At 72.9% G+C, this 115,343-nt stretch carries 77 protein-coding genes, 5 tRNA genes, 3 rRNA genes and 11 pseudogenes (2 of these 96 cut by a window edge); 52 read left to right on the top strand and 44 right to left on the bottom strand.

Annotated features, from left to right (window positions below):
* A protein-coding gene (locus ABEB13_RS15910; RefSeq protein WP_345706041.1) for an EamA family transporter crosses the window boundary here: on the bottom strand, positions 1–898 show its 5' portion. It extends 143 nt beyond the left edge of the window; 898 of the gene's 1,041 nt are visible here — the first part of the coding sequence; the start codon lies at positions 896–898; its stop codon lies off the left edge, out of view.
* Between the two features lie 336 nt (positions 899–1,234).
* The gene (locus tag ABEB13_RS15905; protein ID WP_345706040.1) at positions 1,235–3,517 is read right to left on the bottom strand and encodes a transglycosylase domain-containing protein; all 2,283 of its coding nucleotides are present in this window, start codon (positions 3,515–3,517) and stop codon (positions 1,235–1,237) included.
* A gap of 377 nt (positions 3,518–3,894) precedes the next feature.
* Between ABEB13_RS15905 and ABEB13_RS15900 the strand changes: the two genes are divergently transcribed.
* Entirely contained in the window at positions 3,895–4,719 is an 825-nt protein-coding gene (locus ABEB13_RS15900; RefSeq protein ID WP_345706039.1) for an ATP-grasp domain-containing protein, read from the top strand.
* A 77-nt stretch (positions 4,720–4,796) separates the two neighbouring features.
* On the opposite strand, the gene ABEB13_RS15895 is transcribed toward ABEB13_RS15900, so the two are convergent.
* The 5 genes and pseudogenes from ABEB13_RS15895 to ABEB13_RS15875 form a co-directional block, all read right to left on the bottom strand.
* Positions 4,797–4,870: transfer RNA gene (locus ABEB13_RS15895), tRNA-Lys, on the bottom strand.
* 123 nt (positions 4,871–4,993) lie between these two features.
* A tRNA-Lys gene (locus tag ABEB13_RS15890) sits at positions 4,994–5,067 on the bottom strand.
* 122 nt (positions 5,068–5,189) lie between these two features.
* Complete coding sequence (locus ABEB13_RS15885) at positions 5,190–7,280, bottom strand: dipeptide ABC transporter ATP-binding protein (protein ID WP_345709687.1); 2,091 nt, start codon at positions 7,278–7,280, stop codon at positions 5,190–5,192.
* 77 nt (positions 7,281–7,357) lie between these two features.
* Positions 7,358–8,193, bottom strand: a pseudogene (locus ABEB13_RS15880) (ABC transporter permease).
* A gap of 113 nt (positions 8,194–8,306) precedes the next feature.
* Positions 8,307–9,290 carry an ABC transporter permease gene (locus ABEB13_RS15875; RefSeq protein WP_345706038.1) on the bottom strand — a complete coding sequence of 328 codons (984 nt, stop codon included), beginning with the start codon at positions 9,288–9,290 and terminating at the stop codon, positions 8,307–8,309.
* Between the two features lie 493 nt (positions 9,291–9,783).
* On the opposite strand from ABEB13_RS15875, the gene ABEB13_RS15870 reads away from it, so the two are divergent.
* The 4 genes and pseudogenes from ABEB13_RS15870 to ABEB13_RS15855 all read left to right on the top strand — a co-directional run bounded on the left by ABEB13_RS15870 (position 9,784) and on the right by ABEB13_RS15855 (position 13,811).
* A complete protein-coding gene (locus ABEB13_RS15870; protein ID WP_345706037.1) occupies positions 9,784–11,361 on the top strand; it encodes an ABC transporter family substrate-binding protein in 1,578 nt (525 codons plus the stop codon).
* A gap of 483 nt (positions 11,362–11,844) precedes the next feature.
* Positions 11,845–13,044 carry a low temperature requirement protein A gene (locus tag ABEB13_RS15865; protein ID WP_345706036.1) on the top strand — a complete coding sequence of 400 codons (1,200 nt, stop codon included), beginning with the start codon at positions 11,845–11,847 and terminating at the stop codon, positions 13,042–13,044.
* A 118-nt stretch (positions 13,045–13,162) separates the two neighbouring features.
* A pseudogene (locus tag ABEB13_RS15860) lies at positions 13,163–13,600 on the top strand (pentapeptide repeat-containing protein); the annotation flags it as partial.
* Positions 13,601–13,664: 64 nt separating this feature from the next.
* On the top strand, positions 13,665–13,811 hold the full coding sequence (locus ABEB13_RS15855; RefSeq protein WP_345710008.1) for a hypothetical protein: 147 nt from the start codon (positions 13,665–13,667) through the stop codon (positions 13,809–13,811).
* Here the strand turns inward: ABEB13_RS15855 and ABEB13_RS15850 are convergent.
* Positions 13,801–14,466: an NAD(P)H-binding protein gene (locus ABEB13_RS15850; protein ID WP_345706035.1), complete on the bottom strand. Its 666-nt coding sequence runs from the start codon at positions 14,464–14,466 to the stop codon at positions 13,801–13,803. The genes ABEB13_RS15855 and ABEB13_RS15850 overlap by 11 nt on opposite strands.
* A gap of 172 nt (positions 14,467–14,638) precedes the next feature.
* Here ABEB13_RS15850 and ABEB13_RS15845 point away from each other — a divergent pair, with 172 nt between their 5' ends.
* Both ABEB13_RS15845 and ABEB13_RS15840 read left to right on the top strand, forming a co-directional pair.
* The gene (locus tag ABEB13_RS15845) at positions 14,639–16,693 is read left to right on the top strand and encodes a phosphocholine-specific phospholipase C (protein ID WP_345706034.1); all 2,055 of its coding nucleotides are present in this window, start codon (positions 14,639–14,641) and stop codon (positions 16,691–16,693) included.
* Positions 16,694–16,829: 136 nt separating this feature from the next.
* Complete coding sequence (locus ABEB13_RS15840) at positions 16,830–17,036, top strand: hypothetical protein (protein WP_345706033.1); 207 nt, start codon at positions 16,830–16,832, stop codon at positions 17,034–17,036.
* A gap of 106 nt (positions 17,037–17,142) precedes the next feature.
* Here the strand turns inward: ABEB13_RS15840 and ABEB13_RS15835 are convergent.
* Positions 17,143–20,444, bottom strand: a pseudogene (locus ABEB13_RS15835) (S41 family peptidase).
* A gap of 155 nt (positions 20,445–20,599) precedes the next feature.
* On the opposite strand from ABEB13_RS15835, the gene ABEB13_RS15830 reads away from it, so the two are divergent.
* Positions 20,600–22,294, top strand: a complete 1,695-nt coding sequence (locus ABEB13_RS15830) for a chitinase (protein ID WP_380231752.1) — start codon at positions 20,600–20,602, stop codon at positions 22,292–22,294.
* A gap of 48 nt (positions 22,295–22,342) precedes the next feature.
* Here the strand turns inward: ABEB13_RS15830 and ABEB13_RS15825 are convergent.
* The 3 genes from ABEB13_RS15825 to ABEB13_RS15815 all read right to left on the bottom strand — a co-directional run bounded on the left by ABEB13_RS15825 (position 22,343) and on the right by ABEB13_RS15815 (position 23,923).
* Positions 22,343–22,416, bottom strand: a tRNA-Lys gene (locus ABEB13_RS15825).
* A gap of 63 nt (positions 22,417–22,479) precedes the next feature.
* Positions 22,480–23,052, bottom strand: coding sequence for a YdeI/OmpD-associated family protein (locus tag ABEB13_RS15820; RefSeq protein ID WP_345706032.1), 573 nt, complete (start codon positions 23,050–23,052; stop codon positions 22,480–22,482).
* A gap of 13 nt (positions 23,053–23,065) precedes the next feature.
* Positions 23,066–23,923, bottom strand: a complete 858-nt coding sequence (locus tag ABEB13_RS15815) for an alcohol dehydrogenase catalytic domain-containing protein (RefSeq protein WP_345706031.1) — start codon at positions 23,921–23,923, stop codon at positions 23,066–23,068.
* 158 nt (positions 23,924–24,081) lie between these two features.
* Between ABEB13_RS15815 and ABEB13_RS15810 the strand changes: the two are divergent.
* Together ABEB13_RS15810 and pgi are read left to right on the top strand one after the other, a co-directional pair.
* Positions 24,082–25,613: pseudogene (locus tag ABEB13_RS15810) on the top strand (Na+/H+ antiporter).
* A gap of 141 nt (positions 25,614–25,754) precedes the next feature.
* Positions 25,755–27,416 carry a glucose-6-phosphate isomerase gene (pgi, locus tag ABEB13_RS15805; protein WP_100890058.1) on the top strand — a complete coding sequence of 554 codons (1,662 nt, stop codon included), beginning with the start codon at positions 25,755–25,757 and terminating at the stop codon, positions 27,414–27,416.
* A gap of 61 nt (positions 27,417–27,477) precedes the next feature.
* On the opposite strand, the gene ABEB13_RS15800 is transcribed toward pgi, so the two are convergent.
* The 7 genes and pseudogenes from ABEB13_RS15800 to ABEB13_RS15775 form a co-directional block, all read right to left on the bottom strand.
* Positions 27,478–27,792, bottom strand: a complete 315-nt coding sequence (locus ABEB13_RS15800) for a hypothetical protein (protein WP_345706030.1) — start codon at positions 27,790–27,792, stop codon at positions 27,478–27,480.
* 79 nt (positions 27,793–27,871) lie between these two features.
* A tRNA-Lys gene (locus ABEB13_RS15795) sits at positions 27,872–27,945 on the bottom strand.
* Between the two features lie 66 nt (positions 27,946–28,011).
* Positions 28,012–28,689: a bifunctional DNA primase/polymerase gene (locus ABEB13_RS15790; RefSeq protein WP_345709685.1), complete on the bottom strand. Its 678-nt coding sequence runs from the start codon at positions 28,687–28,689 to the stop codon at positions 28,012–28,014.
* A gap of 35 nt (positions 28,690–28,724) precedes the next feature.
* Positions 28,725–29,123 carry a hypothetical protein gene (locus ABEB13_RS15785; protein WP_345706029.1) on the bottom strand — a complete coding sequence of 133 codons (399 nt, stop codon included), beginning with the start codon at positions 29,121–29,123 and terminating at the stop codon, positions 28,725–28,727.
* Between the two features lie 181 nt (positions 29,124–29,304).
* A complete protein-coding gene (locus ABEB13_RS15780) occupies positions 29,305–30,657 on the bottom strand; it encodes an AAA family ATPase (protein ID WP_345706028.1) in 1,353 nt (450 codons plus the stop codon).
* Between the two features lie 49 nt (positions 30,658–30,706).
* Positions 30,707–32,272, bottom strand: a pseudogene (locus tag ABEB13_RS40580) (hypothetical protein); the annotation flags it as partial.
* A gap of 40 nt (positions 32,273–32,312) precedes the next feature.
* Positions 32,313–33,556 (bottom strand): annotated as a pseudogene (locus tag ABEB13_RS15775) (hypothetical protein).
* A 210-nt stretch (positions 33,557–33,766) separates the two neighbouring features.
* Between ABEB13_RS15775 and ABEB13_RS15770 the strand changes: the two are divergent.
* Complete coding sequence (locus tag ABEB13_RS15770; RefSeq protein ID WP_345706027.1) at positions 33,767–34,414, top strand: histidine phosphatase family protein; 648 nt, start codon at positions 33,767–33,769, stop codon at positions 34,412–34,414.
* 52 nt (positions 34,415–34,466) lie between these two features.
* Here the strand turns inward: ABEB13_RS15770 and ABEB13_RS15765 are convergent, their stop codons facing one another.
* Entirely contained in the window at positions 34,467–35,669 is a 1,203-nt protein-coding gene (locus tag ABEB13_RS15765; protein WP_486335364.1) for an NsdA family TPR-like regulatory protein, read from the bottom strand.
* A gap of 567 nt (positions 35,670–36,236) precedes the next feature.
* On the opposite strand from ABEB13_RS15765, the gene ABEB13_RS15760 reads away from it, so the two are divergent.
* A complete protein-coding gene (locus tag ABEB13_RS15760) occupies positions 36,237–36,722 on the top strand; it encodes a hypothetical protein (RefSeq protein WP_345706026.1) in 486 nt (161 codons plus the stop codon).
* A 117-nt stretch (positions 36,723–36,839) separates the two neighbouring features.
* Positions 36,840–37,763: a spermidine synthase gene (locus tag ABEB13_RS15755; protein WP_345706025.1), complete on the top strand. Its 924-nt coding sequence runs from the start codon at positions 36,840–36,842 to the stop codon at positions 37,761–37,763.
* 218 nt (positions 37,764–37,981) lie between these two features.
* Here the strand turns inward: ABEB13_RS15755 and ABEB13_RS15750 are convergent, their stop codons facing one another.
* The 5 genes from ABEB13_RS15750 to ABEB13_RS15730 all read right to left on the bottom strand — a co-directional run bounded on the left by ABEB13_RS15750 (position 37,982) and on the right by ABEB13_RS15730 (position 43,500).
* A complete protein-coding gene (locus ABEB13_RS15750; RefSeq protein ID WP_345706024.1) occupies positions 37,982–38,491 on the bottom strand; it encodes a hypothetical protein in 510 nt (169 codons plus the stop codon).
* Positions 38,492–38,652: 161 nt separating this feature from the next.
* Positions 38,653–40,116, bottom strand: coding sequence for a GH1 family beta-glucosidase (locus tag ABEB13_RS15745; protein ID WP_345706023.1), 1,464 nt, complete (start codon positions 40,114–40,116; stop codon positions 38,653–38,655).
* A 44-nt stretch (positions 40,117–40,160) separates the two neighbouring features.
* Positions 40,161–41,039: a carbohydrate ABC transporter permease gene (locus ABEB13_RS15740; RefSeq protein ID WP_345706022.1), complete on the bottom strand. Its 879-nt coding sequence runs from the start codon at positions 41,037–41,039 to the stop codon at positions 40,161–40,163.
* A gap of 3 nt (positions 41,040–41,042) precedes the next feature.
* Positions 41,043–42,047 (bottom strand): carbohydrate ABC transporter permease, encoded by a 1,005-nt coding sequence (locus ABEB13_RS15735; protein ID WP_345706021.1) that lies wholly within the window; start codon positions 42,045–42,047, stop codon positions 41,043–41,045.
* A 124-nt stretch (positions 42,048–42,171) separates the two neighbouring features.
* On the bottom strand, positions 42,172–43,500 hold the full coding sequence (locus ABEB13_RS15730) for an ABC transporter substrate-binding protein (RefSeq protein WP_345706020.1): 1,329 nt from the start codon (positions 43,498–43,500) through the stop codon (positions 42,172–42,174).
* An 874-nt stretch (positions 43,501–44,374) separates the two neighbouring features.
* Here ABEB13_RS15730 and ABEB13_RS15725 point away from each other — a divergent pair.
* Positions 44,375–45,412: a LacI family DNA-binding transcriptional regulator gene (locus ABEB13_RS15725; RefSeq protein WP_100890071.1), complete on the top strand. Its 1,038-nt coding sequence runs from the start codon at positions 44,375–44,377 to the stop codon at positions 45,410–45,412.
* A 23-nt stretch (positions 45,413–45,435) separates the two neighbouring features.
* Here ABEB13_RS15725 and ABEB13_RS15720 read toward each other — a convergent pair whose 3' ends face one another.
* From ABEB13_RS15720 to ABEB13_RS15700, 5 genes and pseudogenes are all read right to left on the bottom strand, one after another.
* Positions 45,436–46,320 (bottom strand): IS5 family transposase, encoded by an 885-nt coding sequence (locus ABEB13_RS15720; protein WP_345709548.1) that lies wholly within the window; start codon positions 46,318–46,320, stop codon positions 45,436–45,438.
* Between the two features lie 292 nt (positions 46,321–46,612).
* On the bottom strand, positions 46,613–47,062 hold the full coding sequence (locus ABEB13_RS15715; protein WP_345706019.1) for a DUF4442 domain-containing protein: 450 nt from the start codon (positions 47,060–47,062) through the stop codon (positions 46,613–46,615).
* Between the two features lie 132 nt (positions 47,063–47,194).
* Positions 47,195–47,270 (bottom strand) — tRNA-His (locus tag ABEB13_RS15710).
* A 362-nt stretch (positions 47,271–47,632) separates the two neighbouring features.
* Entirely contained in the window at positions 47,633–48,235 is a 603-nt protein-coding gene (gene orn / locus ABEB13_RS15705; protein ID WP_100890073.1) for an oligoribonuclease, read from the bottom strand.
* Positions 48,236–49,075: 840 nt separating this feature from the next.
* Positions 49,076–50,020 (bottom strand): annotated as a pseudogene (locus ABEB13_RS15700) (helix-turn-helix domain-containing protein); the annotation flags it as partial.
* 940 nt (positions 50,021–50,960) lie between these two features.
* On the opposite strand from ABEB13_RS15700, the gene ABEB13_RS15695 reads away from it, so the two are divergent.
* On the top strand, positions 50,961–51,371 hold the full coding sequence (locus tag ABEB13_RS15695) for a hypothetical protein (protein ID WP_345706018.1): 411 nt from the start codon (positions 50,961–50,963) through the stop codon (positions 51,369–51,371).
* A 152-nt stretch (positions 51,372–51,523) separates the two neighbouring features.
* On the top strand, positions 51,524–51,943 hold the full coding sequence (locus tag ABEB13_RS15690; RefSeq protein WP_345706017.1) for a GNAT family N-acetyltransferase: 420 nt from the start codon (positions 51,524–51,526) through the stop codon (positions 51,941–51,943).
* Between the two features lie 56 nt (positions 51,944–51,999).
* On the opposite strand, the gene ABEB13_RS15685 is transcribed toward ABEB13_RS15690, so the two are convergent.
* Entirely contained in the window at positions 52,000–53,064 is a 1,065-nt protein-coding gene (locus ABEB13_RS15685; protein ID WP_345706016.1) for an HAD family hydrolase, read from the bottom strand.
* Between the two features lie 1,125 nt (positions 53,065–54,189).
* On the opposite strand from ABEB13_RS15685, the gene ABEB13_RS15680 reads away from it, so the two are divergent.
* A complete protein-coding gene (locus ABEB13_RS15680; protein ID WP_345706015.1) occupies positions 54,190–54,678 on the top strand; it encodes a universal stress protein in 489 nt (162 codons plus the stop codon).
* Positions 54,679–54,745: 67 nt separating this feature from the next.
* On the opposite strand, the gene ABEB13_RS15675 is transcribed toward ABEB13_RS15680, so the two are convergent.
* The 4 genes from ABEB13_RS15675 to ABEB13_RS15660 all read right to left on the bottom strand — a co-directional run bounded on the left by ABEB13_RS15675 (position 54,746) and on the right by ABEB13_RS15660 (position 61,458).
* The gene (locus tag ABEB13_RS15675) at positions 54,746–55,936 is read right to left on the bottom strand and encodes an acyl-CoA dehydrogenase family protein (RefSeq protein ID WP_345706014.1); all 1,191 of its coding nucleotides are present in this window, start codon (positions 55,934–55,936) and stop codon (positions 54,746–54,748) included.
* 281 nt (positions 55,937–56,217) lie between these two features.
* Positions 56,218–57,174, bottom strand: a complete 957-nt coding sequence (locus ABEB13_RS15670) for a hydroxymethylglutaryl-CoA lyase (RefSeq protein WP_345709684.1) — start codon at positions 57,172–57,174, stop codon at positions 56,218–56,220.
* 110 nt (positions 57,175–57,284) lie between these two features.
* Entirely contained in the window at positions 57,285–59,534 is a 2,250-nt protein-coding gene (locus ABEB13_RS15665; protein ID WP_345706013.1) for an acetyl/propionyl/methylcrotonyl-CoA carboxylase subunit alpha, read from the bottom strand.
* Between the two features lie 217 nt (positions 59,535–59,751).
* Positions 59,752–61,458: a carboxyl transferase domain-containing protein gene (locus tag ABEB13_RS15660; RefSeq protein WP_345706012.1), complete on the bottom strand. Its 1,707-nt coding sequence runs from the start codon at positions 61,456–61,458 to the stop codon at positions 59,752–59,754.
* Between the two features lie 136 nt (positions 61,459–61,594).
* Between ABEB13_RS15660 and ABEB13_RS15655 the strand changes: the two genes are divergently transcribed.
* The gene (locus ABEB13_RS15655) at positions 61,595–62,344 is read left to right on the top strand and encodes a TetR/AcrR family transcriptional regulator (RefSeq protein ID WP_380232767.1); all 750 of its coding nucleotides are present in this window, start codon (positions 61,595–61,597) and stop codon (positions 62,342–62,344) included.
* A 490-nt stretch (positions 62,345–62,834) separates the two neighbouring features.
* Positions 62,835–66,863 carry an ABC transporter ATP-binding protein gene (locus tag ABEB13_RS15650; RefSeq protein ID WP_417466432.1) on the top strand — a complete coding sequence of 1,343 codons (4,029 nt, stop codon included), beginning with the start codon at positions 62,835–62,837 and terminating at the stop codon, positions 66,861–66,863.
* Positions 66,864–66,944: 81 nt separating this feature from the next.
* On the opposite strand, the gene ABEB13_RS40575 is transcribed toward ABEB13_RS15650, so the two are convergent.
* Both ABEB13_RS40575 and ABEB13_RS40570 read right to left on the bottom strand, forming a co-directional pair.
* Positions 66,945–67,457 carry an ATP-grasp domain-containing protein gene (locus ABEB13_RS40575; protein WP_425559887.1) on the bottom strand — a complete coding sequence of 171 codons (513 nt, stop codon included), beginning with the start codon at positions 67,455–67,457 and terminating at the stop codon, positions 66,945–66,947.
* 98 nt (positions 67,458–67,555) lie between these two features.
* On the bottom strand, positions 67,556–67,825 hold the full coding sequence (locus tag ABEB13_RS40570; protein WP_425559886.1) for a hypothetical protein: 270 nt from the start codon (positions 67,823–67,825) through the stop codon (positions 67,556–67,558).
* A 171-nt stretch (positions 67,826–67,996) separates the two neighbouring features.
* On the opposite strand from ABEB13_RS40570, the gene ABEB13_RS15640 reads away from it, so the two are divergent.
* The 13 genes and pseudogenes from ABEB13_RS15640 (at position 67,997) to ABEB13_RS15580 (ending at position 84,629) form a co-directional block, all read left to right on the top strand.
* Positions 67,997–68,614, top strand: a complete 618-nt coding sequence (locus ABEB13_RS15640) for an NUDIX domain-containing protein (RefSeq protein ID WP_345706010.1) — start codon at positions 67,997–67,999, stop codon at positions 68,612–68,614.
* A gap of 857 nt (positions 68,615–69,471) precedes the next feature.
* Positions 69,472–70,499, top strand: a pseudogene (trpS, locus tag ABEB13_RS15635) (tryptophan--tRNA ligase).
* Positions 70,500–70,741: 242 nt separating this feature from the next.
* Complete coding sequence (locus tag ABEB13_RS15630; protein ID WP_345709682.1) at positions 70,742–71,719, top strand: S66 peptidase family protein; 978 nt, start codon at positions 70,742–70,744, stop codon at positions 71,717–71,719.
* 41 nt (positions 71,720–71,760) lie between these two features.
* A complete protein-coding gene (locus tag ABEB13_RS15625; RefSeq protein ID WP_345706009.1) occupies positions 71,761–72,591 on the top strand; it encodes a nucleoside/nucleotide kinase family protein in 831 nt (276 codons plus the stop codon).
* Positions 72,592–73,118: 527 nt separating this feature from the next.
* Positions 73,119–74,640 (top strand): 16S ribosomal RNA (locus ABEB13_RS15620).
* Positions 74,641–74,919: 279 nt separating this feature from the next.
* Positions 74,920–78,024: ribosomal RNA gene (locus tag ABEB13_RS15615) — 23S ribosomal RNA — on the top strand.
* Positions 78,025–78,113: 89 nt separating this feature from the next.
* A 5S ribosomal RNA gene (gene rrf, locus ABEB13_RS15610) occupies positions 78,114–78,229 on the top strand.
* Together the 16S, 23S and 5S rRNA genes form the textbook arrangement of a ribosomal RNA operon.
* Positions 78,230–78,751: 522 nt before the next feature.
* Complete coding sequence (locus tag ABEB13_RS15605; protein WP_345706008.1) at positions 78,752–79,942, top strand: sensor histidine kinase; 1,191 nt, start codon at positions 78,752–78,754, stop codon at positions 79,940–79,942.
* A pseudogene (locus ABEB13_RS15600) lies at positions 79,894–80,626 on the top strand (response regulator transcription factor). Before ABEB13_RS15605 ends, ABEB13_RS15600 begins: the two are co-directional and overlap by 49 nt.
* Before the next feature lie 78 nt (positions 80,627–80,704).
* The gene (locus ABEB13_RS40565; RefSeq protein WP_425559885.1) at positions 80,705–81,820 is read left to right on the top strand and encodes a DUF2637 domain-containing protein; all 1,116 of its coding nucleotides are present in this window, start codon (positions 80,705–80,707) and stop codon (positions 81,818–81,820) included.
* Positions 81,817–82,296, top strand: coding sequence for a hypothetical protein (locus ABEB13_RS15590; RefSeq protein WP_345706007.1), 480 nt, complete (start codon positions 81,817–81,819; stop codon positions 82,294–82,296). The genes ABEB13_RS40565 and ABEB13_RS15590 overlap by 4 nt, the downstream gene beginning before the upstream one ends.
* A gap of 218 nt (positions 82,297–82,514) precedes the next feature.
* Positions 82,515–83,804: a DUF6986 family protein gene (locus tag ABEB13_RS15585; protein WP_345706006.1), complete on the top strand. Its 1,290-nt coding sequence runs from the start codon at positions 82,515–82,517 to the stop codon at positions 83,802–83,804.
* Between the two features lie 174 nt (positions 83,805–83,978).
* Positions 83,979–84,629 (top strand): YigZ family protein, encoded by a 651-nt coding sequence (locus ABEB13_RS15580; RefSeq protein ID WP_345706005.1) that lies wholly within the window; start codon positions 83,979–83,981, stop codon positions 84,627–84,629.
* A gap of 271 nt (positions 84,630–84,900) precedes the next feature.
* On the opposite strand, the gene ABEB13_RS15575 is transcribed toward ABEB13_RS15580, so the two are convergent.
* Positions 84,901–85,080 (bottom strand): hypothetical protein, encoded by a 180-nt coding sequence (locus ABEB13_RS15575; protein ID WP_345706004.1) that lies wholly within the window; start codon positions 85,078–85,080, stop codon positions 84,901–84,903.
* A 365-nt stretch (positions 85,081–85,445) separates the two neighbouring features.
* Between ABEB13_RS15575 and ABEB13_RS15570 the strand changes: the two genes are divergently transcribed.
* From ABEB13_RS15570 to ABEB13_RS15555, 4 genes are all read left to right on the top strand, one after another.
* On the top strand, positions 85,446–86,747 hold the full coding sequence (locus ABEB13_RS15570) for a hypothetical protein (RefSeq protein ID WP_345706003.1): 1,302 nt from the start codon (positions 85,446–85,448) through the stop codon (positions 86,745–86,747).
* Between the two features lie 477 nt (positions 86,748–87,224).
* Positions 87,225–89,081 carry a restriction endonuclease gene (locus ABEB13_RS15565; RefSeq protein ID WP_345706002.1) on the top strand — a complete coding sequence of 619 codons (1,857 nt, stop codon included), beginning with the start codon at positions 87,225–87,227 and terminating at the stop codon, positions 89,079–89,081.
* Between the two features lie 99 nt (positions 89,082–89,180).
* The gene (locus tag ABEB13_RS15560; RefSeq protein ID WP_345706001.1) at positions 89,181–89,612 is read left to right on the top strand and encodes a DUF6278 family protein; all 432 of its coding nucleotides are present in this window, start codon (positions 89,181–89,183) and stop codon (positions 89,610–89,612) included.
* A 202-nt stretch (positions 89,613–89,814) separates the two neighbouring features.
* Positions 89,815–90,612, top strand: coding sequence for a ZIP family metal transporter (locus tag ABEB13_RS15555; protein WP_345706000.1), 798 nt, complete (start codon positions 89,815–89,817; stop codon positions 90,610–90,612).
* Between the two features lie 108 nt (positions 90,613–90,720).
* Here the strand turns inward: ABEB13_RS15555 and ABEB13_RS15550 are convergent, their stop codons facing one another.
* Complete coding sequence (locus tag ABEB13_RS15550) at positions 90,721–91,629, bottom strand: LysR family transcriptional regulator (RefSeq protein ID WP_345705999.1); 909 nt, start codon at positions 91,627–91,629, stop codon at positions 90,721–90,723.
* Positions 91,630–91,857: 228 nt separating this feature from the next.
* Here ABEB13_RS15550 and ABEB13_RS15545 point away from each other — a divergent pair, with 228 nt between their 5' ends.
* Positions 91,858–92,787 (top strand): EamA family transporter, encoded by a 930-nt coding sequence (locus ABEB13_RS15545; RefSeq protein ID WP_345709681.1) that lies wholly within the window; start codon positions 91,858–91,860, stop codon positions 92,785–92,787.
* Here ABEB13_RS15545 and ABEB13_RS15540 read toward each other — a convergent pair.
* Positions 92,690–93,208, bottom strand: coding sequence for a MarR family winged helix-turn-helix transcriptional regulator (locus ABEB13_RS15540; RefSeq protein ID WP_345705998.1), 519 nt, complete (start codon positions 93,206–93,208; stop codon positions 92,690–92,692). The genes ABEB13_RS15545 and ABEB13_RS15540 overlap by 98 nt on opposite strands.
* A gap of 290 nt (positions 93,209–93,498) precedes the next feature.
* On the opposite strand from ABEB13_RS15540, the gene ABEB13_RS15535 reads away from it, so the two are divergent.
* The gene (locus ABEB13_RS15535) at positions 93,499–93,864 is read left to right on the top strand and encodes a DUF2218 domain-containing protein (RefSeq protein ID WP_345705997.1); all 366 of its coding nucleotides are present in this window, start codon (positions 93,499–93,501) and stop codon (positions 93,862–93,864) included.
* Positions 93,865–93,944: 80 nt separating this feature from the next.
* Here ABEB13_RS15535 and ABEB13_RS15530 read toward each other — a convergent pair whose 3' ends face one another.
* Entirely contained in the window at positions 93,945–94,640 is a 696-nt protein-coding gene (locus tag ABEB13_RS15530) for a phosphatase PAP2 family protein (protein ID WP_345705996.1), read from the bottom strand.
* A 492-nt stretch (positions 94,641–95,132) separates the two neighbouring features.
* Entirely contained in the window at positions 95,133–96,494 is a 1,362-nt protein-coding gene (gene gabT / locus ABEB13_RS15525; protein WP_345705995.1) for a 4-aminobutyrate--2-oxoglutarate transaminase, read from the bottom strand.
* Between the two features lie 206 nt (positions 96,495–96,700).
* Here gabT and ABEB13_RS15520 point away from each other — a divergent pair, with 206 nt between their 5' ends.
* The 10 genes and pseudogenes from ABEB13_RS15520 (at position 96,701) to ABEB13_RS15475 (ending at position 108,323) form a co-directional block, all read left to right on the top strand.
* Positions 96,701–97,453, top strand: coding sequence for a hypothetical protein (locus ABEB13_RS15520; protein WP_345705994.1), 753 nt, complete (start codon positions 96,701–96,703; stop codon positions 97,451–97,453).
* A gap of 451 nt (positions 97,454–97,904) precedes the next feature.
* Entirely contained in the window at positions 97,905–98,765 is an 861-nt protein-coding gene (locus ABEB13_RS15515; RefSeq protein WP_345705993.1) for a hypothetical protein, read from the top strand.
* A 199-nt stretch (positions 98,766–98,964) separates the two neighbouring features.
* Positions 98,965–100,529 (top strand): annotated as a pseudogene (locus ABEB13_RS15510) (PucR family transcriptional regulator).
* A gap of 188 nt (positions 100,530–100,717) precedes the next feature.
* The gene (locus ABEB13_RS15505; protein WP_345705992.1) at positions 100,718–102,160 is read left to right on the top strand and encodes an aldehyde dehydrogenase family protein; all 1,443 of its coding nucleotides are present in this window, start codon (positions 100,718–100,720) and stop codon (positions 102,158–102,160) included.
* 108 nt (positions 102,161–102,268) lie between these two features.
* Complete coding sequence (locus tag ABEB13_RS15500; RefSeq protein ID WP_345705991.1) at positions 102,269–102,676, top strand: hypothetical protein; 408 nt, start codon at positions 102,269–102,271, stop codon at positions 102,674–102,676.
* 46 nt (positions 102,677–102,722) lie between these two features.
* On the top strand, positions 102,723–103,952 hold the full coding sequence (dxr, locus tag ABEB13_RS15495; RefSeq protein ID WP_345705990.1) for a 1-deoxy-D-xylulose-5-phosphate reductoisomerase: 1,230 nt from the start codon (positions 102,723–102,725) through the stop codon (positions 103,950–103,952).
* Between the two features lie 43 nt (positions 103,953–103,995).
* Positions 103,996–105,299, top strand: a pseudogene (locus ABEB13_RS15490) (M50 family metallopeptidase).
* 195 nt (positions 105,300–105,494) lie between these two features.
* Entirely contained in the window at positions 105,495–106,655 is a 1,161-nt protein-coding gene (ispG, locus tag ABEB13_RS15485; RefSeq protein WP_100890104.1) for a flavodoxin-dependent (E)-4-hydroxy-3-methylbut-2-enyl-diphosphate synthase, read from the top strand.
* Between the two features lie 142 nt (positions 106,656–106,797).
* Positions 106,798–107,673, top strand: coding sequence for a GNAT family N-acetyltransferase (locus ABEB13_RS15480; protein ID WP_345709680.1), 876 nt, complete (start codon positions 106,798–106,800; stop codon positions 107,671–107,673).
* 74 nt (positions 107,674–107,747) lie between these two features.
* The gene (locus ABEB13_RS15475; protein ID WP_345705989.1) at positions 107,748–108,323 is read left to right on the top strand and encodes a GNAT family N-acetyltransferase; all 576 of its coding nucleotides are present in this window, start codon (positions 107,748–107,750) and stop codon (positions 108,321–108,323) included.
* On the opposite strand, the gene ABEB13_RS15470 is transcribed toward ABEB13_RS15475, so the two are convergent.
* Together ABEB13_RS15470 and ABEB13_RS15465 are read right to left on the bottom strand one after the other, a co-directional pair.
* Positions 108,296–109,225 carry an aminoglycoside phosphotransferase family protein gene (locus ABEB13_RS15470; RefSeq protein ID WP_345705988.1) on the bottom strand — a complete coding sequence of 310 codons (930 nt, stop codon included), beginning with the start codon at positions 109,223–109,225 and terminating at the stop codon, positions 108,296–108,298. The genes ABEB13_RS15475 and ABEB13_RS15470 overlap by 28 nt on opposite strands.
* Positions 109,226–109,267: 42 nt before the next feature.
* Positions 109,268–109,786, bottom strand: a complete 519-nt coding sequence (locus tag ABEB13_RS15465) for a ferritin-like domain-containing protein (protein WP_345705987.1) — start codon at positions 109,784–109,786, stop codon at positions 109,268–109,270.
* A gap of 902 nt (positions 109,787–110,688) precedes the next feature.
* Between ABEB13_RS15465 and rimP the strand changes: the two genes are divergently transcribed.
* The 4 genes from rimP to infB all read left to right on the top strand — a co-directional run.
* On the top strand, positions 110,689–111,219 hold the full coding sequence (gene rimP, locus ABEB13_RS15460) for a ribosome maturation factor RimP (protein WP_345709679.1): 531 nt from the start codon (positions 110,689–110,691) through the stop codon (positions 111,217–111,219).
* A 45-nt stretch (positions 111,220–111,264) separates the two neighbouring features.
* Positions 111,265–112,263, top strand: coding sequence for a transcription termination factor NusA (gene nusA, locus ABEB13_RS15455; protein WP_345705986.1), 999 nt, complete (start codon positions 111,265–111,267; stop codon positions 112,261–112,263).
* 87 nt (positions 112,264–112,350) lie between these two features.
* Positions 112,351–112,644: a YlxR family protein gene (locus tag ABEB13_RS15450; protein ID WP_345709678.1), complete on the top strand. Its 294-nt coding sequence runs from the start codon at positions 112,351–112,353 to the stop codon at positions 112,642–112,644.
* Positions 112,645–112,840: 196 nt separating this feature from the next.
* Positions 112,841–115,343, top strand: partial view of a translation initiation factor IF-2 gene (infB, locus tag ABEB13_RS15445; RefSeq protein WP_345705985.1) — the 5' portion only. Its footprint extends 617 nt past the window's final position; the window shows 2,503 of its 3,120 coding nt (coding positions 1–2,503); it begins with the start codon at positions 112,841–112,843; its stop codon lies off the right edge, out of view.

The raw sequence follows: 115,343 nt of genomic DNA, 5'->3' as shown, positions 1-115,343 counted from the left end.
AGGCACCTGCCAGCACCAGCAGGCCGCCGATCAGCTGCGGAGTGCCGAGGTGCTCCCCGAGCAGCACCCAGGCCAGCACGGTGGCGACCACGGCCTCCAGGTTGGCGACCACGCCCGCCACCGGCGGGGACAGGTACTGCACGGAGACGACACCGGTGAGGTACGCGAGCACCGTCGCCACCAGGACCATCCAGGCCGCCGGCAGCAGGGCGGGCAGGCTGTGGCCGTTCATGGTCACCGCACCGCCGAGCACGCTCCAGTCGGCCTCCCACGGCCGGGTGAAGGCCGTCAGTACGACGGCACCGACGATCAGGCCGTAGGCGCTGACCGCGATCGGGTCCACCGGGCGCTCGCCACGCCGGCCCGCGTCGGCGAGGACGAAGTAGCCGACCTGGCAGACGGCGGCGCCCAGCCCGAAGAGGACCCCGAGCGTGTCGAAGGCGAGCCCGTTCCACACCTCGACCACGCAGGCCAGGCCGGTGACGGCCACCGCCGCGCCGATCGCCGCACCGCGTGACACCGGACGCCGCTGGACGAACTTGACGTAGCCGAGCAGCAGCGGCGGCCCGAGGTATTCGATCAGCAGGGCGACGCCGACCGGAATCCGGGAGATCGAGGCGAAGTAGCACGCCTGCACACCGGCGACGGCGAGCAGGCCGAAGCCGAGGAGCAGGCCGGGCCGCTGCCGTACGGCGTCCCGGTGGCGGTAGGCCAGCGGGAGCAGGACCAGGGCGGAGCCGGTCACGCGGAGCCATACGACGTGGAGGGGCGAGAGACCGGCCTCGATCAGCGGCTTGGCCGCGGTGCCGGAACCGCCGAAGGCGAAGGCGGAGACGAGGGCCAGCGTGAGTCCGAGGGAGCCTGCGGCACGAGTGGGGGAGGAGGTGGAGCTGCGCACCGGGGCATTGTGCCAGTTCGCAGGCGTACTCGGTAAGGTGCCATCTCGCTCTATGGTCCTCACACTCCTTGCGGGGCCCCGGGGCCCCGGGGCCCCGTCGCCCCCACGCCGCCCACTGACATCCCGGCCTGGCGGCAGAGCGACTTGCTCGGTCACCGAGCTGCCTGGCCACCGACCTTTCCGATCACAGAACAGCCCGGTCACCGACCTGTCCGGCCACCGAGCTATCCGACCGCAGAGCCACCTCGTCACCGACCTGCGCGGCGGCCGACCTACTCGACCACCGACCCGTCCGGCCACCGAGCTACCCGGCCACGGGCCTGTCCGGTCACCGACCTAGCCGGCCGCGGGTGCCCGGTTCGCCCCGTCCGACGTCCCGCCGGACCCGGACCCACCCCCGGTGCCGCCTGTACCGCCGCCGCTCCCGCTCCCGCTGCCCGTACCGCCGAGGAGCCCGCCGCCGGTGCTCCCGGTGCCACCGCCCCCACCGCCGGATCCACCCGTACTGCCGGTGCCGCCACCGCTCCCGCTGCCGCCGGTCCCGTTCGTCCCGCCGGTCGCACCGGCACCGGCCCCCGAGGTGGCGCCCCCGGCTGCACCGGGTCGGCCGTCGGGCTGCGCGGCGTCGGCACCGTCGCTCGGCGCCGAACCGGGGGCCGTCGAGGGCGCGGTCGACGGCGCGTCCGTCGGGCTGCTCGTCGGCGCCGGGTCGGCCGGCTGGGTACGGGCCTGCTTGGGTGCGGTGAAGGCGCTGACCGGCCGCCCGGCGAGGGCGGACTTCATGTAGGCCGTCCAGATCTGCGTGGGGTAGCGCCCGCCGGCTGCGGAGCCGGTGCCGCCGACGCCGTCCAGGGTGACCTGTGCGCCGGAGGCCGGGTCCTGGCCGAACAGGCCGACCGCGGTGACCAGCTCCGGCGTGTAGCCGACGAACCAGACGGACCGGGAGTTGTCGGTGGTGCCGGTCTTGCCTGCGACCGGGCGGTTCAGGGCCTGGGCGCGGTAGCCGGTGCCGCCCGCGTCGGAGACGACTCCCTGCAGGATCGCGGTGGTGGCCCGGGCCGCCTCGGTGCTGACGGCCTGGGTGGCGGGGTGCGCGGGCAGCGGCACCTGCTCGCCCTCGGCCTGCACCGACTTCACCAGCCACGGCGTGATGTGCTTGCCGTCGTTGTCGAGCGCCGCGTACACCCCGGCCATCTGGAGCACGCTCGGTGTGGCCGCGCCCAGCGGGATCGACGGGATGGCCGCCAGCCCGGGGGTGTCGGCGGGCAGTCCGAGCGCGACGGCGGTCTTCCGGACGGTCTCCAGCCCGGTGTCCTGGGCCAGCTGGGCATAGACGGAGTTCACCGACCAGTCGGTGGCCTGCTGCAGGGTGATCTGCCCGTAGTCGTTGCCGCCCTCGTTCGGCGGGGCGTAGGGCACGCCGGTGCCGCCCCGGACCGGACGCCCGCTGGTGCCGTCGTACACGGTGTCCGCGGTGATCTGCCGCCCGGACTGGGTGGTTGCCCGGCTGTTCAGGGCAGCGGCCAGGGCGATCGCCTTGAACGTGGAGCCGGCCTGGTAGTCCTGCCGGGTCGCGTTGTCGATCCAGTGCCGGGTGGCGTCGCTGCCGCCGTAGAGGGCGACGACCTCGCCGGTCTTCGGATCGACGGAGACCGCGCCGGCCTGGGCGGCGGCGTCCTTCTTCCGCTTGGCCGGGTCGAGGTTGTCGGTGAGCTGGGTGCGGACGGCGTCCTGGAGCTGCCGCTGGCGCGTCGGGTCGACGGTGAGCGTGATCGTGTAGCCGCCCTGGGCGAGCTGGGCGTCGCTGAGGACGTGCTGCGAGGTGAGGTAATCGGTGGCGGCGGCGACCAGGTAGCCGGCCTGGCCGGACAGCCCCGGGGCGCTCTTGGGCTGCTGGACGTCGGGGAAGGCGGTGGAGGCGCGGTCGGCCGCGGAGAGCCACTTCTGCTGGACCATGCCGTCCAGCACGTAGTTCCACCGGTTGACGGCGTTCTGCTTGCCCTGCGGCGTCGCGGTCGAGACGTCGTACGCGCTCGGCGCGTTGAGCAGCGCGGCGAGGTAGGCGCCCTGGGCCGCGTTCAGCCGGTCCGCGTCGATGCCGAAGTAGGCCTGGGCGGCGGCCTCGATGCCGTAGGCACCGCGGCCGTAGTAGGAGGTGTTCAGATACCCGGCGAGGACGTCGTCCTTGCTCTCCGTCGCGTCCACCTTGATCGCGATGAACAACTCCTTCACCTTGCGGGTGACGGACTGCTTCTGGCTGAGGTAGGTGTTCTTGACGTACTGCTGGGTGATCGTCGAGCCGCCCTGGGTGCTCTTGCCGGTGGCGGTGTTGAATGCCGCGCGGGCCAGGCCCTGCGGGTTGACCGCGCCCTCGTGGTAGAAGTTCCGGTCCTCGGCCGCCAGTGCGGCGTGCTGCGCCGCGGGCGAGATCTTGTCCAGCGGGACGATCTGACGGTTGGTCTGGCCGGTCCGGGCGATCAGCGTGCCGTCCTGGTAGCGCCAGGTGTTGCTCTGTGCGATCGCGGCGGCGTGCGCGTCGGGCACCTTGACCATCGTCAGGCCCGCGGCGAACAGCCCGGCGGTGAGCACGATCACGGCCACCGATCCCACCAGGGTCATCCGCCAGGTCGGCAGCAGCCGCCGCCATCCGGTGCGTCGGCGCGCCGCGGAACGGCCGGTGGCCGGCGGGGAGTGTGCGGGCCGGTCTGCTGCGGAGTACGGGGCACCGGAAGACCCTTCCTGCGAGCCCCGTAACGGTTGCTCACGCGTTGGACGGCATGGACCGTCCCACCCTGCCTGATCGACTTGTCAGATGTTAGGGACTTATGTCCCATATTTCCCTACCGCTCCTTTACGTCCTCACCACCGCAACACGGGCTGCCCCCGCAGGCGCCAGCTCGGACCACCTCCGCAGGCCGCCCCCGCGGGCCGCCCCGGCGCTTACGCCCCCGACCCGTCCGCGGGTAGGGTGCCCGGACCGCAGCACGAGGAGCACCATGGCCCGCCCGAGCATCCTGTACGTGACCGACCTCACCTATCCGGCCCGCGGCCGGCGTTACGGCGACGAGGACGTCCAGCTGTCCGCGGCGCTGCGCACCGACTTCGCCATCGCCCTCTGCCACCCGCTGGATGCGGTCGGCCTGATGGACTCCTTCGACGGCGTCGTGGTCCGCAACAGCGGCCCGGTCCTGCACTACCAGGAGCAGTACGAGGAGTTCCGGGCCGAGGCGCTGCGGCGCGGCACCCCGGTGTTCAACGAGCTGACCGGCCGTGCGGACATGGCCGGCAAGCAGTACCTGCTCGACCTGTCCGCGGCGGGGCGCCCGGTGATACCGACGGCCGGCCGGCCCGAGGAGCTGCACCGCCTGCCGGCCGCGCCCCAGTACGTGGTCAAGCCCCGCCTCGGCGCCGACTCGATCGGCCTGGAGTTCGTCGGCCCCGAACGGCTCGCCGACGCCTGCGCCACCGGCGACGTGCTCGTCCAGCCGCGCATCGACTTCCGGTACGAGGTGTCCTTCTACTTCGTCGACCGGGAGTTCCACTACGCGCTCCACGCACCCGAACCGGACCGCCGCTGGGAACTCCGGCCCTACCGGCCGAGCCGCGAGGACCTCGCCTTCGCCCAGCTGTTCGTCGACTGGAACACGATCGACCACGGGATCCAGCGGGTCGACGCCTGCCGCACCCCCGAGGGCGACCTGCTCCTCGTCGAACTGGAGGACCTCAACCCGTACCTGTCGCTGGACCTGCTGGAGGACGCGGAACGCGAGTCCTTCACCGCGGCGACGAAGGACTCGCTCGCCCGGCTGCTGCGCCGCTGACCGGCCCGGCCACGGGGTGGCCCGTGGTCGGGGAACGTCGAAGGCCCCCGCTTCCGCGAGGGGCCTTCGACCGTCTGTGCGCCGCCAGGGACTCGAACCCCGGACCCGCTGATTAAGAGTCAGCTGCTCTAACCAACTGAGCTAGCGGCGCCTGCTGACGTGGAAAACAATACACGGTCCGCGGGGGTGCCCGTGCGCGGGTCGGGTGGGGCCACGCGCGAGGCTGGTGGAACGTCGAAGGCCCCCGCTTTCGCGAGGGGCCTTCGACCGTCTGTGCGCCGCCAGGGACTCGAACCCCGGACCCGCTGATTAAGAGTCAGCTGCTCTAACCAACTGAGCTAGCGGCGCCTGCTGACCAGCAGAACATTACACGCCGCCGTGCGGATCGCGGAAATCGTGACCGGCCGGTCACGCAACGCCGGGAAGGCCGGCCCGGTGGTCAGCCCAGGTTGTGGTCGGCCGGGTGCCGGTCAGCCGGGGTGGTGGCAGGCGACCGCCTGGTCCGTGCGGTCCGGGCCGCCGGCCGGGCGGGTGGCCGTGAGCAGCGGCGCCTCCTCCTCGCAGCGGTACCGTTGCCCGGCCGCCAGGCCGGCGTACAGCGGGCAGCGGCCGCGGAAGGCGCAGCCCGCCGGGCGTTCGGTGGGGGAGGGCGGGTCGCCGGCCAGCAGGATCCGGCGGCGGGACCGTTCGGCGGCCGGGTCGGGCAGCGGGACGGCGGACAGCAGGGCCCGGGTGTAGGGGTGGGCGGGCGTTTCGAACACCTCGCGCACCCCGCCCGACTCCACCGTCCGGCCCAGGTACATCACGCTCACCCGGTCGGCCAGGTGCCGGATCACCGAGAGGTCGTGCGAGACGAAGAGGTAGGCGAGGCCGAGGTCCGTCTTCAGCCGCTGCAGCAGGTTGAGGATGCCGGCCTGGACGGACACGTCGAGGGCGGACACCGGCTCGTCGAGGACGAGCAGCCGCGGTTCCACGGCCAGCGCGCGGGCGATCGAGATCCGCTGTCGCTGGCCGCCGGAGAACTCGTGCGGGAACCGGGCGGCGTGGGCGGCCTCCAGCCCGACCTGCCGGAGCAGCTCGGGGACGCGGCGGGCCACTGTTTCGCGGGCGGCCCGCTGGGCGCGCAGGGGCTCGGCCACGATGTCGCCGACCGGCATCCGCGGGTCGAGGCTGGCCATCGGGTCCTGGAAGACGATCTGGAGTTCGGCGCGCAGCCGGTGGGCGGCGGCCCGGTCCAGGGCGGCGGTGTCGTGGCCGAGCACCTCGACGGTGCCGGCCTGGGGCGCGGCCAGGCGCAGCAGTTCGAACAGGGTGGTGGACTTGCCGGAGCCGGACTCGCCGACCAGGCCGAGCGTCTCGCCCTCCCGCAGGTCGAGGTCGACGCCGTCCACCGCGTGGACGTCGCCCGAGTGCCGTCGGAAGACGGAGCCCTTGAGGACGGGGAAGGTCTTCACCAGGCCGCGGACCCGCAGCACGGGGCGCGGTTCGGCGCTGCCCGCGGTCGGGGCGGCGCGCCCGGGGACGGGCGGCACCGGGTACACCTCGTGCGGGGCCGGTCCGCGCTCGGCGAGCTCCGCGGCGCGGACACAGGCGGCGAGGTGCCGGTGGCCGTCCTGCTGCCCCGGGGCGGCCGTCGCCGGGGCAGGGCCGGTGGGCGGGGGTCCGGTGAGCGGGGGTTCCGCCGTCCGGCAGCGCTCCTCGGCGAGCGGGCAGCGCGGTGCGAAACGGCAGCCCGGCAGCGTCTCGCCGGGGGCCGGGGGCCGGCCGGGGATCGGCACCAGCGGGCCGCCGCGTCCGTCCAGCCGGGGCACGGCGCCGATGAGCCCCAGGGTGTAGGGGTGCCGCGGCCGGGCGAACAGGTCGTCGACGGGCGCGGTCTCGACGATCCGGCCCGCGTACATCACGGCGACCCGGTCGGCGGTGCCGGCGATGACGCCGAGGTCGTGGCTGACCAGGACGAGGGCGGCGCCGGTCTCCCGCTGCGCGGTGCGCAGCACGTCCAGGACCTGGGCCTGGATGGTCACGTCCAGGGCCGTGGTGGGTTCGTCGGCGAGCAGGACGTCGGGGTCGTGGGCGACGGCCATGGCGATCATCGCGCGCTGCCGCATGCCGCCGGAGAACTCGTGCGGGAAGCGGTCCAGGGCCCGGTCGGGTGCCGGGATGCCGACCAGGTCGAGGAGGTCGGCGGCGCGGCGACGGGCGGCCGTGCGGCCGAGGTCGCGGCGGTGGATGCGGACGGCCTCGATGATCTGGTCGCCGATCCGGTGGACGGGGGTGAAGGCGGTGAGCGGGTCCTGGAAGACCATGGCGACCTTGCGGCCGCGGATCCGGGCGAGTTCGCGGTCGCGCAGCCCGACGAGTTCCCGGCCGTCGAGCCGGACGGAGCCGCGCACGGTGGCGCCGTCCGGGAGCAGGCCGAGGACGGCCAGCGCGGTGAGCGACTTGCCGGAGCCGGACTCGCCGACGATCCCGAGGGTCTCGCCGCGGTCGAGCCGCAGGTCGATGCCGCGGACGGCGGCGGCGCCGCCGAAGCCGACCTCCAGGCCGCTGACGTCGAGCAGCGGGACGGTGGTGCGGTGCGGGCCGCCGTCGTGCGGCGCGGGGTCGCGGGTCGGTGCGGGGTCGGGCGGCAGGGCGGTCACCTGGTGCTCCGGGCGGTGGTGGGGTCGAGGGCGTCGCGCAGTCCGTCGCCGATCAGGTTGACGGCGAGGACGAAGAGCACCAGCAGCGCGGCGGCGAAGTAGAACAGCCAGGGGAAGACGGGGGCCTGGTCGGTGCCGGCGGCGAGCAGCGTGCCGAGCGAGACGTCGGGCGGCCGGACGCCGAACCCGAAGTACGAGAGGGCGGCCTCGCTCATCACCGCACCGCCGACGGCGATGGTGGCGTCGATGATCAGGAAGGAGGAGACGTTGGGCAGGATGTGCCGCAGGATGATCGTGAACGGCCGGACGCCCATGTACTGCGCGGCCCGGACGAATTCGCGCTCGCGCAGCGACATGGTCATGGAGCGGACCACCCGGGCCGTGACCATCCAGTTGAACAGCGCCAGCAGCAGGACGAAGACCAGCCAGCCTGACCCCTTGAGCCCGGGCGAGACGATGCTGATGATCAGGAAGCTCGGGAAGACCAGCAGCAGGTCGACCAGGAACATCAGGGCCCGGTCCGTCCAGCCGCCGAAGTAGCCGGCGCAGGCGCCCACCAGTGAGGCCAGGCCGGTGGAGAGGAGCGCGACCAGGAGGCCGATGACCAGGGACTTCTGGAGGCCCCGGACGGTCTGCGCGAAGACGTCCTGCCCGAGCCCGTTGGTGCCGAACCAGTGCGCGGCGGAGGGGGCCGGCGCAGGGCGCCGTAGTCGGGCGTGGCGTAGTCGAGGTGCAGGACCAGCGGGGTGAGGAAGGCGAGGGCGACCAGCAGCAGGACGATCACGGCCCCGGCCACGGCGCCGCGGGCGGATGCCAGCCGGGTCAGGACGATGCGGGCCCGGCCGGCCGGGGCGCGGAGCTCGGCAGGCGGAGCGCTCCCGGCGGCGGGCGGAGCTGCCGCCCCGGGGGCGGGCGGCGGCGCGGCGGCGGTCACGGCGGGTCTCCTCACTGCCGGACCCGGGGGTCCAGCGCGGCCAGCAGTGCGTCGGCCAGGAATCCGGCGGCGAGCACGACCACGGCGGCGAACAGGTTGACGGCGACCACCGAGTTCACGTCCTGCTCCTGGACGGCGACGATGAACCACTCGCCCATGCCGTGCCAGCCGAAGATCGTCTCGGTGAAGGCGGCGCCGGTGAGGATGCCGAGGAAGGAGTAGGCGAACAGGGTCGACATCGGGATGACGGCCGTGCGCAGTCCGTGCCGGACGAGGGCCTGCCGGCGGGTCAGCCCCTTGGCCCGGGCGGTGCGCAGGAAGTCGGAGCCGAGCACGTCGAGCATGGTGGCGCGCTGGTAGCGGCTGTAGGTGGCGAGGCCGCCGAGGGCGAGCGCGGTGGTGGGCAGCAGCAGGTGCAGCGCCCAGTCGGCGAGGTGGGCGCCCGGTCCGCCGGCCAGCCCCGGGGTCTCGTAGCCGGTGAACGGGACGACCTCGTGCCCGGCCGCGTCCTTGAGGGCGATCGCGCCGTTCTTCAGCAGCAGGGCCACCAGGAACACCGGCGTCGACAGCAGCACGAACGAGAGCAGGGTCAGCGCCCGGTCGGAGATCCGGTACTGGCGCACCGCGCTCCAGGCCCCGGCGGCGACCCCGAGGGCCGCGCCGAGCAGGCTGCCGAGCAGCAGCAGCCGCAGCGAGACCCAGATCCGCCGCCCGAACTCGTCGTTGACGGAGGTGTCGTGGATGGTCCGGCCGAGATCGCCGTGCAGCAGCAGGCCGCCGGCCCAGGTGGCGAAGCGTTCCACGACGGGGGTGCGGTCGTTGAGGTTGAGCGCGGTGAGCTGGCGGTCGACCGAAGCGGCGGACGGGCGCGGCTGTTTGGCCTCGAAGTAGCTGCGCGGGCCGAGGGCGGCGCAGGACAGCGCGTACGCGAGGAAGACCGCCGCCACCAGCAGCACGGCGTAGTAGCCGAGCCGTTTCGAGAGATAGCGGATCACGGCGCACCGCCGGGCGGTCGGTTCGCATACCGGGTCGACATGGTCGTGGGCTTTCGCTCGTGGGGTGGAGGGCGCAGCTTCGCGCACGCCCGTCGGGGGCCGGCGGGTCGCCGGTCGGCGGGGTGTGCGGGGGCCGCTCCGGGCCGGGGTCGGAGAAGCGGCAGGTCAGAGTGAACCAGTCAGGTCTTGAGGGCGTGTTGCGGCCGCATTGCGGCCTGTTTCTTTTCGATCAGATGTGAACACCGACCTCTGGTGGGGGAGTTGATGGGCTGTTACGGTCCTGCTCGCCGGGCATCGACTTGACTGCCCGCGCTCAAGCCCCGCCACACCTGGCGGCCCTCGCCTCTTCGACACCATCGGGGATCCTCATGGACGCACCGCCCGCCGACCGCCGCATCCCGCTCCGGGCCGGCGCCGCGCTCCTCGCCGCGCTCGCCCTCGTCCTCACGGGCTGCTCCTCCTCCGGCGGGGGTCCGCGGACGCCGGCCGGACGGTGGTGCCGACCCTGGACGCCGAGGACGACAATCCGCAGCCGGCGGAGAACGTCAAGGACGGCGGCGAGTTCCGGCCACCGCTCCAGCAGTGGATCACCCAGTGGAACCCGTACCAGGTCGACGGCACCTACGGGGACGCGGTCGAGATCATGGGGTACGTCGAGGCCAAGATCTTCCGGTCGGACGCCAAGGGCGTCTTCCACCCGGTGCCCGAGTACCTGATCTCCGCCCGGGTCACCTCCACAGCGCCGCAGACGGTGACCTACAAGCTGAACCCGAAGGCCCACTGGTCCGACGGAAAGCCGATCGGCTACCAGGACTTCAAGGCCGTCTGGCAGGCCTCGAACGGGAAGGACCCGGCCTACAACCCGGCCGACTCCTCCGGGTACGAGCAGATCTCCTCGGTCGAGCAGGGCGCCGACCCGACCGAGGTGAAGGTGGTCTTCGCCGAGCCGTACGCGGACTGGCAGAATCTGTTCAACCCGCTGCTGCCGGCCTCCGGGCTCGCCACCCCGGACGCGTTCAACCAGTCCTGGGTGGAGAAGATCCCGGTCTGGGGCGGCCCGTTCAAGCCGGGCGTGCTGGACAAGACCGCGCAGACGATCACCCTGGTGCCCAACCCCGACTGGTGGGGGCCAAAGCCCAAGCTGGACCGGATCACCTACCGGGTGCTGGCCACCCCGGCGATCACCCAGGCCTTCCTCAACAACGAGGTGGACTTCGCCTCGGCCGGCACCGCCGCGGCGTACGGGCAGCTCAAGGAGGCCAAGGACGGCGTGATCCGGACGGGCACCCCGTGGGACGAGGTGCACATCTCGTTCGGCGGCAACGGCCCGCTCGCCGAGCAGCCCGTCCGCCAGGCGCTCGGGCGGGCACTGGACCGCGCCGCCCTGATCAAGATCGCCAACCAGGGCGTGCCGGTGCAGTTCAAGCCGCTCGGCAACCACCTGTTCATGACCAACCAGACCGGCTACCAGGACAACTCGGGCAGTTGGGCGACCTTCGACCCGGCCGCCGCCAAGCAGCTGCTGGAGCAGGCGGGTTGGCGTGACGGCGGGAACGGCGTCCGCACCAAGGGCGGTGTCCCGCTCGACCTGCACTACGTGGTCAGCGACGGCTCCGCGCAGACCCAGCTCGACCTCGCCGCGGCCGTCCAGGCCATGCTGCAGCAGATCGGCGTGAAGCTCACCGTCGACAAGGTGGCCAGCAAGGAGTACTTCACCAAGTACATCAACCAGGGGCGCTTCGACCTGGCGAGCTGGCGCAACACCGGCTCCTTCCCGCTCTCCAAGGGCGTGGCCAACTTCCGTGCCCCGCAGGGCGACAATGTGTTCGGCAACTTCTCCAAGCTGTCCACCCCGGAGATCGACACGCTGCTGCGCAAGGCCGCCGGCACCATCGACCCGGTCGAGGCGGCCAAGCTCTACAACCAGGCCGACGCGAAGATCTGGGAGCTCGGCCACACCGTCGAGCTCTACCAGCGGCCGAGCATCGTCGCCGTCCGCAAGGGCCTGGCCAACTACGGGGCGGGAAGTCTCGCCGACACCGACATCACCAAGGTCGGCTGGCAGAAGTAGGGGCCGGCCGCCGCACGGCGGTCGGGGCCGGCAGCGCGCCGGCAGGCAGCGCGGTGATCACGAGGCTGTCGGGCGGACACACCGGGGCAGTGCGGAGAGCCCCCGCCCCGGTGTGTCCGCCCTCACCTTGACCTTCCGCGTTGCCCGCAGACCGCCCATGTCGTCGTTCCACTCGGGAGGGAATCTAGCCGGAGGATCCGGGCGGGCGGGACATCTCGCCGGTCACACGCCGTATCCCGGGGCGTTGTCACCCGGTTCGCGCACTGATCCGTCAACTCCCGGCTGACGCAGCGCCGCAGCGTGCGGTGCCCGCGGCCGGGCCCGGCACCGCACCGCAACCCCTGGCGGCCCGGGCCTTCTCCTTCGGATCCCGGCGCGCGCCCGGCAGGATCCGAAGGAGAAGGCCTCGGTGCGTGCGCCGGTGCGGCCGGGGTGCCAGGATCGGCCGGTGAGACGGCCCGACTCCCCTGCGAAGGCGACCCCATGACCGGCGAACCGGCCGACCCCCAGGCCCGGCCCCAGGCCCACCTCCGGCACCACCGGCCGGTCCGGCGGATGGCCCCGCGCAGCCGGGACGAGCCGCACCGCACCGCCACCCCGCTCGAACTCTTCTTCGACCTCTGCTTCGTGGTGGCGGTCGCCCAGGCCGGCCGCCAACTCGCCCACGACCTCGCCACGGACCGCATCGCAGCCGGCCTCTACGGCTACGCGTTCGTCTTCTTCGCCATCTGGTGGGCCTGGATGAACTTCAGCTGGTTCGCCTCCGCCTACGACGTGGACGACGTCCCGTACCGGCTCACCACCCTCGTCCAGATCACCGGCGTGCTGATCCTGGCCGCCGGCGTGCCGCGCATGTTCGACCAGCACGACCTCGTGCTCAGCGTGGTCGGCTACGTGGTGATGCGCCTCGCCATGGTCACCCAGTGGCTGCGCGCCGCCGCCTGCGAACAGGGCCCCGCCCGCACGGTGGCACTGCGCTACGCCCTGGGCATCGTGCTCTGCCAGGTCGGCTGGGTGCTCCTGCTGCTCGTGCCGCACGAGGCCTACCCCTACCTGCTGCCGCTCGGCATCCTCGCCGAACTGTCGGTGCCGGTGATCGCCGAGCGCCCCGCCCAGACCACCTGGCACCCGCACCACATCGCCGAGCGCTACGGCCTGTTCACCCTGATCGTGCTCGGCGAGACGGTCGCCGCGGCGACCCTGGCCGTCCAGACCGCACTCGACGAGCACGACGCCCTCGGGGAACTGCTGCCGATCGCGGCGGGCGGCCTGCTGATCTGCTTCGCGGCCTGGTGGATCTACTTCGCCGAACCGATCCACGACCACCTTCGCTCCAACCGGGTGGCCTTCCTCTGGGGCTACGGCCACTACCTCGTCCTCGGTTCGGCGGCCGCGATCGGCGCCGGCCTGGAGGTCGCCGTGGAGCAGGCCGCCGGCCCCGCGCACATCTCGGCCACCGCCGCGGCCGCCGCGGTCACCGTGCCGACGGCGCTCTACCTGTTCACGGTCTGGCTGCTGCACTCCCGCCACCTCAAGCACGGCGCCGCCCAGGCCGTCCTGCCGGCCGCCTCCGCAGCCGTGCTCGCCTGCACCGCCGCGGGCGACCACGGGGTGCTCGCCGCCGGGCTGGTCACCGCCGCGGCCGTCGCGGTCGGCATCGTCCTGCACACCCGCGAGGCGTGAGCCGGCGCCCGGCGCCTGTCGGTACCGGCTGCGACGATGGCCGCAGCAGCCCGTCCGCGGTCCGGGCCGCCCCGCCGGCGCGGAGCGGCGCCGACCGCCCGCACAGAACGGCCCCGCCATGCCCGTCGTCCCCGAGCAGCTCGCCGACCTCCCCTACGCTGCGCTGCTGCGGCCGCACACCGGCCCGCTGCGCCGCGACGCCCGCTACGACACGGTGCACTTCGACGGCGGTGAGTACACCGGACAGGCCGGCGGGGCGGGCTTCCTGGAGTGTGCCTTCACCGGGGTCGAGCTGTCCGGCGCCGCCCTGCGCACCTCCCGCTGGAACGAGGTCTGGCTGCAGGGCGGCCGGCTGGTCGGCACCGAACTCGTCGACAGCGAGTGGCAGGACGCGGTGCTGCTCGGCTCGGTGCTCGCCGGGGTGTCCTGGTACGGCGCGCAGCTGCGGCGGACGGTGCTGCGCGGCTGCAAGCTGGAGTCGGTCAACCTGCGCGGCGCGGTGCTGCGCGACGTGGTGTTCGAGGACTGCCTGCTGCGCGACGTGGACTTCGGCGGCGCGAAGCTGACCGAGGTCACGGTGCCGGGCTGCACCCTGGAGGGTGCGCTTCGGCGGCGCCCGGATGGAGAAGGTCGATCTGCGCGGCGCCGTCCGGCTCGGCCTGCCCGACGGCCACCAGGGCCTGTCCGGGGCGATCCTGAACACCGGTCAGCTGTTCGAGCTCGCCCCACAGTTCGCGCACGCCCTGGGCATCACCGTCAAGGACTGACCAGGCCGGCCACGGCTTCGGCGACCGGCTGCTCGCCGGAGACGAGGTCCAGGGTCCGCCGCACGGCAGGGGCCGGCTCGGCGAGCAGCGCGGCGAGGACTCCCGCGACGTCGGCCCGCGGGACGGCGCCGCGGCCGGTGCGCTCGGCGAGCCGGACGAGGCCGGTGGCCGGGTCGTCGGTGAGCCGGCCGGGCCGCAGCACTGTCCAGTCGAGGCCGGCCCGGGCCCGCAGGTCGTCGTCGGCCGCGCCCTTGGCCCGCAGGTAGGCGCCGAACACCGGGTCCGCACCGTCCGCGGCCGAGGCGTCCGCGCCCATCGCGGAGATCATCACGTACCGCCGCACCCCGGCGAGTTCCGCCGCGTCCGCGAGCAGCACGGCCGCGCCGCGGTCCACGGTGTCCTTGCGGGCGGCGCCGCTGCCGGGGCCGGCGCCCGCCGCGAACACCACCGCGTCCGCTCCGGCCAGCACGGCGGCCAGGGCCTCGGCCGTCCCGGCCTCCAGGTCGAACTCGACCGGTTCGGCGCCGCGGCGGCGCAGGTCCTCGGCGTGTTCGGCCCGCCGGATCAGCCCCACGGGCCGGTCCCCGCGGTCGGCGAGCAGCTGTTCCAGGTGCAGGGCGATCTGGCCGTGTCCTCCGGCGATGACGATGCGCATACCGCCCACGCTATCGCCGTTCACCGGGTGGTCGCCGGACGACGCGGCGGCGAACAGTCCGTCAAAGTTCCCTCCCGGCCATGGCCATGCCGCCCTTCGGTGCGTGACGATTCTCCGCGTCCGGTCTCCGGGCAACGTGTTCATACAACATCACCGAAGGGACGGCGGCCCGATGGCTGAGCTGAGTCGTAGGAAGTTCATGGCGCTGTCGGCGAGTGCCGCGGCGGGGGCCGCGGTGGCGGGTGCCGCGGTCGGTGGCGGTGACGCGCAGGCGGCGGTGGCGGCGAACCTGAGCACCACGGGCACGCTGGCCGATGCCCGGCACGTCGTGATCCTGATGCAGGAGAACCGCAGCTTCGACCACTACTTCGGGATGCTGAAGGGCGTGCGCGGCTTCGCGGACCGCAGCGCGATCCAGGTCGCCGGCGGTTACAGCGTGTTCAACCAGCCGAACGGGCTGGGCCGGCAGTACCCGTGGCAGTTCTCCGCGACGAAGCCGGCCGGCGGCGCCGACGCCGAGCGCCTGGCGCAGTGCAACGGCGACCTGTCGCACGCCTGGTCGGACCAGCACAAGGCGTGGAACGGCGGCAAGCTCGACTCCTGGGTCGCCGCCAAGGGCAACGTCCGCACGCTGGGCTACCTGACCCGCGCGGACATCCCGTTCCACTACGCGCTGGCCGACAACTGGACGGTCAACGACGCCTACTTCTGCTCGGTGCTGTCCGCGACCGGCCCCAACCGCACCTACCACTGGTCCGGCATGATCGACCCGGCCGGCACCGCGGGCGGCCCCGCCTACGACGGCGGCGACGAGTCCGGCCTGCGCTGGCAGACCTACGCCGAAGCCCTCGAGAACGCCGGGGTCAGCTGGAAGGTGTACCAGAACGCCGCCGACAACTACGGCGACAACGCGCTCGCTTACTTCACCCAGTTCGCCTCGGCCCCGGCCGGCAGCGCCCTCGCCGTCAAGGGCATGGGCTCGGTGCCGAAGACCACCGGCCGCACCCCGGACGACATCGCCGCCGCGATCCGCGCCGACGTCCTCGCCGGCACCCTGCCCCAGGTCTCCTGGATCGTCGCCGACCAGGCCTCCTCCGAACACCCCTACGCCACCCCGGCCGACGGCGCGCACTTCGTCCACATGGTGATGGACGCCCTCAACGCGGACACGGACGTCTTCAACTCCACCGTGCTGTTCCTCAACTACGACGAGAACGACGGCTTCTTCGACCACGTCCCGCCGCCCGCCGCCCCGGCCGGCACCGCGGGCGAGTTCTACAACGGCACCAACATCGGCCTCGGCTTCCGCGTCCCGCTGATCGCCGTCTCCCCCTGGACCCGCGGCGGCTGGGTCAGCTCCGAGGTCTGTGACCACACCTCCGTCCTGCGCTTCCTGGAGCGCTGGACGGCCGCCCTGGGCAAGCCCGCCAACTGCGTCAACATCTCCGCCTGGCGCCGCAAGGTCTGCGGCGACCTCACCGGCATGTTCGACTTCGCCAACCCGGTCTACGGACTGCCCGCGCTGCCCGACACCTCCGCCACCATCGGCCTGTCCGCCTGCGGCCCGCTGCCCAACCCCGCACCCGTCGACAACAAACTGCCCCAGCAGGAGGCCGGCACCCGCCCGGCCCGCGCCCTGCCCTACCAGCCCAACGCCAACCTCGACCACCTGGAATTCGCCACCGGCGGCGTGATGAAGGTCTGGCTCACCATGGCCAACCAGGGCACCGCCGGCACACACTTCGCCGCCTACGCCAACGCCTACCGCACCGGCGGCCCCTGGCAGTACACCCTCGACCCCGGCGCGAACACCAGCGACTTCTTCAACTGCGGCACCAACTACGGCAACGGCCCCTACGACCTCAGCGTCATCGGCCCCAACCGCTTCCTGCGCCGCTTCAAGGGCGACGCCACCAAGCCCGGCAAGTCGGCCGCGGCCACCGTCTCCTACGCCGCGGCGCCGGACACCGGCAAGCAGGCCGTCTGGTTCAAGCTCGCCAACACCGGCACCACCGCGGTCACCTTCACCATCACCTCCACCAACTACCGCTCCGACGGGCCCTGGACATACACCGTGCCGGCCGGCGGCAGCACCAGCGACTACTTCAACGCGGTGGCGTACACCAACGGCTGGTACGACTTCACGGTCACCGTCGACTCCGACACCACCTGGTCCCAGCGCTTCACCGGCCACCTGGAGACCGGCACCCCCAGCATCTCCGGCTGACCCGACCGGGTGATGCCGTTCAGCGGTCGACAACACCGGGGAGCGCTCGCGGCGGGTGCTCCCCGGTGGCATGCCCGGCGGCGTAGTGTGACAGTGAGGGAAGCCCAGCGTCCGGATGCGTACGCAAGGAGGAGACATGGGCATCTTCGACAGGTTCCGGGCCAAGGCGCACGACCTGGTCAGCCCGGGCGAGCGGTCGGCGCTCGCGCACGACGAAGCCGCCGACGCATTCGGCGACACGGCCGAGAAGACCCGGATGGACGCCCAGCACGAGGCCGACCAGAGCGCCGAGGACCGCCGCGCGGCCGCCGACATGACCGCCGAGGGCGATCCCTGGGACTGAGCGCACGACCACCCGATCCGGCACCGAAGGTCGGGCACCGAAGGGGCGCACCCGCCGAGCGGGCGCGCCCCTTCCGCACGCCGCGGCTCCCGTTGCCGCGGCCCCGTCACCGGGGTGGCAGCGGCGGGCGGCGCAGGTCGGGGCGCGGGGTGTCGGCGGGCGGCGGGGCGGCGGCCCCGTGCTCGGCCAGCAGCTCCATCGCCAGCTCCACCGCGGCCGCCAGGTCGGTGTGCTCGCCGGTGGCCCAGCCGTGCGGCGAGCGCAGCACCTCGACGTCCGGCTCGACCCCGTGGTTCTCCACCGACCAGCCGATGCCGCCGGTGAACCAGGACGCGTTCTTGGGCACCGAGATCTGCGTGCCGTCGCCGAGCACGTGCCGCCCGGTCATCCCGACCACGCCGCCCCAGGTGCGGGTGCCCACCACCGGGCCGAGCCCGAGCAGCTTGATGGCGGCGATGATCACGTCGCCGTCCGAGCTGGTGGCGTGGTCGCAGACCGCCACCACCGGGCCGCGCGGCGCGTCCCTCGGCCACCGGACGGGGTGCCGGCCGCGGGTGAAGTCCCAGGCCAGCACCCGGCGGCCGAGCTTCTCCAGGACCAGCTCGGAGACGTTGCCGCCGGCGTTCCCGCGCACGTCCAGGATCAGCGCGTTCTTCGCCAGCTCGCTGCGCAGGTCGCGGTTGAACTGCGCCCAGCCGGAGCCGCCGAGGTCGGGGATGTGCAGGTAGCCGCACCGTCCGTCGCTCAGCTCGCGGACCAGCTTGCGCCGCTTGACCACCCAGTCCTGGTAGCGGATCGGCCGCTCGTCGGTGAGCGGGGTGACGGCGATCCGCCGGATGCGGTCGGTGCCCTTGCAGCGGTAGGTCAGTTCGACGGTGGTGCCGCCGGTGCCGGCCAGCAGCGGGCCCGGCCCGCGCACCGGGTCGGGCGGCCGGCCGTCGATCGCGAGCAGCTCGTCGCCGTCCTGGACCCCGAAGCCGGCCAGCGGGGCCCGGGCCCTCGGGTCGGAGGACTCGCCGGGCAGGATCCGGTCGACCAGCCACCGGCCGTCCGGATCGCGGTGCGCGTTGGCACCGAGCAGCCCGAGCGGCTGCTGGAGCAGCTGCGGGCCCTCGCCGCGCCGCGCCGGGGTGACGTACGCGTGCGAGGTGCCCAGTTCGCCGAAGAGCTCGCGCAGCAGGTCGGCGAAGTCGTCCGGGCCGGCGATCCGCTCCAGCAGCGGTTCGTACTGGGCGACCAGCTCCGGCCAGTCGAGGCCGCACATGTCCGCGTCCCAGAACTGGTCCCGGACGATCCGGGCGGCCTCGTGGTACGCCTGGCGCCACTCGGCCGCCGGGTGCACGGTGTGGGTGATCCGGCGCAGGTCGACCGTGATCGGGGAGCCGGCCGGCAGCGGGTGCAGCTTGAGCACGCCGGAGGAGAAGACCAGCACCGAGCCGCCGTCGCCGGACACCGCGTAGCCGTCCAGCTGGTCGGCCACCGTGCTGCTGCGGCCGTGGGCCAGGTCGAAGTACTCCAGGGAGGGGCGCCCGGAGGTGTCCGCGGGGTTGGCGAAGGTCTGCCCGAGGGCGCCGGAGATCGGCCAGCGCAGCCAGAGCACGCCGCCGCGCACGGGGGCGGTCGCCGAGTACTTGGACGCCGTCACCGGGAACGGCACCAGCCGCTTGGTGAGGCCCTCCCGGTCGACGGTGACGGTGCCGTCGCCGCCCGTCTCCTCAGGGTCCGCGCCGACCGCCGGGCGGCCCTCGGCCGGGGAGGCGAACGGCGAGGGCGTGTCCGCGGACAGCGGGATGAGGTACGGGCGGCAGCCGAGCGGGAACGACATGTCGCCGGTGTGCACGTCGTGCACCGGGTCGAAGCCCCGCCAGGACAGGAAGACCAGGAAACGGCCGTCCCGGGTGAAGACCGGGTGCTCGTCCTCGAACCGGCCGCCGGTGACGTCCACGATCCGCTCGTCGGCGTCCACCCGGGTGAGCCGGATCGCCCGCAGGGAGCGCCCGGCGACCGGCTGCGACCAGGTCAGCCACGCCGAGTCGGGGAGAAGTTCGGGCTGCTCACCGGCCCGTACTGGGAGCGGGCGAGCTCGCGGACGGCGCCGTCCTCGGTGGCGACCAGCAGCAGCCGGCCGTCGGAGGCGGCCACCGCGAGCCGGCGGCCGTCCGGGGAGGCGGTGAGCTCCAGGACCCGGCCGATCCGGCCGGCGGCGATCCGGCGCGGCGGCAGGCTCTCGGCGCCGCGTGCGGGCAGGGCGGCGATCTCCAGGGCGTCCTCGCCGTCCGCGTCGGTGACCCACGCGACGTGGCCGCCGTAGCCGGGCAGCACCGGCAGCCGGACCCGGACGCCGGGGGTGTCGGCGAGCGCCCGGGCCGGGCCGTCCCGGTGGGTCAGCCAGTAGAGGCTGCCGCGCACGATGACGACCCCGGCCCGGCCCGTCCGGTCGCAGGCCAGGTCCTTGAGGTGCAGGGCGGTCGAGACCTGGTAGGGGCGGCGGCCGGAGCGGGCTCCGCCGAGCGGGACGTCGAGGCGGCGCGGGGCCGGCGCGTCCAGGCCGTCCAGCAGCCACAGGTCGCCGGCGTGCTGGTAGACGATCCGGGTGCCGTCGCTCGCCGCCTCGCGGGCGTAGTAGGAGGCGTGGTCGCTGTGCCGGCGCAGGTCGGTGCCGTCCGGGAGGCAGGAGTAGAGGTTGCCGATGCCCTCGTGGTCGGAGAGAAAGGCGATCCGCAGCCCGTCGGGGCCGGTCAGCGGCATGGGGGAGGAGAGATGCCCGCGGTGGCCGGGCAGCAGCTCGGCCTCGTCCAGCCAGAGCCGGCCGGTGGCGCCGCCGCGGTAGCGCTTCCAGGCGGCCGGGGTGTGCGGTGCGGCGCCCGTCAGCAGGACGGTGCGGCCGTGGCCCACCTGGGCGTCGTCGACCGGCCCCCACGGCATCCGCCGGCCCGGCGCACCGTCGGTCGGCAGCCCGTACGCCCAGGTGTAGTGCGCGAACGGCTCGTGGTACGAGGTCACGGCCAGCACCTCGCCGCCGGGCAGCCAGCCGCGCACCCGGGTGTCCTGACTGCCCCAGTAGGTGAGCCGGACGGCCTCACCGCCGTCCGCCGGGGCCGTCCACACCTCGGGGGTCAGCGCCGTCCAGCTCGTCCAGGCGATCGTGGAGCCGTCCGGGGACAGCCGCGGGTGGCTGACCCGGACCCGGTCGGCGCTCACCCGCCAGGCGCGTCCGGTGCCGTCGGCCCGGTCCAGCGGGGCCACCCACACGTCGTCCTCCGCGGTGAAGGTGAGCAGGTCGCCGCGGAGGTGGGGGTACCTGAGATATCCGGACACTTCTCCATGGTTCGGCGCCCGTGCGGGCCTCGCAACCCGCCGCTCTACTCCGCGCGGGCCGCCGGACCCTGACGGTGCGCCGGACTCCATTGACAGGCGCACGGGGATTCGCTTCAGTGGTCTAGTCCAAGTGTGGTCCAGTCCAATGCGGCAGCCGGTAGGTCGGGGCCGCCGCTGCGGGCTGCCCCCGGCCGACCCCCACCGGCACCGGACGCCCCCACGCCCTACGGCAGGAGCACCCCCACATGCCCATGTCCCCCAGACCTGCCCACGCCGCGCCCGGCCGCCGGCTGCTCGCGGCCTCCACCGCCTGGGCCGTCGCCGCCGCCGGCGCGGCCGCGCTGACCTTCGGCCTCGCCTCCTCGGCGACGGCCGGCGAATTCCTGAGCAACGGCGGCTTCGAGAGCGGCTCGCTCGCCCCCTGGAGCTGCACCGGCAACACCGGCAGCATCGTCACCGGCCAGTCGCACACCGGCAGTTACGCCCTCGCCGGAGCCGCCTCGGCCAGCGACAACGCCCAGTGCAGCCAGACCGTCACGGTCGCCCCCAACACCGCCTACACGCTCAGCGCCTGGGTGAAGGGCGCCTACGTCTACCTGGGCGTCGACGGCGGCGCCTCGACCTGGACGCCCAGCACCGGCGGCGCCTACCAGAAGCTCACCGTCAGCTTCACCACCGGCGCGAGCCAGACCAGCGCCACCGTCTGGACCCACGGCTGGTACGGCCAGGGCACCTACAACGCCGACGACGTCTCGCTGGACGGGCCCGGCGCACCGGCGTCCTCCGCCCCGCCCACCTCGCAGCCCCCGACGTCGCAGCCCCCGACGAGCCAGCCGCCGACGTCCCAGCCGCCCACCTCGCAGCCCCCCACGTCGCAGCCCCCGACGAGCCAGCCGCCCACCACCCCGCCGCCCGGCGGCGGGCTGCCCACCCACGCCCTGGTCGGCTACCTGCACGCCAGCTTCGCCAACGGCGCCGGCTACACCCGGATGGCCGACGTCCCGGACTCCTGGGACGTCATCGACCTCTCCTTCGGCGAGCCGACCTCGGTGACCTCGGGCGACATCCGGTTCAACCGCTGCTCCGCCAGCGAGTGCCCGAACGTCGAGTCCGACGCCGACTTCAAGGCGGCCATCGCCGCCAAGCAGGCCCAGGGCAAGAAGGTGCTGATCTCCATCGGCGGCCAGAACGGCCAGGTGCAGCTCACCACCACCGCGGCCCGAGACACCTTCGTCTCCTCGGTCTCCGCGATCATCGACAAGTGGGGCCTGAACGGCCTCGACATCGACTTCGAGGGCCACTCGCTGTCGCTCGACACCGGCGACACCGACTTCAAGAACCCGACCAGCCCGGTCATCGTGAACCTGATCTCGGCGCTGAAGACGCTCAAGGCCAAGTACGGGCAGAACTTCGTGCTGACCATGGCCCCGGAAACGTTCTTCGTCCAGCTCGGCTACCAGTACTACGGCTCCGGGCCGTGGGGCGGCCAGGACCCGCGGGCCGGCGCCTACCTGCCGGTGATCTACGCCCTGCGCAACGACCTCACGCTGCTGCACGTCCAGGACTACAACTCCGGCTCCATCATGGGCCTGGACAACCAGTACCACTCGATGGGCGGCGCCGACTTCCACATCGCGATGACCGACATGCTGCTCAAGGGCTTCCCGGTGGCGGGCAACACCGCCAACATGTTCCCGGCGCTCGCGCCCTCCCAGGTGGCGATCGGCATGCCGGCCACCACCAACGCGGGCAACGGCTACGTCGCCCCCGCCGAGGTGGACAAGGCGCTGGACTGCCTCACCAAGGGCACCAACTGCGGCAGCTACGTCCCGAAGGCCGGCGTGCAGCCCGGCCTGCGCGGCCTGATGACCTGGTCCGTCAACTGGGACCAGTTCGGCGGCCGGGAGTTCTCCAAGAACTTCGACTCCTACTTCGGCTGACGGAACGCCGAAGGCCCCCGCTTCCGCGAGGGGCCTTCGGACCGTCTGTGCGCCGCCAGGGACTCGAACCCCGGACCCGCTGATTAAGAGTCAGCTGCTCTAACCAACTGAGCTAGCGGCGCCTACCGACGTCGCAACCATACACGCTCCCGCAGGTCGGACGCACATCTGTGCACCGTACGGGCTCAGTGCAGCTTCTCCCCGGCCGCCAGCATGGCCACGAACCGTTCGATCCGGCGGGCCCGGGTCTCCGGCCGCTTCGCCTCCTGCACCCGGTGCAGCACGGAGTAGCGGTTGGCGGCGTCGAGGCCGGCGAAGAACGCCTGCGCCGCCGGTTCGGCGGCCAGCGCCGCCGCCAGGTCCTCCGGGACGGTGGCCGTCCGCGGGCTGTCGTAGGCGGCCTCCCACCGGCCGTCGGCGCGGGCGCGCTCGACCTCGGCGAGGCCGGCCGGGCGCATCCGCCCCTGCGCGGTCAGATCCTCGGCCTTCTGCCGGTTGATCTTGGACCAGCGGCTGCGGGCCGTCCGCGGGCCGAACTTCTGCAGCCAGTGGCGCTCGTCCTGGGCGCGCTTCTGCCCGTCGATCCAGCCGTGGCAGAGCGCCACGTCCAGCGCCTGCCGGTAGTCGAGGGCGGTCACCCCGGGCGCCTTCTTGCGCAGCCGCAGCCAGACGCCCGGCGAGGTCGCGTGGTGGGAGTCCAGCCACGCCTCGAACGCCTCGGCGGAGTCGAACTCGACGGTGTCCAGCGGATCGGCCATGGCCACCACCCCATCACATCCGCCGCAGGGCCACCAGGGTGACGACGACCGATCGGCCGTCACCCGCGCGCCGCTCCACCTCCGCGGCCCGCTCCAGCGGGACGACGACGTCCGGCTCAACCCGGAAGGCGCCCTCCTCCCACAGCTCCACCAGCTCCGCCAGCGCCGCCGACTCGGCGACGGCGCCCGACCGGCCGCCCGGCACCGGGCCCAGCGCCGCGACCCGGCCCGGCCCGCCCGCCAGCGCCGACCAGAGCGGCCCGGCGGCCCGGCCGGCCGCATCGAGGACGGCGTCCACCCCGGCCGGGGCCGCAGCCCGGATCCGCCCGCCCAGGCCGACGCCGTAGCCGACCGGCACCGCGCCGGCCTCCCGCAACGCCGGCCGGGCCGCCGCCGGCGCCACCGCGACCACCGCGGCCCCGCGGGCCAGCGCGAGCCGGACGGCCACCCGGCCCGCCGGTGCCTGCGCGCCGTGCACCAGCAGGGTCTCCCCGCGCCGGACCCGCAGCTTGTCCAGGGCGGCCCGGGCGCCGGCCGCGGTCACCGGCAGCAGCGCGGCCTCGGCCCACGGCAGGGCGGCCGGGCGGCCCGCCACCCGTTCGGCGTCCACCGCCACGTACTCGGCGCACGCGCCGGACGGGCAGTGACCGAGCACGTCGTCGCCGCGCTCCCAGCCGTAGGCGCCCGCGCCGAGCCGCTCCACCGTCCCGGCGAACTCCTCGCCCACGATGCCGGGCCGGGCGGGCCGGCCCGCGGGCCAGCCCGCCGCCACCACCCGGACGAGCAGCTGCCCCGGCCCCGGCAGCGGCCGCTCCGCCGTGCCGATGCCCGCCGGGCCCGATCCCGCACCCCGGTGGACCAGTGCCCGCACTGCCCACCTCCGCTGGTCCAGGCCCGGCGAGCCCTGCCGGGCAGGCCTCTTTGTCACACTTATGCTCGGCCGCAGGGTCGGGAGCCGCACGTCACGGAGGTCGAACGGTGGCCCAGCTGTCACTGCTGTTCCTGGTACTGCTGGCCTCGGTCGTCACGATGCCGCTGGCCCGCCGGATCCACGTGCCCCAGCCCGTGCTGATGACCCTGCTCGGCCTGGTGATGGCGCTCGTCCCGCAGATCCCGAACGTCACCGTCGACCCCGATCTGATCCTGCCGCTGGTGCTCCCCCGCTGATCTTCGCGGTGGCCCGGCGCTCCTCCGTCCGGCACTTCCGGGCCAACATCACCTCGATCCTGCTGCTCGCCGTGGCGCTGGTGGTGGTGACCACCACGGTGGTGGCCCTGGTCTTCCGGTGGCGGGTGCCCGGGCTGCCGATCGCCGCCGCGGTCGCCCTCGGCGCCCTCGTCTCACCGCCCGACCCGGTGGCCGCGGTCGCGGTCGCCGGCTCGATCGGGCTGCCCCGCCGACTGGTCGCGATGCTGGAGAGCGAGGGCCTGTTCAACGACGTCACCGCGATCGTCGTCTACTCGCTGGCGGTCGAGGCCGTGGTCGACGGCGACTTCTCGGTGCCGGACGCGGCGCTGCGCTTCGTGCTGTCCGCGGTGGTCGCCGTCGTCGTCGGCATCGGCCTCGGCTGGCTCAACAGCCGGCTGGCGGGCCGGCTCGACGATCCCACCCAGCAGGTCGCGCTCAACCTGCTGGTCCCGTTCGCCGCCTACACCCTGGCCGAGGAGACGCACGGCTCGGGCGTGCTGGCCGTGGTGGTCTGCGCGCTCTACCTGGCCGACCGCGCCGCCGACGCGGACGAGGTCGCCTACCGGCTGGTCGGCAACGCGTTCTGGGAGATCGTCGAGATCCTGATCACCGGCGTGGCCTTCGGCCTGATCGGACTGGAGCTGGCCACCGTGCTCGCCGACGTCCGGGACAGCTGGCGCGGCATGCTGGGCGACACCGCCTGGGTGATCGCGGCGGTCGTCCTGACCAGGCTGCTGTGGCTGCTGCCGGCGGCCTGGCTGTCCAAGCGGGTCAGCGGGGGCGAGGAGGAGGACACCCCGATCAGCTGGCGCGAGACGGTCGTGCTCTGGTGGTCGGGGATGCGCGGGGTGGCCACCGTGGCGCTGGCCCTGGCCGTGCCGCTCACCACGCACGCCGGGACGGGCTTCCCGGCGCGCAGCGAGATCGTCTTCGTGGCGTTCAGCGTCGTCCTGTTCACCCTGTTGGTGCAGGGACTCAGCCTGCCGTTCGTGGTGCGCGGGCTGGGCCTGGGGATCGACAAGGACCTGCACGAGCAGGCGGTGCGCGAACTCTGGTGGCGGGCGGCCAAGGCCGGACTCGTCCGACTGGGCGAACTGGAGGAGGAACGCCCCCTGCCGGTCGAACTCGCCGACCGCCTCCGCGAGCGCCAGCACGACCGGCTGGCCCGGCTCTGCCCCGAGAAGTACGAGGAGGAGGAGTCCGCCGAGGCGCGCCGCCGCTTCGCCCAGTGGCGCACCGCCGCCGCCGTCGAGCAGGAGATGATCGCCGCCTCCCGGCGCGAGGTGCTGACGGCCCGTAACGAACCCGGCGGCGACCCGGAACTCGCCGACGAGGTGCTGCGCCAGCTCGACCTCCGCTCGACACGCAAGTGAGCGGGCCGGGCCGGGGATAGGCTGGCCGCGGGCAAGGCCGTCGACGGAGCCGGCACACGCACCACGTACCGCCTGACCTCGCGCTCCCTCCCGCCTGGCCCAGTGCAGGTACTGCAAACCGGATGACTCAAGGAGCAACCGATGTCGGAGAACCGCACCGGCGGTCGCACGCCGCTGGACCGCACCCCGCAGTGGGCGGCCCTGGGCAAGCACCGCGCGGAGCTGGGGGAGCAGCACCTGCGCGGGCTGTTCGACGCCGACCCCGAGCGGGGCAGCCGCTACACCCTGGCCGTCGGCGACCTGCACGTCGACTACTCCAAGCACCTGGTGACCGACGAGACGCTCGGCCTGCTGCGCGAGCTCGCCGCCGCCACCGGCGTCGCCGGACTGCGGGACGCCATGTTCCGCGGCGAGAAGATCAACATCACCGAGGACCGCGCCGTCCTGCACACCGCGCTGCGCGCCCCGCGCGGCGCCGTGGTCGAGGTCGACGGCGAGAACGTCGTCCCCGCGGTGCACGCCGTCCTCGACAAGATGGCCGCCTTCGCGGACCGGGTGCGCAGCGGCGCCTGGACGGGCCACACCGGCAAGCGGATCCGCACCGTCGTCAACATCGGCATCGGCGGCTCCGACCTCGGACCGGCCATGGCCTACGAGGTGCTCCGCTCCTACAGCGACCGCGGCATCGATGTCCGCTTCGTCTCCAACGTGGACGGCGCCGACCTCAACGAGGCGCTGGTCGGCCTGGACGCCGCCGAGACGCTGTTCATCGTCGCGTCCAAGACCTTCACCACCATCGAGACCATCACCAACGCGGTCTCCGCGAAGAACTGGCTGCTCACCGAACTGCGTGCGGACACCGACGCGGTCGCCAAGCACTTCGTGGCGCTCTCCACCAACGCCGGCGGCGTCGCCGACTTCGGCATCGACGTGGCCAACATGTTCGAGTTCTGGGACTGGGTGGGCGGCCGCTACTCCTACGACTCGGCGATCGGCCTCTCGCTGATGATCGCCATCGGCCCGGACCGCTTCCGCGAGATGCTGGACGGCTTCCACCTGGTCGACGAGCACTTCCGCACCGCTCCGCCGGAGCAGAACGTGCCGCTGCTGCTCGGCCTGCTCGGTGTCTGGTACGGCGCGTTCTTCGACGCCCAGGCGCACGCCGTGCTGCCGTACTCGCACTACCTGTCGAAGTTCACCGCCTACCTCCAGCAGCTCGACATGGAGTCCAACGGCAAGTCGGTGGACCGCGAGGGCAACCCGGTCACCTGGCAGACCGGCCCGGTGGTCTGGGGCACCCCCGGCACCAACGGCCAGCACGCCTACTACCAGCTGCTGCACCAGGGCACCAAGGTGATCCCGGCGGACTTCATCGGCTTCGCCAAGCCGGTCGAGAGCCTGCTGCCCGGCCTGGTCGCCCAGCACGACCTGCTGATGGCGAACTTCTTCGCACAGACCCAGGCGCTCGCCTTCGGCAAGACGCCCGAGGAGGTCGCCGCCGAGGGGGTGCCCGCCGAGCTGGTGCCGCACAAGACCTTCCGCGGCAACCACCCGACCACCACCGTGCTGGCCGCCGAGCTCACCCCGTCGGTGCTCGGCCAGCTGGTCGCCCTCTACGAGCACAAGGTGTTCGTCCAGGGCGCGATCTGGAACATCGACTCCTTCGACCAGTGGGGTGTCGAGCTCGGCAAGGTGCTGGCGAAGCGGATCGAGCCGGTGCTGCTGACCGGCGAGGGCGTCGAGCAGTTGGACAGTTCGACGGCGGCCCTGGTCGAGCGCTACCGGACGCTGCGCGGCCGCTGAGCCCGCCGCCCTCCGGGGCCGCCCTCCCGCAGGGCGGCCCCGGAGCGCGGTCGGCGCCGGGTCAGCGCCCGGCCGGCCAGCAGCGCGGGCAGCCGCCCGGCAGATCGGGCGGGCAGCAGGCGGCGCCGCTCGGAGTCCCGGAGAGGGCCGTGGGCGCCGGGCCGGGTACCGGCCGCAGGGTCGAGGGCCGGGGCGCCAGCACGAGCGCCACGGCCAGGGCGATGCCGGAGACCACCGCCAGGACGATCATCGACCGCCCCCGCAGCCGGGCCCGCCGGTGTCCGCGCAGGGCGGCGGCCTCCGCGTCGGCGAGCTCGGCGCGGACCCACGCCTCGAAGCCGCCGGGCGCGGCCTCCGGGTGATCATCGGGCGCCATGACCGGGGAGGTTAGCAGCCCGGACGCCGCCGGGGAACGCCGAAGGCCCCCGCTTTCGCGAGGGGCCTTCGACCGTCTGTGCGCCGCCAGGGACTCGAACCCCGGACCCGCTGATTAAGAGTCAGCTGCTCTAACCAACTGAGCTAGCGGCGCCTGCTGACGTGGAAGACTCTAGCAGCGGCGCGCGGCGGAACCAAAATCGAATACTGCGGTCCGTGGTCAGGCCGAGGGGACGGGCCGCAGCGGCCCGTCCGCGGTGTCCAGGAGTGCGCCCTGGGTGTTCCCCGGACCACCGCGGGCGGCCCGGACGCACGCCCACAGCACCACCGCGGCGCCCGGCAGCCAGGGTTCCCGTGAGTCCGGGGCGACGATCCACCGGCCGCCGCCGAGGCCCGGCGAGTCCGGGGCGTCCACCATGCGCTGGACGGGCGGGACGGTCACCGCGTCCCCCTGGCCGTGGCAGAGCAGCGGCGGGACGTCCCGCGCCCACTCCTCCCAGGCCAGCAGCGAGCGCAGTCGCGGCGCCGCCCCGGGCTGGACGAACAGCAGGGTGCGCCCGCGGTAGGCGGCGACCGGGCCGCAGCCGGGGCCCGAGGCCCACAGCTCGTCCAGCACCCGGCGGCCGAACAGGGCGGGCATGCTGATCACGTCGAAGGTGCGGCCGCACGGCAGCACGGTGGGCGCCCACGGGCGCGACTCCCACAGCGCCCGCATGGAGCGCGGGTACTCGCTGGCGGACGCCAGCCAGGCCTCCCCGGCCACGGTCACGTACTCCACGGATTGATAGGTCCAGATGTCCACCCCAGCAGGGTGGCGCCGCTCCGGCTCCGGGCGGACCGAAAACCCGGTTCGCCGGACAGCGCGGGGCGGCGGGGCGTACCCTTCCCACCCGCATATGCCAGAGGCCCGTGTGCGGTGCCCCGGCGGGCGGCCTACTGCTCCGAACCGCGCTGCCGCTGCAGGCCGAGACCGTACTCCACCATCCGGGCGGCGTAGTCCGGCGTCCAGTCGACCCGGGCGGCGATCTCGGCGGGGGTCAGCGCGTCGAACCGGCGGGTGTCCGCGAGCTGCGCGGCCGCGATCGCCTGGAAGTCCGTGGCGCGCTCCGCGGCTGCCCGGAAGGCCAGGGCCAGCTCCGTCGACCGGCGCAGCAGCTCCGCCGGGTCGTCGATCGCATCGAGGTCGAAGAAGCGCTCCGGCTCCGGCTCCGCGGCCTGCGGCTCGAACAGGAGCTGGGCCGGCCGCAACCGGCGCGGAGGGGTGCCCGGGCCCGGGGCGGCCGGCGCGGGGATGCCGCTCTGGTCGGACGCCTGTGCGTGGGAATCGGGCATGGAAGGACACCTCCGGAGGGTTGGTGGCGAGGGGGCCGGCCGCCGTCCATTGTCGCGCGGTCCGACCGCGTAGCGGAACGGTGCACACCCCGTCGCTATTCCCCGCCCCGGGTCGCGTACGCCACCGTGCACGCCCCGGCGGGCCTCCGCGCCCCCGGCCGGCGGGCCGGCCGGGGCCCGGTCACACCAGCGGTACCCGGTGTTCGCCGAGGTGGGCGAGGACGGCGTGGTTGGCCTCCCAGCCGTCCGGGAACTTCACCGCCACCCCCAGCTGCACCGGCTCCGTCGACGGATGCTCGTCCAGCAGTTCGGCGATCCCCGCCCGCGCCACCACGATGCACGCGTGCCGGTGCCGGGAGGCCAGCACGCACAGCCGGCCCGTCTCCAGGTGGAACGCCGTCGCGTCCGGCCGCCCCGACAGCGGGTGCAGCACCACCGTCACGTCGTACTCGCGGCCCTGCAGGCGGTTGGCGGTGTCGACCGTCACCGCCGGGCCCGCCGCCGGATCCACCGGGACGCCCAGGGCGGCGAGCGCCTGCCGGACGGCCGCCGCCTGATCCCGGTGCGCCGTGCCCACCGCGATCCGCCCGGCCGCGACCGGGCCCGACCCCTGCTCGGAGTGCGCCGTCAGGCCGCGGTCCAGCAGCCGCCGCACCGTCGCGGCCACCGCCGCCACCGCCTGCGGATCCGTCCGCACCGTGTGCCGGGCCGGCAGCTCCAGCAGTGCCCAGCCGTGCTCCACCGCCTCGTCGATCGCGGCGTCCACCGCGGAGCCGTCCGCGCGTGCCGCCGCCGTCAGCCGCCGCTCACCCGGCCCCGTCCCGGACCGGAACGGTGTGTACGGGTAGAACGCCGACGAGATCAGCGGCGCCGCCGACGCCGGCAGCCGCCAGGAGACCGGCAGCCGGTGCGGCCGGATCGCCGGGTTGTGCGCCAGCAGCGTCACCACGGCACTGCTCGACGGGTCGTACGACAGCCCCGCCCACTGGTCCGTCCCCACCACCGTGAACGGGTCCAACTGGCCCGGGTCGCCGACGAACAGCGCCCGCTCGAACAGCCGGGCCACCGCCAGCAACGCGTCCGAACGCATCTGGTACGCCTCGTCGACGATCGCGTGCCGCCACGGCGCCTCGGCCTTCACCCACTGCCACTTCGCCGCGGTGGAGACCACCACGTCCTGCTCCAGCAGGTCCGCGGCCTTCTCCGAGGCGGTGACGTTGACGTGCCGCAGCGCCTCCGGTGCCGGGCGCGAGTCACCCGCGTGCAACCGGCCGATCGTGACGTCCGGCGCCTTCACGGCGAGCCGGTCCACCAGGTCGTCGACCTGGCTGTTGGTCTGCGCGACGATCATCAGCCGCTCGCCGGCCGCGACCAGCTCCCGGGCCGCCCGCACCACCAGCGTCGACTTGCCCGCGCCCGGCGGGGAGTCCACCACCACGCCGCGCGGAGCCCCGGGGGCCGGCCGCACCGCCGCCTCCAGGATCGCGGCCACGGCGGCGTCCGCCGCGGCGCCCGGCGCCTGATCGTCCGTCATCCCGCCGCTCATTCCCACTCTTCCGTCCCACCGGCCGACACCGGGGCACCCCTGGCGGCCCGCCGTGCGTCCACGGGGTGTCCTCCGGCTCCGGCAGCGGCGCCGACTGGCGCGCCGTCAGCTCGAACAGCGTGAACACCACCCGCTCGCCGACCTCCGGCAGGCTGCCCGGCTCCGGCTCCTTCTTCCGGCCCATGCCGGACACCACCCGGACGGTCACCGTGCCCGCGGCCGCGTCCGCACCGACCACCACCGCGCGCTGCGCCGCCGGCGCCGGGCCCTGCGGCCCGCCCGGGGCCGGCACCCGGTGCACGTCGCGGCCCGGGTCCGCGTGCGGGCTGTCCGCCGTCCGCACCACCAGCAGCGGCCGGGGCTTGGCGCTGCGCCCCGAGGTGTCGTACTCCGGCACCACCTCCGCCACCTCGCCCGCGAAGGCCTCGCCGGCGAGCCGGTGCCCGGCCATCGCCAGCGGGTCGTCCAGCGCCTCCTGGACGTCGAGCCGGACCTGCTCGCGCTCCCGCTGGGCGAGCTTGCGGGCGGCCGTCACCGCGTCGTCCTGCCGGGGCTGCGGCGGCTCGCCCGCCGCGAGCCGGTCCCGGTGGCCGGTGTACGACCAGCGGTCGCCCTCCCAGCGGTCGGCGACGTGCCCGCCGGGCGGCAGCGTGCGCAGCAGGTCGAGGCCGCGCCAGATGTCCTCCCAGGTCGGCAGCATGACCCGGGCCAGCTCCTCGTGGAGCCGCTCCAGGGCCTGCTTGACCAGCAGTTCGGCCCGCCCGGCCTCGGCGCCGGACGCCGACCGGGCGGCGGACGTCGCCGCGTCGTACCGGGCGATCGCGGGCACCAGCACCGCCTCGTCGAACCGCGGGTCGGTGGCGGGGCCGGCCGGCGGGTGCCGCAGCCGGCCGTCCGGGCCGCGCTCCGACTCGGCCCGCTCGGCGGCCTCGGCGCCGGACAGGCCCGGCGCCGGGTCGTGCCAGGCCAGCTGGGCGGCCAGGTGCTGGTCCTCCAGGTGGCTCTGACCGGTCGCCCAGTGCCGGGCGAGCAGCCCCGTCATCGGCAGCAGCAGGCTGGAACCCGGCACCTGTGCCCGGTCGGTGAGGTGCGTCAGCCAGCGCCCCAGCAGCGGCACCTGGGTCGGCGCCGGGTACGGGCCCGGGTCGGCGTCCTCGGCGGTGCGCCGGAACCGGGTGGAGCGGCCGATCAGCGCCAGGTGCTGCACCGCGGCCGAGTTCGGCACGATCAGCTGCGGTGCGTCCGCGCACAGCTCCCGGAAGACCTGCGTCCTGTCGCCCGTCTCCGGATCCCGCTCGGAGCCCTCGATCTGCTCGACGTCGTCGCCGAAGGACTCCAGGTACGGCAGGACGTCGGCGCCGAACCGGGCCAGGAAGTCGAAGCGCAGCGTGCGGTTGAGGGGCTGGGCCACGATGTGCGTCCGCGGCGCGTCCCGTTCGGTGCCGAGCATCACGGCGAGCGGGGCACCCGACTCGCCCGCCGCGGCCAGCGGCACCACCACCATCGGACGGTCCGACAGATGGCGGTGGCGGACGGTCGCCAGCGGCTCGGCGCGGCCGCTGCGGACGGCCTCCAGCCGGGCGAGGGTGTTCAGCAGGCTCATCCGGCGGACCCCCGGCGGTGCGGGCCGTGGTGACGGGTGGTCAACGGGGCCTCCCGAGCGCCTCGGCGCGCAGCGCCGCGGCCCTGCGCAGCCGTGCGGAGGCCTCGTCGGCCTCGGCGTCGGCTCCGGCGGCCGCCCCGGCGTCGGCCCCGGTGGCCGCCTCGGCGTCGGCCCCGGTGGCCGGTGCCGCCGGTGCGGCGGCGGCCAGGGCGGCCGCGACCGTGCGGATCGAACCGAGTTCGCCCCGCACGCCCCGGCCGAGCTGCTCGACCGCGTCGCCGCAGCGGGCCTGCGCCCGGCAGTGGAAGCCGAGCTCGCAGGTCGACAGGCAGTCCGGGCTGTACGCCGCGGGCACCGAGCCGACCGCTGCCGCCAGCTCCTCGGCGGACCGGGTCGGCGCGCCCGCCCCGTCCGGCACGAGGTCGAAGGTGGTGCCGGCCGGCAGGTCTGCCAGCAGCCCGCCGATCCCGGTCATCCGGCTCAACTGGCGGCGGGTGGTGGCCAGCTCCCGGCGGACGTCCACCGCGGCGGCCGTCGGCCGGTTGGAGAAGTCCCGCGGGCAGACCAGCAGCACCGTGGTCGACGGGCCGCCCGGCAGCTCCTGCTGCGCGTACGGGCCGCGGCCGACCGGCACTCCGGCCAGGGCCGCGGCCGTCTCCTGCAGGGCCAGCACGTACACCGCGGCCTGCCGGGCCGCGGCGCCCACCTTGGCGGGGTCGGCGGTGCCGTCGAGCACCGGGAAGGACTTGATCTCCACGACCGTCGACCGGCCGCCGTGCACGATCAGGGCGTCCGGCTCCAGGTAGGCGGGGCTGCCGGCCACCGTGAGCCGCAGCATCGGGTGGTCCAGCAGGTGCCAGCCGGTCGGGTCGGCGGCGGCCTCGGCGAGGACCTGGGCCGTCCGATCGGCGCGCACCGCGGGGAGGAGCGGCGCAGCAGGTCGGGCACGGCCAGCGGGGCGCCGTCCTCGGCGGGCAGACCGAGGTGGCGGCGCAGCGGCTCCAGCAGGGCGGCGTAGCCGTCCTGCTTCAGCCGGGCCTCGAAGACGTTGCCGCGGGCCAGCGCGAACGGGGACTGGCCGAACGGCGCGGGTCGGCCGAGCTGCTTGGCGACGGCCGCCTTGTCGACGCCCGCGGCGTCCAGCAGCGAGCGGCGGCGGCAGCCGGGATTGGCGGCGAGCGCGGCGAGGGCACGGGCGTCGAGACTGCGCTGCGGCGCCCGGCCGCGCAGCTCGGAGAGGCGCTGCGCGAGCGGCTCTGACTGCCCCAGGTGCGAGACGTTCATGGTGCGGCCCAGTGTTGCATCCGCCACCGACAATCGGGGCCGCCTCCTCCGGAAGGGCCGCCGGCGGCAGGCGGGCGGGCGCCGGAGACAGCCGGGGGCGGCCGGGCAGACCTGGGTTACCGGCGAGTAGTCGCCGGGTGCGGGATCATGGGGATCCGGCCCTCAATGGCGAGCCAGGCCGCCGCGAATCCTGCTGCGAGGAGTCCCCCCATGCCCGCCCGCATCGTGCTCGTCCGCCACGGCGAGACCGCCTGGTCGGCCACCGGCCGCCACACCGGCCGCACCGACGTGCCGCTCACCGAGGAGGGCCGCGCGATGGCGCGCGCCCTCGGCGCCCGCCTCGCCCGCGCGCCCTGGAACGGCCTCACCGACGCCCGCGTCTACACCAGCCCGCTCTCCCGCGCCCGCGAGACCTGCGAGCTCGCCGGGTTCGGCGACCGCGCCGTCGACCGCGACGAACTGCTGGAGTGGGACTACGGACAGTACGAGGGCCGCACCGGCACCGACATCCGCGCCACCGACCACCCGGGCTGGCTGATCTGGCGCGACGGCGTCCCCGGCGGCGAGAAGCTCGCCGAGGTCGCCGCCCGGGTCGACGGCTTCCTCGACGACGTCCGCGACACCCACGGCGTCCCGCACCCCGAGACCACCACCATGCACGCGGCCGACTGCGACGTGGTGCTCTTCGCCCACGGCCACCTGCTGCGCATCCTCACCGCCCGCTGGCTCGGCCTGCCGCCGGAGTACGCCCAGCGGTTCAAGCTCGGCACCGCGGCGCTCTCGGTGCTCTCCTGGGAGTACGGGCTGCCGGCCGTCGAGATCTGGAACGACCACAGCCACCTCGACGGCCTCGGCTGAGCCCGCCCCGCAGCGGCGGCCGCCCCGCAGGTCCCACCGGCCCGGCCGGGCCTCAGGCCACCGCGAGGGCGCCGTCGTACGCGTCCAGGAAGCCGGCCACCTCCGGTACCGCCCCGTGCGTGCGCAGCTGCCGGGCGGTACCGGCCAGCATCCCGCGGATCCGCGCCGACCGGACCTCGCCGAGCAGCGCCACCGCCGCCGATCCGTGGCCCGCGGCGCCCACCAGGTCGCCCCGGCCCAGCCGGTCGTGCGCCAACTCCGCCGTGTACAGCGCCCGGTTGCGCAGGAAGTGCGGATCCTGCAGCGCTATCGCCCGCCCGGCCCGCTCACTGGCCACGTCCCACTCGCCCAGCGCCGACCAGCACTGCGCCTCCAGCCCGGCCAGTTCGGCCTCGCCGAAGAACGACATCCACTCCGGATCCGCCTCGCCCCGGCCCCGGTCGAACAGCCCGGTCGCCCGCGCCAGCGACCGCTCGCACGCCGACCGGTCCTGCAACAGCGCCCAGCCGCCCGCCTCGCGCATCGCCAGCAGCGCCGACAGCCGCGCCGAGCCGAGGTCGTGGGCGGCGGCCTGGCCGGCCTGCGCGGCCCGCAGCGCCTCCCGCGGCCGTCCGGCATCCCGGGCCAGGAAGGCGATGTTGCAGAAGACGTGCGCCTCCAGCGCCGCGTCACCGGCCATCCGCGCGGTGGCCAGCGCCTCCGAGTAGAACGACCTGGCATCCGCCAGCCGGTTCGAGTCGTGGGCCAACCAGCCGACCGAAACGGCCAGTTCACCGGCGCTCGCCTGCAACCTGCGCTCCGTGGCCGGGCTGTACTCGCCCTCGTTGAGCAACACGTAGGCATGGCGCAGGGACTGGCCCGCCAGCTCGAAGAGGGCGTCCGCGCCGTGCGCGTCGTCCAGCAGGCGGATGTCCCGGACGGCCTGCTCCACACCGCGCACCTCCGCCGCCCCCACCTTGCGGGGGACGGGCAGCGCCTGCTGCGCCGGTGGGAGCGACGGCGCGGACGGCGTCGCCGGGGCGGCCGGGCCGTCCGGCCCGGATGCGGCGTCGGCGGGCCCGTCCAGGCCGAGCACGGACGCCAGGGCGGTCGAGCCGCCGGTCAGGAACGTACGGCGACGCACGTCGTCGTTCTCCTCGTCACGATGGTGCCCGACGTCGGGTGCCGGCACGGGGACGGCCCGGCCTCTCCCGTGCGTCGGCGGACCGTCGTGCGGGGCGCGAAGCCGAGGTCGGCCAGTGACCGGTCCGGCCACATGTGCCGGAACACCCTCTCGTAGGCGTAGTTGGGGCAGCGGATCTCCCCGGATTCGACCCGGCCGACATAGCGGGCATCGCAGGACACGTGCTCGCCGATCTCCCGGGCCGCCCGGCGGACCGCGATCGCGAACTCCCCTGCGGAGAGGTCGCCGCGCAGCCCGCGCATCACGACATTGGGGGCGGCCGGTGCGGACCGGGGCCCGCCAGGACTCGTGGCTGCCATCGCTGCGCTCCGAGGGTCGTACAGGTGAGGGGTCGTACTGGTGGTGCTGCCGGCGGTCTCCGCGCCGCGACGGACGGATGGGGTGTCCGTGCGGTGCTGGCACGACAGTACCGGGAGTCACCGGTCGGGCGCGCCGAGTGAGCAGGATCGATGCCCTCAATTACGGACAACACGGGCACGGTTGCCGGGTTCCGCCATGAAATGCCATGGCTTGCCGCAGCCGTGGCCGTGGCCTCCGGCCCCCTGCCTGCGTTGTCCTGATACGTGGAAGCCCCCGGCACCCACCCCCACGATCGGGCGGCCCGGAGCTTTCGAACTGACGAGGTGACAGGAGGTCCCCATGGCCACCGGAGTGCCCCAGTACCGACGGCCGACCGCCCCCCGGGTGCCGGTCGGCCACACCCCGGCCCTGCTGCCGGACGGTCTGGACGGCGGCCTCCGGCCCGACCGCGGGACCTCGTCCGCCGGCGGCGGCGGCAGCGCGACCCGCGCACCCGCCGACTACGACACCGTGACCGTCACCGTCCGGCACGGGCTGGAGACCGTCGACATCCTCCGGCTGCGCCGGGCGTGCGGCGCCGTCCTGCAGAGCGCCGGCGGCTCGGCGGTCTCCTTCCTCGTCCCGGCCGGGACGGCCCGCAGCTGGCACCTCCCCGGCAGCTCCTGTACACCCGGGGCGGACCTCCTCCCGCCGACCGACCCGCGCTGGGTCATGCCGCCCGCCGGGCCGCAGTCAACGGCCCGGCCGACCGACGCCTGGGTGCTCCGCTCGGCGCTCTGCGAGGCGGCCTGCACCCTCACCGCTGGCGGCCTCGGCCCGTTCTGAGCCGCCCCTCGCCGCCGACCGGGCTTCCGTCCGCGCCCCGCCCACCGGGCCGACCTGCGCAGACGCCCGCCGGGGCGGCCCGGGCCGCCGCACCGCGGGTGCCGGATAATGGCCGCCATGGGACGCAGCAACCGGGCCGGCAGGGCCCGCCCGGCCGACGGGCCGCCCGCCGACGCGACGACGCAGGACCCGGGCGGGCGCAGCCACGCGCAGGGTCCGCTGGTGCACCCCGTCGACTCGGGCACCGCCGAACTGCGTCCCGACCGGGACCGCCCGCGCGGCTGGGAGCTCTTCCTCGACGGCGCCCCGCAGTCACTGGTCGACCTGGACGACCCCGCCCATCTCGGTTTCGAGTACCAGCGCCGGATCGGCCACCTCGTCGATCTCGCCGCGCCGCCCGGCCGGCCGATCGGCGTGCTGCACCTGGGCGGTGGTGCGCTCACCCTGGCCCGCTACGTCGCCGCGACCCGGCCCCGCTCCCGGCAGCAGGTCGCCGAGATCGACACCGCGCTGACCGAACTGGTGCGCGCACAGCTGCCGTTGGAACGCGGATGGCAGATCAGGGTACGCGGTGCGGACGCCCGCTCGGTGCTGGAACGCGCGCCCGAGGGCGCCGCCGACCTGGTGATCGTGGACGTCTTCTCGGGCGCCCGGGTGCCGGCCCACTGTGCGACGACGGAGTTCGCCGCGCTCGCCGCGCGGGCCCTCGCGCCGGGCGGCAGGCTGGTCGCCAACATCGCCGACGGGTCGGCCCTGGCGTTCGCGCGGGCCCAGACGGCCACCCTGCTGGCGGTGTTCCCGGAGGTCTGCCTGGTGGCGGATCCGGCGGTGCTGCGCGGCAAGCGGTTCGGCAACCTCGTCCTGGTCGCGGCCACGACACCGATCCCGATCGACGAACTCGGCCGCCGGGTCGCCTCCGACTCGGCGCTGGGCCGGATCGAACACGGCCGCGGGCTGGTCGACTTCACGGCCGGGGCGAGCCCGCTGACGGACGCCTCGGCGGTGCCGTCGCCGGCGCCGCCGCCGGGCGTCTTCCGCTGACCGGCCCCGGCGACCGGGGAGGTGGACCGGGGAGGTGGACCGGGGACGGGGACCGATGGCCCGAGGTCCACGACCTCGGGCCGTCGAGCGGGGTCAGTGCCCGCGCGGCAGTCCGCGGTGCTTGTAGGTGGCGACCCCGGTGAGCAGCAGCCCGGCGGCGATCGGCACCAGCACGGCCACGGTGTCGTCGGTGTCCGCCGCCACGGCCGGGGCCACCGTCAGCCCGCCGTCCGCCGGCAAGGCCGGCGGACGGACACGCACCGGCTCGCGGGCCGGGCCGGCGGGCCGGGGGACGGGCCGAGCCCGGCCGGGGCGTTCTGCCGTACGTCGCTGCCGGCCGGATCCGCCGATCCGGCCGGCCGTTCGGGTGCCGCGGGCCGGTCGGCGGGCCGCACCGGCACGGCGGCGGTGGCGAGCCCGCCGTCCCCCCGGGGATGCGAAGGGACAGCGGGGTGCAGCAGGGCCGCGAGGGCGAAGGTGCCCGGCAGGCCGGCACCCGGGCCCGGCAGCGGGAGTCCACAGGCCCTGAGCCGCTCCTGGAGCAGCCGGCCGATCGGCTCGGTCCGCCACTGGACGGCCGGCAGGGCGTCCGCACCGAGCCTGCGGAGTTCCACCGAGGCATCGGCGACCGTCCCGATCAGGCCGGCACCGGGCCCGGGTGCGCCGGCAGCCTGCGCCGCGTGGGCGCTGCCCGGTGCGAGGCCGACCGCCCAGATCTGGGCGAGCACCGCGCCGCCGGCCGCCAGTGCCCGGATGCGGCGCAGGTGGACCCGGGCGGGGACCGGCCGCCGGCCGGCTGTGGACGCGACCGGGCCGCGTGATCAGCTCGCACGTGAGAGGAGAACGAGCGAGCCGTCCCCGAGTCACGCCGGCCGGTGACTCGGTGTGATCAGCGCTGGTCGGTGCTGTGGTCGAGCCGGCCGGTGCGGATGGCCTCCGCGTACCAGCGGGCGCTGGTCTTGGGGGTGCGGACGAGGGTGTCGTAGTCGACGTGGATCATGCCGAAGCGCTTCTCGTAGCCGTAGGCCCATTCGAAGTTGTCCATCAGGGACCAGCAGTAGTAGCCGCGGACGTCGGCGCCGCCGGCGATGGCGTCGGCGACCGCGCCGAGGTGGCCCTGGATGTACGCGGCGCGCTGCGGGTCGTGGACGCTGCCGTCGGCCTCGACGGTGTCGTCGAAGGCGGCCCCGTTCTCGGTGACCAGCAGCGGCAGGCCGAACTCGCGGTGCAGGTGCAGCAGCGAGTCGGACAGGCCGGTGGGGTCGATGGGCCAGTTCATCGCGGTGACCTCGCCGGGGGCGAGGTGGAAGGCGACCTCGTCGGCGCCGGGCCAGGGGGAGTGGGTGCTGTCGCCGTGGCCGTCGTGACGGGGCAGGTCCTTGGCGTTGTCCAGCGACGAGACGACGGTGGGGTTGTAGTAGTTGAGACCGAGCAGGTCGATCGGACGGGAGATCTCGGCGAGGTCGCCGGGCCGGACGAGGGTGTCCCAGTCGACCAGGTGGGCGGTGTCGGCGAGCAGGTCCTCGTCGTAGCGGCCCTTGAACATCGGGCTGGTCCAGATGCGGTTGCCGACGGCTTCGATGCGGCGGGCGGCGTCGAGGTCGCCGGGGTGCTCGCTGTGCGCGCGGACGGCGTGCAGGTTGAGCGAGACGGCGATCTGCGCGGAGGCCGGGAGGGCGGCGCGCAGGGCGCCGACGGCGAGGCCGTGGCCGAGGTTGAGGTGGTGGGCGGCGCGCAGCGAGTCGCCGGGATCGGTGCGGCCGGGGGCGTGGACGCCGGAGGCGTAGCCGAGGAAGGCGCTGCACCACGGCTCGTTGAGGGTGGTCCAGATGCCGATCCGGTCGCCGAGGGCCTCGGCGGCGATCTGGGCGTAGTCGGCGAAGCGGTGGGCGGTGTCGCGCTGCGGCCAGCCGCCGGCGTCCTCCAGGTGCTGGGGGAGGTCCCAGTGGTAGAGGGTGGCGACCGGGGTGATGCCGTGGGCGAGCAGCTCGTCGGTCAGGGCGCGGTAGAAGTCCAGGCCGCGTTCGACGGCGGGGCCGCGGCCGGTGGGCTGGATCCGGGGCCAGGACAGCGAGAACCGGTACGAGGTGAGGCCGAGCTCGGCCATCAGCCGGACGTCGTCGCGGAACCGGTGGTAGTGGTCGACCGCGGTGTCGCCGGTGTCGCCGCCGGCGACCTTCCCGGGCGTGTGGCTGAAGGTGTCCCAGATCGACGGAGTGCGGCCGTCCTCTGCGGCTGCACCCTCGATCTGGTAGGCGGCGGTGGCCGCACCCCAGGCGAACCCGGACGGGAAGGCACCGGGGCGGGTCTGGGCAGCGAGGTCCGCGGTGGTGTGCGGATCGGTGACGGTCATACGGGAGCGCTCCCATAGGTGGGTGTGGGACGGATGGTCGACAGTCAGCTCTTCACTGCGCCGGCCGTGATGCCGCCGACGATGTGCTTGCCCAGGATGGCGAAGATCAGCAGCAGCGGCAGCGTGCCGACCAGGGCGCCGGTCATGATCACCGCCTGGTTGATGTCGTGGCCGCTGCCGCCGCCGATGGCGGACAGCGCGACCTGGACGGTCGGGTTCTGCTGGGTGAGTACCACGAACGGCCAGAAGAAATCGTTCCACGACTGCACGAACACCAGCATGCCGAGCACGGCCATCGCGGGACGCGCGATCGGCAGCACGACATGCCAGATGATCCGCAGGCTGTGCGCGCCGTCGACCCGCGCGGCCTCGATCAGCTCCAGCGGCAGCGCCTCGGTGAGGAACTGCCGCATGAAGAAGACTCCGAACGCCGCCACCAGGGAGGGCAGGATCACGGACTGGAGCTGGTTGCCCCACTGCAGGTCGGTGATGATCCGGTAGAGCGGGATCACGCTGAGCTGCGGCGGGATGGTCATCGTCGCCACCACCAGGGTGAGCAGCGCGTTCCGGCCCTTGAACTGCAGCTTGGCGAAGGCGAAGCCGGCCAGCGTGGAGAACAGCACCGTGCTCAGCGAGACGCAGCCGGCCACGATGGTGGAGTTGAGCAGCGCCTGCCCCATGTCCGCCTGGCCCCAGGCGGTGGTGATGTTCGTCCACAGCTCGGTGCTGGGGATCAGCGGCGGCGGCGACTGGGCGACCCGGTCACCGGTGTTGCTGGCGGCCACGAACGTCCAGTACAGCGGGAAGAGCGAGAGCACCGCGGCGATGCCGAGGACGATGTAGGTGACCGGGCCGGCCTTGTCCTGGTCGCCGGCGCCCGGCCGGAGCCGCCGGCGCAGCGGGGCGGTGGAGATGACGGCCATGGTTCAGCCTCCCAGCTTGGTGCGGTTGCGACGGGCGATCAGCATCTGGACGGCGCCGACCAGCAGCAGGATCAGCAGCATCGTCCAGGCGACCGCGGAGGCCCGGCCCAGCTGGCGGCTCGGCCAGCCCAGCTCGTACATGTAGAGGCTGAGGGTCTGGAACTGGTGTGCGGAGCCGCCGCTGACGCCCACGCCGCCGCCGAACAGCATCGGCTCGCCGAACAGCTGGGTGGCGCCGATGGTCGACACGATGATGGTGAACAGGATGGTCGGGCGGATCGACGGGATGGTGACCTTGGTGAACTGCTGCCAGCGCGTGGCCCCGTCCAGGCTCGCGGCCTCGTACAGGTCCTTCGGCACCGCCTGCATGGCGGCGAGGTAGATCAGCGCGTTGTAGCCCGTCCAGCGCCAGGTCACGATGGTCGACACGGCGATCTGCGACGGCCAGGTGTCCGCGTACCAGTCGGTGCGGTCGATGCCGATCATCGAGAGCAGCCAGTTGATCATCCCGTAGTCGGGGTTGAACAGCTGGACGAAGACCAGGGTCGCGGCGGCGATCGACGTGGCGTACGGCGCCAGGATCGCCACCCGCAGGAAGCCGCGGCCGTGCATCCGGTAGTTCAGCAGGTGGGCCAGGCCGAGGGCCATCAGCAGCTGCGGGACGGTCGAGATCACCCCGATGGTGAAGGTGTTCCGCAGCGCGGTCCAGAACTGGTCGGTGTCCCAGAGCCGGGTGTAGTTGTCGACGCCGCGCCAGTCCATGACGTCCGGGTTGAGCAGGTCGACCCGGTGCAGGGAGAGCCAGCCCGTCCAGATCAGCGGGAACAGGCCGAAGGCGGCGAAGCAGAGGAAGAACGGCGCGATGTACGCGTACGGCGACGCCTTGAGGTCCAGGCGGTAGAGCCGGGAGCGCCAGGCGGAGCGTTCGGGGCCGGCGTCGGCGGGGCCCCGCGGTGCGGTGGTCGGCGCCGAGCCGTCCTCGGCCGCGGCTCGGATGGAGGTGGCCACTGGGTTGTCCTTCCCGGGAGTGGCTGTCGGCTGTGGTGCGGAGGCCCGGCCGGGCGGGGAGCCCGGCCGGGTCGGGCCGGCCGGCGGGGCGTCAGGACCCCGCCGGCCGGCTGCTGGACTTCGGTCAGCCGTTGACCTTGTCGTCGACCGCCTTGGTGACGTTCGCCCAGGCCTTCGCCGGGTCGGTGCCGTGCTCCTCGATGTCGAGGATGCCGTTGTCGGTGATGATCGTCTTCACGGTGCCGTCCTGCTCACCGATCGGCGCGGGCTTGATGCCCTTCGCGGCGGCCGCGAAGATCTGGCCGGTCGGGGTGTCACCGAAGAAGTCGAGCTTGGCGCTCTGCACGGCGGGCAGGTCCAGGCCGGCCGTGGTGGAGGGCAGGTTGCCGACCTTGGTGAAGACCTTCGCCTGCTGCTCCGGCGCGGTCAGCCAGGCAGCGAGGGCCGCGGCCTCCTTCTGGTGCTTGCCGGCCTTCGGAACGGTCAGGAAGGCACCGCCCCAGTTGGAGGCGACCGGCGGGGCGGCGATGTCCCACTTGCCCTTGCCGGAGTCGCCGGAGTACTTGCTGATGATGCCGGTCATCCAGGACGGGCAGACCACGGTGGCGAACTTGGCGTTGGCGAACGCCGCGTTCCACGGGTCCTGGAACTGGCGCAGACCGGCGCTGATCTTCGCCTGCGAGGCGCTGACCGCGATGTCCCAGGCCTTCTTCACGCCGGCGCTGTCCTTGTAGACGAGCTTGCCGGAGTCGTCCGAGTACTGGGTGCTCTCGGCGGAGAGCGCGGCGTTGAACAGGCCGCTCGCCGAGTCGGTGAAGAAGGTGCCGGACGGCGCCTTGGCCTGGTACTGCTTGCCCGCGTCGACGAACTTCGACCAGTCGCCCGCCCACAGCTTCGCGACCTCGGCCCGGTCGGTCGGCAGACCGGCCTGCTGGAAGAGGTCCTTGCGGTAGCAGACGGCCATCGGGCCGATGTCGGTGCCGAGGCCGATCAGGGAGCCCTTGGCGGTGGTGGCCTGCTTGGACTTCCAGGGCAGCCAGGCGCTCGCGTTGACGCCGTCCACCTTGCCGAGGTCGGTGAACTTGTCGCCGAGCGTGCCGGTGGCCTGCGCGATGTAGCCCACCTCGACGGCCTGGATGTCGGCGAGGCCGCTGCCCGAGGCGAGGTGCGTGGTCAGCGCGTCCCAGTACTGCTGGCCGTCCTGGGTGGTGTTGGCCTCGATCTTGATGTTCGGGTGCGCGGCCATGTACTCGTCGTACAGGCCGGCCTCCTTGTAGCCGAAGGTGCCGAAGTCACCGACGGTGAGGGTGACCTTCTCGCCCGAGGCCGCGGAGGACCCGTCCGAGTTGCTCTTCGTGCCGCTGCTGCTGCACGCGGTCAGCAGCAGCGCGGAGGCGGCGAGCGCGGAGGTGGCCAGGACTGCGGCTCTGCGAGGACGGGAGGTGGTGCGCATTGCGGTCTCCTTGATCCGGGTGGGGCATGAGGTGGTGCTGCGCGGTGGGTGGTGCGGGGTGGTGCTCGGTCGTGCGGGGTGGTGCTGAGCGGTGCGAGTGGTGCTCGGTCGTGCGGCGTGGTGCTCGGCCGTGCGGGTGGTGCGGGTGGTGCGGGATGCGTCGTCGGGTGGTGCTGTCCGGTGGTGCTGTCCGGCGGCCCGGGTGGTGCCCGTCCGGTACGCCGGGTGGTGCTGTCGGATGACGCGGCTCTTGCGGTGTGAAGGCCCGGGCCGAGGGCCGTGGGGCATCGGGGGATGCCGATCGGACCCTTGATCCAGGCGCTGTTCCCCGGGGCGTTTCGCCACTAGAGTGTGGGAGCGCTCCCATGCGGGGCATGCCGGAAGGTTCCTTCGTCGCGGGGTCGGGTGTCAAGACTTGATGGCGGATCCGTTGCCGGAGCGTGTCCTGGGCGCCGCACAACGGTGTCCTGGGGCGGTGCCGCCGAAACGGTGCCGAAACGCGGCCGGGCCGGTTCCCGGGCCGGTGGGAGCGCCCACGGGTGGGCGGTTCGGTCCGTGGGAGGCGCCCACGGGTGCCGTCGGCCGGTCGGATCGGCGGGAGTGCCGCTCCGGCGGCGCGGAGACCCGCGTACCGTCGGAGCACGACCGGTCCGGCCGAGCCGCTCGGGAGGATCGGGAGGATCGGCCACCGCGGACCGACCGGCGGGCCGGCCGCACGGACGGGCCGCGACGGGTCCGCCCGGGGGTCCGAGCCGCCCGGCGGGTTCCCCGACGGCCGGAACCGGCCACAATGAGCAGCAATCGGGCCGCAAGGCGCCATGAGGAAGTCCAAGAGGTGAGTGATGAGCCAGACCGCACAGCCCCCGCAGGGCCGATGGGCGGCGCCGGGGCGGGCGGCAGGAGCTCTGCGCGCCCCACGCTCGAGGAAGTGGCCGCCCTGGCCGGCGTGGGGCGCGGCACGGTGTCCCGGGTGATCAACGGTTCCCCGCGGGTGAGCGACAAGGCCCGCGAGGCCGTCCAGACCGCGATCGCCGAACTCGGCTACGTGCCCAACCGGGCCGCCCGGACGCTGGTCACCTCGCGCACCGACTCCGTGGCGCTGGTCGTCCCGGAGGCGGAGACCCGGCTCTTCTCCGAGCCGTACTTCTCCGACATCATCAGCGGCGTCTCCGCCGAGCTGGCGGAGACCGACATGCAGCTGCTGCTGATCCTCGTCCGGAACCAGCGTGAACGGGAGCGACTTTCGGCCTATCTGACGGCCCAGCGGGTGGACGGCGTGCTGCTCGTCTCCGTGCATCAGGACGACCCGCTGCCGACCATCCTGGAGAGCCTGGAGATCCCCTCCGTGCTCGCCGGCCGGCGAGGCGACCTGGAGCCGCTGAGCTATGTCCACGCGGACAATGCGGGCGGTGCCAGGATGGCCGTCCGGCACCTGCTGCGCCGCGGCTGCCGGGAGGTGGCGACCATCACCGGCCCGCTGGACATGGAGGTCGCCCAGGCCCGCCTCGGCGGCTACCGCCGGGCCCTGGAGGAGGCCGGGCGGCCGTACGACGAGGCGCTCGTCGGGCTGGCCGACTTCACCGAGGAGGGCGGCCGGCTGGCGATGCGTGAGCTCCTGGAGCGGCGGCCCGACCTGGACGCGGTCTTCTGCGCGTCCGACCTGATGGCGGCCGGTGCGATGCAGGTGCTCCGGGCGGCCGGGCGCCGGGTGCCGGACCAGGTGGCCGTGATCGGCTTCGACGATTCCATCGTGGCCCGCCACACCGATCCGCCGATGACCAGTGTCCGGCAGCCGATCGAGGAGATGGGGCGGACGATGGCCCGGCTGCTGCTCGACGAGATCTCCGAGCGCGGCCGCGCCCGCCGGCAGGTCGTCCTGGCGACCGAGCTGGTGGTGCGCGACTCGGCCTGAGAAAGTGTTGGGTAAGCGGGGGACTACTCGGTTTTGAGGTCGTCGGCGAGGCGGCGGGCTGCTTCGGTCTCGATGGGGCCGCGCGGTTCGATCTCCTCGCCGGCGAGGCGAGCGGCCATGAGCCGGATCATCGCAACCTTGATCATCGCCTCGGCGTGCGCGGTCTTGCGTTCGTAGTCCCGTGCCAACCGTCTGCACCGCCCCAGCCAGGAGAAAGTCCGCTCCACCACCCACCTGCGGGGCAGCACCCGGAAGCCTTTCACATCGGCGTTCCGCGGCACCGCGACGATCTCCAGGTTCTCGTGCTCCGCCGCCCAGCCGACCAGGCTGGCATCGACGACATTGACGTAGCCGCCGTCGACCCAGACCAGCCCGACCTGCGGAAACAGGTTCCGGATCCCGGCAAGGACCAGCTTCGCGCCCGCCCGGTCCTGCACCGAGGCCGAGTGCACGACCGCCCGCAGCACGAGTCCACAGGTGTCCACCAGCAGGTGCCGCTTGCGGCCACGCACACGCTTGCCCGCGTCGTAGCCGATCGCCTGCCCGCCCTGGTGACTGCGAGCCGACTGCGAGTCCAGCACCGCCGCCGACGGCTGCGGATCCCGGCCGTCCGCCAGCCGGACCCGCTCGCGCAGCGCGTCGTGGACCCGGTCCCAGGTCCCGTCCGCCGTCCAGGCACGAAACCACCGATAGGCCGCGTCCCACGGCGCCAGGTCATGCGGCACCAGCCGCCAGGCACAGCCGCTGACCAGCACGTACAGCACGGTGTCCACAATCAGCCTGCGCGGGAACTTCAACGGACGGCCACCCCGACGCAGGTCCCGCTCCGGCAGCAACGGCTCGATCACCGCCCACTGAGCATCCGTCAACGACGATTCATAGGACGGCTTACACGAACAGACACACATGGCGGCGATCTTCGCGGACACCTCGCCCGCGAAGATCACAACCCATGCATCACTCCATGCAGCTGATCAATTACCCAACACTTTCTGAGGGGACGGGCTACGGGACGGCCTGCGGGCCTGCGAGGGCGGCCCCAGGGCCGGTCAGGGCCGGTCGGGGCCGGTCAGGCCCGGTCGTGGCCGGTCGGGGTCGGCCGCACGGGGGCGATGGAGATGCCCGGCCGTGCGGCCGACGGGTGCGCCGTGGCCGGGTCGACCGCGCCGTCGCGCGGGTCGGGTGGTACGGCGCGCCGGCTCAGGAGTTGGGGCGCAGCGTCCACGTGATGGTCATCACGCCGGTGACGGCGCCGTCCGCCCGAGTGATCTCGACCGTGACCGGGAACTCCGGCCGCTCGCCCTTGTCCAGCTCCGCGACGATCTCGGCCGCCGGGCGGCCCAGGGTGGCGGTGGCCGTGACGACGCCCATGGCCAGCTTCTTGTAGGCGATCTCGGCCTTCACCGCGAGCGGCACGGCCCGGCCCAGCTGGTCGCTGAAGGCGGCCAGCACGATGCAGCCGCTCGCCGACTCGGCCAGCGTGAACATCGCTCCTGCGTGCGGTCCGGCGACGTGGTTGTGGAACTCCGGCTGGTCCGGCAGGCGGAGCACCGCGCGCTCGGGGCTGGTCTCCAGGTACTCCAGCTTGAGCGTGCGGGCCATCGGGACGGTGGAGTCGAGCAGCTGCCCGATCGAGGGTGTCGAGGTCATGGCCGTCATGTTACTTGTCGGTAGGATTGCTGGGGAGGCCGGGCCGGAGGGGAGTTGCGGCGGGCCGGAGGCGCGTGCGGATCCCGGAAACGCCAGAGGGCCCGATCTCCGAAGAGATCGGGCCCTCTGTGATGGGGTGAGTGACGGGACTCGAACCCGCGGCCACCTGGACCACAACCAGGTGCTCTACCAACTGAGCTACACCCACCATCTGTCGGTGGCGTTCCCGCTCCGACAGGAAGAACTCTACAGGATCCGAGAGGGTGCTCGCGCCAGGGTTTCGACCTGATGCCCCGGCGGGGCCGGCGTGCCCGTCGGGCCGGCCGCGGCACCCCTGAGCTGCCCGCCGACCGGTCCTGCGGGAAGCCGACCGCAGGCCCACCGGAGGCCCACCGGAAGGCCACCGGAGGTCCACCGGAAGGCCGCCGGAAGGCCGCCGGAGGTCTCCGAAGACCGACCGGAGGCCCGGGTGCGGGCCGGGTGGAGGCCGGGTGGACCGTCCCGTGGCGGGCCGGGCGAGCGGCGTCGCCACGGGGATCCGGAGCGAGGCACACCCGGCCGGGTGGTGCGTCAGTCGGTCGGCAGCTGGTGCCGTGCGGCGATCTCGCGGGCGGTGTCACCGTCCGGGCCGGGCTGCGGCACGAACACCGCCTCGCGGTAGTACCGCAGTTCGGCGATGCTCTCGCGGATGTCCGCGAGCGCCCGGTGGCTGCCGCCCTTCTTCGGGCTGTTGTAGTACGCCCGCGGGAACCACCGGCGCGACAGCTCCTTGATCGAGGAGACGTCCACGATCCGGTAGTGCAGGTGGGCCTCCAGCTGCGCCATGTCCCTGGAGAGGAAGCCGCGGTCGGTCGCGACGGAGTTCCCGCACAGCGGGGCCTTCCCGGCTTCCGGTACGTGCTGGCGGATGTAACCCAGCACCAGCTCCTCGGCCTCGGCCATGGACATGCCGTCGGCCAGCTCGTCGAGCAGCCCCGAGGTGGTGTGCATGGTGCGGACCACCTCCGGCATACCGGCCAGCGCCTCGGCCGGCGGACGGATCACCACGTCCACGCCCTCGCCGAGGATGTTCAGCTCGGAATCCGTGACCAGCGCCGCGACCTCGATCAGGGCATCCCTGTCGAGGTCGAGGCCGGTCATCTCACAGTCGATCCACACCAGACGGTCATTCACACCACTCACCCTACGGCGCGATCCCGCGACCCGGACAGCGGCCGGGCCGCCGACCCGTGCTGCGCCGGGGAAGTGCCCGGCCCGGAGTCGTCGGCCGTCCCCGCCCGAAGGTTGTCCCCGTGCGGCGCGGCCGCACCGGGGGCGGGCGCCTCCGGCGGTTCGGTGTGACCGGGGCGGCGGCCCGAGCCACGGCCCCGGGCGCTCGGCTGGTCGTACCCGTCCTCGTCGGCGACGGCGTGTTCGACCGGCCGCCGGTCCGCCCGACGCCCGTCCGGCGGGTTCTGATCAGTCCGACGCTGATCCGTCAGGTGCCCGTCGGGCGGGCGCCGGTCGGAGGGGCTTCGATCCGGCGCGGACCTGTCCGATGCCGGCCGGTCCGATGCCGGTCGCTCGGATGCGGGCCTGCCGGTTTCGGATGCGGGCCTGCCGGTTGCAGACCTGTCGGACACGGGCCTGTCGGACGTGGGCCGGTCCATCGTGGACGGGCGGGGGCGCCGTTCGGTGCCCGGTCCGGGCTGTGGCGGCACGAGGGCGCTCGGCCTGCGCCGTCCGCCGCCCTGAGTTGCCGGGCCGGCGCCGGGCGGGGAGTGACGCGGTGTCCCGTGAGGTGGCCGTTGGCTGCCGGGGACGGTGCGCCGGACGGCGGGACGGACGGCGAGCCGCCGGTTGTCGCCGGGTGGCCGGCCGACGGGTGGCCTGCGCCCTGACCCGCGGCGGGCTGCCCGGAGGACAGCGAGCCGAGGTGCCCTGCGGGAGAGAGGTGCCCCGCGGGGGTGGGGAAGGCGGGGCCGCTGCCGGGGCGCTCGCCCGACCCGGCCTGCGATGGCACGGCACCGAGCTGCCCGGCGGGACGGCGGGCCCGGTAGGTCGTCCGGTAGGCAGCCGGCGACACACCCAGCTGCCTGCGGAAGTGTCCGCGCAGGGCGACCGGTGAACGGAATCCGCAGCGTCGGGCGACGTCGTCGACCGACAGGTCGGAGGTCTCCAGCAGGCGTTGGGCCTGCAGGACCCGCTGCGTGATCAGCCACTGCAGGGGGCACTGCCGGTGAGCGTGCGGAACCGCCGGTCGAAGGTCCGTCGGCTCATGTAGGCGCGGGCGGCCAGGACTTCGACGTCGAACTGCTGGTTCAGGTTCTCCAGGGCCCAGGTCACGACCTCGGCGAGGGGGTCGTTGCCGATCTCCTCCGGTAAAGACTGGTCGATGTACTGTGCCTGACCGCCGCCGCGCCGGTTGGGCACCACGAGTCGGCGGGCGAGGGCGTTGGCGGCCTCGGCGCCGTGGTCGGTGCGCACCACGTGGAGGCAGAGGTCGATCCCGGCGGCGGTGCCGGCCGAAGTCAGGACGTCCCCGTCGTCCACGAACAGTTCGCGCGGGTCGACGTGGACCCGCGGATACCGTTTGGCCAGGGTCGGTGCGTACATCCAGTGCGTGGTCGCCGGACGTCCGTCCAGCAGCCCTGCCGCCGCGAGCACGAACGCGCCGGTACACAGGCCGATGATCCGCGCACCCTCGTTGTGGGCCTTGCGGAGGGCGGCGATCGCCTCCATCGGCGGCGGCTGGGAGATGGACCGCCAGGCCGGGACGACGATGGTGCCCGCCCGCGACAGGGCCTCCAGGCCGTACGGCGCCGTCAGTGTCAGGCCGCCGGTGGTGGCGAGCGGGCCCTCCTCGCCCGCGCAGACGAGCAGGCGGTAGCGGGGCACCCCCGCGTCCTGGCGGTCCACGCCGAACACCGACAGCGGGATGGAGCTCTCGAAGATCGGCGCCCCGCCGAAGATCAGCACCGCCACCGTCTCGCGCCGACGACGACCGGAGAGCTTGCGCGGTGCGGGCGAGTAGAGGGACCCGAGCGAGGCGGACGGCGTGTACGGGCCGCCGCCGGCCGAGGAGTGACTCGCTGACGGGTGACTCGCCGACGGGTGGCTCCCGGCGGGGTGGATCCCCGAGGGGTGGCTCACTGACGTATGGCTCGCCGAGAGGTGGCTCGCCGAGGGGTGGGCGACGGGCTGCTGCGCCTGTGGCTGGCGGGAGGGCTGCCCGTGGGCGTGGGTGCCGTCGGGCGTCGGGCCCCCGGCGATCGGTGAGGCTGTCGCGGCACCGGCCGCGGTCGCGCCCGCTGCCGTGTTCAACGTCGGTCCGACTGCTGACTGAGCATGAGATGACGAAGCGTGTGCTGGCAGGGAGCCCATCGACAGGGCGGTGGCTGCACGGGGTACCAGCCCGTCAGCTCTCGAGGCACGGCCCGGGAAGCCGGTCGGCGGCTGGCCGCCGTCAGGACCCGCGTCGCTCCTGCTCACCCTGCTCAAGGCGCTCCAGCCCCCTCGGTGGTGTGGTGTGGCGGTGCACTGTCCGCCAAGATCGAATCTACTGGGTGGACCGTTGCTGTTGTGACAAGTTCACCATCCGACGCTATGTCGACATGGCAATTTGGCGTGATGCATTCGATCACGAAGCGTGGCACCCGTCGACCCCTCTGGGAAGGGGGCGGGCGCAAGCCTGGCTTGTTGTCGCACGACCCGATCGAGGCCGTTGTGGAACCGCGACCCTCGCCGGCGGCTCTGGACTGCGCCTTTGGCCAACAAGCTGGGCCCAAACCGAAATTGGCCGAAAACAGGCGGTACGAAACAGGGCGCACGGGACTTGCCCGTGCGCCGTCGTGAGCCCACCTGCGCAGGGGAGGAGCGGTCAGGACCTGCCTCCTGTCCGCCGGTTATGGTCGGCATCATGGACATGCGTAGCCGGCTCGAACAGGCCAACGACAACGCCGCAGCCTTCTGGGTCGCCCAGGCCACGGTCAACGGCTGGGAGAGCGTGCAGCGGGCCGGCTTCACGGCCGTCCGCTGCGAGGGCGGCGACTCGGACGCCCACCGGGTTGTGATCACCCGACCGGACGGTCAACCAGGTGAGCAGACAGGTGAGTTGCTGGAGCTGTTTCGCGAGTGGCGGACGGCGCGACTCTGCCTGGAGGACCCCTTCGGCCGGCTCGACCTGACGCCCCACGGCTGCGAGGCGGCACTCGGCCAGGCGGTGATGACCCGTGAGACGGGGCCGGTGGACCCGGCGTCCGACGTGACGTCCGGCCGCGCATCCCGTGCTACGGCCGACGCGCCACGCTGGTGGGAGACGCCCCCTTGACGGGGAGTGTTGAGGGCGGGGGCGCCGTGGGTGGGAGCCCTGCGGTCGGGGGTCCAGGGGGCGGGGGGACCGAGCCGGGTTCAGGGCAGCGTGCGGCTGGGGCTGGGGCTGGGGCTGAGGCTGGGGACGGGGGCGAAGGCGGTCGGCTCGACGTGGGTGAGGCCCTCGACGCGGACGGCCTTGCCGAGGTCGAGGAGACGCTGATCGAAGGGTTCCCGATGCCCGCCCGTTGGCCCGTCGCGCGGGGCACGATGCTGCCGCCAGGACTGCTGGCAGTGCCCGGCTACCGGGCCTGGTCGGCCCGCATCGACGGTAAGGCGGTCGGCGCCTGCGTCAGCTACGAGCACGGCACCACGGTGGGGATCTACACCGTGGCCACCCTGCCTGCCTTCCGGTCGCGCGGAGTCGGTCGCGCGGTGGTGACCGCCGCCCTGGAGGCCCATCCGGCGAGCGTGGCCACCCTGGTGGCCACCTTGTTGGGGGAGCCGCTGTACCGCCGGCTCGGCTTCGTCGAACAGGGCGTCAGCCGCTGGTGGCGCTACCCGGCGACGCCGGCGGCGCTGACCGTGTAGCGAGCCCGGCTCGTACCCGACCGTTCCTGCACGGCTGGCTGCTGTACAGCCGGTTGCTAGACGGCCGACTGGCGTGCGACTGCCTGGTGCTGTCCGACGGCCACTGGTGCCGTTGCCGCCGGTCCCGCTCCCGCTCCCGCTCCCGTTCCCGTTCCCGCTCCCGTTCCCGTTCCCGTTCCCGCTCCCGCTCCCTTGGTCGTGGCAGCGGCCGCGGTGGCAGGCGTCGCGGCGGACCGGAGAGGAGTGACCGGCTCGTTCCGACTGCTCTCCTTCGAAGCCCCGGGAAGGCGACCCCAGGCGGCGGGCACACTCGACGGGTTGGCGGTCGGGTTGTACCGGGCCGTCCCGTGGGTCTCCGCGTGCCGATACCCGTGTTCGTGCTCACGCCCGCGCTCATGGCCGTGGTTCGCTTCGGCGCGGGCGGCGGTGGCGCGCCGGACGGTGGCGGCGGACGGTGCGCTGCGCGCGCTCAGCGCGAGCCCGACGGCCTCCGGCAGTCCGGCGGCGCTCAGCGTCGGCCGGTAGCCGGACTCGGCCCAGGGGCGACCATGGTGCAGCCACACGCTGCGCAGCCCCGCCACCTCTGCGCCGGCGATGTCGGCGGGGGCGTGGTCGCCGATCACCCAGGTGTCCGCCTCCCAGCCCGACGAAGCCTGCAGGCCGCATCGTTGCGCCGCGATCTCGAAGATCAGCGGGTCCGGCTTCACACAGCCGGCCTCCTCCGAGATCACCCAGCCGTCGACGAGCGGGCCGAGCCCGGTGCGCCGGATCTTCTCCAGCTGTGGTCTGGTGCCGCCGTTGCTGACGATGCCCAGCGTCCAACCGGAGGCCCGGGCCGCATGAAGGGCATCGATGTGGGGAGTCGGGCAGTGGATGTGGGCGTTGATGCCGCGGCGGTAGTGGGCGAGCAGGAGGTCGAGGGAGTGGTCCAGGCCGTAGCGCCGTTTCGCAGCGCCGAGTACGGTGCTGCGCGGTACGTAGCCGCTGCCGTCGATGGTGGTGAACCAGTCGATGTCCCCTGCGGGGAGCCGGTGTTCGGCCAGGAAGTCCCGCGCCCAGGCCCGGAAGGCGGCGTCCCTGGGCAGGAGTGTGTTGTCGAGATCGAACAGCAGCAGCGGCATGTCCTGCATGCTGCCAGCGCTCGTGCGTATGCACTTGGCAATTGCCAAAGGCGGCGTGGTGGAGCGGCGAAATGGCTGAATCCGTACGGTGACTGCTCAACTCCCGAGAGCGACTGACCTGTCCGGTCCGTCGGTGGGGCACAGCGGGGCTGCGCGGGTCGCCCGCGGGCGATGCGGGTACAGCGGCGGGGCATCGACGACGCCGGCCATGTGGACAGGGGATTCGAGACCGTGGGCGCATGGTTTGCGTCCTTGGTGCGGAGCTGGGGGCAGGCAGGGGACCAGGTCCGGGGGCGGAGCTGGGCGCGGCCAGGGGAAGGTGTCTGGGAACGGGCCCGGGGGCTGGAACGGGAACGGGCATAGGGGCAGGCGAAGGCAGGTGCGCTGGTGCGACTTCGCGCAGCGGCGCAGTGCGGCGCCGGGCGGTGTGACGGCATGGGCTGTACTGCGTGGTGTGAGCCGTGGGCATGGTGCGGTCCGTGGTGTCGGCGCGCAGGTCATGGGCCCGTTCCGTTCTGTCGATGACAGTCGGGTCACGTTGTGTGTTCGTCCTGTTGCTTCGGCGGGGTTTGTCGGTCAAGCTCCTGTGAACCTCCTTGCCCGGTGGCGGATGGGCCGCCGATGCTCGGGGGCGCGCACACCGCGGTGCACGCGGGCCGTTCGCGGGATCCTTGCCCTGCTGGGGCTCGGCTGCCGGTTGGGGTGCCGTGTTCGTCGTACGCTGAGAGGGAACAGGTCACGTTCAGTGGTGCTCGGAGGATTCCGGCTCGGTGCCGTGTGTGAGCCTGTCGCCCGAGCAGCCCTGTTCTGTCCTGTCGGCCCGCCTCCTGCGAAGAGCTTTGAGCCATGGCTGGTTTTGAGCCCCCTCTGCCTGTCGCCGCTGACGTCACTGCCGCTTGCGCACCGGCGACGGCGGATGACGGCCGTGCCCTGCACCCGGACGATTCCTCCCGGGGCGCGTCCGAGCAGCGTGCCGCGCACAGGCCCGCGGCAACGGAGGGGAGTGGGGCCGAGCGGTCGCGCAGACCTGCACCTGGAAGGGCACGGCGTGGAGATTCCGCTGGTACCGGTTCCGGTAGCGGCTCGGGTGACGGGGGCGATGCAGTGACCGATGGACAGAGCCCGGTGACGGGTCGTGCCGGTGGGGACGGTGACCCGGTGCTCCAGGAAGAGGCGCTCCGCCCGTGCGACCCGGTGTTCCAGCACGGGGTGGTCGTCGGGTTCGACGGATCGCTCTCCAGCGAGCGGGCTCTCGCCTACGCGGTCGGCATGGCGCGGCGCTCGCAGTGCGGTCTGGTGATCGTGCACGTGGCGAACCGGTTGCCCGCCACGGTCTGGGCCGGGTGTGAACCTCCCGTCTTCGTCGATCTGCCGGATCACCGTACGGAGATCCTCGGCCTGGAGCTCGCCTGTGCCGACTTCCTGGCCGGCGTGCCCTGGATCCTGGTGGAGCGCGGTGGAGACATCTGCCACGAGATCGAGGAGGTCGGCCGGGAGTACGCCGCCGACGCGATCGTCGTCGGCAGTACGCACGGCCTTCTCGGCAAGATCTTCGGTTCGGTCTCCGGTCGGCTGGCGCGGCGCGCCAACCGACCGGTGATCGTGATCCCCTGACGGACTCGCTCGCAGAGCCGACCGCCCTGCGAGCGGGCCCGTCAGAACGGGACCGGGCCGGGGTGCCTCAGGAGATCACGCCCAACTCTCGCGCGATGAGCATGCGCTGGACCTCCGAGGTGCCCTCGCCGATCTCCAGGATCTTGCAGTCGCGCCAGAACCTGGCGACGGGGAACTCGTTCATGAAGCCGTACCCACCGTGGATCTGGGTCGCCTCGCGTGCGTTGTCCACGGCGGCCTCCGACGCGTACAGCTTCGCGATCGCAGCCTCCTTCTTGAACGGCTCGGAGTGCAGCAGCCGGGAGGCGGCGTCCCGCCAGGCCAGGCGGGCGGTGTGGGCGCGCATCTCCATGTCGGCGAGCTTGAACTGGATGACCTGGTTGCTGCCGATCGTGCGTCCGAAGGCGCGACGCGTACCGGCATAGGCGATGGACTGGTCGACACACCCCTGGGCCAGGCCGGTGGCCAGGGCTGCGATGGCGATGCGCCCCTCGTCGAGGATCCGCAGGAACTGGGCGTACCCGCGGCCTTGGGCGCCGAGGAGGTTGGCTGCGGGGACGCGGCAGTCAGTGAAAGAGAGTTCGCGGGTGTCGGAGGCGTTCCACCCGACCTTGGAGTACTTCTTGGAGACCTGGAACCCGGGTGTCCCGGTCGGCACGATGATGGAGGAGATTTCACGGGTTGGCGAGAGCCCGGAACCGTCTTCACTCGAACGAGTGGTCGGTTCGGTCAGCGCCGTCACCGTGACGAGCCCGGTGATGTCCGTGCCCGAGTTGGTGATGAAGCACTTGGTGCCGTTGATCACCCATTCGTCGGTGGCGGCGTCGTAGCGCGCCGTGGTGCGGGTCGCCCCCGCGTCCGTGCCGCCCTCGGGCTCGGTCAGCCCGAACGCGCCGAGCATCTCGCCCGAGGTCAGCCGGGGCAGCCACGTGCGCTTCTGCTCCTCGGTGCCGAACAGGTGGATCGGCATCGCGCCGAGCGAGACCGCCGCCTCCAGGGTGATCGCCACCGACGAGTCGACCCGGGCCAGTTCCTCCAGTGCGATGCAGAGCGCGACGTAGTCGCCGCCCATGCCGCCGTACTCCTCGGGGAACGGCAGGCCGAACAGGCCCATCCGGCCCATCTCGCGGACGATCTCGTAGGGGAACTCGCCCTGCTCGTAGAACTCCCCGATCTTCGGAGCGACGAGGTCGTTGGCGAACTCCGCGACGGTGCGCCGCAGTTCTTCGTACTCGGTGCTCAGTCGGTGGTCGAGCATGGTGATCCTCCTGGATCGGTGCGCTTGTGGCGTCGGCCCTGCGGTCGGGCCCGGGATGTGGGAGTGGAGCGGCAGGGGCTCGTCGGTGCGTGGTGAACGGTGTGGAGCCGGGCGGGGCTTCGAGCCGGTACGGGTTTGCGGACCGGTCCGGGATCGCGGGCCGGTACGAGGGTGTCGAGGCGGCGCTTGCGGCTTTCGGAGGGCGCGTGGGGCGTCGGGCGGGCGCGCTCCGGTCGAGTGCGCCCTGTCGAGGTCGGGGAGGGGCGAGGGGTGGTCGCGGCTCAGGTGCCGGAGGGCCCGAGCAGGGCCCGGACTGCCCTGGACGGGCTGGGCCGGCCGAGCTGTCCGGCCATCCAGCCGCTGGCGGCGGCCAGTGCGGCGAGGTCGACGCCGGTCTCGATGCCGAGGCCGTGGAGCATCCACACCAGGTCCTCGGTCGCGAGATTGCCGGTGGCGCTCTTCGCGTACGGGCAGCCGCCGAGGCCGCCCGCGGAGGCGTCCACCACGGTGACCCCGGCCCGCAGCGCCGCGAGAGTGTTGGCCAGCGCTTGGCCGTACGTGTCGTGAAAGTGGACGGCCAGCCGGTCGACCGGCACCCCGGCGGCGGCGAAGCCGTCGAGCAGCGCGGTGACCTGCCCCGCCGTGGCGGTGCCGATGGTGTCGCCCAGGCTGAGCTCGGTGCAGCCCATCTCCAGCAGCCGGGCACCGAAGCCGATCACCTGCGCCTGCGGCACCGGCCCCTCCCAGGGGTCGCCGAAGCACATCGAGAGGTACCCGCGGACCGGCACCCCCGCCTCGGTCGCCCGTCGGACGACCGGTGCGAACATGTCCATCGCCTCGTCGGCGGAGCGGTTGAGGTTGCGCCGCGCGAAGGTCTCGGTGGCGCTCGCGAACACGGCGACATCGGTCACCCGGTGGGCCAGCGCCCGGTCGAGCCCTCGCTCGTTCGGGACCAGGACGGGGAGTCGCAACCCGGAGTGGCGCTCCGTCAGGCCGGCGAGTCGGGGCATCAGCTCCTCGGCGTCGGCGAGCTGGGGCACCCACTTCGGGTGGACGAAGCTGGTGGCCTCCACCGTCCGCAGCCCGGCGGCCGCGAGGCGGGTGATGAACTCGGCCTTGACCTCGACGGGGACGAGCGAGCCCTCGTTCTGCAGGCCGTCCCGCGGGCCGACCTCGTGGATCCGGACCCGGGCGGGCAGCGACGGGTCGCGGACCGGATCCGGCAGGCCCAGCTCCAGGATGCCCGGCTCTGCTGCCCCGGCCGAGCCGGCTGCCCCGGCCGAGCCGGAGCCGTCCGACGACCGGGTCCCGGCCTGCGCCCCGCCGCCCTGTGGTGCGGTCCCGGCGCTCACGAGGCGGCCCCGCCGTCCGCCTGCTCGGCGGGCGTCACCACGGCGAGCAGCTCGTCCATGGCGACGGTCGCGCCGGCGGCCGCCCGCAGCTCGCTGACGGTGCCGTCGTGCGGCGCCGTGATCACGTGTTCCATCTTCATGGCCTCCAGGACCAGCAGGGTCTGCCCCCGCTTCACGGGATCGCCGACCGAGGTCTTCACCACGGTGACCGTGCCGGGCATCGGCGCGGTCAGTCCGCCGTGGTGGCTGCCGCCGGCGGTGGTGCGATCGGCGACCGGGTCGTGGGTGTGCACCGGCCACGCGTCGCCGTCGACGGCCAGCCAGTCGACCCGGCCGGCGGGGCCGTTGTCGGTGGTGTGTGCGAACGTCGTCTGCAGACCGTCGACGGTGATGTACAGCCGGTCACCGACGCGGTCGGCCCTGACCTGTCGGACGGTGCCCTCGCCGACGCGAATCTGCAGGTCGGATGCAGTGCCTGAGGGATTGTCAGTGGGTTCGGCTACGGTGCCTGGCACGGTCGGTCGTACCGACACGGTGACCGGCTCGTGGCCGGTCGTGCGGAGCCGGTGGGTCGTCCAGGAGGCCTGTCCGCCCATCCGCCAACCGGAAGGGAGGGAGAACGGGTCCGTCCAGCGGCCCGGCCCGGCGTCGGGCGCGAGGTCGAGCTGGCGGGCCAGTGCTGCGGCGATGTACAGCAGGTCGGGCGAGGCCGTCCCGGCAAGGCTGGAGCGGTCGGTGTCGGCGGCCAGGGCCGGCACGGTCGCGGTGTCGGTCGTTGAGCCGGCAGGGGAGCCGGTCGGGGTGTACGGGGAGCGCAGCAGCACGGGGGTCTGCTGCACGGTCCGTTCCACCAGGCCGGTGTCGAGCCTGCCGGCGGCCACCTCGGGGTGTGCGAGGAGGCGCCGCAGGAAGCCGGTGTTGGTGGTGACCCCGAGGATCCGGGTGTCGGCCAGTGCGGCGCGAAGGCGGCGCAGCGCGGTCGCGCGGTCGGGCCCGTAGGCGATCACCTTGGCCAGCATCGGGTCGTAGAGGCTGCCGACGTCGCTGCCCGCGGTGACTCCGGAGTCCACCCGGACGCCCTCGCCGGTCGGCTCCTCCCAGCGGAGGATCCGGCCGCCGGTCGGGAGGAAGTCGCGGTCGGGGTCCTCGGCGCAGATCCGGGCCTCGACGGCATGGCCGACGAACGAGATGTCGGCCTGCCCGAACGGCAGGGCCTCGCCTGCGGCGACGCGGATCTGCCACTCGACCAGGTCGGGTCGCTGCGGACGGTCCGCCGGGCCGCCGACGGAGACGGCCAGCTCGGTGACGGGGTGTTCCACCTGGAGGCGGGTGTTCATCTCCATGAAGAAGAAGTCGAGGACGCCGCCGGCTGCGGCCGTACCGGCGTCCACGCCCGGCACGATGAACTCGACCGTGCCGGCACCGGTGTAGCCGCACGCCTCGGCGGCCCGCACGGCGGCCGTCCCCATCGCCGCCCTGGTCTCGGGATTGAGCAGAACGGAAGGAGCCTCTTCGATCAGCTTCTGGTGACGCCGCTGCAGGCTGCACTCGCGCTCACCGAGGTGCACGGTGGTGCCGTGACCGTCGGCCAGCACCTGCACCTCGATGTGCCGGGGGTTGTCGACCCACCGCTCCAGCAGCAGGGTGTCGTCCCCGAAGGCGGTGCGGGCCACCCGGCGGGCGGCGTCGATCTCGGCCGGGAGATCGGCGGCGTCCCGGACCAGCCGCATGCCCTTGCCGCCGCCTCCCGCGGAGGGTTTGAGCAGCACCGGGTAGCCGATGGTCTCTGCCGCGGCGACGAGGTCGGCGTCGCTGGGCTCGTCCATCTCGCTGCCCGGTACGACCGGCACGCCGGCGACCCGGACGGCCTCCTTGGCATTGATCTTGTCGCCCATCAGCTCCACCGCGGCCGGGGGCGGCCCGATGAAGACCAGGCCGGCCTCGGTGCAGGCCCGGGCGAAGGCCGGGTTCTCGGCCAGGAAGCCGTATCCGGGGTGGACGGCCTGGGCCCCGGTCCGGCGTGCGGCGGCGAGGATCAGGTCGGCCCGCAGGTAGGTCTCGGCGGCGGAGCTGTCGCTGCGGCCGTCGGGGCCGAGCCGTACGGCCAGGTCGGCCGCCCGGACGTGCGGTGCGTCGGCGTCGGCGTCGCTGTGGACGGCGACCGACCGGATGCCGAGGCGCCGCAGGGTGCGGATCACCCGGAGGGCGATCTCGCCCCGGTTGGCGACCAGAACGGTGTCGAACATGGGAGGTGTTCCTCCGGGTCGAGGAGGCCGAGGACGGGGCGTCGGCCTGGTGGCGAACGACGGGCCTGCTGCCGGCTGCGGAGCCGGTCTGCGGAGCCGGTGGGTGGAGCGCCGGTGGGCGGAGCGTCGGGCTTCCGTGGCCCGAGTGGGCTGTCAGGAGCCGTCGGGACCATCGGGAGCCGCGGGGGCTGCCGCCCGGCCGACGCCCAGCCCGCCGTCACATCCGGAAGACTCCGTAGGGCCGGGGTTCGGCGAGCGGCGCGTTGGCGCAGGCGGTCAGCGCGAGGCCGAGGGCGGTTCGGGTCTCCAGCGGGTCGATGACGCCGTCGTCCCAGAGCCGGGCGGTGGCGTAGTACGCGTTCCCCTGCCGTTCGTACTGCTCGCGGACGGGCGCCTTGAACGCGTCCTCCGCCTCGACCGGCCAGTCCTCGCCCTGGGCCTCGTACTGGTCGCGCCGGACGGTGGCGAGCACGGACGCGGCCTGCTCGCCGCCCATCACCGAGATCTTGGCGCCCGGCCACATCCAGAGGAACCGCGGCGAGTAGGCGCGCCCGCACATCGAGTAGTTCCCCGCGCCGTAGGAGCCGCCGATCACCACCGTCAGCTTGGGGACGCGGGTGCAGGCGACGGCGGTGACCATCTTGGCGCCGTGCTTGGCGATGCCGCCCGCCTCGTACTGCCGTCCGACCATGAAGCCGGTGATGTTCTGAAGGAAGAGGAGCGGGATGCCGCGCTGGTCGCACAGTTCGATGAAGTGCGCGCCCTTCATGGCGGACTCGGCGAACAGCACGCCGTTGTTGGCGACGATGCCCACCGGGTGCCCGTGGATCCGGGCGAAGCCGGTGACCAGAGTGGCGCCGTACTCGGCCTTGAACTCGGCGAACCGGCTGCCGTCGATGAGCCGGGCGATCACCTCGCGGACGTCGTACGGGGTGCGCGGATCCACCGGCACGGCGCCGTACAGGCCTGCCGGGTCCACCGTCGGCGGCTCGACCGGCGCGAGCGGCCACGGGCGGGCGGCCCGGGGTCCGAGGCCGGACACGATGCTGCGGACGATCGACAGCGCGTGCGCATCGTCCTCGGCGAGGTGGTCGGTGACACCGGAAGTCCGGGAGTGGAGGTCGCCGCCGCCCAGTTCCTCCGCGGTGACGACCTCGCCGGTCGCGGCCTTCACCAGCGGCGGACCGCCGAGGAAGATCGTGCCCTGGTTCCGGACGATCACCGCCTGGTCGCTCATCGCCGGCACGTACGCGCCGCCGGCGGTGCACGAGCCGAGCACCGCCGCGATCTGCGGGATGCCGGCGGCGGACAGCCGGGCCTGGTTGTAGAAGATGCGGCCGAAGTGGTCCCGGTCGGGGAAGACCTCGTCCTGCATCGGGAGGAAGGCGCCGCCGGAGTCGACGAGGTAGAGGCAGGGCAGCCGGTTCTCCAGGGCCACCTCCTGCGCCCTCAGGTGCTTCTTCACCGTCATCGGGTAGTAGGTGCCGCCCTTGACCGTGGCGTCGTTGGCCACCACGACGACCTCCCGCCCGGCGACCCTGCCGATGCCGGCGATGACGCCGGCGGCGGGGGCGGCGCCGTCGTACAGGCCGTCGGCCGCGAGCGGGGCGAGCTCCAGGAACGGGGAGCCGGGGTCGAGCAGGGTGTCCACCCGGTCGCGGGGCAGCAGCTTGCCGCGGGCGGTGTGCCGGGCGCGGGCCTTGGCGCCACCGCCCTGGGCCGCGGCGTCGAGCTTGGCGTGGAGCTCGGCCACGAGCGCGCGGTGCGCGGCCTCGTTGGAGCGGTAGGCCGCCGAACCGGGGTCCGCCGTGCTGCCCAGCCGCGGTGCCGGAGCAGCGGCGGGATCGTTGACGGGGTCCCGCGCATCGAGGCCGGCGGCCGGTCCGGCGTACCGGCCGACCGTCGGCCCGACGGCAGATCCCATGGATGAGAGGACCATTCCAAGAGCTCCCTTGCCCTCGGCGCCGAGCGGGCATGCGGACGGGTGAGTCCGCTGCCCCTAAGTTAATGAGCGTTAACTCCTGCGGCCAGGTTAACCGGCGATAACTCGGCTGTCTACGATGGGCAGCATGCCGAACGTTTCCGCAGCCTCTGCGCTCCCACGCCGCGACCAGATCCGCCGGGAGGCCGCCCGGCTGTTCGCCGCCCGCGGCTTCCTCGGTGTCGGGGTGGACGAGATCGGCAAGGCGGTCGGCATCAGTGGCCCCGGCCTCTATCGCCACTTCTCGGGCAAGGACGCGATGCTCGCCGACCTGCTGGTCGGCATCAGCGAGCGGCTGCTGGAGGAGGGGCAGCGGCGGGCCGGCGAGGCGGGCGCCGCGGCGGGGCCCGTCGGCGCCCTCGACGCGCTGATCGGTGGCCACGTCGACTTTGCGCTCGACGACCGGGATCTGATCATCCTGCACGACCGTGAGCTCCTGCACCTGAAGGAGGAGGACCGTCGGCGCGTCCGCCGACTCCAGCGCGGCTACGTCGAACTGTGGGTCGGTGTGGTGCGCGAGGCCTTCCCGTCCCTGGCCGGCCCCGACGCCGAACCGCTCGCCCGGGCCGCGGTCCACGCCGTCTTCGGCCTGCTCAACTCGACGCCGCACAGTGCTGCGCCGCGCTCCGCCCAGGCGGACCGCTCCGCCGACCGCAGTGCAGATCGTTCTGCCGACCGCTCCGCGGACCTCGGCGCGGAGCGTTCCGCCGACCGCGGTGCCGACCGTTCCGGGTTGCCGCGGGATGCCATGGCGGCACTCCTGCACAGTCTGGCCCAGGGGGCGTTCGCGGCTGCCGCCGACGCTGCGGCCGCCGAGGCAGCGGCGTAGGTCACCCCGCGAGCCGCACCCCGCGAGCCAGGAGCGGAGAGCCGGGACCAGGGCCAGGGCCGTAGCCCGTTCGGGCCTCTGGTCCGGTGCGCGGGTGGTGAACCCTGGGCGACCCTGGGAGGTGAGGCCTGCCGGCCGGGGCTGCCCGGAGTCGGCGGAGACGGCACGTCCGGAATTCGAGCACTGCAGGGCCGGATCGGGAAGGTTCGCCGACTGCCTGTCGTTGAGTCTCCCGGGTGTCCGTCGAACGGCGATGGACGGCAGCAGCACCGAATGGTTAGTATCCCTAAATATGCCTGAGACTCATGGTTCTACTGCGGAGATGTCCGGAGGCGCCGACGCTCAGCGCACCGAGCCCGCTGCTCGCCGCGCCGATCGCACTGGTCGCGCCGAGGACGGATCCGGGCACGCCGGGGACGGACCCGAGCACACCGGGCACGGATCCGAGGGCAGGCCCGGCCGTTTCCGTCGACAGGGCCGCCGGCAGAGGATCTCCGCCGTGGACGACCCCGAGGCCGGATGGCTGCGGCGGCTCGGCGGATACTCCTGGCGCTACCGCCGCAACCTGATGCTCGCCTTCGGCGCCTCCCTGGTCGGCATGGCCGTCACGGCGGTGGTCCCGTTGATCACCAGGCTGATCATCGACGACGTGATCACGGCACACACCCGGCCGCTCGGCCCGTGGGCCGCCGCGCTGCTGCTCGCCGCCGTCGTGGTCTTCCTCTGCACCCAGGTACGCCGCTACTACGGCGGGCAGCTCGCCCTCGACGTCCAGCACGACATGCGGGCCGACCTGTTCCGGTCACTGACCAGGCTCGACGGCCACCGGCAGGACCGGCTCGACACCGGCCAGGTCGTCGGCCGCGCCACCTCGGACCTCCAGCTCATCAACGGCCTGCTGTCGATGCTGCCCATGATGACCGGGTACTTCCTGATGTTCTGCATGTCCGTCCTGGTCATGCTCTGGCTGTCGCTGCCCCTCACCCTGATCGCACTGGTGATGGCACCGGCCCTGTGGTGGTGCGCCTCCCTGAGTCGCAAGCGGCTCTTCCCCGCGACCTGGGCCGCGCAGCAGGAGGCCGCCGCCGTGGCCGGCGTCGTCGACGCCGCGGTCGGCGGCGTCCGGGTGGTCAAGGGCTTCGGCCAGGAGTCGCAGGAACGGGCCAAGCTGGAAGGCGTCTCGCAGCGGCTGTTCGCCACCCGGCTCCGCTCGATCCGCATGAACAGCCGCTACACCCCCGCCATGCAGGCGATCCCCGCCCTCGGGCAGGTCGCCGTGCTGGCCCTGGGCGGCTGGCTCGCCGTCCGCGGCGAGGTCACGCTCGGCACCTTCGTGGCCTTCTCGACCTACGTGGCCCAGATGACCGGCCCGGTCCGGATGCTCGCCATGCTGATCACCGTGGGCCAGCAGGCCCGGGCCGGCGTGGAGCGCGTCCTGCAGCTCATCGACGAGCGCCCGCACGTCCAGGAGAGCCCGGACGCCGTGCCGCTCGATCCCGCGCAGGCCCCGCCCGGCACCCCCGCGCTCGAACTCGACCGGGTCGACTTCCACTACGAGGGCCACGAGGACGCCGTGCCCGTCCTCAGCGGACTCAGCCTGGCCCTCGCCCCGGGCGAGACCCTGGCCCTGGTCGGCGCCTCCGGTTCCGGCAAGTCCACGGTCGCCCAGCTCCTGCCCCGCTTCTACGACCCGATGGCGGGCTCCGTCCGCCTGTACGGGCGCGACCTGCGAGACCTCACCCTCGACTCGCTGCGCTCCGCGGTCGGCATCGTCCCCGAGGACAGCTTCCTGTTCTCCGAGAGCGTCCGTACCAACATCGCGTACGGGCACCCGGAGGCCACCGACCGGCAGATCGAGGCCGCGGCCCGCGTCGCCCAGGCGGACGGCTTCATCCGGGACCTCCCGGACGGCTACGAGACCAGGGTCGGCGAGCAGGGCCTGACCCTCTCCGGCGGCCAGCGCCAGCGGATCGCGCTCGCCCGGGCGATCCTCACCGACCCGGCCGTGCTGCTCCTGGACGACGCCACCTCCGCGGTCGACCCCCAGGTGGAGGCCGAGATCCACGACGCCCTCCGCTCGGTGATGAGCGGCCGTACCACCCTGCTCATCGCCCACCGGCGCTCCAGCCTCCAGCTCGCCGACCGGATCGCGGTCCTCGACCACGGCCGGCTCGTCGACATCGGTACCCACGATGAACTCGACGAACGATGTCCGCTGTACCGGTCGCTGATCACCGACCCGGACGCGGGCGCCCCCGGCTCCCTGGACACCTCCGGTGCGACCGACCTCCGCGGTGCCGCCGACCCTGGCACGGCTGGCACGGCTGGCACGGCTGGCACGGCTGACACGTCAGACACGGCAGGCATCGCGGATCCGTCCGGGACCGCCGACGCGGCAGGCATCGCGGGCGCGTCCGCTCCGGCGGGTCGGCCGGTCGTGGCGCCGGCAGCCGCCACCGCCGCCGTGGCGACGGCCGCAGCGGTCGCCACCGCCCTGGCCCCCTCCACCGTCCCGCTTCCCTCCACCACCCCGGCGGCTGCCCCTTCCTCGGCACCCGTTGCCGCCGGTCCCGTCACCACCCCCGCAGGAGCAGCAGCCGCCGGGGCAGCAGCGGGAGCAGCAGCCGCGTCCGACGCCGCCAAGCAGGCCGCCGACGCCAAGCAGGCCGCCGACGCCGAGCTGCGCGCCAAGGTGGCAGCCCTGCCGCCGGCCACCGACACCCCCGACGTCCCCGTCCTCGAAGCCGAGGCGGGCGACCCGAACTTCAGCCTCCGCAGGCTGCTCGCACCGTTCCGCAACCCGCTCGCCCTCGCCCTGCTCCTGGTCGCGCTGGACACCGCCGCCGGGCTGACCCTGCCCGTACTGATCCGGCACGGCATCGACGACGGCGTCAGCAAGGCCGCGATGGCCGGTGTCGCGGTGGCTTCGCTCGCCGCGCTCACCGTGGTGCTGCTGGACTGGCTGGTGCAGAGCGCCGAGACCAGGGTCAGCGGCCGGACGGGCGAGCGCGTCCTCTACACCCTGCGCCTCAAGATCTTCGCGCACCTCAACCGGCTCGGCCTGGACTACTACGAGCGCGAGCTCACCGGCCGGATCATGACCCGGATGACCACCGACGTCGACTCGATCTCCAGCTTCCTGCAGACCGGCGTCGTCACCGCCGTGGTCAGCCTGCTGACCTTCTTCGGCATCTTCGCGGTGCTGCTGGTGATCGACGCGGGCCTCGCCCTGGTCGTGTGTGCGGTCCTGCCGCTGCTGGTCATCGCGACCCTGGTGTTCCGCCGGAAGTCGACCGCGCAGTACCAGATCTCCCGCGACCTGATTTCCACGGTCAACGCCGACCTCCAGGAGAACGTCGCCGGCATGCGGATCGTCCAGGCCTTCCGCCGCCAGGACGTCAACACCGCCCGCTTCGTCGCCCGCGGCCGGGAGTACCGGGACGCGCGGGTCCGGGCCCAGTTCTACATCTCGCTCTACTTCCCCTTCGTGCAGTTCCTCTCCAGCGTCGCGGCCGCCCTGGTGCTGATCGTCGGCGCCTCCCGGGTGGACGCCGGCACGCTGACCATCGGCGGCCTGGTCGCCTACCTGCTCTACATCGACCTGTTCTTCGCGCCGGTCAACCAGCTCTCCCAGGTCTTCGACGGCTACCAGCAGGCCAGTGTCGGCCTCGGCCGGATCCGTGAGCTGCTGCGCACCCCGACCAGCACCCCGGAGGACCCGGAGCCGCTCCCCGTCCACCGGCTGAAGGGCGACATCAGCTTCGAGAACGTCAGCTTCGCCTACGGCGGTGGCGGCGAGGGCCACCCGGACGTGCTGTCCGGCATCGACCTGCACGTCCCGGCCGGGCAGACCGTCGCCCTGGTCGGCGAGACCGGGGCCGGCAAGTCCACCCTGGTCAAGCTCGTCGCCCGGTTCTACGACCCGACCGGCGGCACGCTGCGGATCGACGGCACCGACATCACCCGGCTGGATCTGGCCGCCTTCCGGCACCGGCTCGGCGTGGTCCCCCAGGAGGCTTACCTCTTCGCGGGCACGGTGCACGAGGCCATCGCGTACGGCCGGCCCTCGGCCTCCCGCGCCGAGGTCGAGGCGGCGGCCCGTGCGGTCGGCGCCCACGACATGATCATGAGCCTGTCGGACGGCTACGAGCACGAGGTCGCCCCGCGCGGGCGGAACCTGTCCGCCGGACAGCGCCAGCTGATGGCGCTCGCCCGCGCCGAGCTCGTCGACCCGGACATCCTGCTCCTGGACGAGGCGACCGCCGCCCTCGACCTCGCCAGCGAGGCCGCGGTCACCGAGGCTGCGGACCGGCTGAGCGGCAACCGCACCACACTCGTCATCGCGCACCGCCTCAGCACGGCGGAGCGCGCCGACCGGATCGTCGTCCTGGACCACGGCCGGATCGTCGAGGACGGCACCCACGAGGGGCTGCTGGCCAGCGGCGGCGCGTACGCGCGGCTCTGGCAGGCCTTCGTCGCCGACGGACACCCGGCGGCAGTGGCGCCGATCGCCGGTTGACCCGAGCGGCCAGGCCCCGAGCGGGCCGGGCCCCGAGGGCCGGGCCGACGCCGCCCCGTCTGCTCTCCCTGTCCGGCGCTGCTACGCGCCGATCAGGGCCGAGAGCAGCGGGGCGGCGTCGGTGCCGGTCGGCAGGTCGCTCACCTGGCCGTCGCCGACCTCCACCACCCGCCAGCCGCTCCCGTCCGCCCGCAGCGCCAGGTCGGTGGTGACGAACCGGCAGCCGAGGGCCCGGACCAGCGGGCGGACGGCCGACAGGTCGGGGTCGGGTGCCGGGCCCGGCGCGTCCGGATGCGGGCCGACCAGGACGGGCTCCCCGTCCAGCCACCACACCCGGGCCTCCTCCGCCCGGCCGGCGGCATCGCGCACGAACTCCTCGTACCGCCGCAGGACGATCCCGCCGGTCAGGAAGTCGCCCTGCAGTTCGACGAAGCGGCTCACCACCCGGGCCAGCCCGCCGGCGTCCGCAAGGTCCGGGACGAAGCAGGCCTCGTGCCACTCGTGCTTGCGGGACTTCACGTAGTCCTTGACGATCGCGGGGCCGTGACCGCCCAAGGCCGCCGCTGCGGAGACGAGTTCGGTGTGCGCAGGCATGCCGCCGCCCGGCAGCCAGTGGCTCTGTGGCGTCGCTCCCTCGAAGCTTCCGTACCAGCCCGGCAGTTCATGCGCGTCCGCGTAGGCGGCAGGCGCGGTCAGCAGCGCGCAGCCGCGCCCTCCAGCGCCTCGGCCAGCTCCTGGTAGGCCGGGACGCCGACCATCCACCCCCGGTACCAGAGCGGCCCGAGCCCGGCCGGTACCCGCCGCACCGCCTCCGCGGCCTCGCCGGCGACCAGCGCATCGTGGTCGAGCAGCACGCACATCCCACCCAACTCCCTTACCTGCCGGGCTTCGAGGACGAAGTGCGGGTCGGGCCGGCGGGGACCGAGCGGATCGGCGGGCAGCAGGACGGCCGGGGTGGTCATGGCGGACAGCGTACGGGCGGGCGTCCGCCGGGAGGCCGGGATTTCCGACCACGCGCTGCCGACCCCGAGCCCGGGAGCCCGGAAGCCGGTGGCCGGGTGCCGGGTGCCGGGTGCCGGGTCGCGGGGCCGCAGGGCGGTGGCGGAAACCGCGTCGACACGGGCGGCCGGGCCGTGCGACGGTGGTCGGATGTCGATGGTGCGACGATTTCTGGGCGGACGACGGCCGGACGCAGCCGGGCGGACGACCGGCGGGCCGGACGGCCGGATGCGACGGGCAGCGGCCAGAACGGCTGTGCTGGCCGCGGACGGCTCCGTGTTCCTGCTCCGCTCCGACAACATCGAGGTCGGTGTCCACTGGACGATGCCGGGTGGCGGCCTCGACCCGGGGGAGTCACCGACCGAGGGGCGCTGCGCGAACTCCGCGAGGAGACCGGCTGGGCGGATCTCGTACCCGGGCGTCTGCTCTGCACCTGGGAGCACGACTTCACCTGGCACGGCACGCCCGTCCGTCAGCACGAGCACATCTACGTCACGGACGGACCGCACCGCGGCCCGGTCGGTGACGTCAGCGAGGTCCACCGGACCGATCGGATCCTCGGCTGGCGCTGGTGGACCCCGGCCGATCTCGCCGACCCCGACGCCGACGCCCTCTGGCCACCGCAGCTGCCGGCCCTGCTCGCCGCCGCCCGCGCCGCGGGCCGGCCCGACGGCTCGCCTTCTCCCGCCCCGGTCGAGCTCGGCCATGTCCCGCAAGGGACACCCAACAGCAGACCTGACGCCGCGATCTGACATCCGGACGCCCGCGCTGTCAGGGCGACGGTGGGCCCCGGCGCACCAGTCCCGCAGTCCGAGATCGCGGTCGTGCAGCGCTTCGGGGTTGATCAGCACGGTGAGCCGCGCGTTCGGCAGCTCGGCCATCCCGAGCCCCGTCGACGCGAGCAGGTGCTCGGTCGGTACCGCCACGGCTATCGCCTCCCGCCAGGCCGGCAGGACCACCAGACTCGTCCCCGCCCCGAGCCGTACCAGTAGCGCCGAGACCCGCCGGGTGCACTGTCCGCCGCCGAGGTCGGCCGCCGCCGGCGACCCCGTGATCAGGACACCCAGCGGAACCCGGTCGGCCTCGTCCGAGAGCTGCACCCCCGCCTCGGGGTCCGCCACCGGGTCCTCCCGTAGGCCCGCCTGGCGCGGGTGCAGCCGGCGGAGCCTGCGCGACGGTGTCGGCCGCCGGGACCGACGGAGCAGCCGCTCGCGGTCGCGCGCCACCGGGTCACCCCGGGCGGTCCGTCGGCGGGGCCCGGATCGCCCGGCGGGCGATCCGGCGCTGGCTGGTCGAGCGCGGTCATGGCGGCGTGCCTTTCGGTCTGCGGCACGAACGATCCTGCCGCAGACGATCCTTGGGGGCCAGGGCAGTCCGGGATGTGAGGCCGGGCCGCCCGCCCCGAAAGCCCCGTGCCACGCGTTCGGCCAGGGGTATGCTCGATTCCGTGAAGCGTCAGCTGTGCCTGAGCTGGTGGCCGTCCTAGGACGGCCACCCCTCACCCATGACCCCAGGGCCGTCCGTACGGGCGGCCCTGCTGCGTTCCCGCAGCGTCTCCTCGCGGAGGGCGGCCCCGTACGAACGGCGCCGCCACCCGCAGGAGACCGTGATGACCCTGACCACCAGCCTCGAATCCGTCCGCCGCAACCCGGGACAGCACCGCGTCCTCACCGGCGACCGCCCGACCGGGCCCCTCCACCTGGGCCACTACTTCGGCACCCTGCAGAACCGCGTCCACCTCCAGGACCTGGGTGTGGAACTCCTGCTGGTGGTCGCCGACTACCAGGTCCTGACCGACCGCGACGTCGCGGCGAGCCCCGTCGAGCACGCCGAGAACCTCGTCCTCGACTACCTGGCGGCCGGGATCGAACCCGCACGGGCCACCGTCTTCACCCACAGCGCGGTACCCGCACTCAACCAGCTGATGCTGCCGTTCCTCAGCCTGGTCAGCGTGGCCGAGCTCGACCGGAACCCGACCGTCAAGGACGAGATCGCCCACGCCGGACGAGCCACCGTCAGCGGACTGATGTTCACCTACCCCGTCCACCAGGCCGCCGACATCCTCTTCTGCAAGGCCGACCTCGTCCCCGTCGGCCAGGACCAGGTGCCCCACCTGGAGACCGCCCGGCTCATCGCCCGGCGATTCAACGAGCGGTACGGACCGGTCTTCCCCGAACCGGCTGCCCTGCTCTCCGCGAGCCCGCTGCTGCGCGGCACCGACGGCGGCAAGATGAGCAAGAGCCGGGGCAATGCGATCCCGCTCGGCGCGGACGAGGACCACACCGCGCGGCTGGTCCGCGCCGCCACGACGGATGCGGACCGCCGCATCACCTACGACCCACAGCACCGTCCGGGCGTCGCGGGCCTCCTCCAGCTCGCCGCGCTCTGTCAGGACCGGACTCCCGAATCGGTCGCGGACCAGATCGGCGACGGCGGAGCGTCCGCGCTCAAGCGGCTGGTCACCGACGCGGTCAACGAGTACTTCCGGCCGATCCGGGCCCGCCGGAGGAGCTCGCCGCCGACCGCGCCCACCTGCGACAGATCCTCAGGGACGGGAACGCACGCGCCAACGCGACCGCCGAGGCCACCCTCGGCGAGGTCCGGAGAGCCATGGGCACGGTGCCGGCAGCCGCCTGAAGACCCGCCGGACGACGTGGCGCCGCGTGAGGTGGGTGGAGCGGAGGCCGCCGAGGGCTCACACGTCATGCCTTCCCGCACCGGCCCTCTCCCGGGTGCTTCCGTGCACCATTTCCGCTGTCGGGGTGGATCGTTTCGCCCCGGCAGTGGGGATACCGTGAGCAGACGAACAGCACACGCCGGGGGAGACCGCACCGATGGACCAGCCGCCCCTGAGGGACGACGCGCCCGACACCGTTCCGATGCTGCCCGGGCCCGCAGGCCCCCGTTCCGCGCCGCCGGCCGTGCACCGCCGTCCCCGCAGCCTGGCTGCCGGCGACCGGGTGGCGGTGGTCGCGCCGAGCGGGCCGGTCGAACCGGACCGGCTCGCGGCCGGCACCGCCCTGCTGCGGTCCTGGGGCCTGGAGGTGCTGCTCGGCACCCACGTGACGGACCGGCATCCCGGCCACGGCTACCTCGCCGGCACCGACGAGGACCGCGCCGCCGACTTCCGGCAGGCGTGGCTGGATCCGACGGTGGCCGCGGTCATCTGCGCGCGCGGCGGCTACGGCGTGCAGCGCATGGTCGACCGCATCGACTGGGACCTCCTGCGCACGGCGCCGCCCAAGGTCCTCGTCGGTTTCAGTGACGTGACCGTCCTCCACGAATCCGTCCATCGCCACCTGGGCCTCCCCACGCTGTACGGACCCATGGCCTCCTCTGTCGCCTGGCTGGAGGACGCCGCCACCGCCGACCACCTGCGCCGGACCCTCTTCGCACCGGCCACCACCCGCGTGCTGACCTCGCCCACGGCCTCGCCCCTCGTCCCCGGCCGGGCCACGGGCATCACAGCGGGCGGCTGCGCCACCCTGCTGGCCACCGACCGGGGCACCCCCAGCGGCCGTCCCTCCTTCGCCGGCACCATCCTGCTGCTGGAGGACGTCAACGAACAGCCCTACCAACTCGACCGCACGATCACCCAGCTCCTGCGCAGCGGCGCGTTCGACGGTGTGGCGGGCGTGGCCCTCGGTTCCTGGGAGGGCTGCGGCCCCCTCGACCGCGTGCGCGGCGTCATGCTCGACCGCCTCGGCCCGCTCGGGGTACCGGTGCTCTGGGAACTCGGGTTCGGCCACGGCCCGGCCAGCCTCACCGTCCCCCTGGGCGTGCCCGCCGTCCTCGACGCCGACGCAGGCACCCTCACCCTCGACGCGCCGGCGCTCGACGACCGTCCCCGGGTGTAGCCCCGGCGCTCGACAGCGGGGACGCTGAGTAAGGTGCCGCCATGCATGCCGACGCAGCCCGCGAACCCCTCGCCGCAGCTGACTCCGAAGCCACTGCCCGCCCCCTCCCTCCTCATCCCTGTCCCTCCCTTCCACCCGTCCCCGTTCCGCCCGCCGATGGCGCCGAGAATCCGTCGACGGAGTCCGGGACGGCGCTCTCCGCGCACGAGGCCGCGGAACGGGCCAGGGGCCTGCTGTACGGGCCGGGCAGCGCCACTGGGCGAACCCTGCTCGGACTCGCCGGCCCGCCTGCAGCAGGGAAATCCACCCTCGCCCGACACATCGTGGCCGAGATCGTGCGGCTGGAGGGCCCCGGGGCCGCCGCCTACCTGCCTCTCGACGGCTTCCACCTCGCCAACGCCCAGCTCGACCGCCTCGGTCTGCGGGCCCGCAAGGGTGCGCCGGCGACCTTCGACGCAGCCGGATATCTGGCCCTGCTGCGGCGAGTCGGTGAGGAGCGCTTCCACGAGATCTACGTCCCGGATTTCGACCGTGCGCTCGACGAGCCGGTCGCCGCCCGTCACGTCGTCCACCCCCACACCCGCCTCGTGGTGACCGAGGGGAACTACCTCTGCGCGGCGGACACCCCCTGGTCGGCCGTACGGAGCCTGCTGCGCGAGCTCTGGTACGTGGAGGCCGACGACGACGTCCGGCACAGCCGCCTCCTTGCCCGCCACACGGCCGGAGGAGGCAGCGCAGCTGCGGCAGCCCGGCGCATCGCCGAGAACGACGGCCCGAACGGGGAGTTCGTGAAGGGGAGCCGGTCGCGCTGCGACCTCCGCGTCCGTGCGACGGATTTGCCTGCGCCGGCCGCAGGGCGTAGTGTTCTCTAGTCGCTCGGCTGGGAGCACCGGACACGCATCTGCGCGGACGGTCCCGGGGCGGCCAATCCCTTGAAACACCACTTCCTGGTTTCGTGGCTGGGTCGCTTTTTGTCGCGTCCCTGTGCGAATTCGGCGTGGGCGTTTATATGGATTGTGGTCGGATTCGCCTTTCGGGGCGGGGATCGGCTAAGGTTTGAAACGTCGGAAGGGGCCGCGAGGCGCCGGAAGGCAAGTGGTTCGAAAGCAAGTCGGGAAAGAGCACGAGCTCGGATCTGATAAGCTGAGAACACGAAAGAGCGAAACGCCCGGAGGGTCCGCTGGAAGGCGGTCCGAAGGAAGTGTCCGTTCCTTGAGAACTCAACAGCGTGCCAAAAGTCAACGCCAGATATGTTGACATCCCCGGCCGGTCGGTTTCGATCGGTTGGAGATTCCTTTTGAAGTAACAAACACAGCGAGGACGCAGTGCGCGGGGTTCACCTCATTCCGGTGACCGCCGTGCCGCTCAACGCGGGTGTGAACCCGATTACGGGTAATCATTCACGGAGAGTTTGATCCTGGCTCAGGACGAACGCTGGCGGCGTGCTTAACACATGCAAGTCGAACGGTGAAGCCCTTCGGGGTGGATCAGTGGCGAACGGGTGAGTAACACGTGGGAAATCTGCCCTGCACTCTGGGACAAGCCTTGGAAACGAGGTCTAATACCGGATATGACCTGCTCCTGCATGGGGGTGGGTGGAAAGCTCCGGCGGTGCAGGATGATCCCGCGGCCTATCAGCTTGTTGGTGGGGTAATGGCCTACCAAGGCGACGACGGGTAGCCGGCCTGAGAGGGCGACCGGCCACACTGGGACTGAGACACGGCCCAGACTCCTACGGGAGGCAGCAGTGGGGAATATTGCACAATGGGCGAAAGCCTGATGCAGCGACGCCGCGTGAGGGATGACGGCCTTCGGGTTGTAAACCTCTTTCAGCAGGGAAGAAGCGCAAGTGACGGTACCTGCAGAAGAAGCACCGGCTAACTACGTGCCAGCAGCCGCGGTAATACGTAGGGTGCGAGCGTTGTCCGGAATTATTGGGCGTAAAGAGCTCGTAGGCGGCCTGTCGCGTCGGATGTGAAAGCCCGGGGCTTAACCCCGGGTCTGCATTCGATACGGGCAGGCTAGAGTGTGGTAGGGGAGATCGGAATTCCTGGTGTAGCGGTGAAATGCGCAGATATCAGGAGGAACACCGGTGGCGAAGGCGGATCTCTGGGCCATTACTGACGCTGAGGAGCGAAAGCGTGGGGAGCGAACAGGATTAGATACCCTGGTAGTCCACGCCGTAAACGTTGGGAACTAGGTGTTGGCGACATTCCACGTCGTCGGTGCCGCAGCTAACGCATTAAGTTCCCCGCCTGGGGAGTACGGCCGCAAGGCTAAAACTCAAAGGAATTGACGGGGGCCCGCACAAGCAGCGGAGCATGTGGCTTAATTCGACGCAACGCGAAGAACCTTACCAAGGCTTGACATACACCGGAAACGGCCAGAGATGGTCGCCCCCTTGTGGTCGGTGTACAGGTGGTGCATGGTTGTCGTCAGCTCGTGTCGTGAGATGTTGGGTTAAGTCCCGCAACGAGCGCAACCCTTGTTCTGTGTTGCCAGCATGCCTTTCGGGGTGATGGGGACTCACAGGAGACTGCCGGGGTCAACTCGGAGGAAGGTGGGGACGACGTCAAATCATCATGCCCCTTATGTCTTGGGCTGCACACGTGCTACAATGGCCGGTACAAAGGGCTGCGATGCCGCGAGGCGGAGCGAATCCCAAAAAGCCGGTCTCAGTTCGGATTGGGGTCTGCAACTCGACCCCATGAAGTTGGAGTTGCTAGTAATCGCAGATCAGCATGCTGCGGTGAATACGTTCCCGGGCCTTGTACACACCGCCCGTCACGTCACGAAAGTCGGTAACACCCGAAGCCGGTGGCCTAACCCTTGGGAGGGAGCCGTCGAAGGTGGGACCAGCGATTGGGACGAAGTCGTAACAAGGTAGCCGTACCGGAAGGTGCGGCTGGATCACCTCCTTTCTAAGGAGCACATGGCCGGTTGCGAGCGAATGTCTCGCACGGTTGCTCATGGGTGGAACGTTGACTATTCGGCACGGTCGGTGACGGCTGCCAGTACTGCTCCTTCGGGGGCGTGGAACGCAGGTTTGAGTCGGTCGGGTCGGGCACGCTGTTGGGTCCTGAGGGAACGATTTTTTCGTTCGCCTCTGGGATGCCGGCCTCACTTGACGCACTGTTTCGGTGTGGAGGGTGGGTGTCTGGTCGTTGTTTGAGAACTGCACAGTGGACGCGAGCATCTGTGGCCAAGTTTTTAAGGGCGCACGGTGGATGCCTTGGCACCAGGAACCGATGAAGGACGTGGGAGGCCGCGATAGGCCCCGGGGAGCTGTCAACCGAGCTTTGATCCGGGGGTGTCCGAATGGGGAAACCCGGCAGTCGTCATGGGCTGTCACCCATACCTGAACACATAGGGTATGTGGAGGGAACGCGGGGAAGTGAAACATCTCAGTACCCGCAGGAAGAGAAAACAACCGTGATTCCGGGAGTAGTGGCGAGCGAAACCGGATGAGGCTAAACCTGATACGTGTGAGACCCGGCAGGGGTTGCGTATGAGGGGTCGTGGGAAAGTTCTTCAGTCGTCTGCCGGCGGCTGGGTGAGTCAGAAACCGTTGGTGTAGTCGAAGGACATGCGAAAGGTCCGGCGTAGAGGGTAAGACCCCCGTAGACGAAACATCAGCGGCTCACTTGAGCTTCTCCCAAGTAGCACGGAGCCCGAGAAATTCCGTGTGAATCTGGCGGGACCACCCGCTAAGCCTAAATATTCCCTGGTGACCGATAGCGGATAGTACCGTGAGGGAATGGTGAAAAGTACCGCGGGAGCGGAGTGAAATAGTACCTGAAACCGTGTGCCTACAAGCCGTGGGGGCAGTCTTCGGACTGTGACTGCGTGCCTTTTGAAGAATGAGCCTGCGAGTTTGCGGTGTGTAGCGAGGTTAACCCGTGTGGGGTAGCCGTAGCGAAAGCGAGTCCGAATAGGGCGTTACAGTTGCATGCCCAAGACCCGAAGCGGAGTGATCTAGCCATGGGCAGGTTGAAGCGCGGGTAAGACCGTGTGGAGGACCGAACCCACCAGGGTTGAAAACCTGGGGGATGACCTGTGGTTAGGGGTGAAAGGCCAATCAAACTCCGTGATAGCTGGTTCTCCCCGAAATGCATTTAGGTGCAGCGTCGTGTGTTTCTTGCCGGAGGTAGAGCACTGGATAGGCGATGGGCCTCACCGGGTTACTGACCTTAGCCAAACTCCGAATGCCGGTAAGTGAGAGCACGGCAGTGAGACTGTGGGGGATAAGCTCCATGGTCGAGAGGGAAACAGCCCAGAACACCGACTAAGGTCCCTAAGCGTGTGCTAAGTGGAAAAGGATGTGGAGTCGCAGAGACAACCAGGAGGTTGGCTTAGAAGCAGCCACCCTTGAAAGAGTGCGTAATAGCTCACTGGTCAAGTGATTCCGCGCCGACAATGTAGCGGGGCTCAAGTACACCACCGAAGTCGTGTCATTCACAGAATACGCCCAACGGCGCTGTGGATGGGTAGGGGAGCGTCGTGTGCCGGGTGAAGCAGCGGAGGAATCCAGTTGTGGACGGTTCACGAGTGAGAATGCAGGCATGAGTAGCGATACAAGAGTGGGAAACTCTTGCGCCGATTGACCAAGGGTTCCTGGGTCAAGCTGATCTGCCCAGGGTAAGTCGGGACCTAAGGCGAGGCCGACAGGCGTAGTCGATGGACAACGGGTTGATATTCCCGTACCCGCTTTGAAGCGCCAACGTCGAACCTCTTGATGCTAAGCCCGTGAAGCCGGCCTGGAGTCTTCGGACGAAGGGACGTGGTGGAGCCGGTGACCCAACAGGGTAGTAGGTGAGCGATGGGGTGACGCAGGAAGGTAGTCCAGCCCGGGCGGTGGTAGTCCCGGGGTAAGGGTGTAGGCCGAGTGATAGGCAAATCCGTCACTCATTGAGGCTGAGACCTGATGCCGAGCCGATTGTGGTGAAGTGGATGATCCTATGCTGTCGAGAAAAGCCTCTAGCGAGTTTCATGGCGGCCCGTACCCCAAACCGACTCAGGTGGTCAGGTAGAGAATACCGAGGCGTTCGGGTGAACTGTGGTTAAGGAACTCGGCAAAATGCCCCCGTAACTTCGGGAGAAGGGGGCCAGTCCTGGTGATGACATTTACTGTCTGAGCTGGGGTTGGCCGCAGAGACCAGCGAGAAGCGACTGTTTACTAAAAACACAGGTCCGTGCGAAGCCGTAAGGCGATGTATACGGACTGACGCCTGCCCGGTGCTGGAACGTTAAGGGGACCGGTTAGTCTAGTTTCGACTAGGCGAAGCTGAGAACTTAAGCGCCAGTAAACGGCGGTGGTAACTATAACCATCCTAAGGTAGCGAAATTCCTTGTCGGGTAAGTTCCGACCTGCACGAATGGCGTAACGACTTCTCGACTGTCTCAACCACAGGCCCGGTGAAATTGCATTACGAGTAAAGATGCTCGTTTCGCGCAGCAGGACGGAAAGACCCCGGGACCTTTACTATAGCTTGATATTGGTGTTCGGTTCGGCTTGTGTAGGATAGGTGGGAGGCTTTGAAGCCGTGACGCCAGTCATGGTGGAGCCATCGTTGAAATACCACTCTGGTCGTGCTGGATGTCTAACCTGGGTCCGTGATCCGGATCAGGGACAGTGTCTGGTGGGTAGTTTAACTGGGGCGGTTGCCTCCTAAAGAGTAACGGAGGCGCCCAAAGGTTCCCTCAGCCTGGTTGGCAATCAGGTGTTGAGTGTAAGTGCACAAGGGAGCTTGACTGTGAGACTGACGGGTCGAGCAGGTACGAAAGTAGGGACTAGTGATCCGGCGGTGGCTTGTGGAAGCGCCGTCGCTCAACGGATAAAAGGTACCCCGGGGATAACAGGCTGATCTTCCCCAAGAGTCCATATCGACGGGATGGTTTGGCACCTCGATGTCGGCTCGTCGCATCCTGGGGCTGGAGTAGGTCCCAAGGGTTGGGCTGTTCGCCCATTAAAGCGGTACGCGAGCTGGGTTTAGAACGTCGTGAGACAGTTCGGTCCCTATCCGCTGTGCGCGTAGGAGTGTTGAGAAGGGCTGTCCCTAGTACGAGAGGACCGGGACGGACGAACCTCTGGTGTGCCAGTTGTCCTGCCAAGGGCATGGCTGGTTGGCTACGTTCGGGAGGGATAACCGCTGAAAGCATCTAAGCGGGAAGCCTGCTTCGAGATGAGCACTCCCACCTCCTTGAGAGGGTAAGGCTCCCAGTAGACGACTGGGTTGATAGGCCGGATATGGAAGCCCAGTAATGGGTGGAGTTGACCGGTACTAATAGGCCGAGGGCTTGTCCTCAGTTGCTCGCGTCCACTGTGTTGTTCTGAAACAACGACCCCGACCCCGGTTCTTTTCGGGTGTGTCGGTGGCGGACAGTTTCATAGTGTTTCGGTGGTCATAGCACGAGGGAAACGCCCGGTCACATTCCGAACCCGGAAGCTAAGCCTCGTAGCGCCGATGGTACTGCAGGGGGACCCTGTGGGAGAGTAGGACGCCGCCGAACAATCATTCTGAAAGCCCCTCCAGGCCACGCCTGGAGGGGCTTTCTGCATTCCCGGGCCGGAATCGTCCCGAGGGGCCCCATGGCAGCGGCATTCCGCAGGGTCCGAGTCCTGCGATGGCCGGGCTGGCGGAAGGGTGGTGCTAGGTCCACCCCGAAGACGGGTGACATGGCCAGTGCGGCGGTGGTCGCCGAGCAGCAACACTGAGTTCCGTCGCCCAGCAGCCGCTCACCACGCAGCCGTCAGGAGCCGGACGACACAGGATCCCGAACGTCAGGAGCTGCCGATGACCACCTCCAGCCCCCTCGCACCGAGGTGCGTGACGTATCGGCGCGCCCAGGCCGCCGCGCCGTGCCGGGACGGATCCGAGCCGGCCTTCGGGCTCTGCGGCGCGCGGCGCTGCTTGCCGGTCAGTCGGCCGTCGTCCTGATGCCGCCGTTCATCGCGGCGATGTTCAGCGGGGTCGTGATCACGCGAATGTTCTCGATCGCCGACCTCGGCCCGCTCGGGGGTTCCTCGCTGCCGTGGTCGCGGCTGTGCCGGTGGCCTATTGGTGCTCGCGCCGTGGTGCGGCGTGGACGCGTTCCCACCTCGATGCCTGGTTCGGAATCGTGGTGCGCCCGGCCTACTCGCCCCTGCCCGAGCTGGAGCGGGACGAACGCGGGTACTGGTGGACGGGGTTCTCGTACCACCGAGGGCATGGCACGGCCAGGTTGGCTCGGTTCCTTCACTGGACGGTGCGTGACCCGGAGAGCCGTCGCGACGCGGCCTGGTGGGTTCTCAACCCGTTCTCGCTGCTGTTCTTCGTCGGCCCGGCCGTCGCACTCGTCCTCGGCGGCGTGATCTTCGTGCTGGCGGTCGGCGTCGGGGATTGGGGCCAGGGGATGTTCGGCAGGGCTGCCGCCGGCCTGGCCCTCTCGGGCGGGCTGGGGTGCCTGTCCGTCCTGGTCGGCCTTCTAGTGATGCCGTACGCACTGAGGGCGCATTTCGACCTCGCCTGCCGGATCCTCGCACCCGCGCAGCGTGCCAGCCATGCGCAATTGACCCGCAGGGTCGAACAGCTGACGATCACGCGTGCGGACGCGATCGGCAGCCAGGCGGCCGAGCTCCGCCGGATCGAACGGGATCTGCACGACGGAGCGCAGGCACGGTTGGTGGCGATCGGCATGACGTTGGGCACGATCGAGCATCTGCTGGAGACAGATCAGGACGCGGCGCGCGAGCTGCTCTCGGAGGCTCGGCAGTCGTCGGCCAAGGCACTTCAGGAGCTTCGGGATCTCGTCCGGGGCATTCATCCGCCGGTGCTGGCCGAGCGCGGCCTCGGGGACGCGGTCCGAGCGCTGGCGTTGGACGGATCCCAGCCGACCGAGGTGACGGTGTGCCTGCCCGATCGGCCGGATGCGTCGGTGGAGGCCGCGGTGTACTTCTGCATCAGTGAGTTGCTGGCGAACGCGGCGAAGCACTCCGAAGCGCGGCAGGTCTGGGTGGACATCCTGTTCCGTGCGGGGCGCCTACGGGTCACGGTCACCGACGACGGATGCGGTGGTGCCCGGCTCGGGCACGGCACCGGACTGCGCGGGATCGAGCGGCGGTTGGGTACCTTCGATGGCACCCTCTCGCTCAGCAGTCCGCCGGGCGGGCCGACGACGATCTCCATGGAGCTCCCGTGCGCATTGTCCTCGCAGAGGATCTCTACCTCCTTCGACAAGGCCTGATCAGGCTGCTGGAAGCCCATGGCTTCACCATTGCCGCCGCGGTCGAGACGGGCCCGGAGTTGCTCGAGGCGCTGATGGCGGAGCGTCCGGACGTGGCTGTCGTCGATGTCAGGCTGCCGCCGACCCTCACCGACGAAGGGCTGCAGGCCGCGTTGGCGGCCCGCCGGCGAATCCCGGGGCTCCCGGTGCTGGTCCTCTCGCAGCATGTTCAGCAGCTCTATGCACGAGAGTTGCTGGCCGACGGTTCGGGGGCGTCGGGTATCTGTTGAAGGACAGGGTCTTCAACGCCGAGCAGTTCGTGGATGCGATTCGGCGGGTGGCCGCTGGTGGCACGGCGATGGATCCGGATGTGATCGCCAAGCTGATGGAGAGCCGCGCGGGTTCCGCCCCGCTGCAGCGTTTGTCCCCCGGGAACGGGAGGTGCTGGAGCTGATGGCCGAGGGGTGTTCCAACTCCGCCATCGCCGGTCGACTGGTCGTCAGCGACGGCGCGGTTGCCAAACACATTGCCAATATCTTCACGAAGTTGGAGCTGGCGCCGGCCGATGACGCCAATCGCCGGGTGCTGGCGGTGTTGGCCCATCTCAATGGGGGCCGGAACGCGAGGCAGCGACCGGGCGGGCGGGATGATGAAACGCGTGTACGAGTAGTATCCGGTGGGCCGAGACGGTCCACAGCGCGGTGATCCCGTGTTCGACCGAGGGTGGATCCGGCAGCAACGGTCGCTTACGGCAGCAGCCGAGTCCCAGGGGTTGATCTACTAATGGCACGTCCATCCCTCACCCGCGCCCACCGGGCCTTGCTCGGCGTGGTGGCTGCTGGTGCCTGTCTCATCTCCGGCATCGGTTTCGCCGGTTCGTACAACGCTGTGCGCGAGCTGGCGATGGCGAAGGGGTTCGGAGCCTTCTCCTACGCCTTCCCGGTCGGCGTCGACGCGGGCATCGTCGTCCTGCTCTCGCTGGACCTGGTCCTGACCTGGCTCCGGATACCCTTTCCCCTGCTCCGGCAGACGGCCTGGCTGCTGACCGCGGCGACGATTGCGTTCAACGCGGCAGCCTCCTGGGGCGATGCCCTGGGCATGGCCATGCACGCGGTCATCCCGGTCCTGTTCGTCGTGGTGGTGGAGGCCTCCCGGCACGCGGTCGGCCGGATCGCGGCCATCACTGCCGACCGGCACATGGAGTCCGTCCGGCTGATGCGCTGGCTCCTCTCCCCGGTGCCGACGTTCCGGCTCTGGCGCCGGATGAAGTTGTGGGAGCTCCGCTCGTACGACGAGACGGTGCGGTTGGAGCAGAACCGGCTGGTCTACCGGGCGCAGTTGCGCTTCCGGTACGGCCGCGGGTGGCGCCGTTCGGCGCCGTTCCAGGCTCTGCTGCCGCTGAAGCTGGCCAAGTACGGCGTTCCGCTGGACCCGAGCATCCTGGACCGGATCGACGGTCCGATCGAGGCGGCAAAGGTCGAGTCGGGCACGGCGGTGTCCCAGGTGTCGGCCGCGGTTGCGGTGCCGACGCTGGCGAAGCTGGCCGCCGTCCGTCTCCGGGACGCCCAGGAGCCGGCCCACGACGAGGCCGTCGGCGCCGAGCGGGAAGCTGCCGAGCTCAACGTCTGGATGACGCGGGCCGTCCGCAGTTACTCCCAGCAGGCCGACGACGGCGAGGTGCAGCAGGGGCGGCTCCCGGGGCAGATGTCGCCCTGGTTCAAGCCGCCGCGGGCGGTCGGTGTCCCGCCGCAGGCCGCCCCGGCGGCGCGGCAGGTCCGTCCGCCCCAGTCGCAGTCCCAGGCTGCTCAGGTTCAGGCCCAGGAGCAGGCGGCCGGGGGCAGCCGCAGCGCGGCCGCCCGGTGCCGGCCCAGGCCGCGATGTCGGTGCAGCAGGGTGTGACGTATCAGAGCCCGGGCCGGATCGGCCCGCGTCCGATCCGGCTGGAGCAGACCGTCCAGGCGGAGCCCGAGCAGGATGCCTACCGTGAGCGGGTGGCGGCGATGGCGGGTCGTGGGGCGAACGGCTCCGCGGCGGAGCAGTCGGTGCCGTTCGAGGCGTTGGAGGCCGAGTTCGAGGGCGAGTTCGAGGACGGCTTCGGGTCGTCGGTGCGGGGTGGGCAGGAGGACGCCGGCGAGTCCGTCGGCCGCGGCCGGCTCTCCGGCCCGGCGGCGCTCGACGCCGACCTCTGCTTCGACGCCTTGCTCGCCTTCATCGACTCCTACGGCGTGCAGCCCGACCGTCAGCACTTCGCCGACTACCTCACCCAGGAGGTGGGCATGAACGGCTCGCGTCCGGACGGTTCGGTCGCTGCTGGTGACCTGGAGAAGATCTGGACGGATCTGCAGCAGCGCTACATGACCTCCGGCCGGGAATGAGCGCGCTGCCGGCTCTGTCCGTCCAGCGCGTCCGGCCCTCCGGCCCGTAAAGCCCTCCAGCCGTCCAACCCGTCAGGCTCCTCCGCCATGTCCGGCCCTTCGGGAGTCCGGCTGGCGGGCCGCCGTTGACGTTCCGGCGGTACTGACACTACCTTCACATCAACAATTTGTTGAAGCGCCGTGGCGGTGTCGCCGCGACGCGGCCCGGAGGAGTGCGAATGGCGCAGGTCGAGCTGGACGGTAACAGGCCAGGGCGCGGGGCGTCGTTCTCCTCCGCGGCCCTGGCTGCGGTCGATGCACTGCTGGCACCGGTCGACGCCGACCTCGCGCGCCGCTACCCGGGCGACCCCGGGACGCGTCAGCCGGTGCACACGGTCTACGTGCCGGCGGACGCCTTCGCTGCGGACACCGTCCAGGAGTGGGGCCGCAAGGCGCTGGAGGCCTTCGACACCCACGCCGGCACGCCGGAGCAGTTGGCCTCGGCGCTCGGGGTCCCGGCCGACGGCCTCCTCGCCGACGTGCACGCCCGGGTCCGGGCCAAGCTGCTCAGCGAACCGGTCGAGGACCTGCGGATCGATTTCGAGGACGGCTACGGGCCCCGCCCGGACACCGAGGAGGACGCGGCCGCAGTGCGGGCCGCGCAGCTGGTTGCGGCGGCCGTGGCCGACGGCACCGCTCCGCCGTACATCGGCATCCGGATCAAGTGCATGGAGGCCGCGGTACGTGCGCGCGGGATCCGCACCCTGGAGCTGTTCCTGGGTTCCCTGCTGAACGAGGGCCCCCTCCCCGACGGCCTGGTGCTCACCCTTCCGAAGGTCAGCTACGCCGAGCAGGTCACCGCTCTGGTCCGGCTGCTGGACGACTTCGAGCAGCGCGCGGGTCTGCCGGTCGGCCGGATCGGTTTCGAGATCCAGATCGAGACCACCCAGGCGATCCTCGGAGCGGACGGCCGCGCCACGGTGGCCCGCATGATCGAGGCCGCCGAGGGACGGGCCACCGGCCTGCACTACGGTACTTTCGACTACAGCGCCGCCTGCGGCGTCAGCGCCGCCTACCAGAGCATGGACCATCCGGTGGCCGACCACGCGAAGGCCGTGATGCAGGTCGCCGCAGCGGGCACGGGGGTGCGGCTGTCGGACGGTTCCACGAACGTCATCCCGACCGGTTCCACCGAGCAGGTGCACGCGGCCTGGCGGCTGCACCACGGTCTGGTCCGCCGCTCCCTGGCGCGGGCGTACTACCAGGGCTGGGACATGCACCCCGCTCACCTGCCGACCCGGTATGCGGCCGTCTACGCGTTCTACCGTGAGGGCTTGGAGGCCGCCGCAGCCCGCCTCGCCGCCTATGTGGCCAAGGCAGGCGGCGACGTGATGGACGAGCCGGCGACCGCGCGGGCGCTGAGCGGCTACCTCCTGCGAGGCCTCGACTGCGGAGCGGTCGATCCCGTCGAGGTCACCGCGCTGACCGGCCTCGACCGGGAGCGGCTGAACGAGCTCGCCGGCCGCTGACGGCGGCGGTCGGCCCGGGCCGTCGGCGGCCCGCCCGCCACGGGTTAGGCTGGCGAGGTCGGCAGGGCATCACCGATGCCGACCGTGCCAGGCTCTCGGGCGGGTGCGGGTGCCGACGGACCCGGCTGCCCCGGCGTCCTCCACCGCCAGCCAGTCCGGAGAGACCGCCGCACCATGCCGGAGCCGACCCCGAAGCGCTACTTGACCGTCCGAGCCGGTGCGCGCCACGAGACCGAGGTCAAGAAGTCGCGCTTCATCTGCAGCCTGGCCAGGGTCGCCGACGAGGACGAGGCGCAGGAGTTCATCGCTGCGGTCCGCAAGGAGTACTGGGACGCCCGCCACAACTGCACCGCCTTCGTGGTCGGCGAGGACCAGCGGAGGGAGCGGTCCAGTGACGACGGGGAGCCGAGCGGCACCGCGGGCGTGCCGATGCTGGAGGTGCTGCGCCGCCGGGGCATCACCGACACGGTCGCAGTCGTCACCCGGTACTTCGGCGGGATCAAGCTGGGGGCGGGCGGTCTGGTGCGCGCCTACGGCAGCGCGGTCTCGGAGGCGCTGGACACGGTGGGGCTGCTGGAGCGCCGGCCGGTCGCCCTGTTCTCCGTCCCGGCGGACCACGTGCGGGCCGGGAGGCTGGAGAACGACCTCCGTGCCGCCGGCTACGAGGTCCGGGACCTGGCGTACGAGGCCACCGGTGTGCGGATCGAAGTCGGCATCCCCGAGGCCGGTGTGACGGAGTTTCACGCCTGGCTGGCGGAGGCGACAGGAGGGGCCGTCGAGGCGGTCCCGGCGGGGTGGAGCCACCGCGAGGTGCCCGTCGAGTAACACTCGAACGAATTAACCATGCCCGGAGTTGGAACTTCAGCTCCGGGCAGCAGCGTTTCATGCACAAGGACGTCGAGCCGTACAGATCGGCCGATGCCGGACAACCCGCCCATCGATGGAGGACCCCAGACCCACCACCGCACCACGGGAGGTAGCGCGCATGACTTCCGAATACGCCCCGATGCCCGGCCGATCAGCCGATTCCCCGGGTCTGCAGGCGCCGTCCGACTCGCGCCCGCACGCGACTCCATATCGGATGACGGTCAGTACCTCACTGGGCTTCGACGATGCCGTCGCCCTTGTCGACCAGGTGCTGGCCGCCTGGCTGAAGCAGGAGGGGCACGACGAGCCCCCGCCCGCGGGGCCCGGCCCCGGTGCCGAGCGTCTCAGACTCGGTGACCGAGTGCTCCTCGACCGCGATACTGGCCCACTCCCGTTCCCCGTTCCTCATCCCGATGCCCGTACGTCGACCAGGGCGAAGCAGCACCGCCCGCCCGCACCGACGCCTCCCGATTCTGCCGAGCCCCCGAGCTCCCCAAGTCCTCCCAGTCCTCCGTGTCCTCCGACCGGCCGGCCTCGGCGCGGGTGGCGGGTCCGACCACGGTGCCGGACGCCAGGTACGCCCGCCGCAGGGTGCGTATCCCGGTCCCGCACGGCACTCAGCAGCTCACCGTCACTCTGGCCACTGCCCCTGCCGTCACCCCTGCCCCCTCCCGAGATGCGGTCCCTCGCTCGGGCCCGCTCGGAGGCCGCGTCCATCTGCGGCTGGAGGGCGAGTACCTCGCCGCGGGGCCCTCGGTCCGCACGGCAGGCCGCGTGCCCGTGCCCGAGATCGTCCACCGGCTGCTGCCCCTGCTGGACGCCACCGACGGACCGTGCGAGGTGGGGGCCGGTCCCCGGGTCGTCACGCCGGACGGCGTCGACGGCCTCATCGACGAACTCTGCGACCCCGAGCGCCGGCTGGCGGCGGTCGTCGTGAGCGTGCCCTCCGCCGTCCCGCTCGACGACTGGATCTCCGACCAGGTCCGGCCGCTGCTCCGGCAGGTCACCGGCCTGGCCTCGGTGCATGTGCTCAGTCCCACCGCGCTGCCGCTGTTCAACGTGGCGATGGAGTACCACAAGGTGTACGGAGGGGCGGTGCGCACGTATCTGCCCGAGGTGGACCCGGCCTCGCGGGCGGACGCCGCACGTCACCAGGTCCTCGCGCGTCACCGGATGGAGGAGGACGGCCGCCGCGCCGCCGCACTGCTCGCGCGGGAGCCCCGGTTGCTCGCCGCCGACCGGGTGCCGCCGCCGCCCCTGGCCGCGGTGCCGGATCTGGTCCTTCCGCCGGAGGCCCGCCGCCCCGCCCGTGCCGAGCGCGCACCGGAGGTGCGGGGCCCCGACGTCCGCCGGTCCGATGCTCAGCGCCGCGCAGGGCAGCGCACCTCCCGGTCCGGTGGGCGGCTCTGCACGGGTCTTGCAGTCCCCGCGCACCTGACATCCGGGGCGCCGACATCCGGGTTGTCGGCGGCCGGGGTCCGCGCCGAGCACCCGGCGCGGCCGGAGCCGCTGCCGGGTGCGGCGGAGATGACCGCGCCCGCCGAGGCGGAGTTCGCGCGGCTGGCTGCGCTGCACGCCGACAAGTACGCCGTACCGGACAGTTTCGGCGAGTTGGTGGGCAGGTTCGCCGAGTTCCCGCTCCTGCAGTTCACGGGCGATGAGAAGGAGACGCTCGCCCTCGACGACCGGCCCGACGGTTCGGGCTGGGCCAGGCTCACCTGGGACGGCCTGACGGCACTTCAGGAGTACGCGGCGGCAGCCGTCCGGGGCCAGGCCGGCGGCGACTTCAAGCAGTGGTGCGAACACACACCGCCCGGATGCCACCACTTCCCGCCCCGCAAGGCGGTCCGCTGGGAGTCCCGTACGGTCGAGAGCCACACCAAGTGGAAGCGCGAGCGGATGCTGCCGGTGCCGCCGAGCGTCGACTCCTCGCGTCGGGCGTTCATGGGGGCCCATCTCCGGATCGGCGGCGGCTCCACCGCACCTCGGCTGCACTACCTGGACGACTGCTCCGGCAGCGGTCGGATCTACGTCGGTTACATCGGCCATCACCTGACCAACACACGCACCAACTGACGGGCCGACGGCCGGTCCGGCCCGGTGGCCGGTACCGGACGAGGAGGAGGAAGCAGCGGTCACCAACTCGTGAGCTTGGCTGACCGGCGCATCCGAACGGTGGACAATGCTGCGCAGGGGCCGTGGCCGAGCGGCCCCTGCGAGCGCCTGCGCGCGGACCGGTCCACAAGGTGCCCGGGACGTCAGCCCGCTCGCTGCAGGCATGGTGACCTACTGGGGGATCGACCGCTGATGCAGCACTCATCCGACAGCCGGCCGGACGGTGCAGCGTCGGCGCTTCCATCGGACGTCCCCTCACCCGGGCGGCGATTCCCTGCACCGGCCTCCACCGCCGCAGCCGGCACCACGGGCACTGCATCCGTCGGTCCTGCGCCCATCGGTCCTGCGCCCATCGGTCCTGCGCCCATCGGTCCTGCGCCCATCGGTCCTGCTCTCATCGGTCATGCACGCACCGGTCCTGCCGCCCCCGGTGCGGTCATGGCCTCCGACGCCGCCGCGGTGCCGGGAGCGCCGGGAGGTTCGGCGCCCTCGGCTGCGGGGTCCTCGGCTTCGGGGGCGGCAGAGCCGGAGCCCCCGCAGCCGGGGTTCCTGGCAGCGGTCTTCCGTGATCTCGGTGCCGAGATTCCCGAGCAGTTCGCCGGCCCGGACGCACCGTCGCCGCATCGGCCCGCCCGGGAGGCCCGCTCCGGTCGCCCGGCCCCGGCCCCCGACGACAGCGCCCCGCACCCTCATGACCGGCCGCACCAGCAGGGCCGACAGGACGCGGAGCAGCAGGACGGGGAGGAGGACGAGATCGCCGCCCACGGCCGTGCGGCTGCCCTCGCCCACCATCGGACGATGACCGTCCGGGCCGAGCACGACCGCCTCGCCGACCTGCTGCGCCGGGCGGCCCTTCCGGTCTCCGCCATGGACTTCGAGAGCCAGCTGCGCCGCTACGAGCCACGCCCCTTCCCCGCCGACACGGACGCACCGGCCGCGGACGCCGAGCCGCGTTGGGCCGACTACGCTCCGGTCGACCCGGTGCCGGCCACGCCCGACGAGCCGCCGTCCCGCCGGTTGCTCGACTCCTCCTACCAGCGCGAACTGGCCCAGGCCCGGCTCCGCCACCAGCGGGCCCTGCGGGAGTGGCGGGCCGGGCGGGCGGAGAGCGTCACGCCCGGACTCCGGTCCGCCCGGCAGGCCCACGAACAGGCCGAGCAACTGCGTGCCACTGCGGTCCACGAGTACAACCAGAGCCTGGAGGAGTGTCGGCGCGCCTACCGGAAGGCAGAGCCGGCCGCGGTGGAGTCCCTGTTGGAGCGTGCCCTCGCCGCCGCCGAGGGCGCCACCCAGGACCTGCCGGCGCCGTGCCGGGCCCTTTTCCGGCCGCTGACCAGTACGGCCCTGCTGGACCTCGACCTGCCCTCGCCCGACCTCGTTCCCTCGCTCGCCGGCTACCGCCTCGCTGCCGAGGGAGCTGTCGAGCCCGTCCCCCGCCCGCAGTCCGACCGCTCCTCGGACTACCTGCGGCTGGTGGCCAGGCTCGCCCTGCGCGCCCTCCAGGCTGCCGACGCCGTCGACACCGACGGGATCCTCGCCGGAGTCGTCCTGAACGGGTGGCTGCGCCGGCCCGGTGCCGAACCGCTCTGCCTGCTCAGCGTGGACGCGGACCGCGACGCGCTCGCCCGCACCCGCCTGCTGCCTGCGGATCCCGCCGGGCACGCCGATCCCGCCCGACAGGCAGACCCGTCCGAGGCCGTTGCCCATGCCCGCACGGCCAGTGCCCGCACGTCCGGTGCCCTGCCGGTTCACGACGACGAACCGGCCGACGGTGTCTACAGCGACGCCGAGCACGACGAGGCCCTCGTCCGGCTGCGCGAACTGGCGGCGGTGGTCACGCCGGACCCGTACGGCCCGGTTCCCGTGAGGCCGAACGGCACGGCCTCCGCGGCCGTGCCTTCCACGGGGGAGCTCTCGTCCAACGAGTTCGCCGTGCTGGTCCGTGAGCTGCTCACCCGGGGAGGTCTCGGGGCCTGGAGTGTGCGGCTGCGCGGGCCGGGCGGGCTGGTCGCCACGGCGGAGGGGGCAGCGCACAGCGCACTGCCGGGCCGGTGGGTGGTGTGGGCGTCCCGTGGCGCCGATCCGGTCGCGGCCGAGGAACTGCGGACGCTGGCGGAGGCCGTCCGCGAGGAGGGCGCCGAGCGCGGGCTCCGGCTGACCACCGGCGGATTCGAGGAGGCCGCCCTGGACTTGGCTGCGGAGGAGGGCTACCGCCGGATTCACCTGATCGACGGGGCCGGCGTCCAGGAGCTCTCCCACACCCATTTGGGCATGCCGCTGGCGACGAACGGCTGACGGACCACTCCCGGCCCCTGTGCCGTCATCCGATCCGGTCGGGCGTCGGCGGCGCCTGCTGAGGGGGCCGTCCGGGCGCAGCCCTGTCAGGCTGGGGGCATGGGTTTCGGGTTCATGGACCGGTTGCGGGCTCGTCAGGGCCATCGGCGCGCGAGCGCCGCATCGCAGCCGGACGAGCCGTCGATGGCCGAGATGTTCGCCGAGTGCGGGCTGCTGCGCGAGTTGGCCGAGGCGGCGGACGTCCGGCTGGACGACGGGGTGGCGTCGCTGACCGCGCTCGACCAGATGCTCCCGCGTTGGCGTGACGATCCGGAGGTCTCGGAGTGGTTGGGCAACGACGCCGGCCTGTACCTCGGGACGGTGCTGCACCGCACCGTCCCGGGGGCGGCCTGGAAACTCGACCGGCAGAGCCGCCCCCGGCTGGTCCTGCCGAACGGATACGAGGTCGACGTCACGGCCGTCGGCCACGGCTGGGCGGAGCAGGGCTCGCCCCAGCTCGCGATGGCTTACCTGGTCGCCACGGACGGCTGACCTCGCCCCCTGCCGTCAAGGCCACCGCCGTCGAGGCCCCCTCCGTCAAGGGCACCGCCGTCCGGGCCGGCGCCCTTGAGGCCACCTTCGCCAAGGCCACCGCAGCACCCGGGCAGCAGCACGGGCCGTCCGGGCCGTCCGGGCCGTCCAGGTCGGCCCGGGCCGTGGGGCAGCGTGGCGGCGCGATACCGGGGGCTGCCCGATGACCGCGATCCTGGTGGCCGCCGGGGCCTTCCTGATGACCCTGGTGGGCGGCTGGGTCGCCCAGCGCACCGGCGACCGCCGCCATCTCGTGCTCGGCTTCGCGGCCGGTCTGATGCTCGGCGTGGTCGCCTTCGACCTTTTGCCGGAGGCGGTGCGGGCCGCACCGGAGGAGGTCAACGGCGTACCGGAGGCCCTGCTCATGTTCGCCGCGGGGTTCCTGACCATCCACATCATCGAGCGGGCGGTCGCGATCCACCGCAGTCACGAGGACGAGTACGCCGCGCACACGCACGGCCACGAGCGGCACGGCCACGGCCACGGGCACGGTCACAGCCACCGCGCGCCGGACCGTTCCGGTCGGCAGGGTGTCGGCCTGGCCGCCGCCGGGGCGCTGGTCGGCCACAGCCTGATGGACGGCTTCGCGATCGGTGCGGCTTTCCAGGCGGGCACCACCGTCGGCACGGTGGTGGCGATCGCGGTGGTCGCGCACGACTTCGCCGACGGCTTCAACACGTACACGATCACCCGGATGTACGGGAACGACCGCCGCCGGGCGATCGGGTTGCTCGCGGCGGACGCGATCGCGCCGGTGACCGGTGCGGCGATCACCCTGCTCTTCACGATCCCGGAGCATCTGCTGGGGCTCTACCTGGGCTTCTTCGCCGGGTTCCTGCTCTACCTGGCGACCTCGGACATCCTCCCGGAGGCCCACAGCCCGCACCCCTCGCGCACCACGCTGTTCTGCACGCTGCTCGGGGTCGGCTTCATGTGGCTGGTGATCGGCCTCGCCGACTGACCCGGGCCGCAGTGCGCGGCCCGCCCCACCCAACCTGGCCCCGCCCCGCCCCGATCCACCGCGACCCCGTCCCGGCCCGCGCAGCCGGTCGCACCGCCGCAGTGCGGTTCAGCCCGGGGAGATCGTCCGCCACTGCTCCCGCATGGCCCGCAGGGCTGCCGTGATGGCCGGGCGCCGGGAGGCCTGGGTACGCCAGAGCGCGTACACCCGCCGCGTGGGTTCCGGGAGGACGGGCCTGGCCACGACGGCGGGTGGGAGGGGGCCGCGGCCGAGCCGGGGCACCAGTCCGACTCCGAGACCGGTGGCGATCAGCGCGATCTGGGTCTCGAACTCGCCGACCTGGTAGAGGACGTCCGGCTCCTCGCCGGCCTCGCGCAGGGTGGCCACCAGCCAGTCGTGGCAGATGTTGCCCGGCGGCACGCTGATCCAGCGCTGGCCGAGCAGCCGGGCCACCGGGACGGTCGCGAGATCGGCGAGCGGACTGTCCGCGGGCACCAGCAGGTCCACCGGGTCGAGGCCGAGATCGAGGCGCGCGAGGCCGTCCTGGACGGGCAGCGGGACGGTGGGCCAGTCCTGGACGAGGGCGAGGTCGACCTCGCCACGGGCGACGAGTTCGGCGGCGAGGTACGGATCGGACTCCAGCAGCCGGACGTCCAGCTCCGGGCAGCTCTCCCGCAGGTCGGCCAGCACACCCGGCATCAGCCCGCGCGCCCCGGTCGCGAACGACGCGATCAGCAGCCGTCCGACGGGCTGGCCGCGCCGCTCCTCCAGGGTGACCTCGGCCTGCTCGACGAGGGACAGCAGCTGCTGCGTCGTGTCGGCGAGCCGGACCGCCGCGTCGGTCAGCACCACGCCGCGGCCCTGCCGTTCGAGCAGGACGGTGCGGGTCTCCCGTTCGAGTTTGGTGATCTGCTGGGAGATCGCCGAGGGGGTGAAGCCGAGGGCCGTGGCGGCGCCGCCGACCGAGCCGTGCACCGCGACGGCGTGCAGCGCGCGGAGCCTGCCGAGATCCAACATGGCTCGATGATAAAGCAGTACTGAACGATTCGGTTCAGGATTCATCGCTGGTGCTACATACTCGCCGCCCGCCAAGCTCGGAGCATGTCAGCCACCGCACCCCTGCCACCCTCCGCCCGCACCGCCCGCACCGCCCGAACCCGCACGGGCCCAGCCGCCCCCGGCCCGACCGTCCCCGGCTCGACGGCCGCCCCTGGGGCCGCCTCCGGGGTCGCCTCGGCGGCGGCGATGGCGCCGCGGCACATGGCACTGGCCGTTCTGGTGGCCGCCGTCTGGGGCCTGAACTTCGTGCTGATCCACGTCGGCCTGGAGAACTTCCCACCGCTGCTGTTCTGCGCCCTGCGGTTCGCCGTGGTCGCGGTGCCCGCCGTCTTCCTGGTCGGGCCGCCGCGGGTCGCCTGGCGCTGGGTGCTGTTGGTGGGTTGCACGCTGGGCGTGGTCAAGTTCGGGCTGCTCTTCCTGGGCATGCACGCCGGGATGCCGGCCGGGCTCTCCTCGCTCGTGCTGCAGAGCCAGGCGCTGTTCACGGCGGTGTTCGCCGCCGTCATGCTGGGCGAGCGGCCCGGCGGGCGGCGGGCCGCCGGTCTGGCCGTCGCCTTCGCGGGCATCGTCCTCGCCGCCGTCGACAACGGCCCGCGCGGCCCGGCGGGTGCTTTCGCGCTGGTGATCGCGGCCGCGGCGTTCTGGGGCCTGTCGAACGTGCTCACCCGCCGGGCGTCCCCGCCGGACGCACTGCGCTGGATGGTCTGGGTGAGCGCCGTCCCGCCGCTGCCGCTGCTCGCGCTGTCGTTGCTGGTGGAGGGGCCCGCGGCGGACCTGCGGGCGCTCGCCGGGATCGGTCCGGCCGGCATCGGCGCCATCGTCTACGTCGGACTGCTGTCGACGCTCTTCGGCTTCGTCGCCTGGAGCTTCCTGCTGCGCACCTACGACGCGTCGGCGGTCGCCCCGTACTCGCTGCTGGTGCCGGTGTTCGGGATGTCCTCCGCCTGGCTGCTGCTCGGGGAGCGGTTCACCCCGGCGGCCGCGGTCGCTGCGGTGCTGGTGATCGCGGGGATCGGGCTCACGGCGCTGCGGCCGTCCCGGCGGGCGGCGCGGCCTCGTACGCGGCCTCGGCCGTCCGCAGTGCCCGCAGCAGCACGTCCTGGTCGCCCGGAGTGAGCGGGCCGAAGTAGGCCTGGGCCACCTCGTGGCGGACCTGCCCGATCCGCTCCAGGGCGCCGCGGCCGGCTTCGGTCAGCACGACCCGGACAGCCCGGCGGTCCACCGGGTCCGGGGTCCGGGCGACCAGGCCGGCCTCCTCCAAGGCGTCGACCACGGTCGTCGCCGACCGCGGGGCGATGTGCAGCCGGTCGGCGAGTTCGCTCAGCCGCATCGACCCGTATCCGGCGGAGCCGGGGAGGTCCGCGTCCGCCCGGCCGGGGCAGTCCGGGCGCGCGAGGGTGCGCAGGGCTCGTGCCTGGGAGGGGGTGATGCCGAGCGGTTCCAGTCGGCGGGCGGTCTGCCGCCTGATCCGCTTCATCGCCCGGGTCAGCGCGTCGGCGAGCTCCGCGGCGGTGTCGGCGGTCGACGGGGTGGTCATCGCAGCTCTCCCGGTTGGGACGGCCCCGGCCCGGGCCGGGGGAGTGGAGCCAGGGTATCGGGGTGCCCCGGTCGCCATTCGGTAACTTGTTGAGTCTGGCTCACTATCCGGGTTACCGTACCGGTGTCGACCGCAGCCCGGCGAGGCGCGCCGTTCCCGTGCGCCCGGCCGCCCCACGACGTCCCGCGACGCCCCATGACGTCCCGCGACGCCGTACGACGTCCCGTGACGCCGCCCGGAATCGCGGGCCGCCGGGTGCCCGGGCTGCCCCATGTCCCCCTGGAGGGCCCATGTCCCGCTCCGAAGCACGTGTCGCCACCGACCGCCCCGGCCGCTACGGCAAGCAGCTGGCCGCCCATCTCGGGCGGAGGGTGCAGGCCGAGTGGTCCGAGGAGACCGGCCGCGGCACGGTCGTGTTCCCCTTCGGCACGGCCATGCTCGACGCCGAGCCCGGCACGCTCCTCCTCGCGGTCGAGGGCGACGCCGAGCAGCTGGCCGCCCTTGAGGACGTCGTGGGCCGCCACCTGGTCCGCTTCGGCAGCCGGGATGAGCTGGTGGTCGCGTGGCAGCGCGACAACGGTGAGCCCGGTCTCGTGCACCGCAACGACACGGCCGACGAGGACCACGGCGCCGCGGACCACAGCGGCGCGGAGTAGGGCGGGAACGGACGCGGTGCGGGTCGGCACAGCCGGTTCGCACCGGTTCGCACCGGTTCGCACCGGTCATCGGTCCGCAGTCACGCCCCGCCCGGGCCTCGCCCGTCCTGGGAAGGGTCCTCGGCGCGTTCCTGGAAACCGTCCTGGAAACGGTCCTGGAAACGGTCCTGGAATCGCACCAGGAACCACAGCAGGACGCCGGCCAGGCACCAGCTCGCCACCACGTCCAGCAGCCAGTGGTAGTCGGACCACACCAGTCCCAGCCCGACGCCCAGGCAGAGCAGCGCGGTCGCCCCGTACAGCCGCTGCCGTGCCGTGCTGCTGCCGAGGGTGGGGCCGAGCAGCAGCGCCGCCGCGCCGTAGGCGATCGACGAGGTCGCGGTGTGCCCGGACGGGTACCAGCCCCACTGGTCCGGGGCGAGCGGCAGGCCGTACGGGCCGGGCCTGGCGAACCAGGACTTGGCGGGGACGACCAGCAGCGGGATCAGCAGGGCGGTCACGCCGGCGGTCGGCAGCGGCAGCCACCAGCGGCCGGCGCCCGCCCGCCTGCGCCGCTGCGCCGCGAGCGCCGCCGCGAGCAGCAGGACGGGGACGGCCGGGACACCCCCGCCGAGATCGGAGAGCGCGGCGCCGAGGTGGTTCAACAGGGTGCTGTCCAGCAGGTGGTGCAGCTCCCGGACGCCGTGCCGGGTGCCGGTGTCGAGGGCGAGCAGTGGCCCGTCCACCGCGACCTGCCAGGAGACGAGGGCGAACACCACGGCCAGCGCGAGCGGCACCGCAGGGTGCCGGAGGACGAGCTGAAGCCGCCCCGGAGCAGGGGGAGAGCTCCGGGGCGGCCGAGGTGATCGCCGCTCCGCGCGGCCCGGGGGTGTGGACCGGGCGGTCGGTCGATCGGTCTGGAGGTTCGGCCGCCCACACAGGGGAGGCCGGAGACGTCGCAATGGGTTGCGGCTCGCTGTCCATCTGTCATGACAGTACGTCAAAGGGGTTTCCGGGCGACACGACTCGCCTCGTTTCGCACAGCATCTTCACCACCGGGAGGGCAACCTCCACGACGTCCCGGGAGTCTCCGTACCTCGGCCGTCACCGCCCCCTCCGCAGCTCCCTGGGCACCTCCTTCGGCACGCGCCCACCGCCCCTGTCACCGCTTCCGCCCCGAGGCGTTCCGCCGGGCGCCCGCACGACGGAGCGGCCCGGTCCCTCGGGGAGTCCGAGGGGCCGGGCCGCTCTCGACGGGGCAGTCGGTTGCTGTCCACCGCCCCCGTCCGTCAGGCGCCGGCGAAGGCGCTCTCGATGATGTCCAGACCCTCGACGAGGAGGTGCTCCGGCATCACCAGCGGCGGCAGGAAGCGCAGCACGTTGCCGTAGGTGCCGGCGGTCAGCACGACCAGGCCCTCCGCGTGGCAGGCCTTGGCCACGGCGGCGGTGATCTCCGGGTTGGGCTCCTTGGTGCCCGACTTGACCAGCTCGACGGCGATCATCGCGCCGCGGCCGCGGATCTCGCCGATCACGTCGAACTTCTCCTGCATCGCGGCCAGGCGGCCCAGCATGACCTCGCCGATCCGCTGCGCCTTGGCGTTGAGGTCCAGCTCCTTCATGGTCTGGATCGAGCCGAGCGCGGCGGCGCAGGCCACCGGGTTGCCGCCATAGGTGCCGCCGAGGCCGCCGGCGTGCGCGGCGTCCATGATCTCGGCGCGGCCGGTGACGGCGGCCAGCGGCAGGCCGCCGGCGATGCCCTTGGCGGTGGTGATGAGGTCGGGGACGACGCCCTCGTCCTCGCAGGCGAACCACTGGCCGGTGCGGCAGAAGCCGGTCTGGATCTCGTCGGCGACGAAGACGATGCCGTTGGCCTTCGCGTACTCGACGATCGCCGGGAGGAAGCCCTTGGCCGGCTCGATGAAGCCGCCCTCGCCCTGGATCGGCTCGATGATGATCGCGGCGACGTTCTCGGCGCCGATCTGCTTGTTGATCATGTCGATCGCCTGGGCGGCGGCCTCGGCGGCGCAGTTCTCGGCGCCGGTCAGCCAGCGGTAGGGGTACGCCACCGGCACGCGGTAGATCTCCGGCGCGAACGGCCCGAAGCCCTGCTTGTACGGCATGTTCTTCGCCGTCAGGCCCATGGTGAGGTTGGTGCGGCCGTGGTAGCCGTGGTCGAACACCACGACGGCGGTGCGCTTGGTGTACGCGCGGGCGATCTTCACCGCGTTCTCGACGGCCTCGGCGCCGGAGTTGAACAGCGCGGTGCGCTTGTCGTGGTCGCCCGGGGTCAGCTCGTTCAGCTGCTCGGCCACGGCCACGTAGCCCTCGTACGGCGTCACCATGAAACAGGTGTGCGTGAAGGCGGCGAGCTGCTCGGACGCCTTGGCGACGACCGCCTCGGCGCTGTTGCCGACGTTGGTCACGGCGATGCCGGAGCCGAAGTCGATCAGGCTGTTGCCGTCCACGTCCTCCAGCACGCCGCCGCCTGCGCGGGAGACGTACACGGGGAGGGTGGTGCCGACACCGGCGGCCACCGCGCCGAGCTTGCGGGCCTGCAGCGCCTGCGACTTCGGGCCGGGGATCGCAGTGACCAGGCGGCGCTCCTGCGGGAGGGGGTTGCGGCGCTCATGTGCGGGTTCTCCAAATCTCAAGGCGCGATCCTCGAAGGCTACGACCGGGCGGCGGGCCCGGGCATGCGCCACTCGGTAGCAGTGCGTCGTCCGAATTGTCCGGCGCGGCCAGCGCACGGAGATCGGCGACCGGGCGCCGTCGCTCCACTACATTGAGCGCGGGCGTGTCGCCGGGCCGGTGGCATGGGTATGGCAATGCCGGTGGTGGGAGAGGGAGCGGGGCCGGGATGGGACTGGACGGCACACAGGGGCGGCAGACCGAACAGACCCGGCGGGCGGTGGGGCTCCCGCCGCAGCGGGCCCTGCCCTTCGACCTCGCCGCCTGGGCGGCCGAACCCCGCCCGGAGGCCGCGCCCGGCGTCTTCCGCCTCGGCCACACCCCGGGGGACCCGCAACGGGCCGAGGACGCCGCCGTCCCGGCCGGGCCGCTGCTGCTGCGCGCCGCACTGAACCTCGTGGTGGCCTGCATCGTCTTCCTCTACGGCCGCGAGCTGTGCCTGTGGGCGCTGCGCCAGCTCGGCGTCGGCGCCGGCCTCGGCAGCGGCCAGCGCGACCTGGTGGCACTGGCGGTGAACGTCGTGGTGCTCGTCGCCGTGGTCCGCTTCTTCGGACGGATGGGGCGCTGGACGGAGGTGTTCCGCCGCTACGTCCGGCCGGTGCTCGCCCGCACGGTCACCCACGAGGCCCCGGCCGCCGAGCAGGAGAGCGCCGAAGCGCCGGGGACGACCGGCCGGTCCGGCCCGGCCGACCCCTGGCAGGACGTGCGCGCCGCGGCCCCGCCGCGGCCCACCGGCTCGACGCGGAGCCGGTCGGCGACGTCGACTACGTACGGATCCGCCGCGCCTGGGAGACGGTGCTCGCCGAACCCGACCTGCTGCCCGCCTTCGCCGAGCAGGTGGACGCGCGCGGCGCGGCCGCCTGCTCCCACCCGTCCGAGGCCCGCGACCTGCCGGGCCGCACCGCCCGGCACGACCTGCTGACCCGCCAGGTCCGCCTCGGCACCGCCCAGGACGTCGTCAAGAACCCGGAGACGCACCGCAGCGCCGGATTCGCCCTCGACCCGGACCTGCTCGGCACCTCGCTGCTCGCGGTCGGCCCCGCGGGCACCGGCAAGACCGCCCGGCTGGCCCGCCCGGTCGCCGAGGCGCTCTGCCTCCAGGCACTGTCCGGGGCCGCGTGCGCGGTGGTCATCGGCGCCGCGGAGGCCGACCTGGGCCCGGACGCCTGGTACGACGTGGTGATCGCCCCGGGCGACCCGGCCTCCCCGTACGGCCTGGACCTGTACGGCGCCGCGGCCGACCCGGAGGAGGCGTCCGCCCGGCTCGCCGACGCCCTGCTGCCGGAGGAGCTCGCCGCGCGCGCCGAGACCTCCCGCACCGCCCTCCAGCAGGTCGTCGGCCCGTTCCATGCCGCCTACGGCCGCTACCCGGGGTGCGCGAGCTGCGCGCCCTGCTCGCCGGCGACGCCGACGCGGCCGCCACTCTCCGCAAGGCGCTCCGGGCCTCCGGCGCACCGGCCGGCCACGAGGCCGACCTGCTGCACCGCGAGCGGCAGCACGGCCGGGCCGACGACCCCGGCACGCTGCTCGCTGACCGGCTGGCGCTGCTCGACCGGCCGGTGTTCGCGGGCTGCTTCGCGGACGGTCCCGGCGCCCGCCCGGCGTTCGCCATGCGGGCGCTGGACCACCCGCTGCGGGTCCGGATCAAGCTGCCGGAGCGCAGCCACCCGGAGGTCGCCCGGATGCTGTCGCGGCTGGTGGTGGCGCAGTTCGTGCAGGCGGCCGGGGCGCGCGAGGAGCGATCGCTGTTCGCCGGTCTCGTGGTGGACGACGCCTCGGCGGCCGTCGACGCGCGGACGGTGCGCGGCCTGCAGCGGATGCGCGGGGCCAACGCCGGGGCCCTGCTGGTGCTGCGCACCCTGGTCGACCTGCCGGAGGCGCTGCGGGCCCCGCTGTTCGGGGCGGTCGGCTGCCGGATGGCCTTCCCCGGGATTGCCCCCTGGGACGGCCGGCTGTTCTCCGAGGCCTGGGGCACGCACCTGGTCACCGAGACCGCGGTCACGCACACCCCGGACACCTCGGGCGGCGTCGTCCGCAAGACCGGGCGGGCCGCCCGCAAGGCGCTGTCCGGGACGACCCCGCAGACCGAGAGCGTCACCACCCGGGACGTCGAACGGCACCGCTGGTCGCCGTCCGACCTGGCGCACGCGCTGCCCAGCGGGCACGCGGTGATCTCGCTGACCACCGTCGCCGGCGACCAGGTCCCGCCCGTCCTGGTGGACCTCCGGGACTGACCGGGAACGGCCGCGGGGACGGCCGCCGGGACGAGCGGGGCGCCGGCCCCGCGGCCGGCCGGAGCGCGGGTCGGCCCCGGACTCCGCGGCGGAGGATTCGGTGCAGTGGCTTGTCCGAGCCGTACATAATGGTGACAAGCCCCCGTATCCCTCACTCGCCGGGTCGCAACGGAGCGACCGACGAACCAGCGAAGGTGCCATGCCCCCCACACTCGCCTCCGTCGTCCGCAACACCGCGCTCCACGTCACCGTGCTGGCGGGTGCGGACCACCTGGAGCGGCCGGTCCGCTGGGTGCACACCAGCGAACTCGACGACCCGACCCCTTCCTCGAGGGCGGCGAGCTTCTCCTGACCACCGGCATCAAGCTCGGCAAGAGCGCCGCCCGCCTCCAGGCGTACGTGCACCGGCTGGCCGACGCGGGCGTGGTCGGCCTCGGCCTGGGCGTCGGACTGTCGCACACCGAGGTGCCGCAGGCCTTGGTCGACGCGGCCGCCCAGCGCGGCCTCCCGCTGCTGCGGGTGCCGGAGGCCACCCCGTTCATCGCGATCTCCAAGACGGTCTCGGCCGCCCTGGCCGCCGAGCAGTACGAGGCGGTCACCACCAGTTTCGAGGCGCAGGAGGAGCTGACCCGGGCCGCGCTCGGCAAGGACGGCACCACCGCGATCGTCCGCCGGCTCGCCGTCCGCCTCGGCGGCTGGGCGGCGCTGTACGACGGTTCCGGGGCGCTCTCCGCGGTCGCTCCCGACTGGGCCGCCCGCCGGGCCGGCCGGCTCGCCGCCGAGGTCGACCGGCTGCGCCGCCGCCCGGCCCCGTCCAGCGCCGCGCTCCAGGGCCGCTCCCCGGGCATCGACACCGCCGACGAGGACTACGTGGTCGTCCAGTCGCTGGGCGCCGACCGCCGCCCGCGGGGCTTCCTGGCGGTGGGCACCGAGGACCGGATCACCCCCACCGAGCGGTACGTGCTGAACGCGGCCGTCGCGCTGCTGACGCTCACCCTGGAGCGCTCCCGCGAGCTGCGGCAGGCCGAGGAGCGGATGGGCGCCGCCCTGCTGCACATGGTGCTGGCGGGCGAGGTCGCCACCGCGCGGCAGGTCTCCGCGGGCCTGTTCGGCGGCCTGCCGGAGGGCACCACCCGGGTGCTGGTGGCCGGCGCGGGCTCCGGACCGGAGGCCGCCGAGGCGCTCGGTGAGCTCGGTGACCGGGCCGAGCAGGCCGGCGGCCGGGTCGGCGAGCGGCTGCTGGTCTCCCGCGAGGACGGCCCGCACGGGCCCCGGCTGCTGGTGCTCGCCGTGGACAACGGTTCCGCGCACCGGGCCTGCCTCGGCGCGGTCGAGGAGCACGAGGGGCTGGCGCTCGGCGTGTCCGCCCCCACCACCCTGGAGGAGGCCGGCACGGCGTACGCGCAGGCCGAACGGGCGCTCGCGGTGGCCCTGCGGGGCGGCCGCCGGTCGGTGGACCACGAGGAGGTTGGCGCCGGATCGCTGCTGCCGCTGCTGGGCGAGGAGGCCGTCACCGCGTTCGCCGAGGGGCTGCTGCGCCCGCTGCGCGAGCACGACCGCACGGCCCGCGGCGACCTGGTCGCGAGCCTGCGCGCGTGGCTGTCCCGGCACGGCCAGTGGGACGCGGCCGCCGCCGACCTCGGCGTGCACCGGCACACCCTGCGGTACCGGATGCGGCGGGTCGAGGAGCTGCTGGGCCGCTCGCTCGACGACACCGACGTCCGGATGGAGCTCTGGCTCGCGCTGCGCGCCGGCGAGGAGTAGCCGCGCCGCCGTTCCGGTGGCGGCGCCGTCCCGCTCGCCCGACGGTCGCCCGGTCGCCCGGTCCGCCAGTCGCCGCTCTGGAGCGGTCGTCCGGCCGACCACTCCAGACTGTCCAATCCGGTTGCCCTCCCGCCCGTCCTACCGTGGGCGGCGGGTATCCACCATTCGAGGAAAGGGCCGGTGCGACCGTGACCACCACCCATGAGTTCTGGCTGGCCGGCCGTCCGGCGAGCGGCGACGCGGAGTTCGAGGTCCGCCACTCGTTCGACGGCAGCCTGGTCGGCAAGGTCAGCGTCCCGACCGACGCGCAGGTCGAGGAGGCGGTCGCCGCCGCTGCCGCCGCGGCGCCGGTCTTCGCCGCGACCCCCGCGCACGTCCGCGCCGCCGCCCTGGACCACGTCTCCAAGCGGCTCGCCGAGCGCGCCGAGGAGATCGCCCGGCTGATCACCGCCGAGAACGGCAAGCCGATCAAGTGGGCCCGCGGCGAGGTCGGCCGGGCCGTCTCGGTGTTCCGCTGGGCGGCCGAGGAGGCCCGCCGTACCAACGGCGAGACCATGCGCCTGGACACCGACCCGGGCGGCACCGGCCGCTTCGCGGTGGTGCGCCGCTTCCCGAAGGGTGTCGTGCTCGGCATCGCGCCGTTCAACTTCCCGCTGAACCTGGTTGCCCACAAGGTCGCCCCGGCGATCGCCGTCGGCGCCCCGATCATCCTCAAGCCGGCCCCGGCCACGCCGCTCTCGGCGCTGGTGCTCGGTGAGATCCTGGCCGAGACCGACCTGCCGGCCGGCTCCTGGAGCGTCCTGCCGGTGCCGAACGAGAAGATGCCGGCGCTCGTGCAGGACAAGCGCCTGCCGGTCATCTCCTTCACCGGTTCCGACAAGGTCGGCTACCAGATCATGGACTCGGTGCCGCGCAAGCACGTCACCCTGGAGCTCGGCGGCAACGCCGCCGCCGTGGTGCTTGCCGACTGGTCCTCGGAGGCCGACCTCGACTGGGCCGCGACCCGGATCGCGATGTTCTCCAACTACCAGGGCGGCCAGTCCTGCATCTCGGTGCAGCGGGTGATCGCCGACGCCTCCGTCTACGACGCGCTGGTGGAGCGGATCGTCGCCAAGGTGCAGGCCCAGGTCACCGGCGACCCGTCGGACGACGCCGTCGACGTCGGCCCGCTGGTCGACGAGAACGCCGCCAAGCGCGTCGAGTCCTGGGTGGAGGACGCCGTCGCCAAGGGCGCCAAGGTGCTGACCGGCGGCACCCGCGAGGGCGCGACCTACGCGCCGACCGTGGTCGCCGACCTGCCCGCCGACGCGATCCTCGCCACCGCCGAGGTGTTCGGCCCGGTCCTGTCGCTGCACAAGGTGGACTCCACCGACGAGGCGTTCGCCGCGGTCAACGACTCGGCGTTCGGCCTGCAGGCCGGTGTCTTCACCCGCGACGTGCAGTCCGCCTTCCGCGCCCACCGCGAGCTGGAGGTCGGCGGCGTGATCATCGGCGACGCGCCGTCCTACCGCGCCGACCAGATGCCCTACGGCGGCGTCAAGGACTCCGGTGTCGGCCGCGAGGGCGTCAAATACGCCATGGCCGACTTCACCTTCGAGAAGGTGCTGGTCCTCACCGGTCTCGACCTCTGAGCCAGTTCCCCGACGCCCCGTCACCGCTCGCCGGTGGCGGGGCGTCGGCCTGCCTTGACACCCCCGGGGCGAGGGCGTAGTCCGGGAGGGGAGGAAGGGAGGTCGGACATGCTCGGCGACCTCATCGGAGAGGAAAACGCGCAGATCACCGTCCAACGGGTGGTCAGGAGCGACCACGGGCTGCCGCCGCTGGTGGAGAGTGCCTTCCAGGGCACCGGCCAGTTGCTCGGCGTCCCCGTCAACGACGTCGGCACGTACACCGGCAGGCTCCGCCCGGACGGCACGCTGGCGGGCGAGGGGCAGGGCATCCTGATGAGTCCCAGCGGCGCGCACGCCAGCTGGCAGGGCGGCGGCGTGGGCCGGTTCACCGAGGACGGCGGCACCGCCTGGCGCGGCACCATCGTCTACACCAGCGACTCGCCCGAGTTCGCCGGCCTGCGCGGCATCGCGGGCGCGTTCGAGTGGGACGTCGGCGCCGACGGCAAGGCGGTCGGAAGGATCTGGGCCTGGAAGTAGCCCGGCCGGCGACCGGCGGCGCCCCGGGCAGGACACAATGGGGCGCATGAACTCGCTCGCCCACCCCCAGCTCCGCTTCACCCCGGCCGTCCAGGACCCGGACGGCCCGAGGGAGCTGGTCATCCTCGGCTCGACCGGTTCGATCGGCACCCAGGCCATCGACGTGGTGCTGCGCAACCCGGACCGGTTCCGGGTGGTCGCGCTCTCCGCCAACGGCGGCCGGGTGGAACTGCTCGCGCAGCAGGCACTGCAGCTCGGGGTGCACACGGTCGCGGTGGCCCGCGAGGACGCCGTCCCGGCGCTGCGCGAGGCGCTCGCCGCCGGCGCCGACGGGCGCCCGCTGCCGCGGATCCTGGCCGGCCCGGACGCCGCCACCGAGCTCGCCGCGCTGGAGTGCCACTCGGTGCTGAACGGCATCACCGGCTCGATCGGCCTGGGCCCGACCCTCGCCGCGCTGGAGGCCGGCCGGGTGCTGGTGCTGGCGAACAAGGAGTCGCTCATCGTCGGCGGGCCGCTGGTCAAGGCCGTCGCGAAGCCGGGCCAGATCGTTCCGGTGGACTCCGAGCACGCGGCGCTCTTCCAGGCGCTGGCCGGCGGCACCCGTGCCGAGGTGCGCAAGCTGGTCGTGACGGCCAGCGGCGGCCCGTTCCGCGGCCGCACCCGCGAGCAGCTCGCCGGGGTCACCCCGGCCGACGCACTCGCCCACCCGACCTGGGCGATGGGCCCGGTGGTGACCATCAACTCCGCAACCCTGGTGAACAAGGGGCTGGAGGTGATCGAGGCGCACCTGCTGTACGACGTGCCGTTCGACCGGATCGAGGTCGTGGTGCACCCCCAGTCGGTCGTCCACTCGATGGTCGAATTCTCGGACGGCTCCACGCTCGCCCAGGCGAGCCCGCCCGACATGCGAATGCCGATCGCGCTGGGCCTGGGCTGGCCCGAGCGGGTGCCCGACGCGGCCCCCGGCTGCGACTGGACGAAGGCCGCGACCTGGGAGTTCTTCCCGCTGGACGACGAGGCGTTCCCGGCCGTCGCGCTGGCCCGCGAGGTCGGCACCCTCGGCGGCACCGCCCCGGCGGTCTTCAACGCCGCAAATGAGGAGTGTGTGGAGGCATTCCTGAACGGGCGACTGCCCTTCACCGGAATCGTGGACACTGTGGCGAAGGTGGTCGCGGAGCACGGCACCCCCGCCTCGGGAACTTCGCTCACAGTGGCGGACGTACTCCAGGCGGAGGACTGGGCGCGCGCCCGGGCCCGCGAGCTGGCTGCGGGTTGATCGAGACGGACGGCGGGCGCGGCGGCATGGCAAAGGACGGGCAGTGAACAACCTGATGTGGGTGCTGGGCATCCTGATCTTCGTGGTCGGGCTGCTGTTCTCGATCGCCTGGCACGAACTGGGGCACCTCTCCACGGCCAAGCTGTTCAAAATCCGGGTGCCGCAGTACATGGTCGGCTTCGGCCCGACGGTCTGGTCCCGCAGGAAGGGCGAGACCGAGTACGGCTTCAAGGCCGTCCCGCTCGGCGGCTACATCCGGATGATCGGCATGTTCCCGCCCGGTGAGGACGGCCGGATAGCCAAGCGCAGCAGCTCGCCCTGGCGCAGCATGATCGAGGACGCCCGGGAGGCCTCCTACGAGGAGCTCCAGCCCGGCGACGAGCACCGGCTCTTCTACACCCGCAAGCCGTGGCAGCGGGTGATCGTGATGTTCGCCGGCCCGTTCATGAACCTCATCCTGTCGGTGGTGCTCTTCCTCGCCCTGTTCATGGGGATGGGCATCCAGCGCTCCGTGCCGGTGGTGTCGACGGTCAGCCAGTGCGTGGTGCAGGCCGGCAGCCCGACCGACACCTGCCCGGCGAACGCCACCCCTCCCCGGCCAACCTGGCGGGCCTCAAGGCCGGCGACCGGTTCGTCTCCTTCGACGGCGACCGGATCACCGACTACAAGCAGCTGCAGGCCGACATCCGCAAGGTGCCCGGCAAGCAGGTGCCGATCGTGGTCGAGCGCGGCGGGCAGCAGCTCACCCTGACGGCTGCGATCACCAGCAACACCGTCCGCCCGGTCGACAAGGACGGCAACCCGGTCAAGGGCGACCCGGTGACCGCGGGCTTCCTCGGCTTCACCCCGGCCACCGGCGTCGTCCGGCTGAGCCTCGCGCAGAGCACCGACCAGATGTACTCCATGGCCGAGCACGGCGTCTCCTCGCTGGTGGCACTGCCCGGCAAGATCCCCGACCTGTGGCACGCCGTCTTCGACGGCAAGCCGCGCTCCGCCGACGACCCGGTGGGCATGGTCGGCGCCGCCCGGCTCGGCGGCGACGTGTTCGCGATGGACATCCCGGCCACCCAGCAGCTCGCCTTCATGGTCCAGCTGCTGGCCGGCATCAACCTGTCGCTCTTCCTGTTCAACATGCTGCCGCTGCTCCCGCTGGACGGCGGCCACATCGCGGGCGCCGTCTGGGAGTCGATCCGCCGCAAGGCGGCCGGCCTGCTCAAGCGGCCCGACCCCGGCCCGTTCGACGTGGCCAAGCTGATGCCGCTGGCCTACGTGGTGGCGGGCGTCTTCATCTGCTTCACCGCTCTCGTGATGGCCGCCGACGTGGTCAACCCGATCAAGCTGAACTGAGGCCGGCCGGCGGCGGGGCCCGCGGCGTGCTGCTCCCCGTCGCCGGTCGACATCACTCCTGCGGGCCCGGGCGGATGTGCCCGGGCCCGCGGCCGTGGCGTACCGTGGTGTGCCGGGCGTGTCCTCATCGACGCGCCCGGCCCGGTCAGACCCACCGGCCGGCTCACCGACCTCACTCAGGGGAACCCTGCGCACATGACCGCGATCTCGCTCGGTATTCCGTCCCTGCCGCTCAAGCCGCTCGCCAAGCGCCGCTACTCGCGTCAGATCATGGTCGGCAACGTCCCGGTCGGCGGTGACGCCCCGGTCTCGGTCCAGTCGATGACCACCACGCTGACCTCCGACGTCAACGCCACCCTCCAGCAGATCGCGGAGCTCACCGCCTCCGGCTGCCAGATCGTCCGGGTCGCCGTCCCCTCACAGGACGACGCCGACGCGCTGCCGATCATCGCCAGGAAGTCGCAGATCCCGGTGATCGCCGACATCCACTTCCAGCCGAAGTACGTCTTCGCCGCGATCGACGCCGGCTGCGCCGCCGTCCGGGTCAACCCGGGCAACATCAAGGCGTTCGACGACAAGGTCGGCGAGATCGCCAAGGCCGCCAAGGGCGCCGGCGTGCCGATCCGGATCGGCGTCAACGCCGGTTCGCTCGACAAGCGCCTGCTGGAGAAGTACGGCCGGGCCACCCCGGAGGCGCTGGTCGAGTCCGCGCTCTGGGAGTGCTCGCTGTTCGAGGAGCACGACTTCCGCGACATCAAGATCTCGGTCAAGCACAACGACCCGGTCGTGATGATCAACGCCTACCGCCAGCTCGCGGCCGCCTGCGACTACCCGTTGCACCTGGGCGTCACCGAGGCCGGCCCCGCCTTCCAGGGCACCATCAAGTCGGCGGTCGCCTTCGGCGCCCTGCTGGCCGAGGGCATCGGCGACACCATCCGCGTCTCGCTCTCCGCGCCGCCGGCGGAGGAGATCAAGGTCGGCAACCAGATCCTGGAGTCGCTCGGGCTGCGCCAGCGCGGCCTGGAGATCGTCTCCTGCCCGTCCTGCGGCCGCGCCCAGGTCGACGTCTACAAGCTCGCCGAGGAGGTCACCGCCGGCCTGGAGGGCATGGAGGTGCCGCTGCGCGTCGCCGTCATGGGCTGCGTCGTCAACGGCCCGGGCGAGGCCCGCGAGGCCGACCTCGGCGTCGCCTCCGGCAACGGCAAGGGCCAGATCTTCGTGAAGGGCGAGGTCATCAAGACCGTCCCCGAGTCGAAGATCGTCGAGACCCTCATCGAGGAGGCGCTCAAGCTCGCCGAGCAGATGCAGGAGGAGGGCGTCGAGTCGGGCGCACCGGTGGTCGTCGCCGCCGAGTGACCGTCGAACGCTGATCCGGGGCCGTCCCGCCCCCTCGGTCGAGGGGTGCACGGACGGCCCCCGTGGTCCGTGCCGCAGCCGGGTGGGGAGTAGGGTGCGGCTCAATCCCCCAAGTGAGGTGCCCGTGCTCGATCGAGGTGTGATGCTCCCCGGCCCCTTCCAGGTCGCCCGTGCCCTGGCGGCCACCCGGCTGCTGGACGCCCCGGATCTCGACGACGCCCTCGAGGTGCTGCACCGCAACCCGGTGGCGAACGCCTTCGTCGCCACCCGGGTCGAGGCGGTCGGCCTGGATCCGTGGCGCCTCGGCGGCGAGATGTGGGGCTGGTTCGACGAGGACGGCCGGCTGGCCTCGCTCTGCTACGCCGGCGCCAACCTCGTCCTCGTCGAGGCCGGCCCCGAGGCCGTCCGCGCCTTCGCCGAGCGGGCCCGCCGGCAGGGCCGCCGCTGCTCCTCGATCGTCGGCCCCGCCGAGGCCACCGCCGCGCTCTGGGCGCTGCTGGAGCGGAGCTGGGGCCCGGCCCGTGACGTCCGCGCCCACCAGCCGCTGATGGCCACCACCGCGCCCTCCGCCGAGGTCACGCCCGACCCGCTGGTGCGGCGGGTGCTCCGCAACGAGGTGGACACCCTGATGCCCGCCTGCGTGGCGATGTTCACCGAGGAGGTCGGCATCTCGCCGCTGGCCGGCGACGGCGGGCTGCTCTACCAGGCCCGGGTCGCCGAACTGGTCGCCTCGGGGCGCTCGTTCGCCCGTTTCGGTGAGGACGGCGAGGTGGTCTTCAAGGCCGAGATCGGTGCCGTCACCGCCGGCGCCTGCCAGATCCAGGGCGTCTGGGTGGCGCCCGAGCACCGCGGCAAGGGGCTGTCGGAGACCGGTATGGCAGCCGTGCTGGACATCGCGCTGCGCGAGGTCGCCCCGGTGGTCTCGCTCTACGTCAACGACTTCAACCTCCGGGCCCGGGCGGCCTATCGCCGGGTGGGGTTCGCCGAGGTCGGCGCCTTCATGAGCGTCCTGTTCTGACGCCCTGGTCCGGCGGGTCGTCCGACTGCGCGGAGTCGATCACCTGTGCCCGCGGGGAGGAGTACATTCCCGTCATGGAGCAGCTCACCGAGGTCACCATCTCGGCCATCGATCTGGCGGCCTGGGCGCCGTTCGCACTCGACGTGCAGGCGGAGGCCTTCGGGCTGACACCGGACGAGGTGGCCGTCCGGCTGCACATCGTCGGGCGGCACGCCCAGCAGCCCGGTGTGATCGCGCTCGGGGCGTTCGGCGGCGGCCGGCTGGTGGGCTTCGGTTACGGCATGCCGAACTCGCGGGAGCACTGGTGGTCCACGGTGATCCAGCCCTACCTGGAGGCCGGCGGCCACGAGGGCTGGCTGGACGACGTCTTCGCCGTCACCGAGCTGCACGTGCTGCCGGCCTACCAGGGCCGCGGGCTGGGCAGCGCCCTGATCCGCGGGCTCTGCGAGCGCTCCGGGCTGCCGCGCAGCATCCTCTCCGCGATCGACGCGGAGACCCCGGCCCGGCGGCTCTACCGCGCGCTCGGCTACCAGGACCTGGCCCGGGCGGTGCGCTTCCCCAACACCTTCCGCCCGTACGCCGTGATGGGGGCCCAGCTGCCGCTGGCGCCGAGCCGGCACGGTCACAGCCAGGCGGCGAACTCCAGGTAGTTCTCGGCCGGTCCGGGCTCGCCGACGGACAGGTGCCACAGGCCGGCGCAGACCGTGCGGAACAGTGTCCAGCCGCGCAGCCGGTCGCGGTCGACCTCGACCGCGTCGGCCAGGGTGTGCAGCCGGCGCCGGACGGCGGCCCGCTGGCCGGGCGAGCCGGCGAGGGTGTCCATCCGGTCCTGGGCGAGCCAGGCGAGGTCCCACGCGCGCTCGCCGACCACCGGCTTGGGGTCGATGGCGAGCCACGGCGAGCGGTCCGCCGCCAGGATGTTGCCGTGGTGGAAGTCGCCGTGCAGCAGGAGCTGTTCGGGCTCGGAGGCGATCAGCGAGGCGGCCGTCTCCAGCGCCTCGTCGATCAGCGGGAGGACGTCGGCGGCGCCCGGCAGCCGGCGGTGTTCGGCCAGGTGGGCGGACATGTCGGCGGCGCGGTCGCGCACCAGCCGGAAGGGGTGCCCCTCGGCGGGCGGCACCCAGAGCCGGCGCAGCAGGCTGACCGCCTCCATCATGGCCTTCGCCTCGGCCAGTGAGCGCAGCGGGATGTCGCCGTGCAGGCGCTCCAGCAGCAGGACGCCGGCGGCCGGGTCGGCGTCGATGAGCAGCACGGCGCCGCGGCCGGCCCAGTGCCGCAGCGCCTCGTGCTCCTGCTCGGTCTCGGTGGTGACCAGGCCGGCCTTGAGGACCGCGGGGGAGAGGTCGTCGTCCCGGTGGACGTAGCTCACCAGGCTGATCTGGCCGCCGGGGTCGCCGACCCGCTCCAGGGTCAGGCCCCAGCGGTCGAGGTGTTCGGCGACCAGGGCGGGCAGGGTGGCCAGCCAGCGGCGTCCGGCCTCGCCCTCCCAGGCCTGGATGGTGTCCGCCAAGCGCTCCGGAACGGTGATCTGCTGCCCTGGCAGTGCCGACATGCTGGCCTCTCGGTCGGTGCGCTTCGGCTGGGTGCCGCCCGCTCATTGTCGGTCATCGGCCGTGCGGGCACGGTCAGCTCTTCGGTGCGGCGCCCGAGGGGTGGGCGCGGACGGGCTGCCGCTCGCGCTCCCGGTCACGGCGGAGTCCGGCAGGCCGGGCAGCGCGCTGAGGTCGGCGCCCCAGTGCACGGCGCGCAGCGCGGTGTCGCGCAGGGCGCCCGCGGCGGTCTGCCGCAGCGGGCCGGCGGTGCCGGCCACGGCGTCCGCCCAGACCGCGGTGAGCTGGGTCTCCAGGTGCGCGGCGAGCCGGACGGCCGTGGCGGTGTCCGGCACGGCGAACGGCAGCCGGTAGCCGGCGGCCGCGGCCGCCGGGGACGCCCCGGCGGCGGCGACGAGCCGCTGCAGGGCGTCCCGGCGGGCCTGGTGCGCGGTGTAGGACGCCCGGGCGTCCTCGCGCTGCGGCCCGGCCGGCATGCGGGCGCCGACCACTCCGTAGCCGTACACGGCGGCGTGCTCGGCGGCCAGCGCGGTCTGCAGGGCGGGTACCGCCGCGGCGGGCACGGCGGTCGCGCCGGCCGAAGCCGTCGGGAGGGCCGTGGTGGCGGCTGCGGTGGCGGGGGCGAGGCGGCCGCCGAGGGTGAGGCGGTGACGGACGGTGAGGCAGTGACAGACGGTGAGGCGGTGACCGGGCCGTGGTCGCCGAGCGCGGCGGCGTGCAGGGCGCCGCAGGCGGAGACGGCCGCGAGCAGCCGCGCCAGCTCGGGGAGGCGGCCTCCAGGTCGGCCAGCCGGGCGCCGGCGGTCGCCCGTTCGGCCGCGGCGAGCCCGGCGACGGTCACCACGGCGGGACGGGTCGGGGCCGCGCTCGGCGACGACGGCGGGCCGGAGCGGTCGGAGGAACGGGACGGGGAGCCGTCCGGGGAGGGCGACGGGAGGGCGCGGGCGAGGAGCACCCGGTGCACGGCCACGTCCGCGCGCTGCCGGCGCAGCCGGTCGGCGAGGTCCGCCGCCGCGCCGGGGAGCGCCGCGTCGTAGGCGGCGAGCAGGGTGTCGGTGGCGGCGACCGCGCGGGTGCGCAGCGGCAGGTCCGGGTCGGGGCGGGCGGTGCCGTTCCGGTCCTTGCCGTCCGTGGTGCAGCCGGCCGTCAGCAGTGCCCCGGCCAGGGCGCCGAGCGTGAGGACGGTCCGCCGGGTCGGGGACGGCATCGTGCGGGCTCCTGCTGGCTCGCCGGGCGGGGCGGTGGACCGCCCCCTGGTCTGGGTAGATCATCGCAGGGGGTGCACCGCCGCCGGGCACCGGGCCCGGGCCCGTCCGCTGTGACCTTGCTCGCAGCGGGCGCTGTCACCCGGGCGGGGGGCACGGTCGGAATCGGCGGTTGCGGGGTGGACCGGATAGGCTGCGCGATGAGTTAGCACCTGACAACAGCAGACGCGGCCGAGGAGTCACCCGGATGAGCACCCCCCGATCGAGCGGCTGCGTGCGCTGCTGGAACCTCTGGCCGCCGAGGCCGGTCTCGATCTCGAGGACGTCAAGGTCTCCCAGGCCGGCAACCGCCGCCAGGTGCAGATCGACGTGGACGCCGACGGCGGTGTGGACCTCGATGCGATCGCCGAGTTCAGCCGCCTGGTCGGTCAGGCCCTGGACGATTCCGACCTGATGGGCAGCGCCGCGTACGTGCTGGAGGTCGGCTCCCCGGGTGCCGAGCGCCCGCTCGACGAGCCCCGCCACTGGCGCCGGGCCGAGGGCCGGCTGGCCAACGTCGTCCTGGTGGACGGCGGTGAGATCACGGCGCGGATCCTGGAGAGCGACGAGGTCGGCGCCCTGGTGGAGGTGCAGCCGGTGAAGGGCCGCGGCCGCCCGAAGGAGCGCCGCCTGGAGTTCACCGAGGTGGCCCGGGCCCGGGTGCAGGTGGAGTTCAACCGCAAGGACGAGGCGCTGCTCGACGAGGCGCCCGACATCGCGGACGACTCCGACGACTCCGACGACGACGCGTAACCGCGACACCCCCATGAACCTGAACGAAGAAGAGGAGGCGTAGCCGTGGACATCGACATGAGCGCCCTGCGTGGGCTGGTTACCGAGAAGGGCGTCCCGTTCGACCTGCTGGTCGAGTCGATCGAGTCGGCGCTCCTCATCGCGTACCACCGCACCGAGGGTTCGCGCCGCCGCGCCCGCGTCGAACTGAACCGCCAGAGCGGGCATGTGACGGTCTGGGCGCTGGAGGACGCGGCCGAGCTGGACGAGGGCGTCGAGCCCAAGGAGTTCGACGACACCCCGAGCGGCTTCGGCCGGATCGCGGCGTCGACCGCCAAGCAGGTCATCCTGCAGCGGCTGCGCGACGCGGCGGACGACCAGACGTTCGGCGAGTACGCCGGCAAGGAGGGCGACATCGTCACCGGTGTCGTCCAGCAGGGCCAGGACCCGAAGGCCATCCTGGTCGACATCGGCAAGCTGGAGGCGCTGCTGCCGCCGCAGGAGCAGGTGCCCGGCGAGGTGTACGCGCACGGCACCCGCCTCAAGTGCTACGTGGTGGGTGTGCGCCGCGGTGTCCGCGGCCCGTCCGTGACCCTGTCGCGGACCCACCCGAACCTGGTGAAGCGGCTGTTCGCGCTGGAGGTCCCGGAGATCGCCGACGGTTCGGTGGAGATCGCCGCGATCGCCCGTGAGGCCGGCCACCGCACCAAGATCGCGGTCTGGTCGCGCCGGCAGGGGCTGAACGCCAAGGGCGCCTGCATCGGTCCGATGGGCAGCCGGGTCCGCAACGTGATGGCCGAGCTGCACGGCGAGAAGATCGACATCGTCGACTGGTCGGAGGACCCGGCGGAGATGGTCGCCGCCGCGCTGTCCCCCGCGCGGGTGACGAAGGTGGAGATCGTCGACTACGCCCAGCGGTCCGCACGGGTGATCGTGCCGGACTACCAGCTGTCGCTGGCGATCGGCAAGGAGGGGCAGAACGCCCGCCTGGCCGCCCGCCTCACCGGCTGGCGGATCGACATCCGTCCGGACACCGAGGCGCCCGCCGAGGGGCCCCAGGAATAGGGCCGCCGGGCCCGTCGTTGACCGTCATGGTCGCCCGGCCGTGATCGGCGGGCGGCGGCATGTCCCTTCGGAGGGGTAGACTTGAGGTTGTCTGGCCGGACGCATGTCCGAGCATGCCCGGAACGCACCTGCGTGGGCTGCCGCAAGCGCGCGGCCAAGCACGAGCTGCTGCGTGTCGTGGCGGTTGAGGGCGCCTGCGTCCCCGACCACCGCGGCGCGCTGCCGGGGCGGGGTGCACATCTGCACCCCGACCTCGCCTGTCTCGACCTCGCGGTCCGCCGTCGGGCGTTCCCCAGGGCCTTCCGGCTCCAGGGGTCGCTCGACACCGATGCGCTCCGGGCGTACGTCGGGCAGCGGGCGGGAGTCACCCCGGCGTCCTGAGTCCTCAGGCGCGGCGGAGCACCACAGCAGGGCGCAGCGCACGGTCACCCGTGTGCGGCGCGAAAACGTCAGGTACCTCGCGAGATGGAAGTAGGTCGAGATTGCGATGAGCACTCGATGAGTACGCGATGAGTACGCCCATGAAGTAGCGACAGTCCGGCGGACGATTACCCCCGGACGGATAGACAGGAGCGAAGTGGCTAAGGTCCGGGTATATGAACTCGCCAAGGAGCTTGGCTTGGAGAGCAAGGCCGTCATGGCCAAGCTCACCGAGCTCGGCGAGTTCGTGCGTTCGGCGTCCTCGACGATTGAGGCGCCGGTCGTTCGCAAGTTGACTGATGCTTTGGGAGCGACGCCGCCTGCCGGTGGCTCCTCCGCCAAGCCTGGCCCGCGGAAGCCCGCGGCGCCCACGCCCGCCGGTGCCCCCGGCGCGGCTGCACCCAGGCCGGGTGCGCCCACCCCCGGCCCGCGTCCCACCGTGACGCCGGGCCCCCGTCCCACCCAGGCTCCGGCCGCTGCGGCTCCCGCCGCGCCGGCCGCCGCCGCCCCCGCGGCACCGCGTCCCGCCGGTGCGCCGACCCCGGGCCCGCGCCCGGCGGCGCGTCCCGCCGCGGCCGCTGCACCCGCGGCTCCGGCCGCTCCTGCGGCCGAGTTCTCCTCCCCGGCCCCGGCCGGCGAGGCGCGCGAGTCCCGTCCGGCCGCTCCGCGTCCGGCCAACCCCGCGGCCCGTCCGGGCCCGCGTCCGGCCGGCCCGCGTCCGGGCAACAACCCCTTCACCTCCAGCAACACCGGCATGGCCCGCCCCGGCGAGCGCCGTCCCGGCGGCCAGGGTGCGGGTGCCCCGCGTCCCGCGGGTGACCGTCCGCGTCCGGGTGCCGGTGCGCCCGGTGCCGGTGGCGCCCCGCGTCCCGGTGGCGACCGTCCGCGTCCGGGCGGTCCGGGTGCCGGTGGCGCCCCGCGTCCGGGCGGCGACCGTCCGCGTCCGGGTGCCGGTGCGCCCGGTGCCGGTGGCGCCCCGCGTCCCGGTGGCGACCGTCCGCGTCCGGACGGCATGCCCCGTCCGGCCGGTCCGCGTCCGGGTGGGCCCAGCCCGTCCGGCATGCCCCGTCCGAACCCCGGCATGATGCCGCAGCGTCCGGCCGGTCCCGGCCCGCGTCCGGGCCCGCGCCCGGGTGGCGGCCCCGGCGCCCGTCCGGGTGGCGGCGCCGGCGGTGCCCGTCCCGGCTTCGCCGGTCGTCCGGCCGGTCCCGGCTCGCGTCCCGCGGGTGGCGGCTTCGGCGGCCCCCGTCCGGGTGGCGGCGCCGGTGGCGGCGGCGGCTTCGGTGGCGGCGGTGCCCGTCCCGGTGGCTTCGGCGGCCGTCCCGGCGGCCCGGGTGCCCGTGGTGGCACGCAGGGTGCCTTCGGCCGTGGCCCCGGTGGCCGTCCGGCCCGTGGTCGCAAGTCGAAGCGGGCGAAGCGCCAGGAGTACGAGGCCATGCAGGCCCCGTCCGTCGGCGGTGTGATGCTGCCCCGCGGCAACGGCCAGTCGGTCCGCCTGTCGCGCGGTGCCTCGCTGACGGACTTCGCGGAGAAGATCAACGCCAACCCGGCCGCGCTCGTCTCGGTGATGTTCAACCTCGGTGAGATGGTCACCGCGACCCAGTCGGTCTCCGACGCGACGCTCGAGATGCTGGCCCAGGAGATGGGCTTCGTCCTGGAGATCGTCAGCCGGGACGACGAGGACCGCGAGCTGCTCGAGTCGTTCGACATCGACTTCGGTGTCGACGAGGGCGACGAGGACATGCTGGAGGCGCGCCCGCCGGTCGTCACCGTCATGGGTCACGTCGACCACGGAAAGACCCGCCTGCTCGACGCCATCCGCAAGACCAACGTGGTCGCGGGCGAGGCCGGTGGCATCACCCAGCACATCGGTGCCTACCAGGTGCAGACCGAGGTGAACGGCGAGGAGCGCCGCATCACCTTCCTCGACACCCCCGGTCACGAGGCGTTCTCCGCCATGCGTGCCCGTGGTGCCAAGTCCACCGACATCGCGATCCTGGTGGTCGCGGCCAACGACGGCGTCATGCCGCAGACGGTCGAGGCGCTCAACCACGCCAAGGCCGCCGGTGTGCCGATCGTGGTCGCGGTCAACAAGATCGACGTCGAGGGCGCCGACCCGACCAAGGTCCGCGGTCAGCTGACCGAGTTCGGTCTGGTGGCCGAGGAGTACGGCGGCGACACCATGTTCGTCGACATCTCCGCGCGCCAGGGCCTCAACATCGAGGAGCTCCTGGAGGCCGTGGTCCTGACCGCGGACGCCTCGCTCGACCTGCGGGCCAACCCGGAGCAGGACGCCCAGGGCATCGCGATCGAGGCCCACCTGGACAAGGGCCGCGGCGCCATGGCGACGCTGCTCGTCCAGCGCGGCACGCTCCGCGTCGGCGACTCGGTCGTCGTGGGCGACGCCTACGGCCGCGTCCGCGCCATGCTCGACGAGAACGGCAACAGCCTCTCCGAGGCCGGCCCGTCCCGTCCGGTCCTGCTGCTCGGTCTGACCTCGGTGCCCCGCGCCGGCGACAGCTTCATCGTCGTCGACGAGGACCGCACCGCTCGCCAGATCGCCGAGAAGCGCGCCGCCCGCGACCGCAACGCGTCCTTCGCGCAGCGCCGCGTGCGGGTCTCGCTGGAGGGCCTGGAGGCCGCTCTGGCCGCCGGCAACA

Source organism: Kitasatospora paranensis, assembly GCF_039544005.1.
Taxonomy (GTDB): Bacteria; Actinomycetota; Actinomycetes; order Streptomycetales; family Streptomycetaceae; genus Kitasatospora; species Kitasatospora paranensis.
This window is presented reverse-complemented; position numbering and strand designations above follow the sequence as displayed.

Bases quoted from the DNA above. Each gene is read 5' to 3' on its own strand.
- ABEB13_RS15730 (WP_345706020.1), bottom strand. From the start codon at position 43,500: ATGCGCACCACCTCCCGTCCTCGCAGAGCCGCAGTCCTGGCCACCTCC.
- ABEB13_RS15740 (WP_345706022.1), bottom strand. From the start codon at position 41,039: ATGGCCGTCATCTCCACCGCCCCGCTGCGCCGGCGGCTCCGGCCGGGC.
- ABEB13_RS15850 (WP_345706035.1), bottom strand. From the start codon at position 14,466: ATGCGCATCGTCATCGCCGGAGGACACGGCCAGATCGCCCTGCACCTG.
- ABEB13_RS15800 (WP_345706030.1), bottom strand. From the start codon at position 27,792: ATGGCGCCCGATGATCACCCGGAGGCCGCGCCCGGCGGCTTCGAGGCG.
- ABEB13_RS15625 (WP_345706009.1), top strand. From the start codon at position 71,761: ATGCATGCCGACGCAGCCCGCGAACCCCTCGCCGCAGCTGACTCCGAA.
- ABEB13_RS15660 (WP_345706012.1), bottom strand. From the start codon at position 61,458: ATGGGATCTGCCGTCGGGCCGACGGTCGGCCGGTACGCCGGACCGGCC.
- ABEB13_RS15725 (WP_100890071.1), top strand. From the start codon at position 44,375: ATGGGCGGCGCCGGGGCGGGCGGCAGGAGCTCTGCGCGCCCCACGCTC.
- ABEB13_RS15715 (WP_345706019.1), bottom strand. From the start codon at position 47,062: ATGACCTCGACACCCTCGATCGGGCAGCTGCTCGACTCCACCGTCCCG.
- ABEB13_RS15580 (WP_345706005.1), top strand. From the start codon at position 83,979: ATGCCGGAGCCGACCCCGAAGCGCTACTTGACCGTCCGAGCCGGTGCG.
- ABEB13_RS15545 (WP_345709681.1), top strand. From the start codon at position 91,858: ATGGCGCCGCGGCACATGGCACTGGCCGTTCTGGTGGCCGCCGTCTGG.
- ABEB13_RS15535 (WP_345705997.1), top strand. From the start codon at position 93,499: ATGTCCCGCTCCGAAGCACGTGTCGCCACCGACCGCCCCGGCCGCTAC.
- ABEB13_RS15550 (WP_345705999.1), bottom strand. From the start codon at position 91,629: ATGTTGGATCTCGGCAGGCTCCGCGCGCTGCACGCCGTCGCGGTGCAC.
- pgi (WP_100890058.1), top strand. From the start codon at position 25,755: ATGTCGGAGAACCGCACCGGCGGTCGCACGCCGCTGGACCGCACCCCG.
- ABEB13_RS40575 (WP_425559887.1), bottom strand. From the start codon at position 67,457: ATGCCTGCGCACACCGAACTCGTCTCCGCAGCGGCGGCCTTGGGCGGT.
- ABEB13_RS15685 (WP_345706016.1), bottom strand. From the start codon at position 53,064: ATGCCGCTGCTGCTGTTCGATCTCGACAACACACTCCTGCCCAGGGAC.
- ABEB13_RS15770 (WP_345706027.1), top strand. From the start codon at position 33,767: ATGCCCGCCCGCATCGTGCTCGTCCGCCACGGCGAGACCGCCTGGTCG.
- ABEB13_RS15780 (WP_345706028.1), bottom strand. From the start codon at position 30,657: ATGACGGACGATCAGGCGCCGGGCGCCGCGGCGGACGCCGCCGTGGCC.
- ABEB13_RS15555 (WP_345706000.1), top strand. From the start codon at position 89,815: ATGACCGCGATCCTGGTGGCCGCCGGGGCCTTCCTGATGACCCTGGTG.
- ABEB13_RS15840 (WP_345706033.1), top strand. From the start codon at position 16,830: ATGGGCATCTTCGACAGGTTCCGGGCCAAGGCGCACGACCTGGTCAGC.
- ABEB13_RS15865 (WP_345706036.1), top strand. From the start codon at position 11,845: ATGACCGGCGAACCGGCCGACCCCCAGGCCCGGCCCCAGGCCCACCTC.
- ABEB13_RS15540 (WP_345705998.1), bottom strand. From the start codon at position 93,208: ATGACCACCCCGTCGACCGCCGACACCGCCGCGGAGCTCGCCGACGCG.
- ABEB13_RS15500 (WP_345705991.1), top strand. From the start codon at position 102,269: ATGCTCGGCGACCTCATCGGAGAGGAAAACGCGCAGATCACCGTCCAA.
- ABEB13_RS15575 (WP_345706004.1), bottom strand. From the start codon at position 85,080: ATGAGGAACGGGGAACGGGAGTGGGCCAGTATCGCGGTCGAGGAGCAC.
- ABEB13_RS15480 (WP_345709680.1), top strand. From the start codon at position 106,798: ATGCTCCCCGGCCCCTTCCAGGTCGCCCGTGCCCTGGCGGCCACCCGG.
- ABEB13_RS15520 (WP_345705994.1), top strand. From the start codon at position 96,701: ATGGGACTGGACGGCACACAGGGGCGGCAGACCGAACAGACCCGGCGG.
- ABEB13_RS15585 (WP_345706006.1), top strand. From the start codon at position 82,515: ATGGCGCAGGTCGAGCTGGACGGTAACAGGCCAGGGCGCGGGGCGTCG.
- ABEB13_RS15720 (WP_345709548.1), bottom strand. From the start codon at position 46,320: ATGTGTGTCTGTTCGTGTAAGCCGTCCTATGAATCGTCGTTGACGGAT.
- ispG (WP_100890104.1), top strand. From the start codon at position 105,495: ATGACCGCGATCTCGCTCGGTATTCCGTCCCTGCCGCTCAAGCCGCTC.
- ABEB13_RS15900 (WP_345706039.1), top strand. From the start codon at position 3,895: ATGGCCCGCCCGAGCATCCTGTACGTGACCGACCTCACCTATCCGGCC.
- ABEB13_RS40565 (WP_425559885.1), top strand. From the start codon at position 80,705: ATGGCACGTCCATCCCTCACCCGCGCCCACCGGGCCTTGCTCGGCGTG.
- ABEB13_RS15905 (WP_345706040.1), bottom strand. From the start codon at position 3,517: ATGACCCTGGTGGGATCGGTGGCCGTGATCGTGCTCACCGCCGGGCTG.
- ABEB13_RS15565 (WP_345706002.1), top strand. From the start codon at position 87,225: ATGGCCTCCGACGCCGCCGCGGTGCCGGGAGCGCCGGGAGGTTCGGCG.
- ABEB13_RS15470 (WP_345705988.1), bottom strand. From the start codon at position 109,225: ATGTCGGCACTGCCAGGGCAGCAGATCACCGTTCCGGAGCGCTTGGCG.
- dxr (WP_345705990.1), top strand. From the start codon at position 102,723: ATGAACTCGCTCGCCCACCCCCAGCTCCGCTTCACCCCGGCCGTCCAG.
- ABEB13_RS15855 (WP_345710008.1), top strand. From the start codon at position 13,665: ATGGAGAAGGTCGATCTGCGCGGCGCCGTCCGGCTCGGCCTGCCCGAC.
- ABEB13_RS15695 (WP_345706018.1), top strand. From the start codon at position 50,961: ATGGACATGCGTAGCCGGCTCGAACAGGCCAACGACAACGCCGCAGCC.
- ABEB13_RS15845 (WP_345706034.1), top strand. From the start codon at position 14,639: ATGGCTGAGCTGAGTCGTAGGAAGTTCATGGCGCTGTCGGCGAGTGCC.
- ABEB13_RS15820 (WP_345706032.1), bottom strand. From the start codon at position 23,052: ATGGCCGATCCGCTGGACACCGTCGAGTTCGACTCCGCCGAGGCGTTC.
- ABEB13_RS15830 (WP_380231752.1), top strand. From the start codon at position 20,600: ATGCCCATGTCCCCCAGACCTGCCCACGCCGCGCCCGGCCGCCGGCTG.
- ABEB13_RS15755 (WP_345706025.1), top strand. From the start codon at position 36,840: ATGGGACGCAGCAACCGGGCCGGCAGGGCCCGCCCGGCCGACGGGCCG.
- ABEB13_RS15655 (WP_380232767.1), top strand. From the start codon at position 61,595: ATGGGCAGCATGCCGAACGTTTCCGCAGCCTCTGCGCTCCCACGCCGC.
- ABEB13_RS15475 (WP_345705989.1), top strand. From the start codon at position 107,748: ATGGAGCAGCTCACCGAGGTCACCATCTCGGCCATCGATCTGGCGGCC.
- ABEB13_RS15760 (WP_345706026.1), top strand. From the start codon at position 36,237: ATGGCCACCGGAGTGCCCCAGTACCGACGGCCGACCGCCCCCCGGGTG.
- ABEB13_RS15665 (WP_345706013.1), bottom strand. From the start codon at position 59,534: ATGTTCGACACCGTTCTGGTCGCCAACCGGGGCGAGATCGCCCTCCGG.
- ABEB13_RS15560 (WP_345706001.1), top strand. From the start codon at position 89,181: ATGGGTTTCGGGTTCATGGACCGGTTGCGGGCTCGTCAGGGCCATCGG.
- ABEB13_RS15675 (WP_345706014.1), bottom strand. From the start codon at position 55,936: ATGCTCGACCACCGACTGAGCACCGAGTACGAAGAACTGCGGCGCACC.
- ABEB13_RS15745 (WP_345706023.1), bottom strand. From the start codon at position 40,116: ATGACCGTCACCGATCCGCACACCACCGCGGACCTCGCTGCCCAGACC.
- ABEB13_RS15785 (WP_345706029.1), bottom strand. From the start codon at position 29,123: ATGCCCGATTCCCACGCACAGGCGTCCGACCAGAGCGGCATCCCCGCG.
- ABEB13_RS15630 (WP_345709682.1), top strand. From the start codon at position 70,742: ATGCTGCCCGGGCCCGCAGGCCCCCGTTCCGCGCCGCCGGCCGTGCAC.
- ABEB13_RS40570 (WP_425559886.1), bottom strand. From the start codon at position 67,825: ATGACCACCCCGGCCGTCCTGCTGCCCGCCGATCCGCTCGGTCCCCGC.